General features: G+C 63.1%; 113 protein-coding genes (2 of these 113 only partly in view). 60 read left to right on the forward strand and 53 right to left on the reverse strand.

Going from position 1 to position 112,872, the window contains the following annotated elements; translation table 11 throughout:
* The 4 genes from A8G00_RS01955 to A8G00_RS01970 form a co-directional block, all read left to right on the forward strand.
* Positions 1-1,697: the 3' portion of a TonB-dependent receptor gene (locus A8G00_RS01955; RefSeq protein WP_066563126.1), read on the forward strand. The gene continues 736 nt to the left of window position 1, outside the view; only the last 1,697 of its 2,433 coding nucleotides appear in the window; the start codon falls outside the window, past its left edge; its stop codon occupies positions 1,695-1,697.
* A gap of 191 nt (positions 1,698-1,888) precedes the next feature.
* The gene (locus A8G00_RS01960) at positions 1,889-2,146 is read left to right on the forward strand and encodes a hypothetical protein (RefSeq protein ID WP_066563125.1); all 258 of its coding nucleotides are present in this window, start codon (positions 1,889-1,891) and stop codon (positions 2,144-2,146) included.
* Positions 2,147-2,437: 291 nt separating this feature from the next.
* The gene (locus A8G00_RS01965; protein WP_253257882.1) at positions 2,438-3,799 is read left to right on the forward strand and encodes an MFS transporter; all 1,362 of its coding nucleotides are present in this window, start codon (positions 2,438-2,440) and stop codon (positions 3,797-3,799) included.
* Between the two features lie 84 nt (positions 3,800-3,883).
* Complete coding sequence (locus A8G00_RS01970) at positions 3,884-4,771, forward strand: AraC family transcriptional regulator (protein ID WP_066563124.1); 888 nt, start codon at positions 3,884-3,886, stop codon at positions 4,769-4,771.
* Positions 4,772-4,785: 14 nt separating this feature from the next.
* Here the strand turns inward: A8G00_RS01970 and A8G00_RS24950 are convergent, their stop codons facing one another.
* A complete protein-coding gene (locus tag A8G00_RS24950) occupies positions 4,786-5,187 on the reverse strand; it encodes a nuclear transport factor 2 family protein (RefSeq protein WP_066563122.1) in 402 nt (133 codons plus the stop codon).
* A gap of 256 nt (positions 5,188-5,443) precedes the next feature.
* Here A8G00_RS24950 and A8G00_RS01980 point away from each other — a divergent pair, with 256 nt between their 5' ends.
* The 3 genes from A8G00_RS01980 to A8G00_RS01990 are packed head-to-tail and all read left to right on the forward strand — an operon-like array spanning position 5,444 to position 10,052.
* Entirely contained in the window at positions 5,444-6,859 is a 1,416-nt protein-coding gene (locus A8G00_RS01980; RefSeq protein WP_066563121.1) for a hypothetical protein, read from the forward strand.
* Positions 6,860-6,867: 8 nt separating this feature from the next.
* Positions 6,868-8,325, forward strand: a complete 1,458-nt coding sequence (locus tag A8G00_RS01985) for an acyl-CoA reductase (protein WP_066563120.1) — start codon at positions 6,868-6,870, stop codon at positions 8,323-8,325.
* A gap of 14 nt (positions 8,326-8,339) precedes the next feature.
* Entirely contained in the window at positions 8,340-10,052 is a 1,713-nt protein-coding gene (locus tag A8G00_RS01990; protein WP_102999820.1) for an amidohydrolase family protein, read from the forward strand.
* Here the strand turns inward: A8G00_RS01990 and A8G00_RS01995 are convergent, their stop codons facing one another.
* Genes A8G00_RS01995 through A8G00_RS02005 form a run of 3 tightly spaced genes read right to left on the reverse strand, consistent with a single transcriptional unit; the run spans position 10,053 to position 13,934 of the window.
* Positions 10,053-11,120: an aldo/keto reductase gene (locus A8G00_RS01995; protein WP_066563928.1), complete on the reverse strand. Its 1,068-nt coding sequence runs from the start codon at positions 11,118-11,120 to the stop codon at positions 10,053-10,055.
* A gap of 8 nt (positions 11,121-11,128) precedes the next feature.
* Positions 11,129-12,541, reverse strand: a complete 1,413-nt coding sequence (locus A8G00_RS02000; protein WP_066563115.1) for an acyl-CoA reductase — start codon at positions 12,539-12,541, stop codon at positions 11,129-11,131.
* A 16-nt stretch (positions 12,542-12,557) separates the two neighbouring features.
* Positions 12,558-13,934 carry a hypothetical protein gene (locus A8G00_RS02005; protein ID WP_066563113.1) on the reverse strand — a complete coding sequence of 459 codons (1,377 nt, stop codon included), beginning with the start codon at positions 13,932-13,934 and terminating at the stop codon, positions 12,558-12,560.
* Positions 13,935-14,152: 218 nt separating this feature from the next.
* On the opposite strand from A8G00_RS02005, the gene A8G00_RS02010 reads away from it, so the two are divergent.
* The 5 genes from A8G00_RS02010 (at position 14,153) to A8G00_RS02030 (ending at position 17,966) form a co-directional block, all read left to right on the forward strand.
* The gene (locus tag A8G00_RS02010) at positions 14,153-14,527 is read left to right on the forward strand and encodes a limonene-1,2-epoxide hydrolase family protein (protein WP_237230098.1); all 375 of its coding nucleotides are present in this window, start codon (positions 14,153-14,155) and stop codon (positions 14,525-14,527) included.
* A gap of 11 nt (positions 14,528-14,538) precedes the next feature.
* The gene (locus tag A8G00_RS02015) at positions 14,539-15,561 is read left to right on the forward strand and encodes an LLM class flavin-dependent oxidoreductase (RefSeq protein ID WP_066563111.1); all 1,023 of its coding nucleotides are present in this window, start codon (positions 14,539-14,541) and stop codon (positions 15,559-15,561) included.
* Positions 15,554-16,606, forward strand: a complete 1,053-nt coding sequence (locus A8G00_RS02020; RefSeq protein WP_066563109.1) for a hypothetical protein — start codon at positions 15,554-15,556, stop codon at positions 16,604-16,606. The genes A8G00_RS02015 and A8G00_RS02020 overlap by 8 nt, the downstream gene beginning before the upstream one ends.
* Positions 16,607-16,677: 71 nt before the next feature.
* Entirely contained in the window at positions 16,678-17,484 is an 807-nt protein-coding gene (locus A8G00_RS02025; RefSeq protein WP_066563107.1) for an SDR family NAD(P)-dependent oxidoreductase, read from the forward strand.
* Positions 17,485-17,528: 44 nt separating this feature from the next.
* On the forward strand, positions 17,529-17,966 hold the full coding sequence (locus A8G00_RS02030; protein WP_066563926.1) for a nuclear transport factor 2 family protein: 438 nt from the start codon (positions 17,529-17,531) through the stop codon (positions 17,964-17,966).
* A gap of 5 nt (positions 17,967-17,971) precedes the next feature.
* On the opposite strand, the gene A8G00_RS02035 is transcribed toward A8G00_RS02030, so the two are convergent.
* The 3 genes from A8G00_RS02035 to A8G00_RS02045 are packed head-to-tail and all read right to left on the reverse strand — an operon-like array spanning position 17,972 to position 19,524.
* Positions 17,972-18,229: a cytochrome C oxidase subunit IV family protein gene (locus tag A8G00_RS02035; protein ID WP_066563102.1), complete on the reverse strand. Its 258-nt coding sequence runs from the start codon at positions 18,227-18,229 to the stop codon at positions 17,972-17,974.
* A 12-nt stretch (positions 18,230-18,241) separates the two neighbouring features.
* A complete protein-coding gene (locus tag A8G00_RS02040) occupies positions 18,242-18,823 on the reverse strand; it encodes a cytochrome c oxidase subunit 3 (protein ID WP_066563099.1) in 582 nt (193 codons plus the stop codon).
* Positions 18,823-19,524: a hypothetical protein gene (locus A8G00_RS02045; RefSeq protein WP_066563097.1), complete on the reverse strand. Its 702-nt coding sequence runs from the start codon at positions 19,522-19,524 to the stop codon at positions 18,823-18,825. Before A8G00_RS02045 ends, A8G00_RS02040 begins: the two co-directional genes overlap by 1 nt.
* Positions 19,525-19,694: 170 nt before the next feature.
* Here A8G00_RS02045 and A8G00_RS02050 point away from each other — a divergent pair, with 170 nt between their 5' ends.
* The 4 genes from A8G00_RS02050 to A8G00_RS02065 all read left to right on the forward strand — a co-directional run bounded on the left by A8G00_RS02050 (position 19,695) and on the right by A8G00_RS02065 (position 23,198).
* On the forward strand, positions 19,695-20,087 hold the full coding sequence (locus A8G00_RS02050) for a nuclear transport factor 2 family protein (protein ID WP_066563095.1): 393 nt from the start codon (positions 19,695-19,697) through the stop codon (positions 20,085-20,087).
* On the forward strand, positions 20,084-21,457 hold the full coding sequence (locus A8G00_RS02055) for a phosphotransferase (protein WP_102999822.1): 1,374 nt from the start codon (positions 20,084-20,086) through the stop codon (positions 21,455-21,457). Before A8G00_RS02050 ends, A8G00_RS02055 begins: the two co-directional genes overlap by 4 nt.
* Before the next feature lie 81 nt (positions 21,458-21,538).
* Positions 21,539-22,381 carry an SDR family NAD(P)-dependent oxidoreductase gene (locus A8G00_RS02060; RefSeq protein ID WP_066563091.1) on the forward strand — a complete coding sequence of 281 codons (843 nt, stop codon included), beginning with the start codon at positions 21,539-21,541 and terminating at the stop codon, positions 22,379-22,381.
* 34 nt (positions 22,382-22,415) lie between these two features.
* Complete coding sequence (locus tag A8G00_RS02065; RefSeq protein WP_066563090.1) at positions 22,416-23,198, forward strand: hypothetical protein; 783 nt, start codon at positions 22,416-22,418, stop codon at positions 23,196-23,198.
* 4 nt (positions 23,199-23,202) lie between these two features.
* Here A8G00_RS02065 and A8G00_RS02070 read toward each other — a convergent pair whose 3' ends face one another.
* Positions 23,203-23,835, reverse strand: a complete 633-nt coding sequence (locus A8G00_RS02070; RefSeq protein WP_102999823.1) for a glutathione S-transferase family protein — start codon at positions 23,833-23,835, stop codon at positions 23,203-23,205.
* A 159-nt stretch (positions 23,836-23,994) separates the two neighbouring features.
* On the opposite strand from A8G00_RS02070, the gene A8G00_RS02075 reads away from it, so the two are divergent.
* Genes A8G00_RS02075 through A8G00_RS02085 form a run of 3 tightly spaced genes read left to right on the forward strand, consistent with a single transcriptional unit; the run spans position 23,995 to position 26,091 of the window.
* Entirely contained in the window at positions 23,995-24,807 is an 813-nt protein-coding gene (locus tag A8G00_RS02075) for an SDR family NAD(P)-dependent oxidoreductase (protein ID WP_226869983.1), read from the forward strand.
* A 16-nt stretch (positions 24,808-24,823) separates the two neighbouring features.
* Positions 24,824-25,204 carry a VOC family protein gene (locus tag A8G00_RS02080; RefSeq protein ID WP_066563076.1) on the forward strand — a complete coding sequence of 127 codons (381 nt, stop codon included), beginning with the start codon at positions 24,824-24,826 and terminating at the stop codon, positions 25,202-25,204.
* 59 nt (positions 25,205-25,263) lie between these two features.
* Entirely contained in the window at positions 25,264-26,091 is an 828-nt protein-coding gene (locus A8G00_RS02085; RefSeq protein WP_066563074.1) for an SDR family NAD(P)-dependent oxidoreductase, read from the forward strand.
* 15 nt (positions 26,092-26,106) lie between these two features.
* On the opposite strand, the gene A8G00_RS02090 is transcribed toward A8G00_RS02085, so the two are convergent.
* A complete protein-coding gene (locus tag A8G00_RS02090) occupies positions 26,107-27,201 on the reverse strand; it encodes a phosphotransferase (RefSeq protein ID WP_066563072.1) in 1,095 nt (364 codons plus the stop codon).
* 143 nt (positions 27,202-27,344) lie between these two features.
* Here A8G00_RS02090 and A8G00_RS02095 point away from each other — a divergent pair, with 143 nt between their 5' ends.
* Positions 27,345-28,559 carry an aromatic ring-hydroxylating dioxygenase subunit alpha gene (locus A8G00_RS02095; protein ID WP_066563070.1) on the forward strand — a complete coding sequence of 405 codons (1,215 nt, stop codon included), beginning with the start codon at positions 27,345-27,347 and terminating at the stop codon, positions 28,557-28,559.
* A gap of 81 nt (positions 28,560-28,640) precedes the next feature.
* Here A8G00_RS02095 and A8G00_RS02100 read toward each other — a convergent pair whose 3' ends face one another.
* The 5 genes from A8G00_RS02100 to A8G00_RS02120 all read right to left on the reverse strand — a co-directional run bounded on the left by A8G00_RS02100 (position 28,641) and on the right by A8G00_RS02120 (position 34,646).
* On the reverse strand, positions 28,641-29,789 hold the full coding sequence (locus tag A8G00_RS02100; protein ID WP_102999824.1) for a phosphotransferase: 1,149 nt from the start codon (positions 29,787-29,789) through the stop codon (positions 28,641-28,643).
* A 150-nt stretch (positions 29,790-29,939) separates the two neighbouring features.
* Entirely contained in the window at positions 29,940-31,082 is a 1,143-nt protein-coding gene (locus A8G00_RS02105; RefSeq protein WP_102999825.1) for an epoxide hydrolase family protein, read from the reverse strand.
* A gap of 16 nt (positions 31,083-31,098) precedes the next feature.
* On the reverse strand, positions 31,099-32,193 hold the full coding sequence (locus A8G00_RS02110) for a phosphotransferase (protein WP_066563067.1): 1,095 nt from the start codon (positions 32,191-32,193) through the stop codon (positions 31,099-31,101).
* A gap of 12 nt (positions 32,194-32,205) precedes the next feature.
* Positions 32,206-33,783: an NAD(P)/FAD-dependent oxidoreductase gene (locus tag A8G00_RS02115; RefSeq protein WP_066563924.1), complete on the reverse strand. Its 1,578-nt coding sequence runs from the start codon at positions 33,781-33,783 to the stop codon at positions 32,206-32,208.
* A gap of 26 nt (positions 33,784-33,809) precedes the next feature.
* Positions 33,810-34,646, reverse strand: a complete 837-nt coding sequence (locus A8G00_RS02120) for an SDR family oxidoreductase (RefSeq protein ID WP_066563066.1) — start codon at positions 34,644-34,646, stop codon at positions 33,810-33,812.
* 226 nt (positions 34,647-34,872) lie between these two features.
* Here A8G00_RS02120 and A8G00_RS02125 point away from each other — a divergent pair, with 226 nt between their 5' ends.
* Genes A8G00_RS02125 through A8G00_RS02135 form a run of 3 tightly spaced genes read left to right on the forward strand, consistent with a single transcriptional unit; the run spans position 34,873 to position 37,224 of the window.
* A complete protein-coding gene (locus A8G00_RS02125; RefSeq protein ID WP_253257883.1) occupies positions 34,873-36,123 on the forward strand; it encodes an acyl-CoA dehydrogenase family protein in 1,251 nt (416 codons plus the stop codon).
* A gap of 20 nt (positions 36,124-36,143) precedes the next feature.
* On the forward strand, positions 36,144-36,509 hold the full coding sequence (locus A8G00_RS02130) for a hypothetical protein (protein ID WP_102999827.1): 366 nt from the start codon (positions 36,144-36,146) through the stop codon (positions 36,507-36,509).
* Between the two features lie 7 nt (positions 36,510-36,516).
* Positions 36,517-37,224 (forward strand): TetR/AcrR family transcriptional regulator, encoded by a 708-nt coding sequence (locus tag A8G00_RS02135; RefSeq protein WP_102999828.1) that lies wholly within the window; start codon positions 36,517-36,519, stop codon positions 37,222-37,224.
* A 178-nt stretch (positions 37,225-37,402) separates the two neighbouring features.
* Here A8G00_RS02135 and A8G00_RS02140 read toward each other — a convergent pair whose 3' ends face one another.
* Complete coding sequence (locus A8G00_RS02140) at positions 37,403-37,759, reverse strand: hypothetical protein (protein WP_066563057.1); 357 nt, start codon at positions 37,757-37,759, stop codon at positions 37,403-37,405.
* Positions 37,760-37,934: 175 nt separating this feature from the next.
* Here A8G00_RS02140 and A8G00_RS02145 point away from each other — a divergent pair, with 175 nt between their 5' ends.
* From A8G00_RS02145 to A8G00_RS02155, 3 genes are all read left to right on the forward strand, one after another.
* A complete protein-coding gene (locus A8G00_RS02145) occupies positions 37,935-38,678 on the forward strand; it encodes a GntR family transcriptional regulator (protein WP_102999829.1) in 744 nt (247 codons plus the stop codon).
* 2 nt (positions 38,679-38,680) lie between these two features.
* Complete coding sequence (locus tag A8G00_RS02150) at positions 38,681-39,844, forward strand: acyl-CoA dehydrogenase family protein (protein WP_102999830.1); 1,164 nt, start codon at positions 38,681-38,683, stop codon at positions 39,842-39,844.
* A gap of 80 nt (positions 39,845-39,924) precedes the next feature.
* Positions 39,925-41,148: a cytochrome P450 gene (locus tag A8G00_RS02155; RefSeq protein ID WP_102999831.1), complete on the forward strand. Its 1,224-nt coding sequence runs from the start codon at positions 39,925-39,927 to the stop codon at positions 41,146-41,148.
* Positions 41,149-41,192: 44 nt separating this feature from the next.
* Here A8G00_RS02155 and A8G00_RS02160 read toward each other — a convergent pair whose 3' ends face one another.
* The 9 genes from A8G00_RS02160 to A8G00_RS02200 form a co-directional block, all read right to left on the reverse strand.
* Positions 41,193-41,792, reverse strand: a complete 600-nt coding sequence (locus A8G00_RS02160) for a malonic semialdehyde reductase (RefSeq protein ID WP_102999832.1) — start codon at positions 41,790-41,792, stop codon at positions 41,193-41,195.
* A 10-nt stretch (positions 41,793-41,802) separates the two neighbouring features.
* Complete coding sequence (locus tag A8G00_RS02165) at positions 41,803-42,387, reverse strand: gamma carbonic anhydrase family protein (RefSeq protein ID WP_066563047.1); 585 nt, start codon at positions 42,385-42,387, stop codon at positions 41,803-41,805.
* Between the two features lie 4 nt (positions 42,388-42,391).
* The gene (locus A8G00_RS02170) at positions 42,392-43,312 is read right to left on the reverse strand and encodes a zinc-binding alcohol dehydrogenase family protein (protein WP_102999833.1); all 921 of its coding nucleotides are present in this window, start codon (positions 43,310-43,312) and stop codon (positions 42,392-42,394) included.
* 101 nt (positions 43,313-43,413) lie between these two features.
* Positions 43,414-44,640 carry an acyl-CoA dehydrogenase family protein gene (locus tag A8G00_RS02175; RefSeq protein WP_226869705.1) on the reverse strand — a complete coding sequence of 409 codons (1,227 nt, stop codon included), beginning with the start codon at positions 44,638-44,640 and terminating at the stop codon, positions 43,414-43,416.
* 4 nt (positions 44,641-44,644) lie between these two features.
* Entirely contained in the window at positions 44,645-45,277 is a 633-nt protein-coding gene (locus A8G00_RS02180) for a TetR/AcrR family transcriptional regulator (RefSeq protein ID WP_102999835.1), read from the reverse strand.
* Positions 45,274-46,086 (reverse strand): SDR family NAD(P)-dependent oxidoreductase, encoded by an 813-nt coding sequence (locus A8G00_RS02185; RefSeq protein WP_102999836.1) that lies wholly within the window; start codon positions 46,084-46,086, stop codon positions 45,274-45,276. The genes A8G00_RS02180 and A8G00_RS02185 overlap by 4 nt, the downstream gene beginning before the upstream one ends.
* The gene (locus A8G00_RS02190) at positions 46,083-47,252 is read right to left on the reverse strand and encodes an NAD(P)/FAD-dependent oxidoreductase (RefSeq protein WP_102999837.1); all 1,170 of its coding nucleotides are present in this window, start codon (positions 47,250-47,252) and stop codon (positions 46,083-46,085) included. Before A8G00_RS02190 ends, A8G00_RS02185 begins: the two co-directional genes overlap by 4 nt.
* Before the next feature lie 14 nt (positions 47,253-47,266).
* Positions 47,267-47,842, reverse strand: coding sequence for a 3-phenylpropionate/cinnamic acid dioxygenase subunit beta (locus A8G00_RS02195; RefSeq protein ID WP_066563033.1), 576 nt, complete (start codon positions 47,840-47,842; stop codon positions 47,267-47,269).
* Positions 47,843-47,870: 28 nt separating this feature from the next.
* Positions 47,871-49,256, reverse strand: coding sequence for an aromatic ring-hydroxylating dioxygenase subunit alpha (locus A8G00_RS02200; RefSeq protein WP_102999838.1), 1,386 nt, complete (start codon positions 49,254-49,256; stop codon positions 47,871-47,873).
* Between the two features lie 99 nt (positions 49,257-49,355).
* Here A8G00_RS02200 and A8G00_RS02205 point away from each other — a divergent pair, with 99 nt between their 5' ends.
* Positions 49,356-49,562, forward strand: coding sequence for a ferredoxin (locus tag A8G00_RS02205; protein WP_066563029.1), 207 nt, complete (start codon positions 49,356-49,358; stop codon positions 49,560-49,562).
* A 115-nt stretch (positions 49,563-49,677) separates the two neighbouring features.
* Complete coding sequence (locus tag A8G00_RS02210; RefSeq protein ID WP_102999839.1) at positions 49,678-50,826, forward strand: NADH:flavin oxidoreductase; 1,149 nt, start codon at positions 49,678-49,680, stop codon at positions 50,824-50,826.
* 30 nt (positions 50,827-50,856) lie between these two features.
* Here A8G00_RS02210 and A8G00_RS02215 read toward each other — a convergent pair whose 3' ends face one another.
* From A8G00_RS02215 to A8G00_RS02235, 5 genes are all read right to left on the reverse strand, one after another.
* Positions 50,857-51,582, reverse strand: a complete 726-nt coding sequence (locus A8G00_RS02215) for an SDR family oxidoreductase (protein ID WP_066563026.1) — start codon at positions 51,580-51,582, stop codon at positions 50,857-50,859.
* Positions 51,583-51,604: 22 nt separating this feature from the next.
* Positions 51,605-52,606 (reverse strand): NADP-dependent oxidoreductase, encoded by a 1,002-nt coding sequence (locus A8G00_RS02220; RefSeq protein WP_102999840.1) that lies wholly within the window; start codon positions 52,604-52,606, stop codon positions 51,605-51,607.
* Entirely contained in the window at positions 52,599-53,048 is a 450-nt protein-coding gene (locus tag A8G00_RS02225; RefSeq protein ID WP_226869704.1) for a nuclear transport factor 2 family protein, read from the reverse strand. Before A8G00_RS02225 ends, A8G00_RS02220 begins: the two co-directional genes overlap by 8 nt.
* Positions 53,049-53,176: 128 nt before the next feature.
* Entirely contained in the window at positions 53,177-55,516 is a 2,340-nt protein-coding gene (locus tag A8G00_RS02230; RefSeq protein ID WP_102999841.1) for a membrane-bound PQQ-dependent dehydrogenase, glucose/quinate/shikimate family, read from the reverse strand.
* A gap of 43 nt (positions 55,517-55,559) precedes the next feature.
* Positions 55,560-56,015, reverse strand: coding sequence for a nuclear transport factor 2 family protein (locus A8G00_RS02235; RefSeq protein WP_066563020.1), 456 nt, complete (start codon positions 56,013-56,015; stop codon positions 55,560-55,562).
* Positions 56,016-56,170: 155 nt separating this feature from the next.
* Here A8G00_RS02235 and A8G00_RS02240 point away from each other — a divergent pair, with 155 nt between their 5' ends.
* Positions 56,171-56,695 (forward strand): ester cyclase, encoded by a 525-nt coding sequence (locus A8G00_RS02240; RefSeq protein WP_066563017.1) that lies wholly within the window; start codon positions 56,171-56,173, stop codon positions 56,693-56,695.
* A gap of 87 nt (positions 56,696-56,782) precedes the next feature.
* Positions 56,783-57,841, forward strand: coding sequence for a hypothetical protein (locus A8G00_RS02245; protein WP_066563014.1), 1,059 nt, complete (start codon positions 56,783-56,785; stop codon positions 57,839-57,841).
* 22 nt (positions 57,842-57,863) lie between these two features.
* Here the strand turns inward: A8G00_RS02245 and A8G00_RS02250 are convergent, their stop codons facing one another.
* The 11 genes from A8G00_RS02250 to A8G00_RS02300 all read right to left on the reverse strand — a co-directional run bounded on the left by A8G00_RS02250 (position 57,864) and on the right by A8G00_RS02300 (position 66,062).
* Positions 57,864-58,619, reverse strand: coding sequence for an SDR family NAD(P)-dependent oxidoreductase (locus A8G00_RS02250; protein ID WP_066563013.1), 756 nt, complete (start codon positions 58,617-58,619; stop codon positions 57,864-57,866).
* Positions 58,616-59,455, reverse strand: coding sequence for an alpha/beta fold hydrolase (locus A8G00_RS02255; protein WP_226869703.1), 840 nt, complete (start codon positions 59,453-59,455; stop codon positions 58,616-58,618). The genes A8G00_RS02250 and A8G00_RS02255 overlap by 4 nt, the downstream gene beginning before the upstream one ends.
* A gap of 15 nt (positions 59,456-59,470) precedes the next feature.
* Complete coding sequence (locus A8G00_RS02260) at positions 59,471-60,025, reverse strand: VOC family protein (RefSeq protein WP_226869702.1); 555 nt, start codon at positions 60,023-60,025, stop codon at positions 59,471-59,473.
* Between the two features lie 18 nt (positions 60,026-60,043).
* Positions 60,044-60,433: a MaoC/PaaZ C-terminal domain-containing protein gene (locus A8G00_RS02265; RefSeq protein WP_102999842.1), complete on the reverse strand. Its 390-nt coding sequence runs from the start codon at positions 60,431-60,433 to the stop codon at positions 60,044-60,046.
* Positions 60,430-60,888, reverse strand: a complete 459-nt coding sequence (locus A8G00_RS02270; protein ID WP_102999843.1) for a hypothetical protein — start codon at positions 60,886-60,888, stop codon at positions 60,430-60,432. Before A8G00_RS02270 ends, A8G00_RS02265 begins: the two co-directional genes overlap by 4 nt.
* A gap of 10 nt (positions 60,889-60,898) precedes the next feature.
* Positions 60,899-62,062: an acyl-CoA dehydrogenase family protein gene (locus A8G00_RS02275; protein ID WP_066563004.1), complete on the reverse strand. Its 1,164-nt coding sequence runs from the start codon at positions 62,060-62,062 to the stop codon at positions 60,899-60,901.
* Between the two features lie 62 nt (positions 62,063-62,124).
* Positions 62,125-62,679 (reverse strand): NADPH-dependent FMN reductase, encoded by a 555-nt coding sequence (locus tag A8G00_RS02280; protein ID WP_066563003.1) that lies wholly within the window; start codon positions 62,677-62,679, stop codon positions 62,125-62,127.
* A 1-nt stretch (position 62,680) separates the two neighbouring features.
* Entirely contained in the window at positions 62,681-63,457 is a 777-nt protein-coding gene (locus A8G00_RS02285; protein ID WP_066563001.1) for an SDR family oxidoreductase, read from the reverse strand.
* Positions 63,454-64,194: an alpha/beta fold hydrolase gene (locus A8G00_RS02290; protein ID WP_102999844.1), complete on the reverse strand. Its 741-nt coding sequence runs from the start codon at positions 64,192-64,194 to the stop codon at positions 63,454-63,456. Before A8G00_RS02290 ends, A8G00_RS02285 begins: the two co-directional genes overlap by 4 nt.
* A gap of 5 nt (positions 64,195-64,199) precedes the next feature.
* Positions 64,200-65,156: a VOC family protein gene (locus A8G00_RS02295; protein ID WP_066563000.1), complete on the reverse strand. Its 957-nt coding sequence runs from the start codon at positions 65,154-65,156 to the stop codon at positions 64,200-64,202.
* 54 nt (positions 65,157-65,210) lie between these two features.
* Entirely contained in the window at positions 65,211-66,062 is an 852-nt protein-coding gene (locus A8G00_RS02300; RefSeq protein WP_066562999.1) for a fumarylacetoacetate hydrolase family protein, read from the reverse strand.
* Positions 66,063-66,191: 129 nt separating this feature from the next.
* Here A8G00_RS02300 and A8G00_RS02305 point away from each other — a divergent pair, with 129 nt between their 5' ends.
* Positions 66,192-66,902 carry a GntR family transcriptional regulator gene (locus A8G00_RS02305; protein WP_102999845.1) on the forward strand — a complete coding sequence of 237 codons (711 nt, stop codon included), beginning with the start codon at positions 66,192-66,194 and terminating at the stop codon, positions 66,900-66,902.
* Positions 66,903-66,909: 7 nt separating this feature from the next.
* On the opposite strand, the gene A8G00_RS02310 is transcribed toward A8G00_RS02305, so the two are convergent.
* Positions 66,910-67,692, reverse strand: a complete 783-nt coding sequence (locus A8G00_RS02310) for an SDR family NAD(P)-dependent oxidoreductase (RefSeq protein ID WP_102999846.1) — start codon at positions 67,690-67,692, stop codon at positions 66,910-66,912.
* Between the two features lie 43 nt (positions 67,693-67,735).
* The gene (locus A8G00_RS02315; protein WP_066562994.1) at positions 67,736-69,406 is read right to left on the reverse strand and encodes a class I adenylate-forming enzyme family protein; all 1,671 of its coding nucleotides are present in this window, start codon (positions 69,404-69,406) and stop codon (positions 67,736-67,738) included.
* Positions 69,407-69,560: 154 nt separating this feature from the next.
* Here A8G00_RS02315 and A8G00_RS02320 point away from each other — a divergent pair, with 154 nt between their 5' ends.
* Genes A8G00_RS02320 through A8G00_RS02340 form a run of 5 tightly spaced genes read left to right on the forward strand, consistent with a single transcriptional unit; the run spans position 69,561 to position 75,845 of the window.
* Positions 69,561-70,763: an acetyl-CoA C-acetyltransferase gene (locus tag A8G00_RS02320; RefSeq protein WP_066562992.1), complete on the forward strand. Its 1,203-nt coding sequence runs from the start codon at positions 69,561-69,563 to the stop codon at positions 70,761-70,763.
* 33 nt (positions 70,764-70,796) lie between these two features.
* Positions 70,797-72,965: a 3-hydroxyacyl-CoA dehydrogenase NAD-binding domain-containing protein gene (locus A8G00_RS02325; protein WP_172451725.1), complete on the forward strand. Its 2,169-nt coding sequence runs from the start codon at positions 70,797-70,799 to the stop codon at positions 72,963-72,965.
* On the forward strand, positions 72,962-74,119 hold the full coding sequence (locus A8G00_RS02330; protein ID WP_102999848.1) for an acyl-CoA dehydrogenase family protein: 1,158 nt from the start codon (positions 72,962-72,964) through the stop codon (positions 74,117-74,119). The genes A8G00_RS02325 and A8G00_RS02330 overlap by 4 nt, the downstream gene beginning before the upstream one ends.
* Positions 74,120-74,142: 23 nt before the next feature.
* Positions 74,143-75,021, forward strand: coding sequence for a MaoC family dehydratase (locus A8G00_RS02335; RefSeq protein WP_102999849.1), 879 nt, complete (start codon positions 74,143-74,145; stop codon positions 75,019-75,021).
* A complete protein-coding gene (locus tag A8G00_RS02340) occupies positions 75,018-75,845 on the forward strand; it encodes an SDR family NAD(P)-dependent oxidoreductase (RefSeq protein WP_066562988.1) in 828 nt (275 codons plus the stop codon). Before A8G00_RS02335 ends, A8G00_RS02340 begins: the two co-directional genes overlap by 4 nt.
* Before the next feature lie 35 nt (positions 75,846-75,880).
* Here A8G00_RS02340 and A8G00_RS02345 read toward each other — a convergent pair whose 3' ends face one another.
* The 3 genes from A8G00_RS02345 to A8G00_RS02355 are packed head-to-tail and all read right to left on the reverse strand — an operon-like array spanning position 75,881 to position 78,215.
* Positions 75,881-76,387: a nuclear transport factor 2 family protein gene (locus A8G00_RS02345; protein WP_102999850.1), complete on the reverse strand. Its 507-nt coding sequence runs from the start codon at positions 76,385-76,387 to the stop codon at positions 75,881-75,883.
* Between the two features lie 53 nt (positions 76,388-76,440).
* Positions 76,441-77,217 carry an SDR family oxidoreductase gene (locus tag A8G00_RS02350; protein ID WP_102999851.1) on the reverse strand — a complete coding sequence of 259 codons (777 nt, stop codon included), beginning with the start codon at positions 77,215-77,217 and terminating at the stop codon, positions 76,441-76,443.
* Positions 77,214-78,215, reverse strand: a complete 1,002-nt coding sequence (locus A8G00_RS02355) for a zinc-binding dehydrogenase (protein WP_102999852.1) — start codon at positions 78,213-78,215, stop codon at positions 77,214-77,216. Before A8G00_RS02355 ends, A8G00_RS02350 begins: the two co-directional genes overlap by 4 nt.
* Before the next feature lie 222 nt (positions 78,216-78,437).
* Here A8G00_RS02355 and A8G00_RS02360 point away from each other — a divergent pair, with 222 nt between their 5' ends.
* The 10 genes from A8G00_RS02360 (at position 78,438) to A8G00_RS02405 (ending at position 93,584) form a co-directional block, all read left to right on the forward strand.
* The gene (locus A8G00_RS02360; protein WP_226869701.1) at positions 78,438-81,119 is read left to right on the forward strand and encodes a LuxR C-terminal-related transcriptional regulator; all 2,682 of its coding nucleotides are present in this window, start codon (positions 78,438-78,440) and stop codon (positions 81,117-81,119) included.
* Positions 81,120-81,202: 83 nt separating this feature from the next.
* Positions 81,203-82,132: a 3-keto-5-aminohexanoate cleavage protein gene (locus tag A8G00_RS02365; RefSeq protein WP_102999853.1), complete on the forward strand. Its 930-nt coding sequence runs from the start codon at positions 81,203-81,205 to the stop codon at positions 82,130-82,132.
* Positions 82,132-83,226 (forward strand): CaiB/BaiF CoA-transferase family protein, encoded by a 1,095-nt coding sequence (locus A8G00_RS02370; RefSeq protein ID WP_066562981.1) that lies wholly within the window; start codon positions 82,132-82,134, stop codon positions 83,224-83,226. Before A8G00_RS02365 ends, A8G00_RS02370 begins: the two co-directional genes overlap by 1 nt.
* 352 nt (positions 83,227-83,578) lie before the next feature.
* Positions 83,579-85,798, forward strand: a complete 2,220-nt coding sequence (locus A8G00_RS02375) for a TonB-dependent receptor (RefSeq protein WP_253257884.1) — start codon at positions 83,579-83,581, stop codon at positions 85,796-85,798.
* Between the two features lie 99 nt (positions 85,799-85,897).
* Positions 85,898-86,905, forward strand: coding sequence for an LLM class flavin-dependent oxidoreductase (locus A8G00_RS02380; protein ID WP_102999855.1), 1,008 nt, complete (start codon positions 85,898-85,900; stop codon positions 86,903-86,905).
* Positions 86,902-89,241, forward strand: coding sequence for a 5-amino-6-(D-ribitylamino)uracil--L-tyrosine 4-hydroxyphenyl transferase CofH (cofH, locus tag A8G00_RS02385; RefSeq protein ID WP_102999856.1), 2,340 nt, complete (start codon positions 86,902-86,904; stop codon positions 89,239-89,241). The genes A8G00_RS02380 and cofH overlap by 4 nt, the downstream gene beginning before the upstream one ends.
* Positions 89,238-90,068 (forward strand): SDR family NAD(P)-dependent oxidoreductase, encoded by an 831-nt coding sequence (locus A8G00_RS02390; RefSeq protein WP_102999857.1) that lies wholly within the window; start codon positions 89,238-89,240, stop codon positions 90,066-90,068. Before cofH ends, A8G00_RS02390 begins: the two co-directional genes overlap by 4 nt.
* The gene (gene npdG, locus A8G00_RS02395) at positions 90,065-90,721 is read left to right on the forward strand and encodes an NADPH-dependent F420 reductase (RefSeq protein WP_102999858.1); all 657 of its coding nucleotides are present in this window, start codon (positions 90,065-90,067) and stop codon (positions 90,719-90,721) included. The genes A8G00_RS02390 and npdG overlap by 4 nt, the downstream gene beginning before the upstream one ends.
* Before the next feature lie 213 nt (positions 90,722-90,934).
* A complete protein-coding gene (locus A8G00_RS02400) occupies positions 90,935-91,855 on the forward strand; it encodes a TIGR03619 family F420-dependent LLM class oxidoreductase (RefSeq protein ID WP_172451726.1) in 921 nt (306 codons plus the stop codon).
* Between the two features lie 73 nt (positions 91,856-91,928).
* Positions 91,929-93,584 carry an FAD-dependent oxidoreductase gene (locus A8G00_RS02405; protein ID WP_102999859.1) on the forward strand — a complete coding sequence of 552 codons (1,656 nt, stop codon included), beginning with the start codon at positions 91,929-91,931 and terminating at the stop codon, positions 93,582-93,584.
* Positions 93,585-93,771: 187 nt separating this feature from the next.
* Here A8G00_RS02405 and A8G00_RS02410 read toward each other — a convergent pair whose 3' ends face one another.
* From A8G00_RS02410 to A8G00_RS02420, 3 genes are all read right to left on the reverse strand, one after another.
* Positions 93,772-94,854 (reverse strand): LLM class flavin-dependent oxidoreductase, encoded by a 1,083-nt coding sequence (locus tag A8G00_RS02410; protein ID WP_102999907.1) that lies wholly within the window; start codon positions 94,852-94,854, stop codon positions 93,772-93,774.
* A 62-nt stretch (positions 94,855-94,916) separates the two neighbouring features.
* Positions 94,917-95,990 carry an aromatic ring-hydroxylating dioxygenase subunit alpha gene (locus A8G00_RS02415; protein ID WP_102999860.1) on the reverse strand — a complete coding sequence of 358 codons (1,074 nt, stop codon included), beginning with the start codon at positions 95,988-95,990 and terminating at the stop codon, positions 94,917-94,919.
* Between the two features lie 14 nt (positions 95,991-96,004).
* Positions 96,005-96,943, reverse strand: a complete 939-nt coding sequence (locus tag A8G00_RS02420) for a Rieske (2Fe-2S) protein (RefSeq protein WP_066562974.1) — start codon at positions 96,941-96,943, stop codon at positions 96,005-96,007.
* A gap of 78 nt (positions 96,944-97,021) precedes the next feature.
* On the opposite strand from A8G00_RS02420, the gene A8G00_RS02425 reads away from it, so the two are divergent.
* Positions 97,022-97,675, forward strand: a complete 654-nt coding sequence (locus A8G00_RS02425) for a TetR/AcrR family transcriptional regulator (protein ID WP_226869700.1) — start codon at positions 97,022-97,024, stop codon at positions 97,673-97,675.
* 32 nt (positions 97,676-97,707) lie between these two features.
* On the opposite strand, the gene A8G00_RS02430 is transcribed toward A8G00_RS02425, so the two are convergent.
* The 3 genes from A8G00_RS02430 to A8G00_RS02440 all read right to left on the reverse strand — a co-directional run bounded on the left by A8G00_RS02430 (position 97,708) and on the right by A8G00_RS02440 (position 99,949).
* Positions 97,708-98,211 (reverse strand): ester cyclase, encoded by a 504-nt coding sequence (locus A8G00_RS02430; protein WP_066562972.1) that lies wholly within the window; start codon positions 98,209-98,211, stop codon positions 97,708-97,710.
* A 40-nt stretch (positions 98,212-98,251) separates the two neighbouring features.
* Positions 98,252-98,569, reverse strand: coding sequence for a 2Fe-2S iron-sulfur cluster-binding protein (locus tag A8G00_RS02435; RefSeq protein WP_066562971.1), 318 nt, complete (start codon positions 98,567-98,569; stop codon positions 98,252-98,254).
* A 90-nt stretch (positions 98,570-98,659) separates the two neighbouring features.
* The gene (locus A8G00_RS02440; protein WP_102999862.1) at positions 98,660-99,949 is read right to left on the reverse strand and encodes a sulfotransferase; all 1,290 of its coding nucleotides are present in this window, start codon (positions 99,947-99,949) and stop codon (positions 98,660-98,662) included.
* Positions 99,950-100,100: 151 nt separating this feature from the next.
* On the opposite strand from A8G00_RS02440, the gene A8G00_RS02445 reads away from it, so the two are divergent.
* The 12 genes from A8G00_RS02445 (at position 100,101) to A8G00_RS02500 (ending at position 111,156) form a co-directional block, all read left to right on the forward strand.
* Positions 100,101-100,979: a helix-turn-helix domain-containing protein gene (locus tag A8G00_RS02445; protein WP_102999908.1), complete on the forward strand. Its 879-nt coding sequence runs from the start codon at positions 100,101-100,103 to the stop codon at positions 100,977-100,979.
* A gap of 121 nt (positions 100,980-101,100) precedes the next feature.
* Positions 101,101-101,892: an SDR family NAD(P)-dependent oxidoreductase gene (locus tag A8G00_RS02450; protein ID WP_102999863.1), complete on the forward strand. Its 792-nt coding sequence runs from the start codon at positions 101,101-101,103 to the stop codon at positions 101,890-101,892.
* 33 nt (positions 101,893-101,925) lie between these two features.
* On the forward strand, positions 101,926-102,438 hold the full coding sequence (locus A8G00_RS02455; protein WP_102999864.1) for a VOC family protein: 513 nt from the start codon (positions 101,926-101,928) through the stop codon (positions 102,436-102,438).
* A gap of 4 nt (positions 102,439-102,442) precedes the next feature.
* Entirely contained in the window at positions 102,443-103,207 is a 765-nt protein-coding gene (locus tag A8G00_RS02460) for a tyrosine-protein phosphatase (RefSeq protein WP_102999865.1), read from the forward strand.
* A 19-nt stretch (positions 103,208-103,226) separates the two neighbouring features.
* Positions 103,227-104,507 (forward strand): DUF1214 domain-containing protein, encoded by a 1,281-nt coding sequence (locus tag A8G00_RS02465; protein ID WP_253257885.1) that lies wholly within the window; start codon positions 103,227-103,229, stop codon positions 104,505-104,507.
* Between the two features lie 11 nt (positions 104,508-104,518).
* On the forward strand, positions 104,519-104,974 hold the full coding sequence (locus A8G00_RS02470) for a nuclear transport factor 2 family protein (RefSeq protein WP_102999866.1): 456 nt from the start codon (positions 104,519-104,521) through the stop codon (positions 104,972-104,974).
* Positions 104,975-105,034: 60 nt separating this feature from the next.
* The gene (locus A8G00_RS02475) at positions 105,035-106,117 is read left to right on the forward strand and encodes a TIGR03857 family LLM class F420-dependent oxidoreductase (protein ID WP_102999867.1); all 1,083 of its coding nucleotides are present in this window, start codon (positions 105,035-105,037) and stop codon (positions 106,115-106,117) included.
* Positions 106,118-106,119: 2 nt separating this feature from the next.
* The gene (locus tag A8G00_RS02480) at positions 106,120-107,250 is read left to right on the forward strand and encodes a phosphotransferase family protein (protein WP_102999868.1); all 1,131 of its coding nucleotides are present in this window, start codon (positions 106,120-106,122) and stop codon (positions 107,248-107,250) included.
* 124 nt (positions 107,251-107,374) lie between these two features.
* Complete coding sequence (locus A8G00_RS02485) at positions 107,375-108,568, forward strand: sulfotransferase (RefSeq protein ID WP_102999869.1); 1,194 nt, start codon at positions 107,375-107,377, stop codon at positions 108,566-108,568.
* Positions 108,569-108,584: 16 nt separating this feature from the next.
* Positions 108,585-109,361, forward strand: a complete 777-nt coding sequence (locus A8G00_RS02490; protein ID WP_066563898.1) for an SDR family NAD(P)-dependent oxidoreductase — start codon at positions 108,585-108,587, stop codon at positions 109,359-109,361.
* On the forward strand, positions 109,358-110,626 hold the full coding sequence (locus A8G00_RS02495; protein ID WP_066562952.1) for a hypothetical protein: 1,269 nt from the start codon (positions 109,358-109,360) through the stop codon (positions 110,624-110,626). Before A8G00_RS02490 ends, A8G00_RS02495 begins: the two co-directional genes overlap by 4 nt.
* Entirely contained in the window at positions 110,623-111,156 is a 534-nt protein-coding gene (locus A8G00_RS02500) for a VOC family protein (protein WP_102999870.1), read from the forward strand. Before A8G00_RS02495 ends, A8G00_RS02500 begins: the two co-directional genes overlap by 4 nt.
* Before the next feature lie 3 nt (positions 111,157-111,159).
* On the opposite strand, the gene A8G00_RS02505 is transcribed toward A8G00_RS02500, so the two are convergent.
* Both A8G00_RS02505 and A8G00_RS02510 read right to left on the reverse strand, forming a co-directional pair.
* A complete protein-coding gene (locus tag A8G00_RS02505) occupies positions 111,160-111,789 on the reverse strand; it encodes a TetR family transcriptional regulator (RefSeq protein WP_102999871.1) in 630 nt (209 codons plus the stop codon).
* Positions 111,790-111,859: 70 nt separating this feature from the next.
* A complete protein-coding gene (locus A8G00_RS02510) occupies positions 111,860-112,132 on the reverse strand; it encodes a PRC-barrel domain-containing protein (RefSeq protein WP_102999872.1) in 273 nt (90 codons plus the stop codon).
* On the opposite strand from A8G00_RS02510, the gene A8G00_RS02515 reads away from it, so the two are divergent.
* Positions 112,073-112,872, forward strand: the 5' portion of a protein-coding gene (locus tag A8G00_RS02515; RefSeq protein WP_253257886.1) for an MFS transporter. 733 nt of this gene lie beyond the right edge of the window; the window shows 800 of its 1,533 coding nt (coding positions 1-800); it begins with the start codon at positions 112,073-112,075; its stop codon lies off the right edge, out of view. The genes A8G00_RS02510 and A8G00_RS02515 overlap by 60 nt on opposite strands.

The following is a 112,872-nucleotide window of genomic DNA, read 5'->3' on the forward strand; positions in this document are numbered from 1 at the left end:
GGGAACCTTCGGCGGTCCCGCTGACGGTCTCCCTGTCGGCCGACTGGGCTGACATCAAGGATACTTACAATAATGTCGCTCTGCGTGGTATCAATCCGACAGGTCCGGGCCTCGCTCTTTATTCCCATCAATTTGACCTCGCCAGCTTCCTGCAAACCCAAAGTCGTTTCTACACAACCTATAATGACCCCAACACGGGTAATCCCAACATCGATACGCCCTTCAATTACAACAAGACATGGGGCCTTCGTGCGACGATAGAATATGATCTGGGGGATTTTAAGGTAAAATCGATAACGGCCTATCGAGAGGCGGAAACCGGGGACGGCACCGATCTGGACGGTACGCCCGCCAAGATCGCGTCCTATGCCAGCGACTATTCCCAGAAACAGCGCAGTGAGGAACTTCAATTCTCGGGTACGTTGGGGAAATTGGAATTCATTCTTGGTGCATTCTATTTCAAGGAAACGGGCGACGAACAATCGCAGTCCCTCGTCTTCCAGGACACCGATTTCGGTTTCAACCTTGCGCCCGCCAACACCAATCTTGCTACTTATAAATCAGAGTCCAAGGCATTGTTCGCTCAGGCCAATTACAATCTGACCGAACGGTTGCGGGTGACGGGCGGATTTCGCTATACGTGGGACAAACGCTCTATCAACCGCATGGGCTATATTGGCGGGATACCAGGCTTTTCCGGTTCGTTCGTGTCGAACGGCAGGTTGATCACGCTTCCGCCGACGGGTCTGTGCGCCGTGGGCACCAACGCCAATCTCGTCCCGCCCGGCCCCAATTGTACGGACCCCGTGACCGCCAAATTTGATTATCCCGCATGGCTGGTCAGCATCGACTATGAACTGGGGAATGGCAAATTCGTCTATGCGAAGACGGGCGGTGCCGCATTGGCTGGCGGGCTTAATTCACGGCCGACTCCGCCCGACGCCAGTTCCTTTGCGCCGGAAAAGGTCAAGGATGCCGAAATCGGGTTCAAGGGCGACTTTCTCGACAGGCATTTGCGGACCAACCTGGCAGGCTTCTATATCTGGCGGAACGGTGCGCAGAATATCGTCAATGCTCTGGTCGGCGGCAATCTGACGCAGTTTGTTCAGAATGCGGGCGATGTGAGAGCTTATGGCGTCGAGTTCGAAGGCACGCTCATTCCGTGGCAGGGTATGGAAGTCAGTGGCGCCATATCCTGGCTGAAGGCGAAATATGCTGCGGGATCATTCACCGCGGCGGGGCTGGGGGGCACGGTTGATCGAAGCGGTGAAATTGTTCCGCGCGCGCCCAGATGGACCTGGAACGTCGGCGCCACACAGCGCATTCCAGTCAGAGGCGGCGAAATCGCCTTGCATGCCGACTATGCCTATACCTCAGCCGTCTATCAGGATTATGCCACCGCTGATCTGACGGCTCCGGCGCTTAACGACGGTGTCAACGACGCCGCAGAGCGCGCGGCGGCTGTCAGCTTTATCAACACGCAGAACAGCTTCAGCCGGCTCAAGGCCTATGGCGTGCTGAACGGCAGTATCAGCTTCAAGCTCGACGGCGGCATGGAGTTCACCTTGTGGGGACGGAATTTGACTCAGGAGAAATATTACAACGCCATCTTCAACGGTTATGGCACGTTCGGCACCGCGATCGGGTTTACTGCGGCGCCGCGCACTTGGGGGGCAACGGTCTCTTACCGCTTTTGACATAAGTGCGTCGATCAGGTGCGGCGGCGATGTCCGCTTCACCTGATCGCTATGATCCGGTCATCCCGATTTACACGCGAGGGCGAACCCTATCTTTCGTCGGGGGCCTAACGGCTCCTCTTCTGCGTAACTGCTGAATCAATTCATGAAAGCATAATTGTTCCGTCATTTTAACAATCCAGGATCGTGGAATGGATGTCAATCAATCGGTCGATAATGGAGACAAGGCTTTGATTATATTGCAAAGTCTTATCTTCTATTTGCGGGAAAAAAACATTCTTTCGCGGTGTGATATTGAGGAATTGTGCGAGCGAGTGGAATCTCGTTCCTTTATCGAAAAGGAATTCCCCTGTGATCGAGGACAGGCGGTGGCGGCCGCGAAGGAAATGCGCGATCTGAATGAATATTGCGGAAAACGATATGGCGGGAAGCGGCGTCGCTGCCTATGAGGGCTAGCTCGACAAACTCTTGATCCGGCCGTGTCGCACAGAGCGTGGATGAAAGGTCGAAGTTGTTGGCAAGTGTTGGCGATACTCGGAGAATTTCGATATTTCGCCGATGGCTTTTCTGCAACCTTGCGGAAGATCCGGGCAGTAGGCATTTTCCGGACGAATATGTCCATTACGCGATATTTGTCTTGCCGGCGATAGCCGTGACGAGGGAATGCGACGCGGCATTGACATAGTCCTCAGGAAGGTCGTTATAACGGATTTGGACGAGTGATGCACAATCCTTCATCCATGGATGCTACGCAGCGGGCGACGCCCTATGAAATGTCGTTTCCGGCGAGCAGGCGATCGGTATTGTCGTGGACAATTGTCGCGCTGTTTCTCCTGAATTGTCTCAATTATATTGATCGCCTGCTGTTTTCGGTCGCGCAGGAAATGATCAAGGTCGACCTTCACCTCAGCGATTTTCAACTGGGCCTGATCGGCGGACCGGCTTTCGCCATACTCTATACGCTTTTCAGCTTCCCGATCGCGCGGGCGGCCGACCGTGGCCGACGGGTCGGAATCATTGCCTTTTCGCTGATGCTGTGGAGCGTCATGACGGCCTTTTGCGGGATAGCGGCCAATTTCCTCCAGATGCTTGTCGGGAGAGCAGCGGTCAGCATCGGGGAAGCGGGATGCACACCAGCGTCCCATTCTCTGATTTCCGATGCATTTCCCGCACGGCGCCGGACGACTGTCATTGCCATTTTCGGGGTGGCCGGCCCGGTCGGAGCCATTGTCGCCGCAGTGGCAGGGGGTGCCCTTATCGCTGCCTTTGGCTGGCGCACGGCCTTCCTCCTCTGCGGAATGGCCGGCATAGTCCTCGCTCTGCTGTTCCGTGCCACTGTGCCGGAACCCCAGCGGAGCCAGCCCGGGCCCTCTCACTCGGCGTCTTTCATCGATACGGTCCGCCAGTTGCTCGTCCGGCGCAGCTTTGCCCTCGTGGCGGTCGCGGGCGGCATTGCCGGGATCGGCAGCTATGCCAACCAGCAATATATGGTGTCCTTCCTCATGCGCGGACATGGCCTGTCCCTGGCAACCGCGTCGCTGCTGATGGGGCTGGTGATCGGGGGCGTGGGCATTGTCTTCACGCTTATCGGCGGACCGTTGATGGATTTCGGAGGGCGGCGCTATCCACGGATCAAGGCGTGGCTGCCGTCCGTCGGCTTGCTCTGGTGCGGGTCGCTCTATGCCGTCGCCTTTCAGCTGCCGACGGTCGGTCTTGCCGTCGCGCTGATGGTGTTCGCCTCGATGGGGCAGCATTTCTACATGCCCGCCATGTATGCGCACGGGCAGGACGTCGCGCCCCCGCATATGCGGGCCATGGCGTCGGCCATCATCATCGCCACAAGTTCGCTGTTGGGCTATGGTCTGGGGCCGCCGCTGATCGGCCTTGTCAGCGACATATTGGGGGAAGCCGCACGGGTGTCCGCGGGCCTCAGCCTCGCCGACTGCGTGAAGCGGCCGGTCGAGGCCTGTGAGGCCGCCAGCGCGCAGGGATTGCGCTTGTCGCTCAGCTTCGGATCCTGCTTCTTCATCCTTGCCGCCGGCCTGTTCGCGCTGGCGAGCCGATGGATGATCGCCGATGTGAACGATCATGATCAACCCTGACTTGCCATCCGCGGCCAATTGGCAAATAATAGCCCGGCCCTTCCAGGTCGGGAACAGACTCGACTGATGGCAAGGAGGTTGAGGATGCAGAACGCAATCGGCACTGATCTGCCCCTGTGCGCGCCGCGTACGGCATCGCATTTCCATGTCGAACGACAGGTTCACGCCAACGGAATTTTTGCGGATATCCGGCACTTCGGCTGGACCCAGAGCAGCCGCGCGGTTTACCAGCCCGATTCCTATTATCTGGACTTTTCCATCGGCCCGCGCTGTACCAATTCGCGCTTTTTCAGCGCCGACCGCCGGCTCGCCGACCCGCCGGGCGATATTGTTTTCCTGCCCAAGGGCGGCGCATTTTCGGCGTTGAGCGAACCGGGCGAACACAGCCTGCTGTGCCTGACATTTGAAAATGAACGGGCGATGCAGCTGTTCGAGGATGACAGTCTGGCTGATCTGACGCCCTGCCACGATGTGCAGATCGGTCGGGTGCGTCAGGGGCTTGCGCGCCTGCTGGAAGAGTTGCGCAACCCCAGTTTCGGACAGAATATAGTGCTGGAGAGCATGGCTTTGTTGCTGGTCGTCGAACTGTGCCGGCATTTCCGGCAGGCTCCGGAGGACGACCGTAGCGGCCATGGACAAATGCCGGGCTGGCGGTTGCGCCGGATCAAGGACAGGATCGAAGCCGAACTGTCAGGCGATCTGTCGGTCGCGGATCTGGCGGCGGAAATTCGCACCAGCCCCCGGCACCTGATCCGGACGTTCAAAGCGACCACCGGCACTACCCTGTCCGACTATATCGCTGGCCGCAGGATCGCCCATGCGCAGCAACAGCTTGCGCGGGACGGTGTGCTGATCAAGGTGATTGCCGGCAATTGCGGCTTCCAGAGCGCCGCAGCCTTTTCCGCCGCTTTCCGCAAGGCCACCGGCATGACGCCGCGCGAATTTCGGGAAGAACGCGGCGCCGGTCGATAGGCTGCTTTCGCCGTTCAGCCCGTCAACATGGTTGCGGTCAATCTGGCGATCCTCCAGCGTCCGTCGCCTCTGCCCAGTGCGCCCTGATAATTGGCGAACATGATGACCCGGCCGCCATCGTTCCAGTCCGTCACGAGGCCGGAGGCGCCGACATGGGCGGCGTCATCGGATGGGCCTGCGTCGATCATGATGTCGGTGATCTGGTGACGCCATTTGCCGCCGCTCCTTTCCGCGAGCATCGCCGGCATTCCGCCCAGTTGTCCCGCACCCCGGAGGGTCATCTGGCCGACAATCTCGAAGCAGCCATCCTCCGCGAAGAGGTTCACCCATTCGGCCGCCCTGCCGCTATCCACATATTGGCAATAGCGCGCGAACAGATCGTAAATGTTCAGCCGGTCCTTTACGCTCAGTCCCATCGGTTCATCCTCCTTGTCTGCATAGAGATGGCATTGGCCGCAGGCCCCGCCTTTCGCCGGAGCCGAGCGTCCACGTCCCCTGCACCATGCTGCGGCCGCGATGGCAGTGCAATGCCGCGGCGGCCGTGCCGGCCCGAACCCATGCGCTTCATGTCCGCCTGACGATGTTTGGGCGTTCCGGCTGTAGGCATCGGCATTGCGGGGATCGCGCTGTCGCCGCCACAATCCGTCTCCGACAGAAAGGCGGATTCTCTCCATGACCAGCTATCTCGATCGACTGATCGCCGATCCCACCAGTTTCCACGACGCGCCCTATGCGCAGGCCTTCACGCTCAGCCGCGACGAGATCGACAGGCTGCATCTGGAAGGCGCGCGCAAACGCTTTGCCGAACTTCGTCCTGGCCTGTCGGTGCTGGACAAGCTGGCGCGCGAGCAGGGCATCGAGACGATCGAGACGATCAACGATCTGGCGCCGCTGCTGTTTCCGCACACCGTCTACAAATCCTATCCGATCAGCTATCTGGAGCGCAGCCGCTTCGACAAGCTGACCAAATGGCTCGCGGGCCTGACGACCAGCGACATTTCCCATGTCGATGCCAGCGGGATCGAGACGATCGACGACTGGATCGACCTGCTCGACGCGGAAACCGATCTTACTATCCAGCATACGTCGGGCACGACCGGCAAGCTGAGCTTTGTCCCCCGCACCAAGAAACAGTGGCGCGAAACCATCGTCCATTCGGCGGTCATTATCCGCGACTGGTGGCCGGGTCGCGGCCCGGACATATTGAAGGACGGGATGCCGATCATCATTCCGGGCTATCGCTATGGCGCCGCCGCGATGCAGCGCGGTAACGGCATCCAGGTCGATCTTTATGCCAAGGGCGAGGAAAACACCCTGTTCCTCTACCCCGACGCCCGCTTCAGCGCGGACATCGCCTCGCTGGGCGGCCGCCTGCGTGCGGCGGAGGCACGGGGTGAGGCCGGCATGATCGACATTCCGCCGGTCCTGCTGGAACGGCGGGAGGCCCTGCTGGAACTGGAGCGCCGCCGGCCCGACGACCTCAAGCATTTCTTCAGCGAGGCGCAGCGGCGCTTCGGCGGGCGCGACGTCTATGTGACGGCGATGTGGGCGATCCTCTACGATTGGGCGGAGGAGGGGCTGAAGCGTGGCCTCAAGAACGTCTTCGGCAAGGGCAGCGTGCTGCTGACCGGCGGCGGCAAGAAGGGCAAGGAACTGCCCGACGACTGGCGCGAGCGCGTACTCGAGTTTCTGGGTTTCGATACCATCTATGAAATGTACGCCACGTCCGAACAGATGGGTCTGTCGATGATGTGCGAGCATGGCCATTATCACATCCCGCCGATCCAGATTCCGTTCCTGCTCGATCCGGCGACCGGCAAGCCCTTGCCGCGCAAGGACGGCCTGACCGGCCGCTTCGCCTCGTTCGACCTGATGCCCAACACCTATTGGGCCGGGCTGGTGACGGGGGATGAGATCACGCTGGCGGGCTGGGAAAAGCCCTGCGCCTGTGGCCGCACCGGGCCGCACGTCATTCCGCCGGTACGCCGCTACAGCGAGAAGGAAGGCGGCGATGACCGCATCGTCTGCGCCGGCGCCCCCGAAGCGCATGATCGCGCCCTCGAATTTCTTGCCGAACTGTCGATGTGAGTAGAGCCATGACTGATCAATTCCGCGTTCCCCTCATCATCCGAGGCCAGATCATCGATGATGCTGAAGTCGACTATGGCGGCCGCCGGGGCGGCGTCAGCTTCTCGGCGCCCGACATCGCCAAGCATGTCGCGCGCCTGCCCCTGCGGACGCCCTCGGCCATGGCCGACCTTTATTCGCTGAGCTTCGACGAGATACTGGATTTCCTCGTCGCCCTGGGGGAGCGGCTGGATTTCGGGCAGAACCGGCATTTGCAGGAAGCGTTTCGTCTGTCCTGTCTGACCTCCGGCCTGTCGGAGAGCATATTGCGCGTCCATTTCCAGCATATCGGCGCCGCCTTCGATCGCACCGAAATGCGGCGGATGATGGAGCGCTCCTGCGGCGTCGACTATCTGGAAGGCTGGGTGGATCAGGGGGCTGGCAGATTTCCGGGCCTGACCGCCCGCACGCGCGCTTTCGGCGCGCGGACCGTGCATGTCATTGCCGGCAATGCGCCGATCGTGTCGATCCTGACGGTGATCCGCAATGCGCTGACCCGGTCCGACGCGATCATCAAGCTGCCGTCCAACGATCCGCTGACGGCCGCCGCGCTGGTGCGAACCATGGTCGAGATGGACCCCGACCATCCGCTGTCGAAACATGTCTCCGTCGCCTATTGGAAGGGCGGCGACGATCAGGTGGAATCCGCGATTTACGATCCGCGCGGGGTCGAAAAGATCGTCGCCTGGGGCGGGTTCGATTCGGTCAAGCACATCACCCGCTATCTGCAACCGGGCATCGACCTCATCACCCAGGACCCCAAGCTGTCGGGAACGATCATCGGTCGCGAAGCCTTCGCCGATGAAGCGACGCTGGGTCAGGTGGCACGCCGTCTGGCGCTCGACATCGGCGCCCAGAATCAGGAAGGCTGCGTGTCCGCGCGCGTCATCTATGTCGAATGCGGCACGGACGAAGCCGGGCTGGAGCGCGCCAATCGGCTGGGGCAGATGACCTTCGATGCACTCCAGCGTCTGCCCGATCACCTGAGCACGCCGCACAAGGCGTTCGACGGCGCGCTCAAGGCCGAGATCGACGGCATCCGCCTCAATGACGAGGATTATCGCATCTTCGGCGGTCGGACCAACGAGGGCGCGGTGATCGTCAGCCAGGAGGATTATCCGGTCGACTTTTCCCGCACGCTCGCCTGCCGGGTGGGCAATATCGTGCCCATCGACAGCAGGGAAACGGCCGTCAGCGCGGTCAACGCCTATACCCAGACGATCGGCATCTTTCCCGAAAGCCTCAAGGATGAGCTGCGCGACCGTCTCGCCTTTCAGGGCGCGCAGCGGATCGTGTCGCTGGGCGGGGCCGCGACGATGCAGCATAATATGGAAAGGCAGGATGCGATCGAGCCAGTACGCCGCATGCTGAAATGGGTGACCGAAGAACAGGCATCCGGCGAGATGCTGGCCGCGCTGGCAGGCTGAGGGGAGCCAAGGACATGGTGGACGCTGATCTGGTGATCCGGGGCGGAACGGTGGTCGACGGGCAAGGCGGTGATCCGTTCGAGGCGGACATCGCCATTGCCGACGGCCGTATCGCGGCGATCGGTGCTGATGTCGGTCAAGGCCGCGAGGAGATCGATGCCCGTGGCCTCCTCGTCACGCCCGGCTTCGTCGATGTTCATACCCATTATGACGGGCAGGTCACCTGGTCGGACAGTCTGGTGCCTTCCGCCGAACATGGCGTCACCACCGTCGTCATCGGCAATTGCGGCGTCGGTTTCGCGCCGTGCCGGCCGGAGGACCGCGAGGCGCTGGTCAATGTCATGGAGGGCGTGGAGGACATTCCCGAAGCGGTGATGGCGAAGGGTCTGCCCTGGAACTGGGAGAGCTTCCCGGATTATCTGCGATCGCTCGAAGCGCGTGCCTGGGACGCGGATGTGGGAGCCTATATTCCGCATTCGCCCCTGCGGGTCTATGTGATGGGCCAGCGCGGGTTGGACCGCGAGCCGGCGACCGCGGCGGATGTCGCGCGAATGGCGCAGCTCGTGGCGGAGGGGATGGCGGCCGGCGCGCTTGGTTTCGCGACATCGCGTTCGCTGGTGCATCGGCGCGGCGATGGCGCTTTCATCCCGTCCTTTCAGGCGGAAAGCGATGAACTGGTGGCGATCGCCCGATCGGTGGGTGATGCGGGGCGCGGCGTGCTTCAGATGATCCCGAATCTCGATACCGCCGACTGGGCCAGCGATCTCGACCTGATGAAGCGCATGACCAGCGCCTCGGGGCGTCCGCTGACCTATTCGCTCGCCCAATGGTCGACCGATCCGCAGGGCTGGCGGCGCACCATGGATGCGCTGGCCGAGCATAATCGCACCAGCGCGGCGCCGGTGCTGGCGCAGGTTTTTCCCCGGCCGATGGGCGCGATGTGCGGCCTGTCGACGTCGGCCAACGCGTTCAGCCATTGTGCAAGCTATCGTGCGATTGCGGACCGACCGCTGGCTGAAAAGGTCGCCATCATGCGCGATCCCGCCTTCCGCGCGCGACTGATCGCGGAGGAGCCGGATGAGACGCCGACGCCGCTGCATCGCTTGCTACGCACATGGGACAATATCTATCCGCTCGGAGCCGAGCCGGACTATGAACCTTCACCGGACCGGAGCATCGCCGCGCTGGCCGCAAAGCGCGGCGTCGGTCCTGTCGAACTGGTCTATGATCTGATGCTGGAGCAGGAGGGCCATGCGCTGATCCTGATGCCCTTTTCCAACTATGCGGAAAAGTCGCTGGACCCTGCGCTTGCAATGATGCGCGATCCCTACAGCATCGTGGGACTGGGCGACGGCGGCGCGCATTATGGCATCATCTGCGATGCCAGCTATCCGACGACGATGCTGTCCTACTGGACCCGCGATCGGGTCGGCGAGCAACTGACGATCCCTGCGGCAGTCAAGGCGCTGAGCGCGGACAACGCCGATTTCCTGGGGCTGCGGGACAGGGGGCGGCTGAAACCGGGGATGAAGGCCGACATCAACCTGATCGATCATGGCGCGCTCAGGCTGCATGCCCCTCATGTCGTCCATGACCTGCCCGGCGGTGGGCGCCGTCTGGCGCAGCAGGCGACCGGTTATCGCGCCACGATGGTCAGCGGCGTGATCACCCGGCGGGACGGCGCCGACACTGGCGCGCGTCCCGGAAGGCTGATCCGCGCCGCCTGATCAGGCGCGCGGCTGGATGGTCGTGCCGCCCGTCAGTCCATGGCGGATAAAGGGCGAGGCGAGGAAATCATGCGGAAAGCCGAGCGGCGTGCGGCTCAACGCATCCAGACGTTCCAGTTGGCTTGCCTCCAGCGTGACGCCAAGCGCGGCGACATTATCCGCATATTGCCGCATCGTCCGCGCGCCCACTAGCGGCGAGACGACCGCCGGATTGGTAAGGGTCCAGGCGATCGCCACCTGCGCCGAGGTGACGCCCATCTCGTCGGCGATGCCCTTCACCGCATCGGCGATGGCGACCACGCGCGCGTCGACACGGCCTGCCGCTTCGAGCAGGGCACCGCGACCGCCAGATTCGCCGGCATGGGCGCTGCCGCCGGTCGCATATTTGCCCGACAGCATGCCGCTCGCCAGCGGCGACCAGGGCATGACGCCGATACCCAGCGCCTTGGCGGCGGGGATGAGTTCGCGTTCGGCCGTGCGCTCGACCAGATTATATTCGACCTGCAAGGCCGCCAACTGGGACCATCCCCGCAATTCCGCCACGGTTTGCAGCCGGGCCATCTGCCAGGCAGGTGTATCCGACAGGCCCAGATACAGGATCTTGCCCTGCGTCACGAGGTCGTCGAACGCGCGCATGATCTCATCCGCAGGCGTCGTATCGTCCCAGGCGTGCAGGAAGAGCAGATCGATCCGGTCCGTGCGCAGGCGCTTGAGGCTGGTTTCGACCGTCTGCATCATGTTCCGGCGGCTGTTGCCGGCAGCATTGGGATCGCCGACCGATCGGGTCAGCGAATATTTGGTCGACAGGACCAGCCGTTCGCGCTTGGCTTCCGCGAACTTGCCGGTCAGCGTTTCCGACACGCCGTCGGCATAATAGCCCGCCGTGTCGATGAAATTGCCGCCCTGGTCGACATAGCTGTCGAAAATCCGGCGGGATTCCTGCTCGTCCGCGCCCCATTCCTCGCCAAAGGTCATGGTCCCGAGCGCCAGCGGGGAAACCCGCAGGCCCGAGCGGCCGAGCAGGCGATAGCTGTCGAGCGACAGCGTCTGAATGTTTGTCTGTGTCATGGTCGTTTTCAATCTTTCGCTGCTTCGGTGACGACCCAGTGCATCATCTTGTGCACCGGCCATCCCCCATCGTGCGGCAGGCCGCCGAATTTTCCGGTGTTGATATTGCCGAGACCGACGATGCGCTGGGTGCCCGCCGAGGAAAGCCCATCGCGCACCTCGGCAATGCGGGAGGGGGGATAGACGCCGACCGACTGGGTCGCGACGGTGACATGCTGGATCGCATCGGCAAGCCGGTCGACCGCGACGACATTGACGAGCTTGCCGCCGGGATTGAACGACACAGGTTCGCTGGAGCGGATGACTATGCCCCGGCCGTCGGGACGTCCGAACAGGCGGTAGACCGGTTCCAGATTGCCCAGCATGTCCAGTTCGTCGATCAGCATGGCGGGCGGCAGCGGGCCGTCGGGGCCGGCGCCATAGCGGATATCCTTGCCCATCGCCTCCACCAGCGCTTCGCAATAGCGATCGACCTGTTCGTCCGATCCTTCGATGAACTGGAAGCGGGCGCAGCTGCACGCATCCTGATTGAAGGCGATGATGTCGGCCGCGCTCCGTTCGGCAATGGTCGCGAGGGGGACGTCGTCAAAGGCTTCGCGGCCGATCAGCGAAATCGAGACCTTGGGATCGAAGGACATGATCTCGAAGCCCGGCGCGGCATATTGCATGGCATGGCGTACCGCCGCCTCGCCACCCCAGACGGCGAGCTTGTCGAAATATTGCGAGCGCAGGATGTGGTTTTCGATGCTGGCATCGCCGCCGCGCCAGTAAGCGGCGGAGAAGGAGCGCGTCACCGGATGGTTGGGGCCGACATCCGCCATCGTCCGCAGCAGGGCGGTCGCCGTGAACATGTCGTTGGACGGCATTTTCAGCAGATGGACGCCCTTGCTGATCGCTCCTCGGACAATCGTGACCGGCGGCACGATCGGGGCGTTGCCGGCCAGAACATGCACCATGCGGGGCGGGAAGGCGCGGATGTCGAAGGCCGTGCCCTGAATGTCGCGCCGCGCCCACCCATCCAGCACGTCGAGCGATCCCAGCGACTGTTCGGCTTCCGCCTCGACCGCCTCGCGGGTGAAGAACCAGGCGATATCGCGGTAGCAATTCTCCAGGATGCGCGCGCCAAGAGTGTTGCAGCGCAGATTATAGGCCGCAGCCTCCTGGAGATAGATGTTCCGGTCGAAATCGAGCGCCTTGCCGACTTCGACGAGAAAATCCACGATCTCCGCAAGCGGCGTGTCGAAGGCGGGACCGGGCTGGCTTCGCGGCCAGATCAGCGAGTCCAGATCGATCGAAGGGGTCATGACCGTCGTGCCGCTGGCCCGCGACCGGTGCTCGACGGCGGCGTCGAGCTGGACCACGCCCTTGATCACATGGGGAACGAGCAGCCGGTCATTATCGGCGATGATTTCATGCAGCATGTCTGCCTCCTGTCGTTCAGGCCGCGACCGGCTGGGGTGCGGTAATCGATCCGCGCACATAGGAATCGATCGATCCGGCGCAGCTGAGCTTGTCCTCACCTTCTTCCAGATCGGCGTAACGGGCGATCGCGTGAACGACCGGCGTCTTCACGCCCTCCAGGCCGGAGCCGAACTCCACCTGCACCTTGTCGCCAGAGATGATGCCGCCCCAGCGGCCGTCCGCCAATATATCGAAAAACGCCATTCGGCCTTCGATCCGGCCAACATCCTTCGTCGTGCCCAGCAGCTTTTCGCCCGGCTTGTCGAGGATGAGGGGGATGATCCATGGCGGCACCGCATAGGATTCGGTCGGCTGGATCTTGGCGCAGAAGCCGCTCATTTCGACCATGGCATAGGAACTGGTGATGCGGTCCGGCGTGACGCCGAAAAAGCTCATAATCTGTTCCCTATAGTCGGCCGGGACAGCCGCCCCCTTGGTGCCGCCGCCAAAGCTCATCAGCGTGTCGGGATGGAAATCGCCATCCTTGATCCCGCGCGCGCGCAGGGCCTGCACGATCTGCCAGGCGACACCATACATGACGCCGATATAGAGCGGGCGATCCCGGCGGCTGACAAGCAGGTCCATCCATGCGTCGAACTCGCCTGCCCGCGTCTGCTGGCGGGCCTCGACCTCCGCCTCATAGACGGCGATCTCGCCGGGACCGACTTTGCCGGCAGCCAGCAGGCGGCGCAGCTGCGCGGGGCGCATGGCATCAAAGGCGCGCATCGGATAGTCGCTCAGGCGATGAAATTCGCCGGGCGCGGCCCAGCGCGGGAAATGGACATTGCAGAATTCAATCATCTTGTGGGTGCCGCGCGGCGGCATCATGGTGAAGACCGAGCGGCCGTGATCGGGCACATAGGCCGGTGTCGACAGGTCGGCCGCCGCCAGACAGGCGGCGAGCGACAGGTCGCGGTCCTGCGTCGACTGGTTGAGGAAGGAGGATTTGCCCGAGGTCCCGCTCGACGCGAAGACATGGTGGCCCGCCGCCTTGGCGCGGTCCAGCCATTCGTCAATGTCGCGCACATCCGCAACCTCGATATTGTCCGTCGGATAGCTGCTCAGCGTGCCGAGCCACATGTTCATATGCTTCCACTGGCCATTGTCGACGAACGCCTCCGGATAGCTTTTATAATTGGTGTGGGCGAACAGGAGCGGGACGAGGTCGGCCAGGCTGTCGATGCTGTCGATACCGGCTTCTTTCGCCCGCTTGTCGAGCACCCGGATCTGCTGGCGCCGCTCCGCAAAGCGTTCGCGCGCCGCTTCCAGTTGCAGTTCGGCCAGATTGTCCGGGGCGTTCCGGAACGGATCGGGCGACCGGGCAAGGGCGATCAATTCGTCAACGGCGCTCATCAGTGAAAACTCCTCTCAGCTTTGCCGGGAAGTATAGGCGATGCCCGATATTTAGCCGCTCGATTCACTGTTATGGGGAGGACATACTATTCTCAGCATGACCTTTCCGCCCGATGGCGTGCCGATCCCCTGCCAAAACAAGGCTGCTATCTTTCGGCAGGGCAGAAGGCGGGCACCCCGGGCCATGATGCCGGCGCAACACAGGAGCAGGGGGTGACATGCCCGGTCCACTGGACGAAGTATTGGCGTTTTTTCGGGAAAGCAGCGGCTCGCGCGAAGACATGCTGTCCGCCATGGAGCGCCGGTTTACGGCGGATACACGCTGGGAAAATGTCGGCGTGGCGACGATCGTCGGGGTCGATCAGGCGAGGCAGTTCATCGACGGCTTTCTTGGCCGGATTCCGTTCGAACGCTGCGCGGTCGTGGTCCATCATGCGGCGGCCGCGGGCCATGTCGTCCTGACGGAGCGCAGCGATATTTTCTATGGGCCAGACGGGCAGGAAATGCTGTCGCTGCGGCTGATGGGCGCCCTGGAAATGGACGGCCCCCATATCGTCGCCTGGCGCGACTATTTCGACACAAGCGGCTTTTGAAGGGGGATGCTATGACCGATCGCAAGGCTGTCTGGGCGCAGATCGTCCCGATGCCGGGGGCCAATCTGGCGGCGCTGGCACAGAGTTATGAAGCGGCGGGGGTGGAAGGGGTCTGGGCGCCGCAAATGTTCGGCGCGCCCTTCACGACGCTGGCCGCCGTCGCGCCCGCCACGCAGCGTATCAAGCTGGGGACCGGCATCGCGCTGGCGTTCGTGCGCAGTCCGCTGGAAACCGCGTGCAGCGCCATCGACCTGGACCTCATCAGCAACGGCCGGATGGTGCTGGGACTGGGGTCGAGCGCGCAGAGCCAGATCGAGGGATCATTCGGCAGCGCCTATGGCAAGCCGCTCGCCCATATGCGCGAGATCGTGGGCATGATCCGCGCTGTCGTGGCCCGCGGGCATACAGGCGAGCTGACCGAACTGGCGGGAGACTATCACCGTCTCGACCTTTCGCACTTCCGCTTGCTGCACAAGCCGGTGCGCGGCGACATTCCCATCGTGCTGCCGGCGGTGTTCCAGAAGGCCTGCGCGCAGGCGGCGGAAATTGCCGACGGGCTGCTTGGGCATCCCCTGTGGAACGATGGCTGGATTGAGCGGGAAGTGGCCGCTCATATGAAGGCGGGGCTGGATCGGGCCGGCCGGGCGCGCAAGGACTTCTCGCTCAACATTTCGATATTCACGGCGATTTCTGACGACAGGCGAGAGGCGATCGAGGATTGCCGGGGGACTGTGGCTTATTACAGCCAGTCGCCCCAATATCTGCGCTATTTCGAGGAAATCGGTTTCGGCCGGGAGGCATCGGCGATTCAGGCCGCCTTCGCGCAGGGGGACATGGCGGGCATGGCGGCTGCCTGCACCGACGCCATGGTGGAAAGCATCGCCGTGGTCGGAACGGCCGATGAAGTGCGGGCCCGGGTTGCGCGGCGCGCGGCGCTGGCCGACGCGATTACGCCGTTGATCCCGCATTATGGCCTGTCGCCCGAAAAAAGCGCGATCTACACGCAGCGTATAGCGGAGACATTTTATGGCTGATTCCACCGCTGTCGCGGCCATGGCGGGGGGTGGGCTTTACAACCGGCATTCGGGCCTGCAACAGGCCAATCTGCAATCCGCGCTCCCCCTGCTGGAGGATGCGGCGCGAGCCATTGGCGATGCCTCCGTCGGTCCTGTCACCATAGTCGACTATGGCGCATCGCAAGGGCGCAATTCGATGGCGCCGATGGCGACGGCCATCGATCTGGTTCGTGCGAATGATGCGCGGCGGCCGGTTCAGGTCGTGCATACGGACCTGCCCTCCAACGATTTCACGTCGCTGTTCGGCTTGCTGGATCAGGACCCGGCCAGCTATCTTAACGGCCGGCAGGGCGTCTTTCCTTCCGCCATAGGCCGATCCTATTTCGATGCGATTTTGCCACCCGGCAGCGTGGATCTGGGTTGGTCCTCCAATGCGCTGCACTGGATGAGCCGTAATCCGGTCGACGTCGCGGATCATGGCTGGGCGATCTTCAGCCGGTCCGCGCAGGCGCGTGCCGCCGTCGATGCGGTGCTGGCGGAGGACTGGCTTCGCTTCCTGAAAGCGCGCGTCATTGAGTTGCGGCCGGGGGGGCGCCTGATCTGCCAGTTCATGGGTCGAGGCCCCGACAGCCACGGATTTGAATGGATGGCCGGGAATTTCTGGCAATCGATCGTAGACATGGAAGGCGAAGGACTGCTCAGCGCCGACGAAACGCTGAAGATGACAGCGCCTTCGGCGGGGCGTTCGCCCGATCAGGTGAGGGCGCCTTTCGATGCCGGGCTGGTGCCCGATCTGGTGCTGGAGCATCTCGCCGCGATCCCGTCCCCCGATCCCTATTGGGAGGGCTATCAACAGACCGGCAATGCGGCCGAACTGGGGCGGCAGTGGGCGGCCATGATGGGTGCGGCCAACGGCCCCAACTTCCTTGCACGCGTCGCTGCGTCCCGCGATCGGGACGCGCTGCTGGCCAGTCTGGTGCAGCGTGTGGCCGCCCGCGTTGAGGCAGATCCGCAGCGCAGCCGTGCCTTCATCCTGATCCTGTCCATCAGGAAGCCGGCTTGAAGCGCGATCTCCGCTGAGCGGGGTGCCCGGTCCGCGGCATCGGCAATGAACCAAAAGGGAGAGGAAGCAGCATGGCCCGCCTTGCAGAAAAGATTTGCATCATCACCGGAAGCGGGAGCGGCATCGGACGAGCCAGCGCGTTGATGTTCGCGCGGGAAGGCGCGACGGTGATCGTCGCGGACATTCGCGCCGAAGCGTCCGAGGCGACCGCGCAGGCCATTGTCGACGCCGGAGGATCGGCGCGCGCGATGACCGTTGACGTCGGCGAACAGGCCGATCTGGAACATATGATCGGCCAGACCGTCGCCGATTTTGGCCGCATCGACGTGCTCTTCAACAATGCCCTTTATGTCAATCAGGACCACGCCATGCGTGACATGGATTTCCTGGCTTTCGACCCCGACATCTTCCTTGCCAATGTGCGGGTCAACGTATTGGGAGCGGTTCTGGCGAGCAAGCTCGTCATTCCGCACATGCTGGAGCGCGGGGTGGGGTCGATCATCTCCACCTCGTCCGGCAGTTCCATGGGTGGGGATATCACCGCCTACAGCTATGGATCGTCAAAAGCCGCGCTCAACTGGTTCGTGCAGGCGATCGCCGCCACCTATGGCAAACAGGGCATCCGCAGCAATGCGATCCTTCCCGGTCCGACGCAGACGCCCGCCAAGCTGCAATGGTCCACGCCGGAAATGGATCGGCTGTTTCTGGAGGTGCTCAACACCCCCTTTATCGGCGAGCCGGAAGACATTGCCGCCATGGCGCTTTTCCTTGCGTCCGACGAGTCCCGCTACGTCAACGGCATGCTGTATCCGGTCGATGGCGGTCAGAGCTGCACCGTGCCGTTCATCAGCGTGACGCGGGCGCTTTCCCGAGGGTGAATGCAGCAATCCCAGATTTGAGGAAAACAGAAGAGGAGAGGATGATGGGCGTCGAACTGGAACAGAAGGTACGGGAATTTTGCGATGCCTGGGGCGACGGCAGCGATGCCAGCAGGCCCAATGTAGAGAAAATTCTGTCGATGATGGCGGAGGATGCCGAATGGCAGCTCTGGGTTCCCGGCGGTCCCGTCGTGAAGGGCAAGACGGCGTTGCGCGCAGAGATTGAGCGGCAAATGGCCTTCGCCACCAACAATAAATGCAATGAGGTGAACATCCTCTCCAACGACCGGATGGTGATGCAGGAACGGTCCGACACTGCCATCATCATGGGACGGCCCTGTCCGCATCAGATGGTCGCCATCTATGAGTTTGACGGGGCCGGGCTGATTTCACGCTGGCGCGAATATCTCGATATGGCGGACCTTACGCGCAAGATGGGCATAGACGAAGCCGCGGCAGGCGGTACGGAAGTGCCTGCCTGATTGCGTCAGGCGCGGAACAGGGCGATCAGGACTGCACAGGTCAGGATCGCCCAGCTCTGAAATCCCCAGAGCAGCCAGCGCGGCGCGTGCCGCAACTCCATAAACTCGCGCCCGACTAGCAGAACCTTCGTGAAGGCGATGACGAGGATGACGGAGCGAAGCAGGAACGCATTGCCCAATGCCATCGTCTCGAACGACAGAAAGGTCGCGGCGATCAGCATCGCCCAGACCAGTGTGATGCGGCTACGCCAGATCATGGCCATGAAACGGATTCCCTAAAGCAGATAGAGCAGGGCGAAGAGGATGATCCAGAGCAGGTCCACCAGATGCCAGAAGGCGCCGCTCCCCTCGATCAGGGCGGCACCACCCTGCATCCGGCCGGTCCGGTCGAAGCGCGACAGGGTAAAGCACAGCACGCCCAAGCCGATCAGCACATGCACCAGATGGATGCCGGTAAACATATAATAATAGATCGAAAAACTGTTGCTGTTGAGCGTGAAGCCCTGGGCGATCTTCGCTGAATATTCGAACGCCTTGACGATGACGAAGCCGCTGCCGAGCAGGACCGCGCCCAGCAGCAGCGGTCGCGCCTTGTCGTCGTCACAGCGTACCGCCGCGACGGCCTGTGCGACAAGGAGACTGCTGGTCAGCAGCAAAAGCGTGTTGAGAAGGCCAAGGCTCCGGTCGAGCAGCGCCTGCGAACTTTCGAACAGCGCCAGTTCCTGCTGCCGAGCGAGCGCATAGGTGATGAAGAAGACGGCAAAGACGACAAGATCGCCGCCAATGAACACCCATACGCCTTCCTCTCCCGGCACATGGCCGCGCGGAGGCGAAGCGGCGGCTTGCGAAGCAGCCATTATTCGCCGCCCAGCGCGTCGCGCTTGATCGCGCCGAGCATGGCGAAGATCATCAGGTTGAACCAGATGCCGAACACGACGGCGGGCATCCAGAAAGCCAGGGCGCCGTTCCAGGCAAAGGGTCCGGTCTTGAACAGGCCGATCGCCAATCCGGGCAGCAGCAGCACGCCGGTCCACAGGTTCATATAACCAAGCCAACGCGGCAGGATGGGCTGCGCGCGGCGGTCGCCCAGAATGACGAAACCGGTCAGCAGATTCTGCACGAAGGCGGGCACGGCCGGCATGACGAACAGCAGGAAGGCGATATCACTCAACGCACCGATAACGGCGTCCGGCCGGTCGGTCCGATAGGCGGCCGCCGTGAAGATCAGCCCGGCGAAGAATAAAGTGACGAAGCCAAAGGCCACGACCATCACAAAGGCCCAGGTCAAAGGCGAAACCGGCCCTTCGATCTTCTTCATGAAGGTGGCGACCGCTGCCAGAAAGGGGAAGAACAGCACGGAGGAAGAGGCGATCAGGATAGCGCCTGCCAATATGCCGATCTGGTGGCTGCGATAATAAGCAGCCACTTCCGCAGCGGGCATGGATGGGGCCAGCGGCGGGAACATGTGCGCGACCGGCCATATGCCGACGAACATCATCGTACCGGCAATGGCGCCCATATAGGTGCATAGCTTCATCGTCATGCTCTTGGTCGTCATGCGGCCTCCCTCTGCCCTGTTTTGTTGTGCAGGCGGAAGATTGTGAAGCGAACGCGTCCAGGCCACCCGCCCATGGATAGGGTTCCTGTCGGCGATCCCGCCTGCACAAGGGTAATATTCTTGCCACGGCCACCGGCAAAGGCGGCGACAGAGGAGCAGCGGAGAGGGTGATGAGCGACATTGAGGCGAACAAGGCGGTGGCCCGCCGCTACATGCGGGCCGTGGAGGAGGGCGACGTCGAGACGATCGAGGCCCTTCAGCATCCCGATTGCCAGTGGTGGATATTGGGCCATGGCGACATGAGCCGGGCCGACTTCATCGCCAGCGTGAAAGGCGGACTGCTGAGTGCGCAGAAGCGAACGGCCGAGGTGGTCGGGATAACCGCCGAAGGGGACCGGGTGGCGGTGGAAGTCAGGGGCGAGATGGTCTTTCCGGACCGGGTCTATCGCAACGAATATCATAATCTGCTGATCATCCGGGACGGGCAGATCATTTCCGGCAAGGAATATATGGACACCCGCGCCGTGGCCGAGGCCTTTTCGGCGGGGGAGGGCGGGCAGTGACGCATGCCGCTCCGCTCAACAATTATGACGATGCGGCGGTCGGCCGGATCACCGCCTTTGTCGAGCAACTGACCGGCGGCAAGGTTGTCGGGCTTGAGCGCCTCGTCCGCTGGCGCCCCTCCTGGTTCGTCGACGTCGAAAGGGAGGGGACGGTCTGCCGCCTGCACCTGCGCGGCGACCGGGGCGGCGACGTGTCCATCTTTCCCGACCTCAAGCGCGAGGCCGACGTCATCGCCCTGCTTCACAGCCAAGGACTGCCGGTGCCGGAGATTTACGGGTATCTTGCCGATCCGCCATGTATCGTGATGGAGGCGATCGAAGGGACGCGAGATTTTTCGGCGCTCGATGCCGCCACGAAAAGCGCCATCGGCCGCGTCTATATGCGGGCGGTTGCCGCGATGCACCGGTTGCCGGTCGAACCCTTTATGGCCGCCGGCGTGCATCGGCCTGAGGGCGCCGAGGCGATCGCGCTGGTCGGACTGGACGCCTATATGCCGCATTACCGGCGAACCAAGAGCCGGCCCGAGCCGTTGCTGGAATTCGTCATCGGCTGGCTTCGCCGTAATGTGCCGCGGCACCGCCAGCGCGCCAGCTTCATCCAGTTCGATTCGGGCCAATATCTGGTCGATCAGGGCGCGATGACCAAGCTCTACGATTTCGAATTTTCGATGATCGGCGATCCGCTGGTCGACATCGCCACCATGGGGATGCGCAACAGCTATGAGCCGTTGGGCGCACCGCTGCCGGAACTGGTGCGCTATTATGAGGAAGCGACGGGTGAGCCGGTCGATCATGACGCGGTGGTTTTCCACGTCCTGCAATTCTCCCTGCTCGGCACGATGCAGTTCACCGGGACTGTCGGCAAGCCATGTCCCGGCGATCCGCATTCGGTCTATCTCATGTTTGATCTTGCGCTGCGCCGCTCCATCCTGCTGGCGCTGTCGCAGCTGACCGGCGATGCGCTGCCCGGACTGCCGCCGCTGGAACAGCGCACGGGTGACAATGCGCCGCTGCTGGCCAAGCTGGCCGATACGCTCGGGGCGCTTCCGGTGACGGGGGAGGCGGCCGAATCGCATAAGGCGCAGGTTGCCGAACTGATCGAATGGGTGCAGCGCGCCGACGATCACGGGGCGGACATGGTCGCGCGCAATATTGCGGATGTGTCCGCGCTTCTTGGTCGCCGCTTCGACCGCTGGGCTGACGCCGCCGAGGCGCTGGAGGCCCATATCATCGAAGCGGGACCGGAGGAGGACGCCGCGCTCATCGCCCTGCTCGCGACGATCGAGGGGCGGCGGCTGCAACTGTTTGGGCCGACTGTGCTGGGCGAAGCGGCGCGCCATGTCGTCCTGCCGATGACGCGTCTGGACTGAAGGGCGGTCGCGCCCTTGCCGTCGGACAGGTCACGCCCCTGTCCTTCATGGCGATGCCAATATTGAGGACAGGAGCAGGATATGAGCGAAAAGATAGTGCTGGTGACGGGCGCGACGCGCGGGCTGGGGCGCGGCATGGCGCGGGGCCTGGCCTCGCGGGGCCATGTGGTGGCGGTCACCGGGCGCGACCGGGCGCAGCTTGCCGAGGTCGTGAAGGAGATTGAAAGGGCGGGCGGCAAGGGCATCGCGCTGGCATGCGATCACCATGACGATCGCGCCGTGGAAAGGGCGTTCGCGCAACTGGCCGAGTGGACGGATGGCAGGCTGGACCTGCTCGTCAACAATGCCGCCGCGGTTTACGGACCCGAACTGGTCGCGCCGGGCGGTTTCTGGGAAAAGCCGCTCAGGCTGGCGGACATGATCACCATCGGCCTGCGCTCCAGCTATGTCGCGGCCTATCATGCCGCGCCGATGATGGTGGCGGCCGGCAAGGGCCTGATCGCCAGCATTTCCTTCTATGGCGCGGTGTCCTATTTTCACGGGCCGGCCTATGGCGCGGCAAAGGCGGGGACGGACAAGATGACGGCCGACATGGCGGTCGATCTTGCGCCGCATGGCGTTTCCGCCGTCTCCTTCTGGCCGGGCTTCATTCTCACCGATGCGGTGAAGGCCATGCCGCCCGAAATGATGCCCGAAGACCTGCGCGCCGCCATGCCCCATTGGGAAACGCCGGAATTTTCCGGCCTTGTCCTCGACCGGCTCGCGCAAGACCCGGACCTTGCCTCCCTGTCGGGCCAGGCGCTGATCGGCGCGGAACTGGGGGAGCGCTACGGCATCCGGGATACGGACGGGAAGCAGCCCCTATCCTATCGGGCGACGATGGGCGCGCCGACGCCTTTCATGCCGTCCGTCCGGCAAGGTTGAGAGGACAGAAATCAGGAGAGGAAAGGCAAAAGCGATGATCGATGCCGTGCTGGTCGTGCTGACCAAAGCCGTTCCGGGCCGGGAGGCCGATATGGAGGATTGGTACAGCAACATCCATATTCGCGACGCGCTGCGTTTCCGGGGGTCGGTGACGGCGCAGCGCTTCCGGCTCGCCGTGGAGCAGCCCTGTCCGCCCGAAGGCTTTGACTGGCAGTATCTCGCCTTCTACGACGTATTCGACCCGGTTCGCTTCAGTCGTGAGCATCTGGACAATGCGCTGACATCGCGGATGCAGGTGTCGGACGCCATTGATGACAGCCTGCTCTATGACTTTCATTATTATCCGTTGCTCTTTCAGGACAATGATCCGGAGGTCGCGCATTGCGGCGGCGTCATCCTGGAGGAATTCAACCCGCTTGCGGGCAGCGATGACCGTTTCAGACGTTTCTATGCGGAAAGCTATTTTCGCGAGGCGGCCGCCCGACCCGGCGTCAAATCGGCCGCTTTCCTGACCTTTCGCACCTTTGGCCAGATGATCCCGATGACGCCCGACTATCGCTATGTCGCGATCTACAGGATCAACGATCCGGACGCTGCCCATCAAGCATGGAGAGGCGCGGACGCCCTGCTGGCGAACAGCGGCCTGCTCCGGCCCGAGGGGATACGCATCACGCGGTGGGACCGTGCGACACCCCGTCTCACCAAGGACGATGTCCAGCATCCGACCGCCGTCGGCCTGGCGGAAGAAGAACGCGCCCGGGCGCAAATGGGCGACCGGGTACGCACCGGCGGCACGGAAAAGCTGGCGATGAGCTGATCCGTCAGGCGGTCGGGGGGCGATCGACGATGGTGCGCATCCGGCGATAGGCCGGGCGCGCCGCCATCCGCTCGACATAGGCGGCGATGTTCGGATGTCCCTCCACGTCGACGGACATGAACAGCCGCGTGGTAGTGAAAGGAAAAGTCATCATGATGTCGGCTGCCGTGAACCGGTCGCCCGCCATATATGGTTTATGCGAAAGCCGGTCGTCGACAAGTGTCAGCAGGCGCGCCGCATGGGTCCGTCCCGCGACACGGGAGGGGTGATCCTGCGCGATGCCTGCGCGTTCGGCCATGATCTCGGTCACCAGCGCCGGCATCAGGGATGATTCGGCGAAATGGAACCAGAAAAGATAATCAGCATAGTCCGGATCGCCGGGATTGGCGCGGAGCGTGCCCTTCCCTTGCGTCGTGGCGAGATATTCCATGACCGCCCCGCTCTCGGCGATCCGACGCCCATCGGCCTCGATCACGGGTGAAGAACCCAGCGGATGCAATGCCTTATAGGCGGGCTCCGCCGCGAGCGTTTCCAGCCGCGCATAGAAGCGGATGTCATAGGGCAACTCCACTTCCTCCATCAGCCAAACCGCGCGTTCGGAGCGGGACCTGTTAAGTTGAAAGATGGTGATGCTCATGAAGGGCTCTCCGCTTGAGGGGCGCCATAGATGCGCCGCTTATCAATTCCGCCAAACCTATCTTTATCTAGGTATCGCGGAGCGTCCGCCGTGGCAGCGTCCCGCTGCGGCGGAAGCCCAGCGGTCCCGCATCCATGAGAGACAGGAGAGAAGATGCCCATGACGGATTTATCGGGACGCGTCGCTATCGTCACCGGATCGGGCGCCAATATCGGGGAAGCCTGCGCACGAGCCCTGGCAAAGGCCGGCGCGGCAGTTATCCTGGCGGATATCGCGGTCGAGCGGGCAGAGGTCGTCGCCCGATCTATCCAGGCTTCGGGCGGACAGGCGACGGGGATGTTCCTCGATCTTGCGCAAGAGGACAGTATCACGGCGCTGGTCGAAGATGTGATGCGGCAGCACCAGCGCATCGACATCCTTCACAACAATGCCGCCGATACGCGGCTGGAGCAGATGGCGGCAGATGGCTCGCTTCTCGATCTCGATGCCGCGACCTGGGATCGCGCCTTCCACATCAATGCCAGGGGCACGATGCTGATGATCAAGGCGGTCGCTCCGCACATGATTTCAGGCGGCGGCGGTTCCATCATCAACACTTCGACGGGTGTGGCATTGACCGGCGACATCAACAATCCTTCCTATTCCGCGTCCAAGGCGGCTGTGAACGCCCTGACCCGCAATGCCGCCGTGCAGTTCGGCCGGTTCAATATCCGGGTCAATGCGGTCGCGCCGGGCCTCGTGCTCTCCCCCCTTGCCCGGGAGATGATGACCGCCGATCAGATCGCCATGGTCCAGCGGCATGTCCTTCTGCCGCGCGAGAGCGTGCCGGAGGATATTGCCGGCGCGGTGCTGTTCCTGGCATCGGATGGCGCGGCCTTCATCACCGGGCAGGTGATCGGGGTAGACGGCGGTATCGTTAACCACACGCCCTATGTCGCAGATATGCTGGAAAGCATGAACCGGGCGCACTGACCGGAAAGAGGGCGGGATGGGCATATTCACGCATGTCTGCCTTGGCAGCAACGATCTGGGACGGTCCGCCCGTTTCTACGATGCGGTGCTTGCGCCGTTGGGGATCGTCAATCTTGGCCCGTTTCTGGATCAGGGCATCGGCTATGGGAGACGGGTGCCCGAATTGCTTATCCTGCGCCCGCTCCACGGTCGGGCGACATGCGCCAACGGTGCGACTTTGGGATTGAAGGCGCCGGATCGCCGCGCGGTCGATCATTTTCATCGCGCGGGTCTGGCCGCGGGCGGCAAGGATGCCGGGCCGCCCGGTCCGCGCGGAGCGGTGCCCCATGCCTATGGCGCCTATCTGCTGGACCCCGATGACAACAAGATCTGCGCCTACTGCTTCGACCCGCCATAGGCGCACAGCTATCGATAGTCGGGCGCCCGGCGCTCATCAGGGAAACAGGAGGATATGGAATGGTGGGATCATTGGAGGGGCGCGTGGCGATCGTGACGGGCGCGGCGCAGGGCATCGGACGGGAGGTGGCGACAGTGCTGTCGGAGCGCGGCGCGACCGTGATTCTGGCGGACATATTGGCAGATCGGGTGGAGGCGGCGGCGGATTCGCTGCGCGGCAAGGGTCTTCGTGCCGAGGCGGAGACGTTCGACCTGACCGATGAGGACAGCGTCTGCGCTGCGGTCGCGCGGATCGCTGGCCGGCACGGGCGGATCGACATCATCCACAATAACGCCGCCTATCAGACGATCGAGCAGCGCGCCCTCGACCGCGATGTCGTCCATCTCGACACCGGCGCCTGGGACAAGGCCTTTGCCGTCAATGCGCGGGGGCCTATGCTGCTGTGCAAACATGCGCTGCCGGCCATGATCGCGGGGGGCGGTGGTTCGCTCATCCATTCCGCATCCGGTTTCGGCCTGCTGGGTGAAATGACGCTGACGGCCTATGGCGCGTCCAAGGCGGCGCTTATTAATCTCAGCCGCTTTCTCGCGACCCAATATGGCAAGCAGGGAATCCGGTCCAATGTGATCGCCATCGGCTTCGTCCTCAGTGATACGGCCGTCGAAACCACACCGCAGGCGGTCAAGGACGTACTGCGCGACCATCATCTCAATCCCGACCTCGGCAGCCCTCGCGATATCGCCCATGTCGTTGCCTTTCTGGCCTCGGACGAGTCCCGCTTCATCAACGGCGCGATGATCCCGGTGGACGGCGGCTTTACCGCGCATCAGCCCACAATGGTCGATTTCCAACGCCTGTTCGAGGCATCGGGGAGCAATCAGTTGTAGCCGACCAGCGCGCCGTCATAGCAGCGCGTCGACAAGCTTCGCGGTTTCGAGATCTTCATAGGCGGTGGTCAGCCGCAGATGATTCATGACGTTGATCTCCCAGCCATAATTGACGACGGGCGTCGTCAGCCAGCCGATATAGACGCCCCATATCAGGGTCCGCCGATATTCTTCCCAGGCACTGTCGAAGGCGGGAGGGCGCGCCACGCCTTCCTGTCCCAGGCGGTCCAGATAATAGCCCAGAAGATCGCGCTCATGCGCCCGCCGGTCCGCGATGGAAAGGCCGGTGGTCACGATATAGTTGACGTCGTGCATCGCGTAACCGCGCACCATGAGCTGCCAGTCGAGCAGGCCCGCTGTTCCGTCGGGCAGGCGGTAGCTGTTGCCGAGATGAGTGTCGCCATGCAGCAGCGTCTGGGGCAGGGTCGATTGATGCCGCTGGACCGCCTGCACGCCGGCAAGCAGCCGGTCCGGCGTCGTGCGCAGCCGCTGCACCATCTCCCGTTTGAAATTTTCGGTCTCGACCTCATGCGCGATATAGGCGGGCGCCAGTTCATTCATCATCGTTGCGACCGCGCCTTCGACATGCGTTTCGACCCAGGCCAGATCCGCGCTGAAGCGGGGCGACTCCCAGAAGCGGGCGTGCAGCCGGGCCAGTTGATCCAGCAGGGAGCGCACATCATCCGGCCCGGTCCGCACGGTCGTATTCGGGAAGGTCGCGCCCCGCACGCTCAGCTCTTCGAGCAACAGGCCGAAATGCGTGGTGGACGGATTGAAGTCGCCACCGAAACAGCGCGGCGCTTCCATCGCGAGTTCCGGCCGGATTCCCCGGTAGAAGGCCACTTCATTGGCGTAGAAGGGCGCCATGATCTCATCGACCGCCCGGGTCAGCTTGAGCACCAGGCGGTTGGGCAGGTCAGGGGGTGTGTCATCGGTATAATCGACCTCGATCGACACGCGCCCGGCGGTCGACACCATCTGCTCGCCATAGGTCTTGGCATCGATGATGCGCAGGCCGACGGCGGTTGCGCCCGCTACGGTCGTGGCCAGCAGCTGGTTGATATAATCGACGGTGATCCCGTCCGTGGATGTGGGATGTTTCAAGGCCATAAGGATACTCATCGGAACAGAGGGCGGTTCAGCTTGCCGAGGGCGTGACAACAGCGACCCTATCCAATTGCAGGTTCCTTGATCGACGACGTGGCCAGTCTGACCGAAACGGAGCCTGCGGGCTTTTGGTACAGGAGAGAGCTATGCGTGAAGCTGCGTTGGAACTGCTCAACCGGACGATGGACGAGCAGTTGAAGCGATCCGAGCATCCCAGCGATTTTCCGGCCCTTCCCCCGATTCCCGCCGGCCGGTACACCGACCCGCGTTTCGAGGCGCTGGAAAAAGACGGGCTTTGGAATCGGACCTGGCTGCTGGCCGGCATTGCGTCCGACCTGCCGGAGCCGGGTTCCTATCGTCTGTTCCAGCATCTGGACCGCTCGGTCATTCTCTCGCACGGCAAGGATGGCCGGATACGGGCGTTCCATAATGCCTGCCGTCACCGGGGGTCGCCGCTTCTGCTCGAACCGCAGGGGCGGGCCATGCGCTTTATCTGCCCCTATCATGCCTGGGGTTACGATCTGGAAGGAACACTCAAATCGGTGCCAAGCCAGCATGATTTCGCCTGTCTCAACAAGGCGGAGAACGGCCTGATCGAAGTGCGATGCGACACCTATCGCGGTTTCATCTTCATCAATTTCGATGATGACGCGGAACCGTTACAGGAGTTTCTGGGTGAATTCGTCGCGCTGACCGAAGGATATCCGCTGGATCGAATGGTGGTGAAGGATCATTTCTTCATCGAAATGGCGTGCAACTGGAAAATCGCCTATCATAATTTCCTTGAGATCTATCACGTCAATACGGTTCATCCTAAAACACTGGCACCGCATCTGGATTCCCGCAGTTTCGTGATTGCCCTCTATGAAGGCGGTCATATGCGGTTCGGCACGCGCAAAAAGGGCGGGGAGTCGCTGTTCAAGACCCCGCCGATCAAACCGGACGACATCGCGCCGGTTTTTCTGGAAAATACGGTTGCGCTGCCGACCTTCCCCAACACGTTTTTCTCGCTCGATCCGGTGGGGTTCAACCTGCAATGCTTCTGGCCGGTGGGTTCCGATCGGTCGATCATGGAAGTGCGTCAGATGGGGTGGGCAACCGAGAGTGAGGATGACAGGCTTTATTGGCAGGGCATGCGCGAGGCGACCGAACATATCCTGTCCGAAGATCTGTGCCTGTTCGAAAATATCCAGCAATCGCTGAGGAACGGGACGATCCCGTCAATCTGGGCGGGCTATCAGGAGCGCGCGCTTTACTGGTTCGAGGAAGAAATCGATCGGCGCATCGGGCCGGACCGGGTGCCCGCCGACTTGCGTGTCCAGCCGCGCATCGCGTCCTTCATGGCGCCGCGCAGCGCATGATCGCGCCGGTCGAGGCGGGGCGGCGGCGTTAGAATCGATGGCCCCCAGCCGCGGCCCGTGCGCGGCAGGGGGCCATGACCGTCATTCGCCCAGCAGTTTCCAGCTGCCCAGATCCTCGCCCGCGGCGAAGAACCGCTCGTTCATCGGCAGGCCGTTCTGGCCCCAATGGTCCATGTTCGCCACCCAGGCCTGAATACCGTACATCACCCAGCGCGGTACCTGTTCATTCCAGATGGTGTCGAGATCGATGACGTTGGTCGCGCCTTCCCTGATCAGGCAGTCGCGATAATGGGCGATCAGGTCGCGATGATTTTGGCGGCGCTCCTCGATCGTCAGCGATCCGACGGTGAAATAGGTGAGGTCGCGCCATGGCCGCCCGCGCCGGCCCAATTGCCAGTCGACCCACATGCGCTCGCCATTGGGCAGGATATAGGTGTTGCCCTGATGGCAGTCGCCCAGGATGATGCAATAGGGGGCATCGAAGGCGCGTTCGAATTCCACCAGCCGGTCATAGGCGCGCTCGACCCGGCGTGCGTCGTCCAGATAATGTCTGGGCGCGATGGCGCGGAAATTGGGGTCTTTCAGATTCTCGCCGATCCAGTGCCACATGATGCGAACCTGATTATAATCGACCGGAACCGCCATGGATGTCGGCAGCCAGGGCGCCGCTTGAGGGGTGATCAATGGGCTGTCCCACAGACCCGCATGCAGTTTTGCTAGATCCGCCAGCGCGGTCGCGACCCCTTCGACACCGGCATGCTGGGTCGAATGGCCGAACTTCCCGCCCCGATCGGTGAGATCCTCCAGCACGATGACGCCCTGCGCCGACCCGTCGTCATCCCAGTCGGCATAATAGCAGCTGGCCGTGTTGGCGGTGAGTTTGTCCGTCAGGAAATGATAGAAGCGCGCTTCAAGCGCATGGATGTCGACATCATCGAACATGCCCGACCAGTTCGACTTGATGCACAGATTGCGCGGCAATCCGGCGGCCTGCCCGGCCTCGTTCCAGTCCACGGCAACGCGCAATTTCGTGGTGTGGCTGTCGAACAGTTGCACGACCTCCATCGATTGCGCGACGACTCCCGGATATTTGTTGGCCAGCAACGATCCCAGCCACGCGGCGTCCGGCGTGAACCGGCCGCGGGGCAGGGCGGCGGCGCGGGCGGGATAGGGACGGGGGACAAGATGCCGGTCGATGACGGCAACGGGGGCGACGGCAGGCTCGCTCATGCAATGTCCTCTCTCTTGGGGACCGTGCCGCAGCTCTGCATCGATGCAGTCATCCGGCATGATCCTGGTGCAGAGGCGATTTTGGTCGCCCGAACGGAAATCGAGCCTGCCGGGCGGTAGGTCGATTGGAGCCGCCGTTGCGTGGGGGCGTCAGCCTTGCATCGCGCCGAAACAGGTCCGCAATTCTTCGACGAAAAGCGCCGGCTGCTCGAAGGCCGCGAAATGGCCGCCGGCATCCAGTTCGTTCCAGTGAATCAGACGCGGGTAGCTGCGTTCCGCCCAGCGACGCGATGGACGGAAGATTTCCTGCGCAAAGATGCTCACGCCCACCGGAAGGTCCAGTTTTCGGGCCTGAAACGCACTGGCGCTTTCCCAATAAAGCCGCGCCGATGAGGCGCCGCTGTTGGTGAACCAGTAGAGGCTGATCACGTCCAGCATTTCGTCCTGCGTCAGGGCATCCTCCGGCACACCCTGATTGTCGGTCCACGCCTGGAACTTCTCGTAGATCCAGGCGGCCTGCGCGACGGGTGAATCGGCAAGGCCATAGCCGATCGTCTGCGGGCGGGTGCCCTGCAATTTGGCGTAGCCGGAATCATGATCCTGATAATATTGCATCCGCTCGACCGTTTTGGCCTCGGCGGGGGTCAGATCGGCAAAGTCGCTTTCCACCGGAAAGACGAGCGGCATGTTGAGATGGACGCCGATGCATCCCGGCGGCGCCGCCATGGCGATGGCGGTCGTGACCGCCGCGCCCCAGTCGCCGCCCTGCGCGACGAAGCGGTCATAGCCCAGCCGGCGCATGAGCTGAATCCAGTCATCCGCGATTGTCTCGACGCCCCAGCCGGTGGCCATTGGTTTATCCGAAAAGCCGTAGCCGGGCAGGGAGGGTATGACGACATGGAAGGCCGGGGCATCCGGCGCGCCATGGGCGGCGGGATCGGTCAGTGGTCCGATCACCTTCAGAAACTCCAGCACCGATCCCGGCCAGCCATGGGTCAGGATCAGCGGCAGCGCATCCGGCCGGGGGCTGCGCACATGGATGAAATGGATCGAAAGACCGTCTATCGGGGTGGTGAACTGGGGCAGGGCATTGAGCGTCCTTTCGCACCGCCGCCAGTCATAGCCCTCCGCCCAATAGGCGCACAGATCGCGCAGCGCCGCGAGTGGCACCCCCTGGCTCCAGTCGCTGACCGTCTGCGTCTCGGGCCAGCGGGTGCGGCGTAATCTTTGGCGCAGATCGTCCAGAGCCTCCTGTGGAACATTGGCGCGGAAGGCGGTGATGGCGGCGGTCATCCGATCACCCCCCTCGTCAAAACTGGATGCCGAGCGCCGCGACGGTGCCCAGATCCTCGCCCGCCACGAAGATGCGCTCGACGATATGCGTGCCCTTCTGGCCCCATTCGTCCATGTTCGCGATCCACGCCTGCATCGCATAGGGCGGCCAGCGGCGATAATATTCCCACAGCGTGTCGTCGTCCGGCACGCCGAGCGCCCCCGTTTCGACCAGGCAGCGGCGATAGTGGCGCAGCAATTCCCGGTCATGGGCGCGCCGTTCCTCGATCGTGAGGGCGCCCAGCACGAAATAGGTGAAGTCGCGGATCGGCCGTCCCTTGCGGACGAGCTGCCAGTCGAGCCAAACGCGCTCGCCATCGGGGCGGACATAGCTGTTGCCCTGATGGCTGTCGCCATGGACGAGGCACCATGGCCCCTGTTCCTTGGTCCGCGCGAAATCGATCAGGGCGTTGTAGACGTGATGCAGGCGGGAGAGATCGCCCTTGATCCAGCCCGGCAGGAAGGCCTGATAGTCAGGCTTGGCATGGTTCTGCTCGGCAAAGCCGTACATCATGGTCAGTTGCTGCGTGTCCACCGGCGTCGCCATGGAGACGGGCAGCCAGTCAGCCGCGTGAAGGACGGGGCTGTCCCAGAAGGCGCCATGAATGCGGGCGAGGCTGGCGACCGCGTGCGCCGCTTCCTCCACGCCCATATGGTCGGTGCTGATGCCGAAATGGCCGCCCTCAATGGACAGATCCTCCATCACGACCAGTCCCTGACCGCTGTCGGGGCGCGGGTCCCATGCCTCGAAATAGGATCGCGGGGCGGGGAAGGCGACGTGGCGGCGAAAATCCTCATAGAAACGGGCTTCGAGGCGGCAGATGCCCTGACTGTCGAACTGCGCCCAATTGGCCTTGAGGCAGACATTTTCGGGAATGCCCGCCGCCTTGCCGACATCGTTGAGGGTCAGTCTCACCTGATATTTGGTGGTGTGGCTGTTGCGGAGGAACACCTCCTCCATCCCCTCGACCACGATGCCGGGATAGCGCGGCTGCATGATCTGCGTCAGCCATTGCGCTGTCACATCGTCCAGATGGGCGGGAATGCCGACCGGATTGGGCATGCTCGACATGCGGGAAGTTCCTTATCTGATTTTCTTGAGTTCGCGCAGCGCCCGGTTGGCTGCGATCCGCCCGGCAATGCCCGATACGCCGCCGCCCGGATGCGCGCCCGCGCCACCGATCAGGAAGCCGGGGAAAGGCGGCTTGGGGCCGCCAAAGCCGGTGGCAGGGCGATGGACGCCCGAGCGCAGCGCGCCGAAGTCGATATGGGTCACGCAGCCATTGGTGACGTTGAGGCGCGTTTCGCGTTCCCGCGCGGTCTCGACGAAGCGGCCGACCTCCGTGTCCAGACCGTCGTAAAATTCACCCAGATGGCTGATGACAGAGGCCATGGTCCTGTCCTTGAGCGTGGGCGACCAGCCTTCCCGCGCATCCACGGCCACGCCCGGCAGGTAGACATAGGCGAGCGAGCCGCCGGGAGGCGCCTGCGTCGGATCGGAATTGGACAGCGGGCTGAGCGACATGGCATGCCGGTCGGGAATGTCGCCGCGCCGCGCCATGGCGAAGGATTGGCGCACTTCCTCCGGTGTGCCGATCAGGCCGACCGCCTTGTTGAGATCGGCGTCATCATGGCGCAGGTCCTGATGCTTCTTGAGGCTGAGCGGACCCGACATGGCGATGTTGGCGAGGAAGGGCGCGGCGTTCGACCGGTTCGCCGGGGCATGTTCGATCCGCTGTGTCAGCGCACGCGGCACGCCGCCGGGCGTCGTGAGGCGCATGGCCGTGCGGGGATCGCAGGTCGCGATCACCATTTTGGCGCGGATGACCCGACCGTCCTCCAGCCGCACGCCCTTTGCCGCGCCGTCATCGACGATGATCTCGGCGACGGGCGCATTGAGTTCGATCGTCGCGCCCGAAGCCTCGATGCTGCGCGCGAGCGCGTCGGAGAAGGATTGCAGGCTCCCGATCGGCTTGCCGGTGCCATATTTATGGGTGACGGCGAAGATCATATAGGCGGCGGCATTGCCGTCATCGTCGACGGGGCCAGCCCCTGCCGCGATGCCGAGCAGCAGGGCGATCGTTGCCGGATGCTCGAACCGCTCGCACGCGATCTGGTCGGCCGTCGCCTTCGACATGGCGATCAGCTCGTCCTTCAACCGGACATTGCGGACCGCGCTGCCGATCATCTTGGAGAGATTTCTGACGTCCGGCCGCCCCGGCTCGGCCATCATGAGCGGAAAGCCAATGTCCATCATGACGTTCAGTGTCTTCATGAACTCCAGATAGGCCTTGCCGTCATTGCGGTTGATGCGCGTAATATCCTCGGCCGTGCGATGATAGTCGTAGAAAAGCGCGATGGAGCTGCCGTCGGGATGGAGATAGGCGTAGGTCGGATCGGGATCGACAGTGCGCAGGCCGTATTTGTGCAGGTCGAAGTCCTCAATGATGCCGGATTTGCGCGCGAACAGCAGTTCGACGGCGCAGGGCGTCACCATATGCTCCGGAGCTTCGGGAATCATATAGCCCGAACTGGTCATGCCGCCGACCTTGGCCAGGCGCTCGACCACGACGACCTTCTTGCCTGCCTTCGCCAGATATCCGGCGGCGGCCATGCCATTATGCCCTGCGCCGATGACGACGACGTCGACCTGATCCGTCATTTCCTGTTCCCCTTCTTCGTGCCCGGTCAGCCCTTCGCGGCGGCGGTATAGGCCTTGCCCCATTCGGCCAGCGCAACGAGGCGGGTCTTGCGATCGGCCTGGATCTGCGGGATTTTCCCCTCATCCGGACCATCGGGCACGATCACCAGCGGTTCCTTGCCGAGGCTGGCGAGGGCAAGAGCGCAGACCTCGGCGGGATCATAGGCAATGGAATAATCCATCCCCAGCCCCTCGGTGGCGCGGCGCAGGGTCGGCGTGTCCATGATCGGCGCGGCCATGCCGACGATGTCGACATTCTGCCCGTCCAGTTCCGCCCAGAGCGATTCGACGAAATTGAGTTCGAAAGCCTTGGTTGCGGAATACATGACAAGCCAGGGCTGCCCGCCAAGGCCCGCGCCGGATGACATGACGACGAGGCCGCCCTTGCCGCGCTTCAGGAAGCGATTGCCAAAACCATGGACCGCCTCCAGCACATTGGCGGCGTTCATCGTCAGCAGCCGCAACGAGCGATCGACCGGTGCGCCCAGGAAGCTGTTGCCCGCGCCGTCGGCGCCGGCATTGGAAATATAGAGGCCGATGTCGAGATCGGCGGTCGCCTCGACCAGTCGGCTGCCCATGCCCTGTTCGGTGAGGTCGGCGGTGATGGCCCGATATTCGATGCCATGTTCGGCCGCCAGCCGTTGGCCCAGCGCATCGAGCGCCTCCTGCCGGCGTGAGACGAGTACCAGATGGATGCCCATGGCGGCGAGCTGTTCCGCATAGCAGGCGCCGGTCCCTTCGGAAGCGCCGGCGATGACGGCCCAGGGACCGTATTTTTCGGCGAAAGCGGCGCGGTCGAAGGGCGGAAGGTCGATTTTACGCATCGCGTGCAAGTCCTCTCTTGGTGCCGGCCTTATCGGCGCTGTCGGCGATTGCGCGGACCCTAGAAGAGGAGCGCCCCGCGACAGCCTATCGGGAGGCAGGGCCGCATCAAATCGGAATGAAACGGCCCATGGGGAGGCACATGGCAAAAGAATGTCGGAGGGGTGCTTGTCGTATAATGACAAAAACGTCATTAAATGAAAATGCTAATGAGAGGAGGTGATTCGGATGCGATCTGAAGCAGTGGAAAAGCGCATGGCGGACAAGCGGCCTGTGGCCTTCGTCGCTGATCCCGTGGGCATCGCCGCATCGCTGCGGTCCTTGCTGGAGGACCATGCCGCCGCCTGCGAACGCGAGCGGCGGATCGTTCCGCCGGTGATGGCGGCGTTGCGCGCGTCCGGCCTGTTCCATATCACGGCGCCCCAGCGCGCGGGCGGCCCCGGACACAGGCTGACCACCCATATCGAGACCGTGGCCGAACTGGCCAAAGGCTGCGTCGGCACCGCCTGGGCCTATGGTCTTTTGTCGGGGATCACCGGGACCGCGCTCGCACTGCCGCCGACCATGACGGGGCGGCTGTTCCGAACCGGCGAGGAACTGTTTTGCAGCGCCTCCGCGCCTTCGGGCAAAGCGGTCGCGGTGCCGGGCGGCTATCGCGTCTCGGGGCGTTGGGGCTATGGATCGGGATGCCTTCACGCCGACTGGGCGCTGAACGGCGTCATGATCGATACGGATCGGGGCGCCGAACAGGCTCTGGCGTTTCTGGACCTGCGCGATGCGGCCTGTTCGATCGAGGACAACTGGCATGTCGCGGGCATGGCCGGCTCCGGCAGCAACATGATTGTCGCGCAGGATTTGTTCGTGCCGGAGGAACTGATCCTCTGGTCGTCGCGCAGGCCGCCCGCGGAGGCGATCCTGGCGATGGAGGGGCTGGAGCCGCGCGACCGCTGGCCAATGGAGCCGCTATTTCCCCTCGGCGTGCTCGCGCCGATGCTGGGCGCGGCGACGGCGCTGCTCGAAGGTGTGGTGCAGGCGATGCCCAAGCGGCAGGTGGTGGGCTGGACCTATGCCGGGCAGAGCGGTTCGGAGGCCTTGGTCGGCATGACCGGCCGCGCGGCGATGGAGATCGATTCGGCCTGGCTGCATGTGCGCCGGGCCGCCGGGATGCTGGACGAAACCGCGCAACGCCGCGTGCTCACGGGCTTTGACAAGGCGCAGCTCCAGGCCGATTGCGGCTATGCGATGGAATTGCTGCGCGCGGCGGGCAACCGGCTGATGGATGTCGCCGGGCCGGGCGCCTTTGCCCTTTCCAGCCCCTTGCAGCGGATGTGGCGCGACCTGAGCGTCGGCACCCGCCACAATGCGCTGAACGGGCAGCTTTCGCTGGAGCTTTATGGCCGGGCGATCGCGGGCCTTCCGTCCAATATCGCCCTGCTGCCCGACATCACGCCGGCCCCGGTCTGGGCGGAACCGAAATGACAGGAGAAGGACATAATATCATGGCACAACCGACCGCGCAGGAAATCGCAACATTCCTGAAGACCCAGGCCGACCTGTTCAGCGAGGGCCGTATTGACGATTTCATTGCGGCGTTCCGCGCGATCGCGCCGGGCGGCTTCAAGGTGCAGGACCCGGCCACCGGCCCGGTGCAGGAAGGCTGGGACAAGCTGGAGGCGCTGTGCGGGCAATATGTCGGATGGAAGCTGATCGTCGAGGATGTGAAGGTGAGCGGCAACGAAGCGGTCATCTATGTCCGCAATGAAGGCGACTATAACGGGCATCCTGTCAGCGTGCACAGCATCGAACATTATATATTCGGCGAGGATGGCAGCCTGCTTGCGCGCTATTTCCACCCGATGCAATAGGGAGGCGATGACCGACGCCGTGCCTGTTTCCCCCGCTGTCGATCCGCGCACGGCGGCGGCGGCAATCAGGCGTGCACGGATGCGTGAGCGGTTGCTGGACGCCGTGCTCGACCTGTATCAGCCGGGGCAGGGCAGCGGCAGTCTGGTGATCGACGACGTGATCCGCGCCGCGGACGTGTCGCGCGGCAGTTTCTACAAATATTTCGACTCCCTTGACGCTGCGGTGAATGAACTGGGCGAGCGGATGACGGCGGACCTGATCGCTGATTTCCGCAGGCTGTTCGACGATGTGACGGACCCGCTGGTCCGGGCGGTCGGCGGCGCGGCCATGGCGATGGCGCGGGCCTGGCATGATCCGCGCTGGGGCGGTTTTACCTGCCGCGTCGACTATGTCGATTATTTCGCGCGGGCGAGCATGTTCGACCTGCTGGTGCGCGACGCGCTGGATGCCGCGCGGAATGGCGGGCAGATGACGTTCCGGTCGCTCGACGTGGCGGTGGACCTGATCGTCGGCATGACGATCGAGGCGCGGCGGCGCCTGATGCTGCGGTCGGTCGAGCCACGCGCCTATATTGACGAGATGATTGAACGCACCTTCGCCGGGCTTCGTGCAGACCCCGCCGCCATCGAAGCGGCAAGCGTGCGGGCATGGGATGTGATGATACAGGCCGCGCCTCGCCTTGGCTGGTGGCGGAGTGGGGAGGGGCTGGGCTGACCGACGGACCCCGAATGCAATCGGAGAGGAATTGGCTCCAGGAGTGGCCGATGCCCTAGGGCCAATCGACATTCAGCCCTGACGGCCTGCAAATGGTTGAAGCGAGGCACGTGACTCGTTCCAAGGGTCACGAAAAACCACCATTTTCGGCACGTCATCATCTGAATGTCGATTGGCCCTAGAGCCGGGTCCAGCAAGGCGTCCCGGCCTTGTCCAGCGGACCGCAACTGGCCACGCGCGTCGCGCCGTTGGAAGCGATCAGGATCAGCCAGTCGCCGCTATCCTCGCACCGCAGCGCCCAGGCGGCATTGGGACCGATATCGCCCCTGAACAGAGCCTTGGACGTGCGCGTGCATGTCTGTCCCGCATCATGCATGAGCTTGGCGAAGGCCGCGCTCCGGCCGGTCGCACTCTGGGTTTCGATGGCGTTGCTGTAGATGTTGCGGCTGCTGCCCTGCCGCGTCATTTCGGCATAGCCGATCCGGACGAGCAATATGACCGCGATCATTGCTGTGGGCAGCAGCGTCCACAGCATCGCGCGACGAATGTTACCGCCGGCATGGCCGCATGCGCGGCACCACCCTCCATAACCTTCCTGCGGCGTTTTGCATCTGGGGCATTTCATCATGCCGCTCTACAGGCGCCCGGCCCAACGACACCCTATCCTTGGAGAGGAACGGACCGCTCCGCGCTGCTCCATTCTATAGAATATGGAATCGCAGGACATATATTCCGAACCCTATTGGGGTTTGACCCCGGATCGGCACGATTCGGCCGAGACTTTACAGTCCCCGGCGACGCGGCGTCAGGCCGTGGCGGCGGTGCTGCGATCGAGGATCGTGTCCGGCGTCATTCCGCCCGGCGCTCTGCTGCGGGAAATGGCACTGGCGCAGGACCTGAATGTGAGCGCGACACCCATTCGGGAGGCGCTGGGCACGCTGGCCTCGGAGGGGCTGGTCGAGGTCGAAACGCACCGGCTGAAGCGGGCGACACCGATCGACCCTGACGTGACCCGGGACCTGATCCGCGTGCAGGCCGAACTGTGGCGGCTGGGTTATGGCTGGGGCATGCCCCGTATCGGCGCGGCGGAGATCGTAGCACTGGAGCGGGCGATCGCGCGCTATCGGGCGGCAGTGGAGAGCGGCGAATATATGGCCGCGGTCATGGCCGGCCTCGATTTCCATACCATTTTCATCAAGGCCTCGGAGAGCCGCGAACTGTTGCGCTCGACGCTGGACCGGCGCGGGTTGATCGCCCGCTTCATTTTCCTGCACGGCATTGCAACTCTCCGCGAAAGCGGTCTGCGCCAGCATGAGGCAATATTGCAGGCGTTCATGGCGGGCGGTCGGGACGGCGTGCTGGCCTGCCTCGACCGGATGGCGGCGCGTCTGATCGCCCTGTGCGATAGCGATGCCGTGCCGGGCGGCGATCAAGATCAACACCAAAAGGACTGACAATGGATTTCGAACTGCCCGAAGAATATCGTTCCTTCCGGGACATGGTGCGCCGGTGGGTGGACAAGGAAGTGCCCAAGGAATGGGCGCGCGCGCTGGAAAAGGACGAGCACCACTATCCTTTTGCACTGTGGGACAAGTTTACCGAAGCGGGGTTCCACGGCGTCGGCATATCGGAAGACTATGACGGGCAGGGCGGCGACATCGTCATGCAGATGCTGCTGGCGCGGGAACTGGCCCGATCGCTGGGTGGTCTGGCGTGGATATGGGGCATCACCAGCTTTGCCGGGTCCAAATCCATCGGGCTTTACGGGTCGGCCGAACAGAAAGCGAAATATCTGCCGCTGATCGCGACGGGCCAGTTGAAGGCCGCGATCGCCTTTACCGAGCCGGGCGGCGGCACGGACCTGCTGGGTGCGATGGCCACCACCGCCGACCGGGTCGATGGCGGGTGGAAGCTCAATGGCGAGAAGATCTGGTCTTCCTCCGCGCATGTCGCCGACTATCTGTTGGTGATCGCGCGCAGCGACAGGACCGTCGAGAAGAAGCATCAGGGCCTGACTCTCTTCTGGGTGCCGACGAAGACGCAAGGCGTGAAGATCACGCCGCTGGCCAAGCTTGGCATGCGATCGATGGGCAGCTGCTCCGTTCATTTCGAGGATGCGTTCGTCGCGGACGAGCATGTTCTGGGCGAGCCGGACAAGGCCTGGTACATGCTGCTGCCGACTCTCAATAATGAGCGCATCATGGTAGGCGCCTTCTGCCTGGGCGTCATCGACGGCGTGCTGGAAGACGCGCTCGACTATATGAAGCAGCGCAAGGCCTTTGGCGGGATCATCGGCCGGTTCCAGAGCTTGCAACATTATATCGCCGACATCGCGACCATGCAGCAGACGACCGAACTGATGCTGCATTACTGCGCCGACAAGCAGAGCCGGGGCGAGAATGTCGGCGTCGAGGCCAATATGCTCAAGCTCATGGCGTCCGAAAACGCCAATGCCGCAGCCGATATGGGCATCCAGATATTGGGCGGCATGGGCTATTCGGCGGAAACCGACATGCAGCGCTACTGGCGCGACAGCCGCCTGTGGCGCATTGGCCCCATCACCAACGAAATGGTGCGCAATGGCATTGCGGAGAGCCTCGGCCTGCCGCGATCCTTCTGAAAGACAGGTGCCTGGCGGGTGGACGGTGTCCCAATGTCCACCCGAAATTCCCGGCAAAAAATATAAGGAGAGTAAGTGCGATGATGTTTCCGGAGCAGCCGATTCCCGATCATGTGCCGCCCGAGCTGGTGAGCAAGGATTTTCCCTTCATCTTCGGCATGACGACGGCAAAGGACCCGTTCGACGATCTGGCGATGCAGGTGCATGAGGGGCCTGACATCATCTATGCCGCCCACGCCTATCCCGGCGGAACCGGCGCCTGGGTGCCGCGGCGCATGGCGCATCTGCGCGAAATTTATCTCGACACCGATCATTTTTCCTCGACCGACTTTTCGCCTTTCTCCAAGCTGGTGGGGGGCAACTGGATCAATTCCCCAGCGGAGCTCGATCCGCCCGCCCATGGCCCCTTTCGCCAGATGGTCAATCCTGCCTTCACGCCCAAGGCGATGGCGGCGCTGGAAGACAAGATCCGGCACTATGCGGTGGAATATATCGACGCCTTCGCCCTACGCGGCCAGTGCGAATTCATGAGCGAATTCGCCTTTGAATTTCCGATCAAGGTGTTCATGGAACTGATGGGCCTGCCGCACGACCGGGTGAGCGAGTTCATGGAGTGGGAAATGAACCTGCTCCACAATCACGACCTGTCCAAGATTGCCGAGGCGACGCGCAGCGTGCTTGCCTATCTGGGTGGGGAGATCGAGGACAGGCGAGCCAACCCACGCAATGACCTCATCAGCTTCGGTGTGCAGGGGCGGATCGATGGCCGGGCGCTGACCGACGATGAACTGCTGGGCTTCATGTTCAATCTGTTCATTGGCGGGCTGGATACGGTTTCGACCAATATGGGCCTGCACTTCCGGCATCTGGGTAGCCATGCGGAGGATCAGGCCTATCTGCGCGCCAATCCGTCGGAAATTCCGCACGCCATAGACGAGCTGATGCGGGCCTATGGCGCGGTGACCACTTTTAGAACCTGCAAGAAGGAGACGGAAGTGGCGGGCATCCGCTTCATGCCCGGCGACAAGGTGGCGATGTCCACCACGCTCGCCGGCCGCGATCCGGCCGAGTTCGACGCGCCTGCCGAGGTCCGGCTCGACCGGCGGCCGCGTCATGTCGGTTTCGGTTTCGGCATCCATACCTGTGTGGGCATGCATCTGGCGCGGCGCGAGCTGCGGATCGCGATGGAGGAATTTCTCTCGCGCATTCCCGACTTCCGCATCGCACCCGGCCATCAGGTGGAATGCCATTTGGGGATGATCCAGCCGGTCGCACTGCCGCTGGTGTGGACGCCCGCAAGCTGAAAAATGGGAGGGCGTTCGCCTTGTGGCGGACGCCTCACCCCGCATCATAGGTCGAGGCAGGCCTCTTCGAAATCAAGCCGGGGGTTGCGGGAATAGAGTCCTGCCGGATCGCCATAGCCGATATTGCACAGGAAATTGCTTTTCCACCGGCCGTCCGGGAAAAATTCCGCGTCGGTGCCCGCCTGATCGAAGCCCGACATCGGGCCGCAATCGAGCCCGAGCGCCCGTGCTGCCATGATGAGATAAGCGCCCTGAAGCGTCGAGGAACGCGCCACCGTGTCCGCGATCAGCGCGTCCTTGCCCTCGAACGTGCTGCGCATGTCACGCGACGGGAAAAGCTTGCCGTAAAATTCGTAAAATCGGGTGTCGCCCGCGATAATCACGGTGCAGGGCGCCTGCATCACCTTGTCGACATTGCCCGCGCTCAGATGGGGTTTCAGGCGAGCCTTGGCGGCGGTGGAGCGCAGGAAGACGAAGCGGCCGGGATTGCTGTTCGCGGTCGTCGGTCCCCATTTGGCGAGGTTGTAGAGGGTTCGGACAGTCTCAGCGGTGACGGGCCGGTCGCTCCATTGATTATGGGTGCGGGCGTCACGGAACAGCAGGTCCAGCATGGCATCTTCGGTCAAGACGGGCGTGTCGGGCATGATCGCTCTCTTATTTTGCGTTGGATTGGGCGATGCCCCGGTCATTCCAGCCCGCAGCGTCCTGCGCAAGGATTGCGTCGGCCTCTTCACCCAGCTTCGCCATGTCGGCATTTTCCCAGATGCGATGGCCGCCTGTGGCATAGGCGCGCCCATTGTCCCGATAGAGCAGCGCGTCGACGATGTTCGCGCGCAGCTTGTCGATGCGGCGCACCACGCGGCCGGGCGTACCCATGACGAGCGAATGCGGCGGGATCACGCTGTCGGGCGGCAGGAAGCTGTGTCCGGCAATGATCGAGCCGCGCCCTATGACGCACCGTTCCATGATGGTCGCGCCTATGCCGATCAGGCAGGCGGGTTCGATGATGCAGCCATGGACCACTGCGCCATGACCGATAGTGCAATAGTCGCCGATGATCGTGGGATCATCCCATCCGATATGGACCATCGCATGGTCCTGCACGCTGGCGCAGCGCCCGATCGATACATGCGCTCGTTCGGAACGGACGACGGCATAGGGCCAGAGGCTGCAATCGTCGCCCAGCCGCACATCGCCGAAGATGCGGACGGTGGGGTCGATATAAGCGGGGCTTCCCATGCGATCAGCGGGTGATGACGATCTTGCCATGGGGACTGCCGGCCTGCGCCGCCCACGCGTCGGCCGCATCCGCAAAGGCATAGCGGCATGTGTCGACGGTCAGGCCCTGGGTCATTGCCATGTCGATCAGCCGGTCATAGGCGGCGCGGCGCTCGCTGGCCGGCCGTTGCCCGGTGCCGACGCCGATATGGCTGCGGAAGACGAGATCGCGCAGGGACAGCGTGACCGTTGGCCCGGCCTGCACGCCGATGCTCATCATGCGCGCGCCGGGCCGGGTGGCGCGCATCGCCGCTTCGGCGGGCGGACCGTAGATGATGTCGAGCACGACATCATAGCCGCCTTGCGAAACCGCCTTCAGCGCGGCGTCATCATCGCCTTCGCCCAATAGGGCGATCGCATCGGCATGACCGGCGGCCTGCATGGCCTCCAGCCGTTCGCGGCTGCGCGCCGCCGCCACGACGCGGCCCGCGCCCAGCAGCCGCGCGACCTGCGCGCCGATCTGCCCGACCGGGCCGGTCGCGCCGAGAATGAGGACGGACTCGCCTCTGGCTATCCGCGCCTCTTCCAGCGGGATCAGTGCGCCGGTGCCGGAGATGGCAAGGGCGATCAACTGGTCGTCCGAAAGGCCGTCGGGGGCAGGCCAGATTTCCTCTTCGGCCACGAGCGTGCGTTCCGCGATGGCACCGAAGGGCGCTCTGCTATGGCCGAAATAGACGCGCCTGCCGTCATCCAGGCGCCCGACACCTTCGCCGCCGGGCACATAGGGCGCGCTGATGGGACCGAAAAAGCCCTTCGCGCGCATGAGGTCGGTGGGGCCGATTCCGGCCGCCGCAACCTCTATGACGCGACAGCCGGGCTGGGCGGCTGGCTCGGGATGATCGGCCAGCGCGAAGCAGCCATCGCTGTCGATCAGGGCGGCCCGCACGGCGTTCCCCTATGGTCGTGATGGATGCGGCCGGGCCGCGGAGGAAGGAGGGGCGCCCATTCTTTCGACCGGGCAACCCTTCTTTCGGTGGCTTATCGACCTCAATAGGCGCCCGGCGGCGAGATCGGATCGGCGCCGGTCAGGTTGCGGCCATAGATTTCATAGCCGATAGTCGGGATATTCTGGATATGCCGCAGCGCCATCGAAATGTCGCGCCAGTAGCGGTTGATCGGCTTGTCCAGCGCGAAGCCCGAGGACCCGGCCTGGAACATCAGCGATTCGCTGGCGCCATGAACCAGCTCGATCATCTGCGCGCCGCCCGCACGCTGCCTCGCCTTCTCCGCAAGGGTGAATTCCTCGCCCAGACCGACGCGGTCCAGCTTGGCGGTCAGGTCGAACAGGATCAGCTTGGCGGTATCGATCATCGCTGCCGCTTCGCCCAGATCGCGCATATAGGCGCCCGAACTGGTGCGCGGGCCGATGATGGTCGTCAGCACCGGCTTCTTGGGGGCCTCGGCGGTGACGATTTCCAGCATGGCCTCAACCGCGCCGATCAGCTGGGCGATGCCGGTGGTGCGGACGACGGGCACGGCGGGCAGCAGATCGGAAGGGGCGCCGAAATGGCGCTTCGTCCGGTCGATCTGTCCGGCGCGTTCATCCATCAGCACCATCTGGGCGTCGGGAATGAAAACATCCGTGGCGACCGCCGTGTCGGACCCGGTGCCCTGCATGCCGGAAACGAACCATGTGTCTTCGATGGTCATGCTGTCCATCGGCAGATAGCACATGCTGATGCCGGGAACGACGGGACCGTCATATCCTTCCAGCACCACGCCCTGCTGCGCCCAGTTCGATTGCCGCGAACCGGACATATAGGGCCATTTGCCGTTGATGATCCAGCCGCCGTCGACCTTGCGCGCCTTGCCGGGAGGGTTGTAGGCGCCGCAGACGGACTGCGGACTGCCGCCGAACACCGCGTCCTGCACGCCATCGGGCGCGAGGCTGGTGATCCAGCTCGTTCCGTTGACGATCTGGATTACCCAGCTGATGGCGGGATCGCCCTTGGCGATTTCCATCTGCACCCGGCAGAAATCCGTGGGGGAGAGGCCCATGCCGCCCAGCCGCTGCGGCAGGAGCATGCGCAGGAATCCTTCTTCCTTCAACATCTTGTCCACGGCGGGGGTAGGATTGCGCCGCTTCTCGCCCTCGGGCGCCTCGCTTTGCAGGAAGGCGCGAAAGCCGCGCGCTTTTTCCACCATCGCGTCAGCGACAGCCTTTTCGGCAAAGCCGCACTGGATTTCATTATCCACCTTGGGGGCAGTAGCCATCAGTTCATCCTTTCTTATGTTCGCTATGGTGCCCGGCGATCTGCAATGCCCATTCGCACAACTGATCGGGCGCGCTGTTCCAGATCGCCAGCCACTCCGGAGTGGCTGGAATGATGAGAGTGCTCAGTTGTAGGCGGACCATCGTGTCGCAGAACGCGTCCCGGTTGATCTGGCTGTCGATGAGCCTGTCGAAATAGTCGAGCACCGGATCCAGCGCACGCTGGACCGCGGCCTTATGGCGACCGAAATGGCTGCGCAGGAAATTGAGATGGAAGGCCGGTTCGACCTCGAAAATGCCTTCGGGCGAGCGTTCGATCGTGAAGCGGCCGTAAAAACGCATCACCGCGCGGAAGCGCTCGATCGGCTCAACAATGCTTTCGCCCGATTCCACAATGCCCTTTTCGAAGCTGCTGCAGATATATTCGCTGAAGGCCGCCAGCACTTCCTCCTTGGAGGCGAAATAGCGGTAGAGCGTGCCGCGCGAGACGCCGCTGCTCTCGCTGATGTCGCTCATCGACAGGCGGCGCGCGCCAATAGAGTTGATCGCGCGCAACGTGCCGTCCATGATCTTCTGGACGCTGCCCGATTGATCGGTGGCGACGATTTCGTTCCAGTCGGCGTGCGGCATCAGTTTCATGTCTGGGCTTCCATCTCTGCCAGATTGTGCGGAACGCTCACATAGCCTGGCAGATGCTGACCGCCATCCACATTGATCAGCTCTCCATTCACAAAGCGCGACATTTCCGACGCCAGGAACAGGACGACCGGGCCGATATCCTTTTCCGGGTCGCCCGCGCGCTTGAGCGGGTTGCTGGCGGTCGCCATCTCAAGAAAGCCGGGGACGTTTTCGGCTAGGTCTGCAAATACCTGCCCCATGCCGGTCGGCGCGATGGCGTTGGTGCGGATGTTGAAGCGGCCCCATTCGACCGCCGCGGTCCTGGTAAGCCCCAGAATCGCGCCCTTGTTCATATTATAGTCGGCGTGAAGCCATGCGCCGGTCTGGGCGTCGATCGAATAGAAATTGATGATCGAGCCGCCGCCGCGCGCCTTCATATGCGGGAAGGCGGCGCGCATGGCCCACCAGCTCCCCCAGGTGCCGATCTCCAGTGTCCGCTGAAGCATCTCGTCCGTTTTCTGCTCCAGCAGCACATTGGGCGAAAGCTGCGACGCGTTGTTGACCAATATGTCCAGCCCGCCAAATTCGCTGACGGCGCGTTCGATCATCGCCTCCACTTCGGTCTTGACGCCCATGTCGGCCGACATGCCGACGGCGCGGACGCCGAAGCTTTGCGTGATTTCCGCCGCGACGGTTTCAGCGGCGGCCCCGTCCCGGCCGGTGATCAGCAGATGCGCGCCTGCCTCTGCAAGGCAGCGGGAAATGCCGTAGCCCAGCCCCTTGGCGCCGCCGGTGACGATTGCGACCTTGTCCTTCACCAATCCCGTCACGCTACCGCTCCTGTCATCTGCTCGCTCAGGGCACGGTCCATGTCCATGCGTTCCTGGCAATAGTCTTTTGTGAAAACATAGCCGCGGATCGCCCCGTCCGCGTCGTGATAATGATATTTGATGCCGCGCTCGTCATTGGTGATTTCCTGCCACTGTCCTTCCACGCCCGTGGGCGCTGGCAGCAGGACGACGGGATAGGCGGTGGTCTTGACCTGTACGGACAGCGGCGGGAAGCGGATATCCGTCGGCGTGCCGAGGGCGCTGGGCGCGATGGCGCGGGCGGCGGCCATGATCGGCGTCACATAGGCCGCCAGTCCCTGCGGATATTCGGCGCAATCGCCGATCGCATAGATGGCGGGATCGCTGGTGCAGCCCGTCTGATCGACCTTGATGCCGCGCGCGACCTCCAGCCCCGCCTCCTGTGCGAGCTGGATATGCGGACGCAGCCCGACGGCGGAAAGAACCGCCGCCGCCTCGATCACCAAGCCGTCGTCCAGTTCGGCCCTGATTCCGCTTTCGCCCTTATGGATGGCCAGAACCTTGCGGCCTAGATGCCATTCCACGCCCTTTTCGGACAGCGCGTCGCGGATCATCTGACCGACGCCCGGCGGCACGAGCTGGGCCAGGGGATGGCCGAGCATGTCGACGACCACCGGCTGATAGCCGCTTGCGGAAAGGTCGTTGGCAAATTCGGTGCCGACAAGGCCCCCGCCCATGACGAGCACGCGTGCGCCATCTGGCAAGGCCTCCCGAAAGTCGCGATAATTGTCGAGATTGTTGACCGCGAGCGCGCGGTGCGCGGCGTCCCCGTCGATCGGCGGCCGGACCGGATCGGCGCCCATCGCCAGCACCAGCCGGTCGTAGAAGATCGGCCCGCCGGTGGTCAGAACGGCCTTGTCCTGCCGGTCGATCGCTTCGACGATACGGCCGGCCCGCAGATCGAGCTTCAGCTGCGCGACCATCTTTTCCGCCGGCGTGGTGATCAGCGTATCGGCAACCTTGCCCTTGGCGAGCGCGGTCGACAAAGCGGGCTTGGAATAGAAATGCCCGTCATCCTGCGTGACCAGCGTCAGCCGGGCGTCCGGCGCAAGCTTGCGAAGCTCACGCAGGACGCCATAGCCGGCAAGGCCGCTGCCGACGACCACGATATGCGGGGTTTCCGTCACCGAAGCCGCTCCGGTCAGAGGAAGATGGCGAAGTTGGACATGCCGAGCGTCGACTGGTCGACGATGATTTCCCGGCTCGCCAGCTTGTACGCGCCGTCGACCAGCCGCCAGATGTCGCGGCGTTCGGCGCTGATCGTCTCATTCTCCGGATTGTCCATGCGGCTGCGCTCGACATAGAGGTAGCTCACAACCTCATATTCGCCGGCCGTTTCGCTTTCGGCGATGCGGACATTGGTGACGAAGCGGCGCGTGCGCGACGGCGGATCTTCGGCCCAGGCGCTCTTCGCCAGACGGCCGGTCCGCATCAGGATCGAGCCGTAATTCTCGTCGAAATGCTTCATCGTGCGCACCACGTCCCGGTCCTTGTTCGGACCGTTGCGGGTGAGGCGGAGGGGAGCGGTGTAGCTCAAATCCTGTTCCAGATAAGCCACCCAGTCGTCGAACCGGCGTTCGTCGAGCGCGGCGGCTTCGTCATAGAGGGTTTCGAGCAGGCGGTTATAGACTTCCGACCCGAGCGGCACTCGCTTGGTGGAGACAAGACCGCGCAGGACGCTGGTCTTGTCGATGGCGGCGGTCGCGTAGTTCACCATGATATCTGTCCTCTCTCGTCGCCGCGGCTCAGGCTTCGGCCATCAGATTATAATAGGCCATCCACCAGGCCCATTGCGTGTCGTCCTTGGTGAAGCCGGGATAGAGATCGCCGCCGCCGACCCAGCCTTCTGGACGCTCATGGCCGTGCAGCGCCTGATATTTGAGCGTGATGGTCTTGCTCATATGGCCGCGTGAATTGCGCATGATCTGCGGCCATGTGTCGGCGTCGTCCTGCTCGATCGTGCCCGACGTGCCGGTCGACCAGATGGCGTTCTGAAGCATGTCGCGCTTCACATCTTCCGGCGCATCCTTTTCCGCGAAGATGAAGTTCACGAACTCCACCTTGTCCGGCCCCTTGGGCACATAGGTGTGCAGCGACAGGGCGCCTGAAGCGCCGCCATCCGTGCGGGGCGCGAAGATGAAGGCGATCAGGATGTTGGGGAACATGCCGCCGACCTGGGGCGGGATGTTCGCCAGCTGCTTGACCTGATCTTCCGACAGATTCTCGAACAGCTGAGGGATCAGGTCCTTGGTGATGCCGGGCGGCGGCAGCAGATGCAGCCGTTCTTCCGTGGTTTTTCCCTCGAAGCTGACGTCTGCGAACATCTTGAAGGTCTGCGCCGCTTCCAGGCAACGCAGCGTGTGGCCCTGCGGCACAGAAAGGTCGACGCCATACATGCCCGGCGCGGTGTCGTAGATCGACTCCGCGGTGCCGCCCATGATCCCGCCTTCCATAAGCGAACGGTGCAGCGTCAGGGTGTGGAAGCCGTCCGAGCCAGACTGCTCGCCGGGGATCTTCCAGTTGCACGGCAGCACGAAGCGCTGGGGGGGGCCAAGCATCTCAAGGCCATTGTCGGTACGGCAGAAAAGCTGATCGAGGTAGAATTTGGCGTCGCCCAGATAATCCTCGAACGACAGATCCTTGTTCCAGGTGGCGAAGATCAGGCCGCCATAGAGATGGACGCGGGCCTTTTTGAGGCCCAGCTCGTCCTTGGAACGCTTGTTGCCGTGCATCTGCTCCTTTTCGATCGGCGCGCCGATGAAGCTGCCGTCCGCGCGGAAGGCCCAGCCATGGTAGATGCAGCGATGGGCGTGGGCGTTGCCTGCTTCCGCCGTGCAGACCTTCATGCCGCGATGGGGGCAGACGTTCAGCATGACGTGGATTTCGCCGCTGCGGTCGCGCGAGACGATCACATTATCTTCCGCCATGTCGCGCATGACATAGTCGCCCGCCTTGGGAATTTCCGACTCATGGCCAAGGAGCAGCCAGGTGCGCGCGAAGATGCGCTCCATCTCCAGCTCATAGAGTTCCTTGTCGTTCATCACCCGCAACGACACCTCGTTCATGTCGCGGTCGATGAGGTCGTCAAGCGTCGTTCCGTCGCTCAGCGTCAGCCCGGCATTGTGCAGCATCTTGCTCTCCTGGAGGATTTCCTTGATTGAGTCGTGTTATACATATTGAACTAAATCTGTTCAAGGTGTAATGTCGCTTAAAGAGGAAGGAGAGGCTGGATGAGCCAGAAACTGAAAGTTGTGATCGATAAGGCGGCCTGTTGTGGCTATGGCGTTTGCGCCGAGATATGCCCCCAAATTTACAAGCTCGATGCCAATGGTATCGTGTATGTGGACGACGAGATCGTCCCCGAAGGACTGGAGGAACTGGCCCGGGAAGGGGCCGAAGCCTGTCCGCAGTCCGCCCTTGCCATCGAAGAAGTCTGAAGTCGGCGTGACCATGCGCGGGTCCGGGGGGGCGGATATCCTGTCGCTCGATAGGTTTTTGGCGCTCGTTCCCTGCGGCACGGTCGTTTGACAGGCAGATGAGAGGATCGCGTTGATGGGGCAGGCCGAGATTTTATATACACCGTTCACGATCGGCTCGCTCCACCTGCGCAATCGGTTCGTGATGGCGCCGATGACGCGGAATTTCTCGCCGGGCGGCATCCCCTCGGAAGGGGTGGCCGGCTATTATCGGCGGCGGGCCGAAGCCGATGTGGGGCTGATCATCACCGAAGGGGTGGGGGTCGACCATCCCGCCGCAGTGGGACGCGAAACCATGGGCGGCGGCGCTTCGCCCGTCCTGCATGGCGAGGAAGCGCTGGCGCGCTGGCGCGACATCGTGGCCGGCGTGCATGACGCTGGCGGCCTCATCATCCCCCAGCTATGGCATCAGGGCGTCATTCGCGTGCCGGGCACGGGCTATCATCCCGATGCGCCATCAGCCCGTCCGTCCGGCATCTGGGGCCCGACCGACAAAGCGATCGTGCCGCCCGATTATCTGGAACAGGTGCGGGCACCCACCGCGCCGCTGACCGACAGCGAAATCGGCGACCTGATCGCCGCCTTCGCCCGCAGCGCGGCCAATGCGAAGGCGGTGGGTTTCGACGGCGTGGCCCTGCATGGGGCGCATGGCTATCTGATCGACAGTTTCCTGTGGCGTCATACCAATATGCGGGAAGATCGCTGGGGCGGCGGGATTGCCGAGCGCGCGCGCTTCGCGGTCGAGCTGGTGCGGGCGATCCGGGCCGCGACCGCGCCCGATTTTCCGGTCATTTTCCGCTTCTCCCAGTGGAAGCTTCAGGATTATGAGGCACGCAATGCAGAAACGCCCGGCGAGCTGGAAGCGATGCTGGCTCCCCTGGTCGAGGCGGGGGTCGACATATTCGACGCGAGCACGCGCATCTTCACGGCACCGGCCTTCGAAGGCTCCGACATGGGGCTGGCGGGTTGGGTCAGGAAACTGACCGGTAAACCGACCATCGCGGTCGGCGGGGTGGGCCTTAGCAAGGATTTGCAATCCTCCTTCGCGCAGCCGACCGTCATGACCGACAATCTGGCGCTGGTGGCCGACAGGATGGCGCGCGGCGAATTCGACCTGATCGCGGTCGGCCGCGCGCTGCTGATGGATGCCCAATGGGTGGCCAAGATGCGCAATGGCGGCGACGTCAATCCGTTCCGGCTGGACGCCTACGCCACGCTGGACTGATCGCCGGACACTCCGGCTCCGGCCGGGGCGTCAATGGCTGTCCGCTGCGGCATAGACCTGGATGCGGGCGATGTTGGTGCGTTCGGACTGCTGCGCGATGACCGCGACGGCGTCGGCGATGTCGCTGGGCAGCATCGGCGGGATGAAGCTGTCCCAGGACGGTTGCCCCCTGGCCTTCATATCCTCGAAAATCTCGGTGCTGGTCGTGCCGGGCGCGACAATGCCGACCTTGACGCCCGACCCGGCGAGTTCGACCCGCAGGCAGTCGGTAAACGCCTCCAGCGCGCGCTTGAGGCCGCCATAGACACCCACACCGGGGGCGGTGATGTTCGCGCCGATGCTGGATATGTTGATGATCTGGCCCCTGCCGGCCGCCTTCATCGTCCGCGCGAAAAGGGTGCTGGCGCGCACCACCGCTTCATAGTTGATCGCGATCATCGGGCGCAACTGATCGAGGTCGAACGCGTCGATCGGCGCGGCGTGCAACATGGCGGCATTGTTGACCAATATGTCGGCCCGATCGAAGCGGTCGAGGACGAAATCGTGCAGCCTTTGCGGCGCGTCCGGGTCCGCCATGTCGGCGGCAAAGGCCGTGCTGCCGCGGCCCAGTTCCTCTGCCAGTTCGGTGAGGCGGTCGGCGCGGCGGGCGACCAGCACCAGGGTCGCGCCCGCTGCCGCAAGCGTGCGGGCGCTGGCCGCGCCGATGCCCGACGATGCGCCGGTGACGATGGCAATCTGCCCTTCCAGATGATCCATGACGTGACTTCCTCTTTTCAGATCAGATAAGACGGATCAGCCTCTTGCCGTCATTTTCGCCGCGATAGAGACCAGCGAGCGCGTCGGGGCAGGATTCTATGCCGTCCAATATATCCTCGCGCCATGTGAGCCGGCCCTGCGCGATCCATGTCCGCAATTGCGCTGTCGCTTCGGCATAGCGATCGGCATGGTCGAAGATGACGAAGCCTTCCATACGGGCGCGTTTGACCAGAAGATGGCGTTCGACGCGCGGCCCGGTGGGCCATGGCTCCCAGCGGTCGATCGATGCCGTTCCGCACACAATGACGCGCCCGCGCTGTGCCAGATGCGGCAGAACCGAGTCGCTGATCGCCCCGGCGACATTGTCGAAATACATGTCGATACCCTTGGGCGCATGCTCGGCGATCGCCGCGCTTATGTTCCCGGCGCGATAATCGATGGCGCAGTCATAGCCATACTCATCCACGCAGCGTCGCGCCTTGACCGGCCCGCCCGCGATGCCGATCGTGCGGCAGCCAAGGATGCGGGCGATCTGGCCGACGGTCGAACCGACCGCGCCGGCCGCCGTGGATACCGCGATGGTCTCACCCGCGCGCGGCTGGCCGATCAGGGTAAGGGCCAGATAGGCCGTCATGCCGTTGATGCCCAGAATGCCGAGCGATGCCCGCATCTCCGGCGCGGTGGTGCGCTGGACGACCTGATCGGCTGCGAGGCAGGCATAGTCCTGCCAGCCGAACCAGCCGGACACATGCTCTCCCACCGCATAGTCGGGATGCGCGGAGGCCACGACCTCGCCCACGGCAAGGCTGCGCATGACCGAACCGATGGCGACGGGCGCGGCATAGTTGCCCGCATCGGCGATCCAGCCGCGCATCGCCGGTTCGATCGAAAGATAGTGATTGCGCACCAGAATCTGACCCGGCGCAGGCGGTTCGACCGGCGCCTGCCGGATCGCGAAATTTTCCGCCTGCGCGATTCCCGACGGGCGGGAGGTCAACAGGACCTGGCGGTTGAGATCAGCCATCCAGCCCCGCTTTGACCATGGTGAATTTCCGGCGGGAAATCTTCCATCCGTCCGAGGTGCGGACCAGGCAATCCTCATAATAGCCCGCCGCGCGATGGGTCACGCCGCCTTGGGTCGCCTCCGGCAGGAGCGCATCGACATAGCTGCGCGCGTGCACCTCATCGTTGCGCTTCTCTATCACGATATTGGTGATCCGGTGCAGCGTCGGCCCCATATGGCGGTGGGCGTCGGCCATATATTCGGCGATTTCGCGCGGGCCGCGCCAATGCCCGAAACTGCCGTAATCGGCCTCGCAATCCTGCGCGAAGCAGGTCCGGAACAGCGGCCAGTCACGCGTGTCGATGCCGGTGGCGTAGCGCAGCAACACATGTTCGATCGCACGTTCATCATCGGCGCCGACGGGCAAGCGTCTCACCAGACTGCCATGTGCGGGCATGTTCATCCTCCCCTAGTTTCGGCTGAAAACATAAAGAGGCGCCGGCTAAACTTGCCCGCCAAAGGATAGGATCGACTGTCATCTTCCGGCGATTTATAGCCTCGGCAGGCCCAGCCACCAACGGGCGGCCGCCTCTATTTCCGGTTGGGCAGTGCGTAGGCGATCAACGCGTCGCCCGCACCTGACAGCATTGCGCCATGTCCGCCCGCCGCGATCACCACGAACTGGCGTCCGCTCGCGTTCGACCAGTAGGTGGTGGGAGAGGCATTGCCGCCGGCGGGCAGTCGCGCCTTCCAGAGCAGCCGGCCGGTCGTCGTCTCATAGGCGCGGAACATATGCTCCTGCGTCGCGCCGATGAAGGTGACGCCGCTCGCGGTAGCCACCGACCCGCCGATATTGGGCACGCCCATGGGAATCGGCACGAACGTTGGCAGGGCCAGCGGGCCGCTGTCGCGCGAGGTGCCGAATATCCTGCTCCAGACCAGTTTTCCGGTCTTGAGGTCCACCGCGTTGATGCGGCCATAGGGGGGCTGCTGGCACGGAATGGCGAGCGGGGAGAGGAAGGGCGCGATATGGGCGGCATAGGCCACGCCCATCTGGGCGACCGGCCCACCGACATCGCTCATATGGGCGGCGTTCATCGGCCTGATGCCCTGTCGGTCCGCGACGGCTCTGGGGATCAGGCGATTGTAATTGCCGACCTGGTTGTTGTTCACGATCATCAACCCGCGCCGGGGATCGACCGATACCCCACCCCAGTCGATCCCGCCGAGATAGCCGGGCCAGGTGAGGGTGGGATGCTCAGTCGACAGCGGGGTCATGTCCCCGTCGAAGCGGGCCTGGCGGAAGCGGATGCGGCACATCGCCTGATCGATCGGCGTCAGACCCCACATGCTCTTTTCCGCCGGACGCGGCCCGCCGAAACTGGGCATGCCGACCGAATAGGGCTGGGTCTTCGACAGGCGTTCGCCGGGAACGGCGCCCTGCGGGACTGGGCGTTCCTCGACCGGCAACAGCGGCTTGCCGGTCGCCCGGTCGAGGAAGAATATCTCCCCGCGCTTGGTCGGCTGGAGCAGGCCGCGCACGCCGCCGGGAAGATCGACCAGCGTGGGCTGGGCGGGCACATCATAGTCCCACAGGTCATGATGGGTCGTCTGGAAGGACCAGCGCACCGCCCCGCTCTCCGCGTCCAGCGCCAGCACGGCACTGGAATAGAGGTCATCATTGACGGTGCGATGCCCGCCGAAATAATCGGGCGTTGCATTCCCTGTCGGCACATAGACGAGGCCCAGCGCTTCGTCCGAGCTCATGGGCGCCCAGCTATTGGGCGTGCCCGGCGTAAAGACGCCGCCGCGCGGCGGCAGCCCGTGATCGTCGGGGCGACCGATGTCGAAGGCCCAGGAAAAAGCGCCCGTGACGGCATCGAACGCCCGGATGACGCCGGAAGGCTCCCTGATTTTCTGACCATCCATCACCCAGCCGCCCAGAACGAGGCGGCCGCGCACGAGGGCGGGGGGCGAGGTGACGAAATAATAGCCCTTGTCGACCGTTCCCAGTCCCGCCTTCAGATCCACCTGACCGCCCTGTCCGAATCCGGGGCAAAGTCCGCCGGTCACCGCATCGAGCGCGATCAGCCGGGCGTCGAGCGTCGCGGTGTAGATGCGCTCGGCGCAATAGCCATGGGCCTGCGGGATGCGATAATAGGTGACGCCGCGGCAGACGAGGCCATAGACACCCGCGAGATCGGTCTTGGGCCGGTGCCGCCATAATTGTCGCCCCGTTTCCGGATCGAGCGCGATCACATCATTATTGCCCGCACACAGGAACAGGCGATTGCCCACCTTGAGCGGATTGACCTGAAAGGCCGTGCCTTGCTTGCCATCGGTGAGTTTGCCGGTGTGGTACGTCCATGCCCTTTCCAGATGGCCGACATTGGCGGGCGTGATCTGCGCCAGCGGCGAATAGCGCGATCCGCCCCGGTCGTTGCCATAGGCCACCCAGTCGCCATCGGAGGCGCGGGCCGGTCCCGCGCCCCACAGAGCGCTGCCCGCCGGCGGCGAACGATCCGCCCAGAAGGCGGCGCCGATCGCGCCGACGAGGAGCAGCAGAAGACCGGGCCACAGCATGCGTGCGCCGGGCAGGGGGCGGTCAAGGCCGACATGCCGCCGGTAATAGGGGGTGAACATGTAGAGGCCCATGGCGACCGGCATGGCCAGCCGGGGCGCAAGAGCCCAGCCGTCCAGTCCGACCTCCCAAAGCGACCAGCAGAGATTGGCCGCGAGAAAGGCCCAATAGAGGGTGACCGAGAGGGGCGAACGGCGCCAGCCGAGACAGGCCGCACTCACCATCATGAGGCCGGACACACAATACCAGCTTGACCCGCCGAGCAGGGCGAGCCGTCCCCCCAGCCACAGCAGCGACAGGCCGGCAAGAAGCATCGACAGGATGAAAATCATGTTCAGAAAGCGGCGCATCAGGCTCCCCCCTTGGAATCCGGCAAAAGCTGTGAGGGGAGAATCAGGCAGGCAATTGTGCCGCAAGCCAGTCCGGTACATTGATCCGGTAGCACTTCTGCTCATAGAGTCGGCTGATCTTCCAGCCTTGCCCGGTGCGGACGAAATCATGATGGTACCAGAGGCCGAAGACCAGCGTATCGGCCGTTTCGCCGTTGCTGACCGTCATCGGATTATAGCAGGCGGTTTTGGTCTTCGCCCGGTCGCCCGCGATCTGATATTGGGTGGTGGACACGGCATGCTGAAAGGCGAGGATCAGCGTCAGACTTTCCGCCAGGAAGGACTTTATCTCCGCAAGGCCCCCGACGACGCCCACCATTTCCGAATAGTCGATCACGGCGTCTTCGGTGAAATAGCGGTCCAGTGCGTCCCAGTCGCGTGTATCCACCGCGTAGCAATAGCCCACGATCAGATCCTGAATCTCGAACCTGTCCGACATTTCCTGCAGGGTCAGTGTCATGGCCTCTCCTCCTTCATTCTATAGAATGGCTGCTGACACAGTGCGGAAGGCGCGCCGCCTTCCATTGGGTAGGTGCCGAGCGCGGCGGCTAAGGGGAATGAAACGTCACTCCCGGGATCGATCCCGTGGACCGTTTTTTAATCAAGGAGACTATTATGGGCCTCGCCCCGTTCACGGAAGCCGATTTCGTCCTGTCGAAGGAGAAGCGGGCAGAAATCACCGCCGGGCTGACCGAGCGGCAGGCGTACATGGTCAATCACTGGATGGACCTGCACGAGGTCATCAACCGCGGCGACTGGGACGGCATGGACCAGTTTTTCAACACCGACAGCATGACCTATGACAATCCCAACCGGCCTGACCTGGGAACCTATCATGTCTGGAAGACCTCGCCGCAGGGCCTCTACACGACTTTTCCGCCCAGCATCTATCGCACGCTGAAGGCCTGGGGCCGCGGCGAGGACGAGATCTGCGTCCTGTGTCACCATCATGGCAAGCATACCGGCGGTCCCTATATGGGTGTCCAGCCGACCGGGAACGAGTTGAACGTGCTGTGGTTCTCGTGGCTGCGATTCCGCGGCGACAAGATCGATCACATCTATTCGATCTCCGACGTGCTGACGATGCTGAAGGATCTGGAAGTCATCGACGTTCCCCAGCCCGTCGATCCCTATAAGTGACCAACAGGCCGATCCGGCGCGGCGAGGGCGCGCCGGATCGATGAAGGGGGCTGGTCTGGAATTCGGCCGGAAAGGGAAGATAAGGGCATGAAGCGGTCTGTCGACCTCAGGATCGATGTCAGCGATGCAGTGGACCTCGGCATGGCGGCGCACATGGCGGTCACGGTCCATCTGCCGGACCTTGCGACACTGACCAACCGCATGACCGTTTGCTTCGCCTTCCCCGGCGGGGGCTATTGCCGACGCTATTTCAGTTTCGACATGCCGGATGGGTCCGGCGGCGGACAGGCGGGTTTCCATTGCGACCGCGGATGGATTTTCGTCACCTGCGACCATCTGGGATTTGGCGAGTCGACCATCGCCGAAGGCAATGCCCTCAATCTCGATAATGTCTCGGCGGCCAACGACGCCATGGTGCGGCAGGTCATGAGACGGCTGGAAGCGGGCACCCTCGTCGATGGGCTGCCCCCGGTCGTCGATGCCACATGCCTTGGCATAGGCCAATCGATGGGCGGATGCTTCACCATCGTGGCGCAGGGCAATCACGACACATTTCACGGCATCGGCGTGCTGGGCTATAGCGGCATCCATACCGTCGTGCCGACCCGGCCGGGACAGCCTCCGGCCGCATGGCCCTGGATTTCGCGCCGCTCATCGCTCGACGCGCCGCATGTCCTGAACGCGGCCGCGCTGGCGCAAGCGCCGGGCGTGACGCTGGGCGACGCCGAGGCGCTTCAGGCGGCGGCACGGGCAGGTGAGCATCCCTTTCAATGGTCTTTTCACCATGATGATGAACCTGCGGACATCGTCACGCTCGACATGATGGCGTCCGCAGGGCTGGTCGATCCGCTGCCCGAATGGCGTTCGGCGACCACGCCCCCATGCGGTGTATATATGGTCGCGCCGGGCGCGGTGGCGCTGGAAGCGGCCGCCATACGCGTGCCTGTGCTGATCGCCATGGGCGAACGCGATGTCGTGCCAGACCCTTTAGCCGAACCCAGAGCCTATAAGAGCGCGGAAGACATTCAACTCTTCGTGTGTCCCCGCATGGCGCATATGCACAATTTCGCGCCCACCCGCGTCCGCTTCTGGGAGCGCATCCATAATTGGGGCGATGGCGTGGCGGCGCAGCGCCTGCTGGGCTGAGCGGAACCCTTACCGCCGACTTTTAGAGGCTGAAGCCCCCATCGACGATCAAGGTCTGGCCGGTCATATATTGCGCCCTTTCCGAGGCCAGAAAGGCCACGGCTTCGGCGATATCCTCGCCGCTGCCGAAGCGTTGCAGGGCAATGCGTTTGCGCTGTGCTTCCCAGATTTCAGGCGAATAAAGCGATCTCAGGAAGTCGGCGCCCAAGCCGGCATCGATGATTCCCGGAGCGACCATATTCGCCCTGATGCCGTAGCGGCCTTCCTCCTTGGCGATCGCGCGGCCCAGGGCTTCCATCCCCGCCTTGGGTACGGAGGAGAGGGCGTCGCCGGGTGGGAAGCAGTAGTTCGCGACCGAAACGACGGTAACGAAATTGCCGAAGCCTTGAGCGCGGAAATGAGGAAGCGTGGCGGATACGATGCGGGTGAAGCCGACCAGTTCGATCTCGATGACTTCGCGCCATTGGTCTTCGCTGATCTGGCTGACGAAGGGCTGGGCTATTTCGACCCCGCTGGCGAAGACCATCGTGCCGATGGCGCCGAATTGCTCGACCGTCTCGCGAATGCCGGTCTCTATCGAGGCGCGATCGGAAAGATCGCAGGTAACGGACAGCGTCTCACAAGAACTATTGGGCAGAGACGCCGCGACCGCCAGCGCCTTTTCACGGCTGGACCGGTAGCCGATGGTTAGATGATCCCATTCGGTCGACAGCCGTCGGCAGATCGCGCTGCCAAGGCCGCCGGTGCCACCGACGACGAAGGCCGCGCCCTTCATCATAACGGCAAATGATGAGCCAGATGGTGGAGCAGGCGATCGGCAAAGGCATCATTGCGGTCGCCGGTGAACATGTGGCCGACACCATGGGCGATCTCGATCTCCAGTTGCGGGGCCAGTGCCCGAAACTGCCTGACGCTCTCGTCCGAAACGATCTCGCTCAGTTCCGCCTTCACAAGGACAAGCGGTGATTTTACGCGCCGGGCCGCGGCAATGAGCGCTTCCCCTTCCGAGGGGGGATGAAGAAATTCCGGCGCCGTCGTGCGCGGGTCCCAGTGCCAGAACAGGCGTCCATCTTCCTCGCGCATCGATTTGGCGAGGCCGGAAACGTCTGGCAGGCGGGGCTGGCCAAGATGGGCGTGCAGCGCATCGGCCGCTTCCTCCAGCGACGCGAAACCGGAATCGCTGGCGCGGAAGAAGCCGCGAATGTCCTCCACCCCCGTATCGACCATATAGGGCGCGACGTCGGCCAGCATGATGAGGCGCACCAGATCGGCGTGGCGCGACCCGCCCACCAGCGCCGATTGCCCGCCGCGCGAAGCCCCCACCAGGGCGATCGGCCTGCCGAGGGCATGGATGATGGCTTCGACATCGCGGCCATAAGCTTCCAGCAGATAGTCGCCGTCGCTGGCCCAGCCACTGTCGCCATGGCCCCGCAGATCGAAGGTCAGGCCATAATAGCCGGCTTGCGCCACTCGCCGGGCCGAACCCGCCCAGGAACGACGGCTTTGGCCGCCGCCATGGAAGAAGCAGACAGGCGGAGCGGCCGGGTCGCCATAGGCGTCCGCGACCATCTCCAGCCCGTCACCCGGCAGGCTTATCTGTGTGGGGGGCGTCATGCCGGAGCCATGCATTTACCCGGCGGCCACCGGCGGCACCATTTCCGCGAAAGACGGGTGTTCGCCGGGGCCCTTATAGGCGAATTTGCCCGGCGCGTGGTGCCACTTGCCGTCGTTGCGGCTCTCATAGGGCGAGGCGACCTCGATCAGGCAGCCATGGGTACTCTTATGGCCGACCCAGCTCCACTTCTGCCATGTCATGTCCGGATCGTTGAAGGTCTGACCGCCGCCGGGCAGGTGCAGCCCTTCGGCGCGCAATTTCTCCATCGCGCCCGGCACGTCGTCGGTGGCATAGCAAAGATGATGGACATGCTCGCCGACCTTTTCGAGGCGATCGCCCATGGGCGTGCCGGGGGCCGGCTGAATGAACTGGATTTCCGTGCCGCCATTGTTGACGAACGTCGCCCACTTCATGCCCGCATCGGCACCGCTGGAAAATTCATCATATTTGACAAGACGTTCTTCCAGCGATGCCGGATCGAGCACGCGCAGGATTTTGGTCCAGTCTTCGATCGCCTTTTCCAGATTGCTGACGACCATGCATACATGGGCAAAAGGTCCGCTAGGCATTTACTTTCTCCTCATCTCTTATAATTCCACCGTGGCCGTGCCGGAATTGACCGTGCCCCGGCCATCCACATCCAGCGAGAATTCGCAGGTGACGACATTGCCTTCGATCGCCGCGACCCTGCCCGTCACCACCGCCCGGTCGCTGCCATAGACATTGTCCAGAAAGCGCGAATCCATCGCCTTGATCCGTCCGCCGGGGAAGGCGCGCATCAGCATGTTCATCATATAGGCGACGTTGATCGGACCCTGGTTGATGACCCGGTCACCCAGCCCCTTCGCCTTCACCACCTCGACATCGAGATGGATGGGGTTGGGATCGGCGAGAAACACGGCCCACTGCTTCATGGCTTGCGGGCTGACGCTCTCGATCGTGAAGGGCGGCAGCGCATCTCCGATGGCGTAGCTCATGCGGCGAACTCCTTGCGGGGCAGAACCCACACATTATCGGTTTCCAGCACCTGCGTTCCATCGAGCAGGTGCAGGCGCAGGCGATAGGTCATCACATCCATGACGCCGAGCTTGCGGCTGCGCTTACGGACGAGGCTGAGAATCTCTCCCGTCACTCTGTAGCTTTCGCCGACCTTCAGCGGCGCATAGAACCGCACGCCGCTGCTGCCCATCATCGGGCCATCCTCGACATCGAATTCGCACGCTTCGCACACGCCGGCCACCGTCTTGCCCATCGCGACCTGGGTGGCGATATAATAATAGATCGGATGCGCGCTTCCGTCCCCGGCCGGCTCGATCCCGGTCGAGCGGCACAGGGCGGCATTTTCCTCAGCCGTGATGGTAAAGACCCTGGTGCCGTCCAGCGATGTGCCGGCGGCGTCGGGTGCGGGTGGAAGATCGTCAAGATCGCTCATGGCGGGTCCCTTAGAAAGAACGCGGCAGGCCGAGGCTTTCGGCAATCGTGTTGCGCACCATTTCGTTGCTGATCGGGGTCATCCGCAGGATGCGGTGATCGCGCCAGTAACGCTGCATGTCGGTTTCCGCCGAATAACCCATGCCGCCCAATATCTGGATGCCGAGGTCCGCAGCCTTCACGGCATTTTCCGTGGCGACCATCTTGAGCATGTTCGCCTCGGTTCCGCATGGCATGCCGTTGCTCTGCATCCAGGCGACATTGTAGAGCAGCAATTCGGTGAGCTTCTGCCAGGTCGCGATGTCCGCGACATAATGCTGCAAAATCTGGAAGCGGCCGATAATGCCGCCGAACGCCTTGCGTTGCAGCATATATTCCAGCGCGTCTTCCAGTACCCCGTCGATCGCGCCCAGACACTGCGCGCCGACCATGATCCGCTCATTGTTGAGCGTGGGCAGCATCGCGTACCAGGCCTGCCCGGGTTCACCCAGCACGTCCTCGTCGGGGACGAAGACATCCTCATAATGGACCTCGCACGAGCCCATGGCGCGCATGCCGAGCTTGGGCAGGAGCGAGGCGGTGATGCCGGGCGATTTGGCGTCGACGAAGAACATGGTAAGGCCATGATGCTTCTTCTCGACATTTTTGTCGGTGCGGGCGAGGACGAGCAGCCTGTCGGCGGCCTTGGCGCCGGTCGTCCACATCTTGGCGCCGTTCAGCTTCCAGCCGCCCTCGACCTTTTCGGCATGGGTTTTCATCGCGCCCAGAACATCGGTGCCGCCATCGGGCTCGGTCATCGACAGCGAGACGCGCAGCTTGCCCTGTGCCATGGGACGCAGCCAGCGATTTTTCTGCTCCTCCGTGCCGACCGCGCCGATCGTCTTCGCGCCGCCGAAGGAGGTGAGGCCCCAGACCCACAGCAGGCCACCGGCCGTTCGCGCAAATTCGCGGGCGAAGATCATCTGCATCATGACGTCGCCGCCCAGCCCGTCATATTCCTCCGGAATGCCTATCCCGAAAAATCCCTGCTCGGCGATCTTGTCCCACAGCGCGTAGGGATAATTTTCTTCGTCGGCTTCCAGCGCGCGCATCCAGTCCTTGGGCGCTTCCGCATCGACCCAGCGGCGGACAATGTCCCTGAACGCCTGCTGTTCCTCGGTGAGTGAAAAATCCATCGTCGTTCCCGTTAGTGGCCCTACGACTAAGCGCCTGTCGGACGCGTTGCGAACCTATCCAACTATAGGGCGGGCCGTCGGCAGAAACTGAACAGCTGGCCCACCATCATCCCCAACTGATCGGGGATAGGCGCGTTTTCGATCGGGTCGCCTTCACCGCCGATGGTATTGATGGCGATGCCCAGCGGCGTCGGCCAGCCCCTAAGCGCGTGGGTGATCACCCGCAGTTGCTGGAGCGTGGCGACCGCTGCCTGCCAGCCGGCCGCCGTTGCCACGCAGCCTACGGGAAGGCCGTCGAAATAGCAGCGCTCGTCGCGGCTCATATCCTCGACATAATCGAGCGCATTCTTCACGAAGCCGGAGATCGCGCCATGATAACCCGGTGAGCCGATGATGACGGCATCCGCCGACCGCAGGACGTCGACATAGCGTCGCGCCGCATCCGAACGGTCCGGATTTTCAGGCGCGTAAGACGGGAAGTCGATATCCTCCCCGGCCAGCAGCGTCGTGCGCGCGCCGCGTTCCTCTGCGATGGCAAGCGCCTTGCGAAGCGCCCGCTCGGTGGAGGAATAGGCGCGCATGGTGCCGCCAATGGCGACGACATGAAGCTGGGTCATATCAGATCGACAATCCTCCCTCGACCGGAATGACCGATCCGGTGACATAGGCGCCCGCGCGCGAGGCGAGATAGATGGCTGCCCCCGCCAGATCCTCCGGCGTGCCGACGCGGCCGCGGGGGACCATCGATTCCACCATCCTGCGCATCTCGTCGGAGGTGATGACCGTCATCTCGGATTCGAAGAATCCGGGCGCGATCACATTGGCGGTGATATTGTCGCGGCCAAGCCGCTTGGCGAGGCTCTTGGCCATCCAGTGGATGGCACTTTTCGAGGCCTGATAGGCGTAATTTTCCTTGGGCCCCACCTTGAGCGCGCCGACCGACCCGATGTTGATGATCGATGCGGGGCGGTCCGCCGTGCCGCCCGCGCGGAGCAGGGGCAGGAATTTCTGGAGGGTGAAGAAGGGTGCCTTCAGGTTCAGGTCGATGACCGGGTCCCATTCGCCCTCGCCATATTCGTCGATGGGCGCGTCCGCCATGGTCCCTGCATTGTTCACGAGGGCGTGTACGGCCTGCTCCCGCGCGGACACCGCCGCGACCAGAGCCTCTATCCCGACGAGCGTCGACAGGTCGGCGACGAGGCCGGTGCAGTGGCCGCCCGTCGTGGCCGCAATCTCCGCCGCGGCCGCCATCACCTTGGCCTCCGTCCGGGCGCAGATATAGACCTTGGCGCCCGCAGCGGCAAAGCCGGTTGCGATATGGCGGCCGATGCCGGTCGACCCGCCCGTGACGATGGCGACGCGGTCCTTTACCGAGAACAGTTCGGCCGCATTCATGCTTTTGCTCCCGCGGCGGCAATCTTCAGAATGAGGTCGGTCGTACCCTCCGGATCGCCCACCAGCAGGGCGTGATCGCCTGGATGGTCATGGATGGTCCAGCCCAGTTCGCGCGCCCGGTCGTGCATGGCGGTCATCACCGTGACGGCCGCCGCGATATAGTCGACGGGCTGGGTGATCGTCTCGGCACCCACGGGGATGACACAGGCGGTTGCCTTCATCGGCTGGTCCGACAGATTGTCGAGCAGCCATTTCTCCCGCGCCGGGTCCATGAGATGCGGATGGTCCTTGGCGGCCGCGCGCTGCATGTCATGCACGCCCGAACCGATCGGGCCTTCGCCCGCTTCGAGCATCGCATCCAGCGCGGCGAGCTGATCTTCGGGAACATAGCCCATGAGGGACGCGATCCGTTCCCCCGACCGGGGCACGATGGCGTCGAGATAGATGATCCTGGCGATGCGGTCGCCCACCTCGGCAATGACGCCGGGCGCGACGGTTCCGGCATAGCTGTGCGCCACCAGCACAACGTCGCGCAGATCCTCATATTTGAAGACATTGACGATGTCGCGCACATGGGTCGCATTGCCGACATCGCGGCCGATCAGATGTTCGCGCTCGCCAAAGCCGGTGAATGTCGGGGTGTAGACCTTGTGTCCCCTGGCCTCCAGCAGTTCGCGGACATATTTCCATGTCCAGCCGCCCATGCCGCCGCCATGGAGAAGTAGGAATGTGGTCATGACGATCAGGCCTCCGCCGGTTCTGTGTTCTGGATGAATTCGGGGAATGGGTCCGGCCCCCACAGGAACATGCTATCCTCCGGCGCATGATTGGCGGCCGGCCAGTCGACATCATGCGGGATGAAATCGATATCGGCCGAATATTCGCTGAAACTGCCCCACGGATCGCGCACATAATAGAAATAATTGGCGCCCAGCACATGCTGGCCGACGCCCCAATTGGGACCATAGCCCGCCCGCGCCATGGTCGCGCCGCCCAACCCCACTTCCATCACAGACCCGACGTCCCAGCTATTGTGATGCATGCCCCGCCGATCGGAAAGGACGAGGGCAAGCAGGTGATGGTCGCTGCCATGGACGCCATGCAGGAAGGCGACGGCCGGTTCGCTCTTGTCCGACAGGCGCAGGCCCAGCGTTTTTTCATAGAAATCGATCGCGGCATTCACGTCGGTCGTGAAGATCGCGAAATGCGAAAGGCGGCGGGGGTGGACCTTCGGCGCCTTGCTGTTGGGAATGGCGCCGGATTGGCCGGGCGCCGCGCTGGTGAAGGTGAAATGGCTTTTTTCCGATGGCGTCGCCTTGTCGGCGGCGCGGACATTGGTGGGCAGGCCATCAAAGCCCGCGAACCAGATGCCGCCGGTTTCGGCGCCTTTGGGCGCGTCGATGCGGGTGACGCCGCAACTGTCGAGATGGGCGGCGAACGCTTCCATCTCATCGGGATAGATGCCGAAGCTCAGATAGCGCAGGCGCTTGGTGTCGCCGCTCTGGCTCAGCACGCCCCAACGATGCGGATTGCCGGCTGCATATAATTCCAGCGTGCCATTTCTGTCCCGGACTTCAAGCCCGAAGAGCGTGTAGAATGTCCGCGCTGCCTCCAGATCGGGCACTTCGACCGCGAAATGATCGATGGAATGGACGCCCAAAACATTGGCGCGGCGTCCCGACGGGCTTTTCTGGTTCATCCTTCCCTCCTTGGCTGGCCGGGCGCCGACATGGGACGGCACCCGGCCTTTCGTTCAGGCTGCTTTGATGGGGTTCACAAGCAGGCCGATCTTCTCGATTTCCACTTCGCACACATCGCCATCCTTCATGAACAGCGGAGGATTGCGGGCAAGACCGATGCCCGACGGCGTTCCCATCACCAGAACGTCGCCCGCCTCCAGCGTGAAGCAGGTGGAGAGCAGGGCGACCGTGTCGACCACGTCGAACACCATGTCGGAGGTGTTCGCGCTCTGCACCACCTGACCGTTCAGGCGGGTTTCGATCTTGAGACCGGCGCCGCCCGCCGGCAGTTCATCGGCCGTGACCAGCCAGGGGCCGAAGGCGCCGGTATCGTCGAAATTCTTGCCGACCGTCCACTGCGGCGTCTTGAGCTGATAGTCGCGGACAGAACCGTCGTTGAACACCGAATAGGCGACGATATGCGACAGCGCGTCGTCCTTGCTGATATTCTTCCCGCCCTTGCCGACGACCGCGACCATTTCCGCTTCATAATCGAGCTGATCGGAGCAGGCCGGCTTGATGATCGGCGCGCCATGTCCGATGAGGCTCGAATTGAATCGGCCAAACACGGTCGGAAATTCCGGCACGTCAAAGCCGCCTTCGGCCGCGTGATCCTTGTAATTGAGACCCAGGCAGAGAATTTTCGGCGCCTTGACCAGCGGCGGTAGGAAGATGAGGTCTTCCACCTTCACATCTTCGCCCTCGCCGCTGACTTTGGCGCCAGCGTCCGTCAGGGCACTGCCGCCGCTGGCGATCAGCGCGTCCAGATCATAGAGCGCAGCGTCACCGAACAGCGCCTTGACGCCCGCGCCCGTGTCCACTGCCAGACCCACCGCGCCATTCCTTGTCACCTTGGCCAACCGCATATTCAAACCTCCTGAGAATCTTTTTCAAACCGCTGAGCCGATGGCATGGGTCATGGTGAAATATATTTCAAGTTACAAAATACATTCAATCGAATTGCCACAGGTAGCGAAGCTGATATAGTTCATTCGATGACGAAGAAGCTGAGCCTGACCGAACGCGCCTACCGGCAGTTGCGCGACGATCTTCTGACCTGCCGGCTGGTGCCCGGCGCGAAGATCAACATCAAGGATATCACCGAAACCCAGGGCTTCAGCCTTGGGGCTGTTCGTGAAGCCCTGTCCCGGCTGACGTCCGAAGGCTTTGTGACGCAGGACGATGCCCGGGGATTCCGGGTGACGCCGATATCGATCAGCGATCTGACCGATCTGGTCAGGGTCCGCAGCGACATTGAGGGACAATGCCTCAGGCGCGCCATCGAGAAAGGTGGCCTGGACTGGGAAACTTCCATCGTCAGCGCGGCCCATAGGCTGAGCAAGACCCCGACGCGCGACCCGCAGGAGGCGGCCCGTCTGAACGAAGATTATGCCGACGCGCATGCGGCCTTTCACCACGCCCTGGTCGCTGCGTGCGACAGTCCATGGCTGCTCAAAATGCGCGACTGGCTCTATGCCCAGTCGGAACGTTACCGCTATCTCACCGTGCCTCTGGCCCATCGTGACCGGGACCTGGTTCACGAACATGCGCAGATCGTCGACGCGGCGCTTGCGCGGGACGCCGACCGCGCCGTGGCGCTGCTGACGGACCATCTGATGGCTACCGCGCGGATGCTTATCGACCCGCAAAATGGCCAGAGCGGAACCCATGCCGAACTGGCTGTCGTCGCGGATCAGGCCCTTTGATCCCATTTCAGCTCTGCCTGTTCTGACCGGTCCCACCGCCGCTGGCAGGCATCAGCATATTGCTCATGCCGCCATCGACCAGCAGGTCGACGCCGCTGATATGGCCAGCATGAGGGCCGATCAGAAACAGGATCGCCTGAGCGACATCCTCGGCCACGCCTAATTTGCGCAGGGGGATATTGGCTTCCCGCTGGTCGCGCCGCGACTGGTCCTTATATCCCGCAGCGGTCATCGGCGTGTAAGTGGGGCCGGGCGACACCGTATTGCACCGGATGCCGTCCGGACCCCATTCGATGCTGAGCTGACGGATCATCATCAGCAGCGCGGCTTTGCTGGAGGAATAGAAGCCGAGCGCGGGCGTGGGCTGGGTGGCCGACATGGATGCAGTCGCGACGAAGGCGCCCCTGCTTTCTTTGAGATGCGGATGGGCAGCCTTTCCCAGCAGCCAGGACGAGCGGGTGTTGATGGCGAAGATGCGGTCGAAATCGCTGATCGGCAGTTCGGCCAGTGCGCCGCCCATGATGACGCCAGCATTGCTGATGACGGCGTCGATCCCGTCCATATGGGTGAGCGCGGCAGCCACGATCCTGTCGCCGCAATCCGGTTCGGCGAGATCGACCACGCAGGTCGCAGCGGCGGGGCCGACCGCATCGGCCACGACCTGCAGATTGGCCGCATCGCGATCCGCGAGCAGCATCTGATGTTCGCCCGGTATCACGGACCCGGCCGCCAGCAGTTCGGCGCAGGCCCTGCCGATGCCGCTTGCAGCACCCGTAATGATCACCCGCATGTCACTCTCCCTACATAGATCCATGGCGTCGATGCGCAGTGTTTCAGTCCTTCAGGCCCAGTTCGTCCATCAACGCACCGCGCAGTTTGAACTTTTGGATCTTCGATGCCGACATCGGCCATTCGTCGATGAAACGTATATGGCGCGGGACCTTGAAGGAAGCGAGGCGCTGGCGGGTATAGGTGATGAGTTCCTCCGCCTCGACTTCGACATCGCCTTCGCGTTCGACATAGGCGGCGGGGATTTCCGCCAGCCGCTCGTCCGGCAGCCCGACCACCTGCGCCAGACGGACCGCCGGATGGGTCGCCAGCACCGCCTCGACTTCGGCCGCGGCAACATTTTCCCCGCCCACTTTCAACATATCCTTGAACCGGCCGTGGAACATGACATGGCCATGTTCGTCGATCGAGCCGATGTCGGCGCTGTGATACCAGCCGTCGGCGTCCAGCGCCTGCGCCGTCTTTTCAGGATCCTTGTAATAGCCGTCGAACAGATTGTAGCCGCGAATGAGAATTTCGCCGCGCTCGTCCACGCCCTTTTCCTCGCCGGTCTCGGGATCGACGATCTTCATCTCTATACCGGCCAGGGGGAAGCCGAGCTTCCTGAAGCCCATTTCCGGGTCCATCGTATAGCCGCCGGTGGTGACGATGCCGGCCGCCTCGGTCATGCCCATGGTCCCGACCTGAAGCATGTTGGGCGCCTTCTCCCGATAGGCCTGACCCACGCGATCCGGCATGAAGGCGAAGCAGCTGTTTTGCAGGCGCACCGACGACATGTCGGTCCTGGTCCAATCGGGATGGGTGATCATGGCCTGATGGAAGGTGACGAAGGGCAGGAACATCATCGTCACGCCTTCTTCCTCGATCTGCCTGAGACTCTCTCCGGCATCGAAATGCGGCTGGCCGATGAACGTGCCCCCCACGTCGATCGCGCCGAGCATGCACAGCATCGCGGCGATATGGAACAGCGGCAGCGGCGACCAGGCGCGCTCGTCGGGCTGGAAGGACCAGCGATAGCGGGCGAGATTCGATGCCTCCCGGGTGACGGCCTCGTGGCTGAGCAGGCACCCCTTGGGATTGGCCGAGGTGCCCGACGTATAAAGGATCATCGCGGTATCGCGGACTCTGACGGTCAGGCGGGAGGCGTGGATATCGGCCTCGTCCACCTGTTGCACCGCCGCGTCGAAGGTTGCCTGATCGATGAAGCCGGGGACCGAACGCCCGCCCAGCATGACGATCCGCCTGAGCAGAGGCGCGCCGGCGAGCGTCAGGGCGGCAGGGTCGGTGGCATCGGGCAGGTCGGGGAAGGCCTCCACCAGCCGGTGGCCGAAATCGATATGCTCGCTGACCATGTCATTGGTGATGATCGCGGCCAGATCGGCATTTTCCGCGACATAGGCCATTTCGGGCGCCTTGTAGCGCGCGTTCATCAGCACGGAGACGGCGCCGCACATCGCATTGGCGAACAGCGTTTCGACAAATTCGATGCTCGACGGCAGCAGGATGCCGACATGGTCGCCGCGCTGGATGCCGAGCGCCTTCAGCCCGCGCGCGCGTCTTAGGACGCTTTGTACGACATCGTCATATGTCTTGCGTTCCCCCGGAAAAACCAATGCTTCCTTGTCGGGCGCCTTGTCCCATCCTTTGAGAAGCAGATCGCCCAGGGTGGTTGCAGAGATACGGAATGGGGCGCAATCTTCGCCTTGTGTGACCACGGATGTCCGCTCCTAAAAATGCCGGTCAGCTGTCGATGACGATCAGATTGCAGCCATCGCTCCTGTCTGCGCCTTTCGTTGGATAGGTGCAGCTTTGTCTTCCGGCTCCAAGAGCAGGTGCAGAGATTTTTGCATCACTGGTCGGGAATTCACGATGGAAGCCTATGTCTACGATCATGTACGGACGCCCCGCGGCAAGGGCCGCCCTGATGGCGCGCTGCATGAGATCACCTCGGTCGAAATGGCGACGCAGCTGTTGAAGGCGCTTCAGAGCCGCAACGATCTCGACACCGGGCTGCTCGACGATGTGATCATCGGCATGGCCCAGCCGGTCGGCGAGCAGGGCGGGGTGCTGGCCCGCGCGGCGGTGTTGCAGGCAGGCTATGCCCAGACCGTCGCGGGGCAGCAGATCCATCGCTTCTGTGCAACCGGTCTCGATGCGGTCAGCCTGATCGCGGCGCAGGTGCATTCCGGCATGATCCAGGCGGGTATCGGCGGCGGCGTCGAGTCGATGAGCCGCACTGTCATGGGCTATGACTCGGGAGCGTGGACGTCCGATCCGTCGGTTGCCTTCAGCAATTATTATGCGCCCCAGGGCATCGGCGCGGACCTGATCGCGACGCTCGATGGCTACACGCGCGAGGATGTCGACAATTTCGCCGTCGAGAGCCAGCGCAAGGCCGCCCATGCGTGGGAAAACGGCTTTTTCAAAAACTCGATCGTGCCGGTCAAGGATGTGCTGGGCGAAGTCGTGCTCGACCATGACGAGCATATGCGCCCCGGCACCACGGTGGAAAGCCTTGCCAAGCTCAAGCCCGCCTTCGAAGGGTTCGGCAAGGCCGGGTTCGAGGCGGTGGCGAAGGCCAAATATCCCGAAATCGAAGATCTGAACTATGTCCACCATGGCGGCAACAGCTCGGGCATCGTCGACGGCGCGGGCCTGGTTCTCGTCGGGTCGAAGGAATTTGGGGAAAAGGCTGGGCTCAAGCCGCGTGGTCGCATCCGTTCCTACGCCAATATCGGGTCGGAGCCGACGATCATGCTGACGGCGCCGGGGGCGGTGTCGCGCAAGGCGCTCAAGGCGGCCGGCATGACCGAGAAGGACATCGACCTGTGGGAGCTGAATGAAGCCTTCGCCAGTGTCGTCATGCGCTTCCAGCGGGAACTGAACGTCCCCGACGACAAGATCAACGTCAATGGCGGTGCAATCGCGATGGGCCATCCGCTGGGCGCGACCGGCGCCATGATTCTGGGCACCGTGCTGGACGAGCTGGAGCGGCGGAACGCGGAAACCGGCCTCATCACCCTGTGCGCGGCCAACGGCCTCGGCACGGCTGCCATCATCGAGCGCGTCTGAGCGCGCACACCAAACTATAGAGCGGGACATCCCATGAAGACTATGCGACTGGAAAAGGCCGAGGACGGCTTTGCGATCCTGACCCTCGACGCCGAAGGCTCGATGAACGTCGTCAACGATGCTTTCATCGCCGACATGGAAGCGGCGACCAAGCAGATTGCCGAGGACGACAGCATCAAGGGCGTCATCCTGACGTCCGGCAAGAAGACGTTCATGGCCGGTGCGGACCTCAAGCAACTGGTGAACGGGTTCGGCACGCTGACGCCGCAGGAAGCCTATGCCTTTTCAAAGCGCGCGACCGACATGCACCGCGCCATCGAGCAATCAGGCAAGCCCTGGGTGGCGGCGATCAACGGCCTGGCGCTGGGCGGTGGGTTCGAGCTGGCGTTGGCTTGCCACCGCCGCATCCTGGTGGATGATGCCAAGGCGCAGGTCGGCCTGCCCGAAGTCAATGTCGGCCTGCTGCCCGGATCGGGCGGTACGGTGCGGCTCGGCATCATCGCGGGCATGAAGACCGCGCTCGACCTGCTGCTGTCGGGGCGCTCGGTCGGTCCGCAGGAAGCGCTCAAGCTCAAGATCGTGGATGAGATTGTCCCCGCCGACAGGCTGATCGACACGGCCAAGAGCTGGCTCGCCACCAGCCCGGATCCGGTCAAGCCCTGGGACGTAAAGGGTTGGACGCCGCCGCAGAAAAAGGGCCTAACTGTGCCCGAGGATTCGGCCGCCTACATGATGTACACGGGAGGTCTCGCTAAGGTCGGCTACAACCAGCCTGCGCCCGCCGCGATCCTGAACTCGGTGTTCCACGGCATGCAACTGCCCTTCGACAAGGCGCTCGCGGTCGAAGGCAAATATTTCGCCAAGCTGCTGACCGATCCGGTCGCACGCAACATCATCCGCACCACTTTCATTTCGAAGCAGGCGGCCGAAAAGGGCGCGCGTCGCCCTGAAGGCTTCCCCAAGTTCGAAGCCAGGAAGATTGGCGTGCTGGGCGCGGGCATGATGGGGGCGGGCATCGCGTTCGTGTCTGCCAATGCGGGCATCGAGGTTGTGCTGATCGACCGCGACGTCCCGACGGCGCAGAAGGGCAAGGATTATTCGGCCAAGGTGCTGGGCAAGCTGGTCGAAAAGGGCAAGCTGACGCAGGACAAGGCGGACGCCGTTCTCGCCCGCATCACCCCGACCGACGACTTCGCGCTGCTCGATGGCTGTGACATGGTGGTCGAAGCCGTGTTCGAGGATACGGCGATCAAGGCCGAAACCACGAAGAAGGCTGAAGCGGTGCTGCCGACGCAGGCTATTTTCGCCTCGAACACCTCGACCCTGCCGATCTCGCAGCTCGCCCAGGCGTCGCGCAGCCCGGACCAGTTCATCGGTCTGCACTTCTTCTCGCCGGTCGACCGCATGGGTCTGGTCGAGGTCATCATGGGCAAGCAGACCAGCAAGGAAACGCTGGCCAAGGGCCTCGACTTCATCGCGCAGCTGCGCAAGACGCCGATCGTCGTTAATGACAGCCGCGGCTTCTACACGAGCCGCGTCTTCCAGATGCTGATCCACGAAGGCGCTGCCATGCTGGCGGAGGGCGTGCCGCCGGCGGTGATCGAGAATGCCGCCAAGGCGGTCGGAATGCCGGTCGGCCCGCTGGCGCTGCTGGACGAACTCACGCTCGATCTGCCGCTCAAGATCGTGGATCAGGCCATTGCCGAGGAAGGCGACAAATATACGCCGCCGGCGGGCGTCCCCGTGATGCGCCGTATGAAGGACGAAATCGGTCGGTCGGGGCGCAAGACCGGCGGTGCCTTCTACGACTATCCCGAGGGCGGCAAGAAGCATCTCTGGAAGGGGCTGGCCGAACATTTCCCGGCCAAGGACGGCTGGGATATCGAGGAACTCAAGACACGCTATCTCTATGCCCAGGCAATGGAAACGGCGCGCTGTCTTGAGGAAAATGTACTGGAGACGCCGCAGGACGCTGATCTGGGCGCCATTTATGGTTGGGGTTTCCCGAGCTGGACCGGCGGCACGATCAGCTACATCGACACGGTGGGGATCGAAGCCTTCGTCAAGGAAGCCGACCGTCTCGCCCAGCTTTATGGCCCCCGCTTCCTGCCGTCGGCATGGCTGCGCGACAAGGCGGCGAAAGCCGAACCCTTTTATGCGTCCGCCAAGGGCGCGACGGCCAAGGAGCCGATCCCGGCATGAGACGCCTCATTTTCGAGCCGGAACATGAGCAGTTCCGTGACAGCGTCATCAAGTTCATGAGCGCCGAAGTCGGCGCCCATGCCGAACGCTTCCGTGAACAGGGCATGGTCGACCGGGAACTGTTCCTGAAGGCCGGCGAGCAGGGCCTGCTCTGCACCTGGGCGGATGAAAAATATGGCGGGGCGGGGATCGACGATTTCCGCTTCGAACAGATCATCATCGAGGAGAATATGCGCCATGGCGACATAGGCTTCTACATCAATCTCCATAATGATCTGGTCGCGCCCTATATCGCCAAGCTCGGTACCGAGGAGCAGAAGGACCGCTGGATGCCCGGCATCGTCAGCGGCGAGAAGATCCTCGCCGTCGCGATGACCGAGCCTTCGACCGGCAGCGATCTTGCCGGCATGCGTTCGAGCGCGATCGACAAGGGCCATCATTGGCTGCTCAATGGCGCGAAGACCTATATCTCCAACGGCATCCTCAGCGATCTGGTGATTGTGGCCGCGCGGACCGACCCGAACAGCCGTCACGGCCTCGGCCTCTTCGTCGTCGAGCGCGGCATGGAAGGGTTCGAGCGCGGCCGCAAGCTCGCCAAAATGGGCATGAAGGCGCAGGACACCGCGGAGCTTTTCTTCAACGACGTCAAGGTGCCCAAGGAGAATGTGCTGGGCGATCCGACGCAGGGCTTCAAATATCTGGCGCGCTTCCTTGCGCAGGAACGGCTGGTCGCCGCGATCGGATTCATGGCGACAGCGCAGACCGCCTTCGACATCACGCTCGACTATATAAAGGAGCGCAAGGCGTTCGGAAAGCCGATCGGCGCCTTCCAGAACAACCGGTTCAAGATGGCGACGATGCGGGCCGAACTGGACGCAATCCAGACCTATGTCGACCAGTGTGTGCTGCTGCTCAATGCCGGGGAGCTGACGGCGGAGGACGCATCTTCGGCCAAGCTGCTGGCGAGCGAACTGGAAGGCCGGGTGATGGACGAGTGTGTTCAGCTGCACGGCGGCGCGGGCTATATGGAGGAATATCGCATTTCCCGCATGTATACCGACGCACGCATCAGTCGCATTTTTGCCGGCACTTCGGAAATCATGCGCGAAATCATCGGTCGTGGGCTGGGGCTTGACGAGCGCAAGCTGTCCTGACGGCTGAACCGGGGATAAGTCGGATGCTGAACGTCGAACAATTGCGCCGTTTCCGGGTGCCCGAAGCACAGGATGTCTGCGATCCGCGCGGGGCGATCCTCTATGCGCTGGGGGTCGGCGCGGGGCTCGGAGCCATAGCCGAGCAGCATCTGATCTTCGAGCGTGATCTGGCCGTGTTGCCGACCATGGCGCTGGTTCTGGGGACACCCGGATTCTGGCCCATGGCGCCGGAACTTGGCTGGGACTGGCCGCGCATTCTGCATGGCGAGCAGACGCTGAAACTGTTTCGTCCACTCGAACTGGGGCAACTGGTCAATGGCCGGATCGAGATTATCGGTCTCGCAGACAAGGGGGTGGGCAAGCCCGCGCTTGTGCGGGCGAAACGCGTGCTCACCACGCCCACCGACCGGCTGATCGCCGAAATGGAGGAAGTGTGGGTCTTGCGGGATGCAGGTGGTTTTGGCGGCGCGCGCGATCTTGACGGGTCGGAGCCGGTCATCATGCCGGAGCGGCCAGCGGACGCGTTCCTCGACCTGCCGACGGCGTCCAATCAGGCAATGCTGTATCGCCTGACCGGCGATCGCAATCCTCTGCATATTGATCAGGGCACGGCGCAGGCGGCCGGTTTCGATCGGCCGATATTGCATGGGCTTGCCACCATGGGGCTGGTCGGCCGCGCATTGACCCATCTGTGCTGTGACGGCGATCCGGCTTCATTGACCGAAATGCGGGTCCGGTTTACCGCGCCGGTCTGGCCGGGGGAAACGGTCCGGACGGAGGTCTGGCGCCACGGCGACGAAATATCGTTCCGGGCGAGCGTGCCCGACAGGAACAGGATTGTGATCGATGGCGGACATGCGCGCATCGGTGGTTTCAAGGAAGAACGGGACGCATTGAAGTGAAGATATTGGACGGTAAGATTGCACTGGTTTCCGGCTCTGGGCGTGGCATTGGCAAGGCCATTGCGCTGAAACTTGCAAGCGCCGGGGCTCATGTCGTGGTGAACGACCTGGACGAGGATGTGGCGAAGGCAACGGCAAGCGAAATCGAAAGCCTGGGGGTCCGCACCGTGGTGTGCGTGGGCGATGTGACGGAAGCCGATTTCGGCGACAAATTTGTTGGAACGGCGATCGCGCATTTCGGAACGATCGACATCATCGTGAACAATGCGGGATATGCGTGGGATTCCGTGCTTCAGAAGACGAGCGACGAGCAGTGGATGGCCATGCTCGACGTGCATCTCAATGCCCCATTCCGCATTTTGCGCGCCGCGCAGCCGGTGATCGCCGCCGCGGCGAAGAACGAGATTGCGGAGCACGGCCGGGCCAAGCGCCGGACGGTCATCAATATATCCTCTGTCGCCGGGCTTGGCGGCAATGCCGGGCAGTCGGGCTATGCGGCGGGCAAGGCGGGGATTGTCGGCCTCACCAAGACGGTGATGAAGGAATGGGGGCGGTACAATGTCACCGTCAATGCCGTGGCTTTCGGCGCCATCATGACCCGCATGACCGCCGGCGAGGCGGGCAGCTCGACCATCAACGTCAAGGGCCGGGACATCAAGGCCGGCGTCAGCGACGAAATATTGGAAGCCATGGAAAAGGGCATCCCGCTGGGCCGTGCCGGAACACCGGAAGAAGCGGCCGGGGCCGTTTACCTGCTGTGCCTGCCCGAAGCGGATTATATCACGGGCGAGGTGATTGTCGCGGGCGGGGGCTGGAAACTCTGAGTGGAAGCGGGGCGGGCCCTTGCGCCCGCCCTTGTTCAGGCGGGCCAACTCGGCGTTCGGCCCTGCATGCCTTCGAAGATGGGACGCATCGGATCGGGCACTGATCCCGCCCCGATGCCGGTGCCAAAATTGATGCCCCGTCGCTCATATATCCGCCATCCCTCGGCCGTGCGCCGCAGCCTGTCCTCATAGCCGCCCACCGCCAGAAGGTCTGTCGGGCGCAGGGGATCGGCGCCGGGGATCGCGAACCACTGCCAGGCCATGACGCGGCTGGCCGCGCGCGCTTGGTCGCCCTGCAGTTCGATCACCAGATTGGTGATATTATGCGAACAGCCCATCAGTGCGCCCTGATAGCCCATGCACTGGGCATGGATGGCTTCTCGCCCCACGGATCGCGCGCTGCCGAAGTCGATCGAGCCGTCCTGCGTGAATATTTCTTCCGCGATGCGATGATATTGCATCGAATCGACCAGATGGGCGTAGCGGTAGATGCATTCCTCGATCGCGAGGCGATCCGCCAGCACGGGGAGGTCGATCGTCATGGCAAATACCCTTCTTTACCGACCGCGAGGGTGGTCGTGATCTTTGGTTCCTTTCAACCGCAGCCGACCACCCCGCCGTCGACCGGAATCTGGGCGCCGGTGACATAGGCGCCCGCGCGCGAACACAGGAAAATGACGATGCCGGCAATATCGTCCGGCGAACCCAGACGTTTGAGCGGAATATGCGCCAGCAGGGCAGGGTCGACATGGTCCTCATCCCGCAGATGCGCCGTCATCTTGGTCGGGAAGAAGCCGGGAATGACCGCATTGACGGTGATGTTGCGTTCCGCCAGATCGCCGGCCAGATCGCGTGTCATCATATGGACCGCGGCCTTGCTCGCGGCATAGCTGTACGCGCTGAGCCGCTCGGGCTTCATGCCTGCGACCGAACCGATGTTGATCACCCGCGCCGGATCGCCCGGCGCCCCGGCAGCGCCGAGTTCCGGCAGCAGTTCCCGGATCATGGTGAAGGGCGTCTGGACATTCACGGCCATCACGCCGGGCCAGGCCTTGTCGGGGAAGCTGTCGATCGGCCCGCCCCAGGTCTTGCCCGCATTATTGACTAATATGTGGCACGCGCCGACCGCATCGCGATAACGGGCGACGAGATCGACCGCCGCCTCGGGTGTCGACAGGTCGGCGGGGAGGGGGATGCACGGTCCCAGCGCCGCCATTTCCCGGGCGGCCTCTTCGCAAATGTCGGCCTTGCGCGATGTGATCGCGACCGTCGCCCCGGCCCGCAGCAGACCTTCGGCGATCATGCGGCCCAGCCCCTGCGCGCCGCCGGTGACCAGCGCTTTCTTGCCGCTCAGGCTGAACAGATCGCTCACATCGTCACCACGACTTTGCCGAACTTATGCTGGTCGCGCAGGTGCAAAAGCGCTTCCTTCGCCTGCGCGAGCGGATAGGTCGCCTCGATCACCGGCTTGATTTCATGGCTCCCGGCAAAGGCCAGCATGTCCTTGAAGTCCTGCGGGTCGCCGACCTGACTGCCGACGATGCTGGCGCTTTTCAGGAAGATGTCGGTGGCGTTGAACTTGATCTCATTGCCGGCGGTCGAACCATAGATGACGATGCGCGCGCCCGGATTGATGGCGCGGACATAATTGGCGAAGCTGGGCGAGGGCGCGCCGTCCAGCACCACATCAATGCCGCCGGTCAGCTTGCCGACCTGCTTGCGCCAGTCGGGATCGGTGTAGAGCAGGCCGCCCTTGGCCCCCATCGCAACGGCCCGATCGATCACGTCCTGATTTTCGCCGGTGACATAGACATTGGCGCCCTTGGCGACGGCGAAGGCAAGGCCGAATGTCGCAACGCCGCCGCCCACGCCGCTGATGAGCAGGGTTTCCCCTGCCTCCAGCCGGCCCTTGAACATCAGCGCGCGCCAGGAGGTCAGCGCCGTCAAGGGCACGGCCCCGGCTTCCTCGAAGCTCATGAAGGCGGGCTTGGGCGCCAGATTGTCGACCGGCACGCAGATATATTCCGCGATCGTGCCGGCAAAGGGCATGCCGAGCAGGCCGAAATCGGCGGCCGGGGCATGGCGGTTCGGCCCCCAGTTGCGCGCGGGATACAGAACGACCTCATCGCCTTCGCTGACGCCGGTCACGCCCTCACCGATCATGTCGACGACGCCCGCGCCATCGCAGCCCAGCGTGATCGGCACGGTCATGCCGGGATATTGGCCGTGCGTGATGAACAGTTCGCGATGGTTGATCGACGCCGCCCGCAGTGCGACGCGCACCTCTCCCGGACCGGGCACCGGCGTTTCGACTTCCGCCACCGCAACGGATTCAGGGCCGTCGGTCCGTTCGAGATAAAGGGCCTTCATGGTCAACCTTTCCTAATATCCTGCCTGGCGCCGCAAGCTGCGTGGTAACAACCCTTGCGTGACGGCCCCGGCTTTTCCGTTCCGAAGCTGGACATTTTTCCGGCTGATTGGGAACCTATCTGTGGATAGGAAAAAGGGATTGCGTTTATAGATTCATCGCTCAGAATATATTTCACACAATAAAACGAATCGTGCGAAGGCGCGTGCTCAGGAGAGAACAGCATGACCGTTGTGCCGACAACCATCTTGCCGCCCCGGTCGACGCATAGCCCAATCCGGCGCGCCGCGCTGGTGGCGTTGACCGACAAAGTGGCTCAGTCGCGCATGACGGCGGTGTCCGCCCCCGCCGGAAGCGGGAAGACAACGGCCATGCTGTTCTGGGCGGATGAACTCAAGGCCCGGGGGCGTCCCGTTCTCTGGCTGGCGGCGCGGGCGGGATTAGGAAGCAAGCAGTCGTTTCTCCAGGCATTGAAGGCCGCCGGGATCGTCGCGGGCCTGCCGTGGGAAGACCTGAAAAGTAACGCATCCGATGAAAGCTGGCTGTCCATCATCGCGATGATGGGGGATGTGCGACCCGTCATCATCATTGATGACGCGCAGTTGCTGGCCAAACCGATCCTTGAATTTGTGGCGCAATTGTCGTCCAGCGCGCGGGATGCGCTCACCATCATCATTGCCGCGCGTGGGACGGTCGGACTGTCGCTGGCGCGCATGCGCGCGCTCGGATTTCTGGTCGAAGTGGGGGTCGCCGACCTGTCCTTCACTTTGACCGAGGCGACCGAGCTGGTCACCCGGTCGATCGGAACGCCGGTGGATTCGCGCGATCTACAGGACATAGTGGGGGATACGCAGGGCTGGGTTTCCGGCATCGTCATCGCATGCGACCTCTATCGCCGTGCCGGCGAAGGCGCTGGAAATCTTCGATTGACTGGCCTTCGGCCGGAATTCGCCGAATATTTTCATGATGAGGTGTTGAGCTTGCAGCCGGACGATGTCCGCCGCTTTCTGGTCGACACTTCGATACTCGACGAACTGACCCCGTCGGCCTGCGCGGCGGTAACGGAGGATGAAAATGCCCGCGCGATGCTGGATCATGTCTTCCGCGAAGGTCTGTTTCTGCATGCCATCGATCAGGAACATAGCCGCTATTCCTATCACCGGCTGTTTCGTGAAATGGTCCTCGGCAGGCTGATGGAACGCGCGCCTGGCCGTGCCGCCGTCATGCATCGACGGGCGAGCGACCATTTCGCGGAAAATGGACAGCTTATCACGGCGATCGAACATGCGCGGCTGAGCGGCGATAAGGCGTTTCTCGCCGACCAGCTGGATCGTCTGGCCGAAGGACTGACTTATTCGGGATATCTGTATCGCATCGACGAACTGGGCGCGGAACTGCCCTGGCCGATCCTGGCCGAACGTCCCAACCTGCTGCTGGCGCTGGCGTGGAGACGTATCCGACAACTGGCATTTTCTTCGGCGGACAGACTGATTTCCGCCGCGAGGCAGGCCTGTGAAGCCCGGCGCGAGGCGCAGTCCCTGCCCGCACATGAAATCGAGCAGCTTGACCTGCTGATCCGCCATCGCTTCGTGATGCTGGCGGCGGCGCGCGACGACATGGTCAGGGTCGAGGCGGACTCCGAGCCGCTGCTCGCCGAACTGGCCGACAGTCACGCCTACCTCAGCTGCACCTTGCTGGCGCAGCTCATGTCGGCGCGGCGGGAACTTTATCATTTTCAGGACATGCTCAAGCTGGAGGCGGAAACCAGCCGCGCCCTCTCGCGCCCCGGATCGGCTTTTGCGTCCATCGCGCTGAAGGCCTCGGTCGCGCCCACCATGATGGCGCAGGGCAAGACCCCCTTTGCCCAACGGTTTCTGGAAGAAGCCTTTGCGCTAGCCGTTGAGATCCACGGTCCGGGTTCCGGCCTGGCTGCGCTTCCTGCCTTGCCGTTGGCCGAGTTGCTTTACGATGCAGGCGATCTTGAACTGGCGGCGGATCTGGCGGAGCAGTATCTGCCGGTCGTACGGCAATGGGGATTTTCCGATCAGATGGCGTCCGGCTATCTGGTCAGCGCGCGTTTGTGGGCGGCACGGGGCGATTTGCCCGGAGCGCTTTCGACGCTCAACGACGCCCATCTCGTGGCGATCGAATGTGGACTTGATCGCCTGCGCTCCTTCATCGTGGCAGAGGAAGTGCGGCTGCTGATCAAGGCTGGGCAGATTGAGGAGGCCGAGCAGCATTTTCTGGCGGGCGATCCGCAGCTGGACGGCGAACCCATTCCGACCTTGCACCCGACGCGGCGCAACGAAAGCATCGCGATCGCCTGGCTCCGGATCGAGATGCAACGTCACCGGCTTGGACGGGCGCGCAAGGTCGCCCATCGCTGGCTGGAATTCGTCAAGCGCGCGGGGGCGGTGCGCTCGGCCGTGATCTTCGAATTGCTGTTGGCGGAAATCGCCGTGCTTCAGGGCAATCGGTCCGAAGCGCGAAGGGCTGTTCGCGCCGCCGTCGAAATGGCCGAACCTGCCGGATGGGTGCGGGTCTTCATCGATGAGGGCGAGGTGATCGCGTCTCTCATCATCGAAGCCTATTCGCAGGGTCCGGAACTGGAAACGCCCGCCGATCGCTTCGCCGTTCGCCTCGTGTCGCTATTGCGCAGAGGACCGCAGATCGAAGCGGATGAGGACGAGGATGATGATTTCGGTCTGACCGGGCGCCTCGCCAACCGCGAGGTTGACATTTTGACGATGGTGAGCGGAGGTTTGCGGAACCGGGAAATCGGCGACCGCCTGGGTCTGACCGAAGGCACGGTCAAATGGTATATGCAGCAAATATATGACAAGCTGGGCGTGCGGCGCCGGCCGCAGGCGGTTCTGAGGGCGCGGCAACTGGGTATTTTGCCCTGAAGCGCGCGCGGCTTCCTATCGAAGGATAGATTGCGCCGTTCGCGCAGCCTGCGAACCGCGCAATCTGCGCGAAAGGAAATATCATGGCAAAACGCAAGGTCATCATCAGCTGCGCGATTACAGGCGCAATCCACACGCCCTCCATGTCGCCCTATTTGCCCGTGACTGCGGAGGAGATTGCGGAATCGGCGGTCGGCGCGGCGGAGGCGGGCGCGGCCATCATCCATTTGCATGCGCGCAATCCTGTCGATGGGCGGCCGGACCAGAATCCCGATCTGTTCGAACCTTTCCTCAAGGTCATCAAGCAGCGCACGGACGCGGTGCTGAACCTGACCACGGGGGGGCACCCCTCCATGACGGTGCAGGAACGTATTCGTCCCGCCCAGACTTTCGCTCCTGAAGTTGCCAGCCTCAATATGGGCACGATGGGCTTTGGTCTGTTCCCGATGCTGGATCGCTACAAATCGTTCAAGCATGACTGGGAACCGGCAGCGCTCGAAGCGTCGCGCGATCTGGTGTTCAAGAACACCTATGCAGACATCGAACATTTGCTGGAAACTTTGTCGCCGCTAGGTACGCGTTTCGAATTCGAATGCTATGACACCAGTCATCTTTACAATCTGAAATATTTTCTCGACCGCGGTCTCGTAAAGGCGCCGCTGTTCATCCAGACCTGCTTCGGCATATTGGGCGGCATCGGCAGCCATCCCGACGATATCATGCACATGAAGCGGACGGCCGACCGGCTGTTCGGCGACCAATATGAATGGTCCGTGCTGGGGGCTGGCGCGCGCCAGATGAGCATTATCGCCATGGCGGCATCCATGGGCGGCAATGTTCGCATCGGTCTGGAGGATTCGCTGTGGGGCGGTCCGGGCCGGCTCGCTGAAACCAACGCGGAGCAGGTGAAGACCGCACGGCAGATCGTCGAAGGCATGGGTCTTGAAATCGCCACGCCTGATGAGGCGCGCGCCATGCTCGACCTCAAGGGCGCGGACCGGACGAATATCTGATGGCGGAAAAAAGCGGGCCGCTGGCCGGTATTCGCCTGCTGGAGATCGACGCGATCGGCCCAGTGCCGCTCGCGGCGATGCTGTTGGCCGATATGGGCGCCGAGATCGTCCGCATAGCCCGGCCGCCATCGGCGGGGGTGGGGGATTGGGACGATGTGGGGGGCGATATCCTGCATCGCAGCCGGGCGGTGGCCTATCTCGATCTCAAGCGGGACGCGGATCGCGAACAGCTGCTGGCATTGATCGAGCGGGCGGACGGGTTGATCGAGGGATACAGGCCCGGCGTCATGGAACGCCTTGGGGTCGGTCCCGATGTCTGCCTGGCGCGCAATCCGCGGTTCGTGTTCGGACGGATGACGGGTTGGGGGCAATCCGGGCCGCTCGCGCTGCGGGCGGGCCATGACATCAATTATCTGTCGATCACCGGCGCTCTCCACGCCATGGGTGAGCGGCAGGGGACGCCGCCGGTGCCGCTCAATCTGGTGGGCGATTATGGCGGCGGTGCGATGTTCCTGATCTTCGGCCTGTTGAGCGCGCTGCTTGCGGCGCAACGGACGGGGCAGGGGCAGGTCGTCGATGCCTGCATCACCGACGGCGTCGCGTCGTTGATGAGCCTTTTCTATGCGTGGCAGCCCAAGGGTTTGTGGGAAGATGCGCCCGGCTCCAATCTGCTGGACGGCGCGGCACCCTTTTATCGCTGTTATGAATGTGCCGATGGGCGGCATGTCGCGGTGGGATGTCTGGAACCGAAATTCTTTGCCCAGATGGTGGAAGGACTGGGTCTTTCCGATCGGCACTATGACCAGAATGATCGGGAAGGCTGGCCCGCGATGCAGGCGGACTTTGCCACGGTGTTCCTGACGAAAAGCCGCGACGAATGGGCTGCCCTGTTTGCGGCCGGCGATGCCTGCGTCACGCCCGTCCTGTCGATGGAGGAAGCGCCCCGGCATGCGCATAATGCGGCGCGTGGGACTTTTGTCCGGCGCAACGGCATGGCCCAGCCAGCGCCCGCGCCGAGATTGTCCCTCAATGCGGGCGGCATCTGCGAGCCTTCGGCCGTGCCGGTCGCCGACCTGATCGCAGCCTGGTCCTGATCTGCCATCGCAGCCATGCATAGCGCATCGGTGCGGCGCAAATACAACATCTGAGCCGTTTGTTCTGGATTGGCGCAAATCCTATCCGGCGATAGGTGGTTAATGAGGCTGAACGCTGAATCTGCCGCAGGTCATCACGCTTGCGCCGCGCGCAGGTGGCAGCGATAACTGGTTCAAGGAGAGGATTTTTATGCGATTGGCTGCTCTGAAATTGGCATTGGTTGCGAGCGCCGCGGCTGTTGTTTTCCCCTCATGGGCTCAGCCCGTAACCTCGGCCGAACCGCAGGCGGAAAGCGCGAATGCGGGTGACATAGTTGTCACAGCCCGTCGCCGGGAAGAGCGGCTGCAAGATGTGTCCGTCTCCATTTCCGCCTTCTCTTCGGAGGCGCTGGAACGCAGCACCGTTCAGACGGTCAGCGACGTGAAGACGATCGCGCCGGGTTTCACCTTCTCATCCGAAGGGGGCAAAGATAACGTCGCCCTGACCCTGCGGGGCATTGGCCAGTTGCCGCTGGGCGAAGTGACGCCGGGCGTCGTCATCTATCTCAACGACACCCCCTTGCCGTCCGTCGGGTCGAACGTGCCGACCTATGATATCGGCAGCATTCAGGTGCTCAAGGGGCCGCAGGGGACGCTGTTCGGCCGTAACACGTTGGGCGGGGCGGTCGTGATCGGCAGTCAGAAGCCGAGTTACGCGTTCGAAGGCTATGTGGAGGGCACTTACGGCCGCTTCGATTATCGCGAGCTGGAAGGCGCGGTGAATATCCCGATCATCGAGGATAAGATCGCCTTCCGCGCGGCGGGCCAGATCCGCCGGCAGGACCCGCGCACGATCGCCTTCGACGGTGGCCCGGGCTTCGACAATATCCATCAGGACGCCTTCCGCCTGTCGCTGCTGGTCGAGCCGGTCGAGGGCCTCAAGAGCACGACCATCTATGAATATTTCAAGGGCGATGAACTGGCCGGCGGCCTTTATCTGCTGCGTGAGAATTACCCCTTCGCCGCGCTGGGGCTGGGGGTAGTCGAGCCGCAGGTGCAGGCGGCGCTGCAGGCGCAGAAGGCCAATCGTCGCGGATCGTTCGATGGCGGCATCAACGGCGGTGCGGCCTATCGCAAGACCACGTCTATCACCAATGATACGTCTTTCAGCTTTGGCGATCTGACGCTGCGCAACATTTTCGGCTATCGCAAGAATTACAGTTATCAGCTGATCAACACCGGCGGCCTGCCGCTGCTGCAGATACCCACGGGTCTACCGTCTCCCGCGCCTTCGGCCGTGCCGTTCACCCTGTTCACAGCGTCATCCGTGCTGGATCGGCAGTATCTGACGAATGAAACCCAGTTGCTGGGCGACTTTGGTTCGTTCAATTTCATCGTTGGCGCATTTTACAATAATGACAAGCCGGACGGTCTCAGCGGGTCGCAGTTCACGGCATTTTCCGTTGGTGGCGTCCCTGCTCCGGCGGTGACGGCGCATGTTCGCAACAAGAACTGGGCGGTCTATGGCCAGATCGGTTATGAATTTACCGACAAGCTGAAGCTCAATCTGGGCGCGCGTTACAGCTGGGACAAGGTATCGGCCTGCGGTGGCACCATCGGCACGAATTATGTCGATGAAGCCACTTGCCTCAACACCGCCGCCCTAGGTCTGGCCGACGGCGTCGGCACGGTATCCAACAAGGGGCAGGAGCCGAGCTGGACCATCGGGCTCGATTACAAGGCGACGCCGGACTGGCTGCTCTATATCGTGTCGCGGCGCGGCTATCGGGGCGCCAATGTGAACACGCCGCTGTTCGAAACGCCCTTTACCACGGGCGGCACAAACCCGGCCTGCGTCGCGACCGGAGGCGTGTGCGCGGATCTTCGTCCTTTCCAGAAAACGGGAGAGGAAAAGATCACCGACGTCGAGATCGGTTCCAAATATGATTATCATGTCGGATCGGCACGCGGGCGGCTCAATATCGCCGCCTATTACAGCAAATATAAAAATGCCCTTCAGTTCCTGAACACGCAGACGACCGTTCCGAATGGCACCCCGGATTCGCCGACCAACGGGTCATTGGCCGCCAATGTCGCGGATCTGCGGATTTGGGGCGTGGAACTGGAAGCATCGATCAGCCCCGTGCGGAGCCTCACCGTCGGTTTCAACGCCGCCTATACCAATGTGAAGGTGGAAAGCCTGACCGTTCCAGCGGGGCTGCCTTCGACGATCGTGCTGGGCGAGGGCCAGATCAACAAATATTCGCCCAGCTTTTCCGGCACGGCCAGCGTCAGTTGGACCCTGCCGATCCGTCCGGCTGACGGCGATGTCGTGCTCAACGCCGACCTGTTCATGACCGACGATTTCGGCGGTCAGAACGGCGAAAAGCTGCCGGGTTACCAGTTGGCCAATGCACGGCTGGACTGGCGCGGGATCGGGGGCACGGGCCTTGATCTGGGCGTCTATGTGAAGAACCTCTTCAACGAGAAATATTTCTCGGCCTCCAGCGTTCTTCTGCCGTCCTTTCCCACCAGTTCGGTCTATGCGGGCGATCCGCGGACCTGGGGCGTCACGGCCAAATATACGTTCTGAAACGCCTATGAGGGGGGAGGGTGAGCGATCCGTCCGCCTCCCCCCTCTACAAGGACAGGTTTGCGCCGAGGCGGCAGGGCGTAGGAAGTTCCCGAGAGGATGGCCATGAAGCTCGGCATATGCAGCATGTGGGGGGACAGGCTGGACAGATTTCGCGAAGAAGTCCGTCTTGCCGCCGATCTGGGTTTCGATCTGATCACCGTGGGCGATTCGCCCGCGGGTTGGCACGAACTCTATGTGTCGCTTACCCTCGCTGCACTGGACGCCCCGAAAGCGACTTTGGCGCCGCTTGTCACATCGCCCTTCATGCGGCATCCGCTGGTAACGGCTTCCGCGCTCAGCACGATCGACGATCTTTCCGGCGGGCGCGTGGCACTGGGCCTGGCGACGGGCGGCAGCACGGTTCTGGCCATCGGGCGGCCGCCCGCCACGCAAAAGGAAATCCGGGCGGAACTGGCGGCGCTTCGGGACCTGTTTGCCGGACGGCCGGCGGAGCTGAACGGGGCGGAGATCAAGCCGCTCCGTTTTGCCCGGCCGATTCCGATCTATTATTCCGCCTTCGGTCCCAAAGCGCTGGCTCTGGCGGGCGAGCAAGCCAATGGCGTCATCTTGTTCGCGGGGGAACGCCATCTCGACGCGCTGAAGGACCGGATCGATACGGTCCGGGCAGCGGCGCAGGCGGCGGGCCGCGATCCCCTGTCGATCGATATCTGGGTCGTTTCCTTCGCCTCGATCCGTCCCAGCCGCGACCAAGCCATTGACGATCTCAAGGCGTTCATCGTCGTCAACGGCATGGCCTTCCGCACGCCCGAAACCCTGGCGCGGGTCCCGACGCAGTTTCGCGGCAAGATCGATCAATTGCACGCGCGCTATGACCCGACCGAACATGTGGTCGTTGGCGGCAGGAATGTGGCCTTGATGGAAGAATTGGGACTGACCGGGTTTCTGGCGGATTTCGATACGTTGGCAGGACCCGTCGACGCGGCCACGGACATGCTGCGGCAACTTGAGGCGATGGGCGTCTCGACCTTCATCGCGGCCTTGCCCGGACATGCGGCGCCGCTGGAAACCATTCGCGGGCTTGCCCAGGCGAGGAGTGCGATGTGACACTGGATCTACTGCATCTGAGCGAAGACGAAGCGGCCGGGATTGCGGCGGTGCTGCGATCCCCGTCCCTTGCGGACATGATGGAGGCAGCGGAGGCGATGACGGTCGCGGCGCATGGCCGTCGCGTGACCTATTCGCGCAAGGTCTTCATCCCCCTCACCAAATTGTGCCGCGACGTCTGCCATTATTGCACCTTCGCCACCACGCCGACCCGCGCCGGTGATGCCTATCTCAGCAGAGATGAGGTTCTGGCCATTGCCCGCGCGGGCGCGGCGGCCGGATGCCGGGAAGCCCTTTTCACGCTCGGCGATCGGCCGGAAGCCCGCTATGCCGCCGCACGCGAGGCTCTCGCGCGATTGGGGCATGACTCGACATTGTCCTATCTTACCGAAATGGCGGAACTGGTGTTCCGCGAGACGGGCTTGCTGCCTCATCTCAATCCCGGTCTGATGGACAGCGCCGATTATGCGCTGTTGAGGCCGCATTCCGCTTCCATGGGCATCATGCTGGAAAGCAGTTCCGATCGGCTGTGCGCGCGCGGCGGCCCGCATTTCGGTTCGCCCGACAAGGAACCGGTCCAGCGATTGGCAGCCATCGAGGAAGCTGGCCGCGCGCGCGTGCCGTTCACGACCGGCCTGCTGATCGGCATAGGCGAAACCCGCGATGAGCAGGTGGAAGCGCTGGTCGCCATTCGCGATCTGCATCGCCGCTACGGCCATGTTCAGGAAGTCATCATCCAGAATTTCCGCGCAAAGCCGGGAACGCGGATGGCGGATCATGCCGAACCGTCGCTTGACGATCATCTTTGGGGCATCGCCGCCGCGCGGATCATCCTGGGGCCTGAGATGACGATCCAGGCACCGCCCAATCTCCACGATCGCGTCGATCTGGCGCCGCTGATCCGGGCCGGCGTCAATGATTGGGGCGGGGTGTCGCCCGTGACGCCGGACCATGTAAACCCGGAGGCGCCCTGGCCGCATCTGGAGATATTGGAGGACGCCACCAAAGCCGCGGGCCGCATATTGATGCAGCGGCTCGCCATCGGTCCGCGTCATGCGCTCGCCGCGCGGGATTGGGTAGCGCCAGCCATCGCCACCCAGATCCTGCGTGCCATCGACGGGCGGGGATTGCCCAAGGTCGACGACTGGTCCGCAGGGCATGGCGATCCCGCGCCCGACATCATGGCCGTGGAGCCCGTTCTCGCCTCCCGATCGATCCTCTCCATCCTTGCTGCGGCGGGAGAGGGGGAGCGGCTGAGCGAAGCGGACATCGTCACCCTGTTCGATGCCGGGCAGGATGATTTCACCGCCATCGTCAACCAGGCCGACAGATTGAGGCGGCAGGCCGTGGGCGACATGCTGACCTATGCGGTCAACCGCAACATCAACTATACCAATATCTGCCTCTATAAATGCGGCTTCTGCGCCTTTTCCAAGGGCAGCACCAAAGCCATGCGCGGTCCGGCCTACAGGCTCGACATGGAGGAGATCGGACGCCGTGCGGCCGAAGCCTGGGATCGCGGCGCGACCGAAGTCTGCCTTCAGGGCGGGATTCATCCCGATTATGACGGTCACACCTATCTTGATGTCCTGAAGGCAGTGCGTGAGGCCGCGCCCGATATTCATATCCATGCCTTTTCGCCGCTGGAGGTGACGCATGGCGCGCGCACGCTCGGCCTGCCGCTGGAGGATTATCTGGCACGGCTGAAGGAAGCGGGGCTGTCCACGCTACCCGGCACGGCGGCGGAGATACTGGATCCCGAAGTTCGCGCCATCATCTGCCCTGACAAGGTGACGGCGGATGAGTGGATCGAGGTGATGCGCGTGGCGCATGGGGTCGGTCTGCGTAGCACGGCGACGATCATGTTCGGTCATGTCGAGGAATATCGCCATTGGGCGCGCCATCTGCTCCGCATCCGCGGGTTGCAGGAGGAGACGGGCGGCTTCACCGAATTCGTGCCGCTGCCGTTCGTGCATATGGAATCACCGATCTGGCGCAAGGGGCTGGCACGGTCCGGGCCAAGCTATCGGGAGGCCGTGTTGATGCACGCGGTGGCGCGCATCGTGCTGCATCCGGTGATCCCCAATATCCAGGTGTCCTGGGTGAAGATGGGGCCGGAAGGGGCCGCGGCGATCCTGAATGCAGGCGCCAATGACATGGGTGGCACGCTGATGGATGAATCGATTACCCGGGCTGCCGGTGGCGTCAATGGGCAGGAATTCGGGCCTAAGGAAATGCAGGCTCTGGCGGCCTCGGTGGGACGGCCTGTCCGCCAGCGCACGACACTTTATCAACCGGTGCCGCCACGGCCCCTTGCCTTATCGGAGATGCTATGACCGACCTGCAATATCCGGTGAAGGACAAGGTTGCGATTGTCACCGGCGGAGGAACTGGCATCGGTCTGGCCACCGCGCTCATGCTGGCGGGCCGTGGGGCGAAGATCGCCGTGGCAGGCCCGGAGGCTGCGCCGCTCGATGAAGCCGTCGCGCGGGTCGAGGCAACTGGCGGAGAGGCGATCGCCCTCATCATGGATGTCACCAACGAGGAGACGGTGGCGAACGGCATCGCCCAGGTCGTGGATCGTTTCGGCAGGCTTGACATCCTGCACGCCAATGCGGCGCAGACCGGTATGTTGGCCGGTGATGGGCTGATCGCGGATATGGATGCCGACTTCTGGGACCGTGCCTTTGCGGTCAACCTTCGCGGGGCGATGCTCACCGCAAAACATGCCATCCCGCGCATGATCGCTGCGGGCGGCGGTTCGGTCGTCTTTACCGGATCGGGCAAGGGCCTCGCCGGGGATCTCGACTTTCCCGCTTATGGCACGACCAAGGCCGGCCTGCTCAGCCTGTCCCGCTATATCGCCACGCAATATGGCAAGCAGGGCATCCGGTCCAATGTCGTCGTTGTCGGGCTGGTGATGACGGAGGCTCTGGACCGCAACATGCCGCCGGAGGCACAGGCGCTGATGCGGGAGCATAATATGGTCGACTATCTCGGTCGGCCGGAGGATATTGCAGAGGTAGTCGCGTTTCTGGCGTCCGATCAATCCCGCTACATTACCGGCGCTTCGATTGTCGCCGACGGCGGGTTCACGTCTCATTCCGCGGTATTTGCAGACATGATGCGCTTTACCGCCAACCAATCGAAGGACATTTTATGACATTTCCTGCCATTGCCGTCGTCGGCGGCACCGGCAATCTGGGCGCTGCGATTGCCTGGCGGCTGGCGCGTGCCGGTTATCCCGTGACGATCGGATCGCGAAAAGCCGAAAGTGCGGAAAAGGCAGCCTCGGAACTGGGGCACGGTCTGCGCGGGGGCGCCAATGCGGATGTCGCGGCGGAAGCGGACATTGTCATCGTGACGGTGCCCTTTGCCGCACAGGAGGCGACGCTTCGCGACATTGCCCCCCATGTCGCGGGCAAGCTGGTCGTGGACACGACTGTCCCGCTCGTTCCGCCCAAGGTGATGCGCGTCCAGTTGCCGGATGAAGGCTCCGCCGCCCAGAAGGCGCAGGACGTGCTGGGACAGGATGTCACGCTGGTCTCCGCTTTCCACAATGTCGCCGCGCACAAGCTGGCGAAGGATGTCGATGTCGGGTGCGACGTGCTGGTATTTGGCGATGACAAGTATGCCCGGGCGCGCGTTGTGGCACTGGCTGATGCCATGGGGTTGCGGGGGCTGCATGGTGGTGCGCTCGTCAATTCCGCCGCTGCCGAAGCGCTGACGTCGATCCTGATCTTCATGAACAAGACTTATAAGGTCGACGGGGCGGGCATTCGCATCACGGGCGAACTCGTGCCGCTGAAGGCGTGACGCTGCCTTGACGGGTTCGAAGGAATCCGCCCATCGAAAGCCCTGACCCTCTCTTCGGACAGGGCACGACTGATGGTGAGGATGGGGGAAGGGCATTTTGCCGTGCCGAAAATCGTCGGGCACAGATTTCAGGGCGGCTTCCCCTTCCGGCGGGAAGGTGCCGCTCACCCCGCCCCGTCTATCCTTTCGCCCGGAGAATATGGGAGGATCATCATGAAGCTCAACATCGGCGTTCCCAACAGCATGCACGTCGCCGCGATGACGCAGCCCTGGGAATATGCTTTGACCGGAGATGACATCGGACAGGCGGTGGCGACGGCCGATCGACTTGGTTTCCACAAATGCATGCTGGGCGAACATTTCATCATCCCACAGGAACATATAGCGCTGTCGGGCGACCATTATGTTCATGGGACGGTTGCACTCGCCTTCCTCGCCGGTCGTACCAGGAATATGAAGCTCAGTTCCTCGGTGTCGATCCTGCCTCTGCAAAGCCCGATCGTTCATGCCAAGGCCTGGTCTACGCTCGACTGGCTGAGCGGCGGCCGGGCCACGGCCTTGTTCGGGGTCGGTTGGCTGAAGGAAGAGTTCGACATGCTGGGTGTGGACTTCCACCAGCGCGGGCGCATGGCCGATGAATATGTCGCCGCGATCATTGAACTGTGGACATCGGAAAAGCCCGAATTCGAGGGAGAGTTCGTCCGGTTCAGGAATGTCGGGTTCGCGCCCAAGCCGGTGCAGCAACCGCGTCTGCCGATCTGGTTCGGGGGCGATGCCGAACCGGTGCTCAGGCGCGTGGCGAAATTCGGCGACGGCTGGTCGCCCTTCCGCACCCCGCCGGAAAAATTCCCCGAATGCCTCGACTTCATCCGTTCGCAGCCTGAATATGACGGACGGCCGATCGACATGTTCTTTGCGCTCGAAATGCTCAATGTCGGCGCGCATCATGAGATCATGGATGACCCGCGCGCGCCCGGAACGCGGGACGCGCAAAAGGTCATCGATCAGGTGGGCTGGCTGAAGGAACTGGGGGTCAATCAAACCATCGTTCCGCTGCCGCCGGGCATATCCGGGCTGACCGAATATCTTGAGCGGCTCCAGTGGGTGGCCGAGGAAATCATGCCCAAAATCTGAAACCTGCCGGGGGAAAGGCGCGGGCTGGCGCGCTTTTCCTCATGGACATCGAAAGACTGATCGGGAGGACTTGATGGCCCAATATGATGTTGTGGTGGTAGGATCGGGTGCTGCGGGCATGACCGCGGCGATCAGGGCCGCGTCCGCCGGGCTGTCGGTCCTTGTGCTTGAAAAGGCCGAACATTTCGGCGGCACGACATCGGTTTCGGGCGGCGGCATCTGGATTCCCGGCAGCCCGCAGGCCAAGGCCGCCGGTGTCGAGGACAGCCGCGCCGTGGCGCGCCAATATGTGCTGGACGTGATCGGACCGACGGCCAATCCCGCGTTGATCGACGCCTATCTCGACGCAGGTCCGGAAATGGTGGAATGGCTGGACAAGAACAGCGAGGTTCATTTCCTTCTCTCGCCGCCCAGCAGCGACTGGTACCCTGAAGTCGGCGGCGCCGCCGATCATGGCCGACTGCTTTCGCCACAGGAATATGACGGCAAGAAACTGGGCGATCACTTCGCCGAGCTTCGTCCGGCACGCGAGGAGTTCAACGCGCCGGGCGGCTTCATGATCGATCTGTTCGACCTTCCTTATCTGGCCGAGATGCCGTCGCCCAGGTCGCTGTTCCATTTCGGCAAGCTGGCCGCGAAATTTGGCCTGGACAAGGTGCGCCGCTATCCGCGCGGCACGCGGCTGACCATGGGCAATGCGCTGGCGGCGCGGCTGATCCGGTCGGCGATCGATGCCGGTGTCACGCTCCGCAAGGACGCCGCTGTCGATCGGCTGCTGGTGAAGGCCGGCCGCGTGACCGGCGTGCGCGTCGGCGCCGAGGACATCGAAGCAAGGGTTGGTGTCCTGCTGGCGTCCGGCGGTTTTTCGGCCAGTGAGCAGTTGCGCAAGGCCTATATCCCCTATGCCGAGGAGCATGTCTCGATCCTGCCTTATGAAAATACCGGCGACGGGATGAATATGGGGCTGGATGCCGGGGCGTCGCTGGATGGCGACAATCTGGTCAATGCCGTCTGGGCCGTGGTTTCCAAGATGACGCGGCCGGACGGCTATGTCGCGCGCTACGCGCATCTGATTGACATGTCGAAGCCCGGCTGCATCGCGGTCGATGCCAAGGGCGAGCGTTTCGGGAATGAGGCGTCCGTCCACTTTGTCGAGGCCATGCACCGGAGCGGCACCGTGCCCGCCCACATCATCGGGGATGCCGCGTTCATCAAGAAATATGGCATGGGCATGGTGTATCCCGGCGGCGGCGGTCTCAAGAAACTGATCGCGGCGGGCTATGTCACAGAGGCGCCCAGCCTGCGCGAACTGGCGGACAAGATCGGTGTGGACGCCGACGGGCTGGTGGCGACGGTCGCGAAGATGAACCGCTATGCCGAGATCGGCAAGGATCTGGATTTCGGCAAGGGCGACACGCAGATCGATATCGAGATCGGCGATCCCAGGCATCAGCCCAATCCGTGTCTTGGTCGGGTGGAAAAGGCACCCTTCTATGCCATCCAAATCTATCCGGGTGACGGGTCCACGACGGTGGGCCTCAAGATCGACGCGCAATGCCGCGTGATCGGAACAGATGGCGCGCCGGTCGAAGGACTGTTCGCGGCTGGGCTTGATGCCAATTCCATCTGGCGCGGCAAATCGCCGGCGCATGGCTGCAATGTCGGCCCGGCCATGGTGACAGGGTTCATCGCCGGCAAAGCCATGGCCGAGTCACTGGTGCCGGCCTGATTCTTTGGGGGGGGGACGGCAGGAGCCGGGATCAAGGGTTATCCTTGGCCCCGGCTCCTGCCGTAGCAACTACTGAGATCAACCTTAAAAGCATCGTGCGGAAAAGTGGAAACCGGTTTTCCGCATAAACGATGCGACAACAGAAACTTAGAGCGCGCGACCTGCGTCGAATTTAACGCAGCGCGCTCTAGCTGTACGCCGGTTCGGCAACCATGCCGGCCCGCGCCCGAGCCGTCGCCACCAGCTTGAAAAGACCCGCATTATAGTCGGTCAGCTGGTCCATGGTCAGATCCCGATAGGGCGTCATCGGGCAGAGCGAGTCCACCACATCCCAGAACGGCTCGATCTTTTCGAGAACTTCGTCCACCGGCCCGCAGGTCACGAAGGCTTCGACCATCGCATCGGACACATTGCCGATGACCTTGGCGATGTCGCCATGCTCACCCAGGCTCAACTGGCAGGCGCGCGCCTGATCGCCAAAGCCGATCGCCTCGAAGAAGGGCTCATATTCCTTGTATCCGGAATAGGCCGCGACGGTGGCGCGGCTGTCGTCGATCGCCTTCTGCTTGTCATCATTGACCGCGATCCAAGGCCAGGCGTTGATTTCGATATCTTCGCGCCTGCGGCCATATTGGGCCAGCTTCTCGTTGATGAAAGGCAGTCGGCTCCTGGTATAGGCCGCGGACCAGAGGGCATGGACCATCAGACCGTCGCCGATTTCCAGCGCAAGCGCAGTCATTTTGTCCTGTAGCGCCGCGATCCAGATCGGAATCTCTTCCCGCACCGGGGGCGCGGTCAGCATCATTTCCTCAAAATCGGCGGAGAAATATTCCCCCTTGATCGGATCGAGCCCCTTATGCGCGTTGGCGATGACATAGCGGATCACCTTGACGCTTTCGCGCAGGTGGGACAGCAGCTTGCGTTCGGGTTCGCCATACATGCCCGTGACGCAGCTCTTGATGCTGGAGCCCAGCCCCAGCACGAAGCGGCCATTGGAAATGCGATCGATGTCCATCGCTGCATAGGCGGTTTCCACCGGACTGCGCGTTCCTGCAATAGCGACGCCGGTGCCGACCTTCAGGCTGTTCGTCAGCGCGGCGGTCGCAGCCATCGGAACGAAGGGCGGCCCGTAAATCTGCAGCGAAAAGCAGCCCTCGAAACCCGCCTGTTCCATCTGCTGGCCGATACCTGCCATGGCGGGGGCAGGCAGGGTGGGCATGACGGCCCACCAGCGGCGTTCACCGCCGACGGCATTGACGAGCTTGGACATGGCGACTCCGGAAAAGAAAAAAAGGAGCGGACGCTGCCGTCCGCCCATGGGGAGAGATCAGATCAGAACTGGAACAGTTCCTTGCGTAGGCCGATGATGTCGCTGCAATCGGCGCTGACATTGTCGCGATAGGCGAAGTCGCCCTTCGCCTGCCGGTCGGCAAGGTCCATCATCGCCATGCGATAGCGCTGCCCGGCCTGGTCGAACTTGCTGTGCAGGTCCTTGCGGTCGGTATGGCGCATATAGCGCGGGCTTTGCGGCGAGGTCATGTAGCTGTCCTGCCGCGACACCTTGTAACCCGCCTTGGGCATGACATGGCGGAACATCAGGCCCGCGTTGGAGGTGTTCATGACCATTTCCATCCGCGTGCGGTCCCGCGTTTCGGGCGTGCAGGGGTGGAACAGCGGCACATCGTCACCGGGGCTGAACCGGCCATAGGCGATGGCGCAGTGAGAGCGCAGATAGATGCGGATCACCTGCCGCACATTCTGGGTCGGCTGCTTGATGCCGCTGAAGAATTTCATCACCGGGGCGACCGACTTGTTGACGCAGGTGCGGACCATGGTGACGGTCTCGCTGTCGTAGAAGGTTTCCACGGTTTCGCTGTCCGACCGTTCGTCGCCGACGACGTCGGCATGCAGGAAGTCGGCATGGGTAAGGTCGATCAGATTTTCCAGGCTGATCGGCGCGGCGCTCTCAAAGCGGACGGTCGCGGTCATGTGCCGCGGCAGGCCACCCTTGGGAGGGAGGAAGGGCAGGCTGGGGAGATGGGCCGGGTCTGCCGCCAGCGGGTTGCCGAACCACACCCAGACCACGCCATAATGTTCCATCACCGGATACCGGCCGCGTGCGTCGGTAAATTCGCTCTTGTCGCGTGCGATCCGCTCATTGGGATGGAATTCGCTGGCGACGGCGACGCCATTGTCGCGCCACAGGAAGATGGGGTGCGAATAGATGGCGCGGCGGACGGGCTTCCCCGTCACGGAATAATCATGCGCCACCGGAAACCAGCTGTCGCGCATCACGAGATTATGCGGCACCCAGCGGTTGATGGCGTTCAGGGCGATCGGGTTGCCACCTGATGGCGCGGCGGAATTGTCGTCGTGCGAAACGGGACGATCGGCGGTTTCGAGCATCTTCAAATCCTCCTTCAGGCCGCTACGGTCTGATCATGGGTCGCGGGGGCGCTTTCCAGCATTGCCTTGCGCAGATCCTCGCCATGCAGCGAGACGGTGGGCTTGGTGGCACGCAGTTTCGATCCGTCGACCGATGCGAGCACCGACAGCGGGTTGATCCCGCGCAGCACCGCGCCGCGCACGCCCGGATGGCGAACGCCCAGTTCGGCCCGCCAGCGGACGGCTGTCACCCCCCGCGCCGAGGGGACGGGCGAAAGAACGGCGTGGAGCAGATCGTTGAATTGGTCGTCGCGCAGCGTCAACTGTGTCTCGCCGGTCAGCGGATGGGTGCGCGTCAGCAGGGTGAGCGGAAATTCGGCCACGAAATGCGACGGCCAGTGCAGCGGATGCCACTGGCAATTGCGCTCCATCACCAGCATCCCGCCTTCCTCATGCAGTTCCGACATCAGATAGGGGCTGAAGCGGACACCGCGGATCGCGATGACGAGGCTCGGATCGTCATAGAGCGCATTTAGATATTCCTGATGGCTGCAACTGACGTTGACCGTGCCGATATAGCTGTATTTGGGGTCTGCGCTGAGCGGCGCTTCCGCCTTGGGATTGAGGCAGACCCGCACGAAACCCGCCTGCTCGCTGACGCCAAAGGCATTGGCCTTGTAGATTGGCGGGAATTTCTGCTGATCCTTCATGTTCGGGATTTCCTTCAGGCGTCCCGACTCGCCGTCATAGCTCCAGCCATGATAGCCGCACTGAATCCAGCCATTGTCGCGGATGCAGCCCAGCGACAGCGGTGCGCGACGATGCGGGCAGCGATCCTCCAGCGCGCGGGCGATACCGTGATTGTCGCGCCACAGCACGACCGGCTGATCGCCGATATCGACGGACAGCGGCTTTTCGGAGGTCACTTCCTCGGACCGTGCGACAGCCCACCAAAGATCAGAATCGAGACTCATAGCGCTATCCACTCTCCTTTCGATTAAATTGACGGATGACAATTTATATGTCAACGTCTTTTCACTATGGATCTGCTGATGCTCGATCGTCCCCAGCGCACCCGCGGCCGTCCTGCCCTCAATGCCGCCCAGGCCGTGGATGAGGACAAACTGCTGGGCCTGGCCTTTGCGACCTTCGCGGAGCGCGGCTATGAGGGCACGACGCTGCGCGATCTGTCGAAGCGGCTTGGGGTCAGCCACAATCTGCTGAATGTCCGGTTCGGCCGGAAGGAGGATCTGTGGATACGTGCGGTCGACTGGCGCATGGCGCAGGCATCGCCCTTCGTCGAAGCGGCTTTTGACGAACCGGCCGATCCGGAAGTGCGGCTGCGCCATCTGATCCAGCGTTTCTGCCTGTGGGCGACGAGCAATGGCGACATCGTGTCGCTGACCAATGTGGAAGGCTGCCGTTCGACCTGGCGGCTTGACCATATCGTCGAACATTTTGTGCTGCCGTTCCAGCGGCGGCTCGATGGCCTGCTCGACGCGGTGCGGTTGCAGCGGCCGGTTCACGACCTGTCGACGGCGGCGTTGATGGCGCTGCTGGTGCAGGGGGTCGGCTATTATTTCTGTGCCGTGCCGATGCAGCAGCGGCTGGGGGCCGGGCAGGAAGTGGATGATGTGCATGCGGCCGAACATGCAGATAGGCTGGCCGCTTTTCTGCTCGCTGCCCTCCTTCCGTCGGTCGCCTGACCAAAGCGGAAGAAGGGCAGCGGCATATCTGCTTACTTGTAGGGATCGACAGGCTGGGGGACTTCCACCACGCCGATGTCCTTCAGCATGGTCAGCACGTCGGAAATGCTGAAGATGCTGATAATCTTGTCGTCCTTGAACTTGACGATCGAGAACCAGTTGACCTGAAACTCGTTGCCGGTCGGCTGCACGCCCATATAGGGGCCGCCGACATGCTTGCAATAATGGGTCGCGTAGATCCAGATTTCATCGTCGCCCTTGCCGACCGCGTCGATGGTTTTGTAGGCGGCGGGGAAGAAGGTCTTGTAGAGCGCGACCGGCGAGGTCTTCCACTGCTCATAGGTGCCCAGATCCGGCCGGTTGGGGTTGCCGTAGCGAAACTCGGGATGGAAAAATCGATCCATTCCGTCAAAGTCGCCGGCATTCAGGGTTTCCTGCAGGTCGGTCCAATGCTTGACCATCTGCTTCTGCTTGTCGGTCAGTACGGTCGAATCCGACACGTCGAGCTGTTCACGAATATCTTCTTTCCAGGCCACGATAATCCTCTCTCATTCATTCAGGGGTGGTGCGTTATGCTCAGTCTTCAGGCGCGATGGTGATCGTAAGGCCCGAAAGCGCTTCCGACATCATGACCTGACAGGACAGGCGCGAATAGTCGTTGCGATGCGGCGAGCCATCCAGCAGATCGCTTTCATCGTCCGATACGGGGGGCAGGGACTGAGCGAAGGCCGGGTCGACATAGACATGGCATGTCGCGCAGGAACAGCAGCCGCCACACAGCGCCAGCAACTCATCGAAACCGGAATCACGTATGGCTTCCATCACTGACGTATCGGCGGATGCCTTGATCGTCTGCTGGGCGCCGTCACGGGTAATGACATTCAATTCGGGCATGGCATTCCTCTGCTGGAATCGGAATCGATGCCCCCTCCTAATCAGGGCGTATTGATTTCCCTCCTGTCGAAAGGCAGGTTGTGAGATTGGCTATTTCACCTCGACCTCGACCGGGAAACGATCGAAATAGAAAGCGAAGGGGCGGCGCAATTCCTCGCCGGTCACATGAAAATCGCGTTCCAGATCATAGACGATCTTGCCCTTGGCCTGCTCGCCATGCTCGGCCAGATAGCTGTGCAGATCGGCCAGCGCCTGATCGGTCAGGGGGATGTCGGCAATGCGATAGATTTCCTTCAGGATCGGGTCGGGATTTCTGATCCAGTCGTGGAAATAGACGTCGATCGTCTGGTCGGGGGGCAGGATGTCGCGATCCCGCACGCAGGCGCGGAGCAGCTTCTCATAGCGGTCGGGCCAGTAGGCGAGCGGTTCCTGAATATCGACCGTCTTGCGGAACATGCGCGCCGCATAGCTATACATGGTGAGCTGCGACCGGATCGATCCGACCGGATCGCGATGGGTCAGGACGAAGGTGGCGTCGGGAAAGGCCTTATAGAGGGCGGGGAGTTGCTCCATATGCTGCGGGCATTTGATGACCCAGCGGTTGGGTCCGTTCAGATATGTCAGGACCTGAAGGCCCTTTTTCAGATAGGCATAGGTGCCCGACTGGTCGTGGCTCAGATAATAATCGCGCCAGCGCGGCACATGCGCGAGCCACTCGATCAGATAGGAGGAGAAGTCGACTGCCTGAAGCTCGATATCCTCGCTGATATGATCGGGCGAAAATTCGTGCATGATCGCCATATGGGGCAGGATGGATTCCATCATCCGCCAGCCCTGTTCCGCCTTGGTCCAGCGGGGATTGCTATCCTCAGGTGTCGGGGTTTCGTCAGGGGCGGGAACCGGCGCGATCGCTTCCCACCAGGGCAGGGAGCGGAACCGGCGGTCGGCCGACAGCAGACCGAGCAGATGCGTCGTGCCCGATCGGGGAAGGCCCGCGACGATGATCGGCCGGTCGATCTGGATGTCCAATATCTCCGGGTGGCGCTTCACTATGTCCTCGATCCGCAGGCGGGTCGCGGCAAAGCGGATCATCATCTGGAACAGATTGGCGCGCGTGACCGCCGAGGCGTTGGCATCCTCGTCCACGGCCTGGCACCAGACGGCCAGCCGTTCGCGAAAATCCTCCGCGCCGAAATCCGACAGCCCGGTCTGCGCCTGCGCCGCAGTCAAAATGACCTCCGGCTGGAGGACGATCTGATCCGCCGCCGCTTCGGCTCCGGCCATCACCTGCTTCTGAACATCGGTCAGCACGGGGTGATGCAGGTCGGTAATGTCAATGATGTTACGGCGCGCGGCCTCTTCCTGCGCGGGACTGCCCATGTCGCTCTCCTTTTATCGATGCGCCATCTAAAAGCACGGACCCTTTCTTCCGCAAGGTGCGCAGCCATCGCCACTGCGCCAAATGCTCCGCAAAAGCGCCATGCTGCGCAGGGATGGCATCGCGGCACGCGAAACTGTTCGGAGAGGTTGGATGAACGCTGTTTCCCAGGTCTATGATCTGCCCGTCACACCGGCCATGGAGTGCACGGTTCGGGGGCGGATAGCGCTGCCCGGTGTGGTGATGGAATTGCACCATTATCGCTTCCGCGGCCAACAGGGCGGGATATTTTCGTCACCCCGCAGCTTTCTGGATCTCGCGCTGTCCCCGCGCCCCGGTCGTCCCTGTGGCGGCTATGGCGGGATCGGAGAGGGCAGGGCCAGCGCTCTGGGCGACGTGCTGTTCGTCCCGGCCCGAAGCGAACTTCATACCGAGTGGGGCGAGGGTGAGCAGACATCGATATGCTGCGGCTTCGACGGGATGGGATTCGATCATGATGAGCCGGATCTGTCGAACGACGCCTTGCAGGCATCGCTCGACGTTCGCAGCCCCGCTGTGCGTGAGGCGCTGCGGCGCATTGCGGGTGAGATTGCGCAGCCTGGCTTTTGCAGCGAGATGCTGACACAGGCGATATGGCTTCAGGCCGCGATCGAGTTACAGCGCTATCTGCGCGTTTCGGGCGGCGATACCGAAATACGGGGGAGTGGCATGTCCCGGGCCCAGCTTCAACGCATCGGCGATCGCATCGAGCAGCCGGGCAAGCCCCCATCCGTAGCCGAGCTGGCGGCGGAATGCGGCCTTTCCACCCGTCATTTCTTCCGCCAGTTCAAGGCTGCCACGGGGCAGACGCTCACCCGCTATGTCGCCGACCGCAAGATCGACAGGGCAAAGCAATTGTTGCGCCAGGCCGGCCCGGCGATCAAGGTCATCGCCTGGGATTGCGGTTTTGACAGTGCGGCCGCCTTTTCAGCCGCCTTCCGCAAGGCGACTGGACTGACGCCCCGGCAGTTTCGCGAAGGCATGATGCATTGAAAGCAGGGCCGTTTCGCGATGGCATTGGCACGATCGCGAAACTGGCCCCCCTTGTTCATCGGCGCGGTCGCCAGCAATGTTGCGCCAAAGCGCCGCCGTTGTTCGAGCGGCCATGGGGAGAATGGACGTGCCGGAAAACCTGTTCGATCTGAGCGGCAAGGTGGCGCTGATCACGGGCGCCAATTCGGGGCTGGGGTTCGGCTTTGCCCGCGGCCTTGCCCGCGCGGGCAGTGACGTCATCCTCTGGGGGCGGCGCGCCGACAGGAATGAGGAGGCGGCAGCGGCGTTGCGCGCGCATGGGGTGCGGGTGTTCGCTGACGTGGTCGATGTCGCCAGCGAACCTGCGATCGTCGCCGGCTTCGCCCGCGCGCTCGATGCCATGGGCCGGGTCGACACGATGGTCGCCAATGCCGGTATCGCCAGCCGGGTGCCGTTCACGGAGATGGACGTTGCGACCTATCGCAAGCTGATCGACGTCAATCTCGATGGCGCGGTCTTCACCCTGCGGGAGGGTGCGCGGCATATGAAGGCGCGCGCCGAGGCGGGTGATCCGGGGGGCTCGCTGATCATCTGCGGCAGCGGTTCGATCTTCCAGGGCGTGCCGACCATGGCCCATTATGGCATTGCCAAGGGCGCGCTCAATGCCCTCGCCAAGGCGCTGGCGGCCGAACTCGGTCCGATCGGCGTGCGCTGCAATGTCATCGCGCCGGGTTTCATCGAAACCGAGATGACATTTGCAGACCCGGAAGTCGGCAAGATGATCGCGGACTTGGTGGCCGCGAAGGCGCCGCTCGGGCGGGCGGGCAAGCCGGCCGATCTGGAAGGTGCGGTCGTCTATCTGGCGAGCGACATGTCAGCCTATCACACTGGCGACACGCTGGTCGTGGACGGGGGGAAGATGTCCGCCAACTGACCGACGGACTGTCGATAATAGCAGGAGATACGCATGTTCGCCCGGCCCAACAGCCAGCATTGCCAGGTCGCCTATGTCACCAACGATCTCGACGCGGCGATGGCCGCGCTCAAGGACGCTTATGGCACGCCCGGCTTCTTCGAGTTGTCGAACATCCAGCCCGGCGAAGACCCGACCGGCAAGCCGGTGCTGAAGATCGCGCTGGCGGTGGTCGGCGGCGTGGAGGTCGAACTGATCGAACCGGTGGGCGATACGGCCCCCTTGTTCAGCGATTTTCTGCCCGAGGGCGATGACCTAGCCATTCGCTTTCATCATGTCGCGACCCGGATCGATGGACCGCTTGCCCACTGGGAGGCGCATGTCGCCTCGCTCGACCTGGCGCGGCACCCGGTTGTGTTCGAGGGCGCGCTGGGCGATGTGCTGCGATATATCTACACCGACGAGCGCGCGACGCTGGGCCATTATGTCGAGCATGTCTGGATGGCGCCCGACCTTCTGGCGCAGATGCGCGCCGTCGTCCCCACCTATCCGCCAGTAAAGGACTGACTGCATGACCATCGCTCTGTCCCGCCTCAATTTCCGCGACATTGGCGGCCTGCCGACCGCGGGGGGAGGTCAGGTCCGGCCCGGCATCCTTTTCAGGTCAGAAGGCCCAGCCAGTTTTATCGAGGATCATCATACGGAATTGTCGGATCTGGGCTTTCGCTCGGTGGCGGATCTCCGATCGACGATCGAGAGGGATGCGGCGCCTCATGACTGGTGCGGGCCGGATTGCCGGATGCTCGACCTTGACATGAATACGGACCTGCGCGCGCAGGGGGAAGATATGTGGATGTCGCTCGGTCGCGAGCCGACCGCCGCGCGCGCCGTCGAGGTGATGGCGCATAATTACGGCCTGATGCCGCAGGCATTTCTGCCGCATCTGTCGCGGATGGTCGATGCGCTGCTGGCGCAGGACACGCCGATGCTGGTTCATTGCACCGCCGGCAAGGACCGGACCGGCGTCGTCGTCGCCCTGTTCCTCGACCTGCTCGCCGTGCCGCGTCCCGCGATCATGGAGGATTATCGCAAGTCCGACATATTCGGCCAGAATCTGCGCGTGTCGGGTCATCTCAAGCGCGATCTGCAAAAGACCTTCGGCTTCGTGCCGCCCGACGACATGGTGGCCATCCTGATCGGCGTGCAGGATGATTTCCTCCTGAGCGCGCTCAATATGGTCGCGACGCGCTGGGGCGGGATTGAAGGGTATTTCGAGGCGGCAGGCGTCGACGCGGAACGGCGTGCTGCGCTGAAGCAATTGCTTGCCACAGACTAGGCGGGAAATCTGCGCGGGCGTGTCCGCCACCCTGGCCGGGCTTCTGCTGCCGGGCGGGATAGCCGGGGCCTCCGCCGTCAACCGGAAGAATATGGTGGAGAATGAGATGAGCGATAACGGCATTTTCGAATGGGAAGATCTGCTCGACCAGCTTCGCCCCCTGGGCCAGTTGATGCGCGATCGTATCCCGGAAAGGCTGCGCAGCGATCCCCGCGTCATGCAGGAATCGATGCGGCTGCTGCTGTCGGGCGTGCTGCGGGCGACCAACGACGCGATCATGCATGATCGCAGTCACCCGATCTTCGTGCCCGAACTCAACATTTGCCAGAATATCTTCCAGCCCAATGCGGACACCATTTACAAGGCGGCGCTGATCGAAAAGGGCGGCACCTATCGCATCCGGGGCGATCGCGGCACGACGCGAATGATGATCCTGGCCCAGCTCGGCCCGGACACGCTGCGCACGGGGCAGCATCATCCCGCGCAGGACGCGAATGATTTTAACGATCTGCATGTCGGTGCTGATGGAGCCTTCGATGTCATCCTCTCGCCGACCCGTCCGACCGGTTATGAAGGCGACTGGTGGGAACTGAAACCCGCGACCGAGAAGCTGATGGTGCGGATCGTCGCCTGCGACTGGGGTGTCGAGCGCGAGCCGCGCTTCGGCATCGTGCGTCTGGATGCCGATCACGCCGCTAAGGGACGCCCTACGCTGGCCCAACTGGCGCACCGCTTTGCCGAGATTCCCGCCACGGCGACGGTCTGTGCGCTGGCCTTCCCCGACAAGGTGCAGAAGCTGCGTGACGAGGGGCTGATCAACACGCTGAAAGTCGTCGACTTCTCCCAGATGACCGGTCTTGCCCGGCAATCCTATTATGAGGGTGCCTATGATCTGGCCGATGACGAGGCGCTGATAACCGAGGTCCGGATTCCCAGGGAAGTCGATTATTGGTCGCTGATCCTGACCAACGAACTCTATGAGACGACCGACTGGTATCATAATCAGTCCAGCCTCAATGCGGCTCAGGCCGTGGTCGATGGCGACGGCTATTTCCGCGCGGTCATTTCCGCGCGCGATCCGGGCGTTCACAACTGGCTCGACACGTCGGGCTATGCCAGCGGCGCTGTGCAGGGGCGCTGGTTCAACACCGACGAGCGGCCCACGCCGACGATGAAGAAAGTCAAACTGGCCGACGTGCGCAGCCATCTGCCAGTCGACACCGTTCTGGTGACACCGGACGCGCGCGCCGAAGCTATCCGCGAACGCACGCTCCGCGCGCACACGCGCATCATCTGGTGAGGGGGGAACCAATGAGCGACGAACTGGCCAGACTTCTCGACTATGAGGCGCTCCGCAATGTGAAGGCGCGCTATTGCCGCTTTCTCGACACCAAGGACTGGGATGGCTTCCTCTCTCTGTTCACGCCCGATGCGGTGTTGGATGTGGAGGAGGACACCGGCAATCCCCCAATGAGCGGGCACGCCGCCATATTGGAGCAGGTACGTTCCGCGGTCATCGACGCATGCTCGGCGCATCAGATCCACTCGTCGGAAATCGACCTGCGCGGCGATGAGGCGGACATGATCACGGCGATGCAGGACCGGGTGGTCTGGGCGCCGGGCAAATGTCCGATCCCCGGCGGTCAGTCGATCACCGGTTTCGGCCATTATACCGAACGCTATGTGCGTCAGGACGGACAGTGGAAAATCGCTGCGCTCAAGCTCACGCGCCTCTATGTCGAGGTGCATCCCGAACCTGCCGTTTGACAGGTTGCCTATGCTCCTCCCAACGGCAATGCAGTGGCATATATTTGAGAGGACATGGGAATGACGGAAGCGGTGGAACCGGGCGTACAGGCACTTTTCGACAAGTTCGGCACCTATATCCTCCCCGGGCGGGTCAATGATCCGCGTCGCGGGATTGACGAAGCGAAAGAGGCGGAACGTATCGGTCTTGGCTGCGTGTGGATTTCCGAACGCTATGCGCTGAAGGAACCGGCGGTGCTGGCGGGCGCGGTGGCCGAGGCCACCTCGAAGATCCGCATCACCGGCACCATGTATGCGACGATGCGCCATCCGCTCGTCACCGCCAGCGTCGCCGACATGATGCAGGCGATGAGCGGGGAGCGGTTCCGCCTGATGTTCGCGCGGGCGGTTCCGGCCTATATGAAGATGTTGGGTTCGCCGCCGATCACCATGGAGCGGCTGGCCGATCTGATCTCGATCTGCCGGCGCCTCTGGGCGGGTGAGAAGATCGATTATGAGGGTGTGCTGGGCAAATTCCCCGCCATCAATCTGACCGATCGCCATGGCGGCACGCCCCCGCCGATCATCTTCACTGCGATCGGGCCCAAAAGCCTGGAATTCGCTGGCGAACATTGCGACGGCGTGCTGCTGCATCCCTTTGTGTCGGCGCAGGGGGTGAAGAACAGCGCCAAGATCGTCCGCGACGCGGCGGAGAAGGCCGGCCGCGATCCCATGTCCGTGCGCATCTATCACAATATCATCGTCGCCCCGGACCTGCCCAAGGACGAGGAGGAGGCCGTCGTCGGCGGCCGCGCCATCACCTATTTCGAACTGCCCGGCTTTGGCGACCTGATCGTCGACATCAACGGCTGGGACAAAAAGGTGCTGGAGGATATCCGCGCCCATCCCAAGATTGCAGGCCTCAACGGCAAGCCGGCGGATCAGGCCTATACGCGGCAGGAGCTGGTCGATGTCAGTCGGCTCATTCCGCAGCAATGGCTGGACGAGGGCGCTGCGGTGGGGACCGCGGCCCAATGCGCCGATCAGCTCATGGGGTTCCTGGATGCTGGCGCCGATGAAATTCTGCTCCACGGCTCGTCGCCCAAGGATATGGGGCCGCTCACCACCGAACTGAAGCGCGCGCTGGCGGCGAAGGGGCTGTAATCATGGAATTGCTGACTCCCGATCGTATCACCGTCCAGTTGCAGGACTGGCTGGCGAGCGAAAAGCCCGAGTGGCGCGACATCCGCGTTCGTCCGCTCAATGTGACGCTGGGCGCGGGCTTTTCGGCGGACATTTTCTTTGTCGACGTCGACTATGTCGATCCGGCTGGTTCCCAGAGCCAGACGCTTGTGGTCCGCCGTCAGCCGATGGATCTGGAAGTGGTGTTCGGCAGCAGCCTCGCGCTTCAGGGCAAGATGATGGCGGCGCTCGATGCGCGCGGCGATCTGCCCGTGCCGCCGTGGATCGGCATGCATCTCGACCCCGATATTCTCGGCCTGCCTTTTCTCGTGATGGGCAAGGTGGAAGGGGAATGCGCCAAGCAAAAGCCCAATTACAATCTGGAAGGCTGGCTGGTCGAAATGACCCCGGAGCAGCGGCGGCAAACATTCGCCAATGCCATCAACGCCTTTGCCAGCCTGGCGACGATCGACTGGCGCGACGGCTTTGAATTTCTCGCCCAGCCGGAAAATGGGCGGCCGGGTCTCGATCAATATGTCGGTGCGCTGGAGGCGTGGCACAAGGCTGCGGGGCGCGGCCGGACGATGCCCATCGTCGATGCCGCCATGGCCTATGTGCGCGCCAACATGCCTGCCGATGCGGGGGTGAATGTGCTGTGGGGCGATCCCACGCCGTCGAACGTCATGTTCGCGGCCGACGGCAGCGTCAACGCGCTGATCGACTGGGAACTCGCGGCACTGGGGCCGGCGGAGCTTGACCTCGCCTGGTGGCTCTATTTCGACGATCTGTTCGGCCGCCGCTTCGGTATCACCCGGCTGGAAGGCCTGCCGAGCAAGGAGGAGACGATCGCCATCTGGGAAGCGGCAAGCGAACAGAAGGCCGGGCATCTCGATTATTATGACATCGTCGCGGCGCTCCGCATGGCGCTGGTCGCCGTGGGCGCCTTCGACCGGCAGGTCGGCATCGGCAACATCCCTGCGACGAACAAATCGCTCAACGACAATTTCATGACCCTTTATCTGGCCGAAAAGCTGGGGCTGCCCATCCCCGAACTGGGACCGGATTTCGTGGCCTTCATGAAGAATCTGACGCCGGTGGAAGACAAGGCAGCCTGACGCGGCTCGCTGCGGGCAAAAGTGAATTGTCTGCTTGACCACGGCCTCTTCTATTAAATACACATCGTGGAATAATAAAGTGGAGAGGGTGAGTCATGAGGCAGCGGTCGGTCGAGGGGTATCCATGAACAGCTCTGTCCTGGAGCGTTCGCCTCTCGACGCCGATGCGCTGATCGCGGAGGCGCGCGCCGCGACCGGACTGTCGGATTTCGGACCGGACCTGTCCTTCATGACGGGCTTTCGTCGGCTGGTCGAAGCGGTCGAGGCGATGGACCCGCCAGCCCAGCTGCGCGAGACCGCGCATCACAAGATTGTCGGTTTGCTCGCGACCCGGTTGCGCTTCGCCGAAGACGAAAGGCAGCATCCGGACATTGTCGCGCAGGACGTGGGGGACCCGCTGATCGTCTGCGGCCTGCCGCGCACCGGGACGACGATCACCTATGACCTGCTCTGCCTTGATCCGGCCGCTCGCGCGCCCCGCGAATGGGAATGGTATATCCCCTGGCCTGCCCCGGAAGAAGCAAGTTTCGACAGCGATCCGCGCATCGCGCAGGTGCAGGCCATCTATGAAAACTGGCTGAAACACGCGCCGCAACTGGCCGATATCCAGCGGATGGACTGCACTCAGCCGGGCGAGTGCAATCATGGCATGATGCTGCATTTCGCCAGCACCAATTTTCCGGCCGAACTGGGCGTACCCGATTTCGCCCGCTGGTTGCAGGATACCGTGCCGGAAGGGCAATATCGCACCCATAAGCGGATGCTCCAGCAATATCAGTGGAAAGGACCCAAGGGCCGCTGGACGCTGAAATCACCGCAGCATCTGATGGACCTGCCCGGTCTGGTGGAGGCCTATCCCGGCGCGATGTTGGTGTGGACCCATCGCGATCCGGTGCTGACCTTCTCTTCGTTGTCGAGCATGATCGCGGGGTTCCTCGCTGCCGTGGGCGGCGCAGACGACCTGAAGGCGATCGGCCGGTCGGTGGTCGACACCTGGTGCGCGGCGATGGCCCGCGCGACCGAAGCGCGGGCGAATGATCCGGCGATCGAGGGCCGCATTCTCGACCTCGCCCATCGCGATATCGTTGCCGATCCGATGGCGGCGATGCAGCGCATCTACGACCGTTTCGCTCTGCCCTTCACCGACAAGCATCGCGCGCGCATCACCGCTTTTCTGGCAGACAATCCTGCCGCCAGCCGCCTTGGCAAGCACAAACACAGTCCGGAACAGTTCGGCATTGATCCGGGCGAGGTGCATGAACGGCTTGCCGGCTATTATGCGCGCTACGGCCATCTGTTCGACCGGGCGCGACCCTGATGTCTGGAGTATGAGCATGAGCGTTCTCGACCGTTTCCGCCTCGACGGGCGCACCGCCATCCTGACCGGCGTAGGGCCGGGCGTGGGAGAACATGTCGCCAAGGCCTATGCCGAATTGGGCGCCAATGTGGTCCTCTCCGCCCGCTCGCAGGGCCGGCTCGACCGGATTGCCGCAGAGATCAACGCGGCCGACGGCGGCAGGGCGATCGCCATCGCCGCCGATGCGGGCGAGAAGGCCGATCTTGAACGGCTGGTGGCGGGCGCCCGTGAGGCTTTTGGCCCGATCCATATCGTTTTCAACAATGCCGCGGCCGGCGTGGTCTATGCCGCTGATGGCGGGCTTTGGGCGAACACGGACGACGTCTGGAAAACGGCGATGGACGTCAATGTCATGGCGACCTGGCGTCTGACCGAACTGACCGAGGCCGATATGAAGGCGCATGGCAAGGGCAGCATCATTTCAGTCCAGAGCTGCGGCGGCTTCACGCCAATCCCGCCCGCCGTCGCCTATGGCGTGTCTAAGGCGGCGCTGCTCTTTCTGGTGCGCGAGCTGGCCAAGACGCAGGCGCCGCACACGCGGATCAACTGCCTGTGCGTCGGATCGATGAGTCCGGACGGACAAGAGGCCGATATTCACAAGGGGCTGGGCCTGGCCGAGCGCAACGCGATCAAGCGCTTCGGCGCGGCGGACGAGGCGGTAGGCGCAGCCATATTGCTGGCGGGGGACGGCTCCAGCTACACGACCGGCAGCACCATCTTCACCGAAGGCGGCCGGGTGGGGACCATTTCATGACCGCCAACCCCCTCTGGACCGAAGATCAGGCGGCGGCGGAACGGCTGGCGCTACGCCTGATCGAACGGGCCGACATCCGCGCCGCGCGCGAGGAGGCGCGCCTCCTCTTATTGGCCGATCCGCTGGCGGCTACGCTCGACGGACGGCTGGGGCTGGATCGTGCGCTCGATCAGTGGGTGCTGGGGCTCGCCATGCGCGAAGCCAATGGTGATCCCGCCGATCCCAAGGTCGTCTGGAATATCAGCAACGCCCCGCGGCGCTGGTTCGGCCACATCTATCCGGGTGCGGCGGTGGCGATCGACAATCCCGACAATTTCAATCGCGAAATTCCGGTCGATGGCGATGGGCACTATGCCGTCGACATCCGCTTTTCCGCCGATCCGCCGCAGTTCAGCATCGTTGCCGAGGTCGAGCCGGAGCATCATGCGGGACTTGGCCGTAATCTGGGCGCGCTGACGCTTCAGCAACTTCTGCCCTTCTGCGATGCCGATGGGCAGGTGACGGTGACCGTCGGCCCGCAGGAAGGCGGTGCGACCCATTTGCGGACCGAGCCGGGCGCGCGGATTCAGGTCTATACCCGTGACAGTCAGCGCGACTGGCGGCAGGTGCCGGCACAGGTCAGCGTCCGTCGCCTCGACCCGCCATCGGACCGGCGCCCGCGCAGCGAGAGCGAGATTGCCCGGACCATCATCGCCGACCTGCCTGCCTGGGTCGCCTTCTGGTCGGGTTTCAAAAATGATTTTCTCGGCCATCCCGAACCCAATCGGCTGATCGGACCCAATGGCCGTGACGGGGGTTGGGGCTATCTGGCCGGTGGGCGCTTTGCACTGGGGGAAGGGCAGGGGTTGCTAGTGACCATCGATCCGGCGGGCAGCTATTATACCGGCATCCAGATCGCCGACCCGTGGACGATCTCGCCAGATCCGATGCTTCGCATGGTCAGCCTCAACAGTGGGCAGGTCACGCCCGCCGTAGACTGCACGGTCAGCTATGTGGTGGCGGGCGTCGATCCGGGCATCGCCAACTGGATCGATACAACGGGCCTCGAAGAAGGCTGGGTGCTGCTGCGCTGGCAGGGCGTGTCCGAAGGCGCCGACCCCGCCCGCTTCATTCGCGACGTGCGTGTCGTCGATCTGGCGGCCATCGACCGCGAAGTGGACGCAGGTGTTCCCCGGGTCGATCTCGCCCTGCGAGAACAGCAGTTGCGCGATCGCGCGCGCCAGCATGGCCTGCGAACCCATGCCGCGATCTGGGGAGACGCATGATGCAGCCCAAGGGCTCGATACTGGAACTGTGTCAGGTGGTGCGCGACATGGAGCGCGCATTGGCTCACTGGACGCGGGTCATGGGGGCGGGACCGTTTTTCGTTTTCGACGTGCCCGTGCTGCCGGGCCAGATCTATCGTGGCGCGCCGACGCAGGTGGCGATGAAGGTCGCGTTCGGCTTTTCCGGCGGACTGCTGATCGAACTGCTCCAGCAGACGAATGAGGGGCCTTCGGTCTTCACCGAAATGCTCGACCGTCATGGTGACGGCTATCATCATGTCATGCTGCGCATTCCCTATGACGAGGGGGTGGAGCGGCTGTCCGGCGAAGGCTATGCTATGGCGTTCAGCGGCATGATGCCGTCGGGCGAAAGGTTCGCGCTGTTCGATACCCGCGCAGGCAATGGCGGCTATGTCGAACTGATGGAGCTTTCGCCTGCGATGGAAGCGTCGCTCGACCGGATGCACGCCGCCCATCGCGCGTGGGACGGGATCAGCCGCCCCGTCCGATCCATCGCCGACCTCGACTGAGGCTCAGGCCGTGCCCGCGACGGCACGGATCGCGGTCAGCAGCATGTCGGTCGCGCGGGTGAAGGCGGCTTCCACCACATCGCGCTGCATCGCCAGCCGTTCGTCATTGTCGGTCAGGCTTTCCGCCACGACGACATTGCCCAGCACGATGACGGAGAAAATCACCAGCATCTCTTCGCTTTGCGGCCGTGTCAGCCCTGCCTCGGCCAGCCCCTCGAAGATGGCGCGGCGGATCGCCAGCGCATTGGGTTGCTCCAGCCGGTTGGCGCTGCGTGACAGGATGAAGGCGGCGGACCCCGGAAAATCGCGATAGGCCAGATGGACCGCGCGGGCGATGCTGCGGAGGCGGCTTTCCCAGTCCGGCGCCGACAGGTCGGGCATCCGGCCGCGCAGAATCTCGTCGGTCAGCAGGCCGAGCATCTCCTCCTTGTCGCGGACATGGTGGTAGAGCAGACGTGGCGACACGCCCAGACGCTGCGCCACCGGACGGATATTGAGCGATTCGATTCCGCCCGACCGGGCCATGTCCAGCAAGGTCGCGACCAGCCGGCTGCGGTCGAGCGCAGGCCCTTCGGATTGTGGCGGTCGGCCGCGCCGGGGGATCCGTGCGAGCGGTTTTTGGTCTGCCCTCATGCCTTCGCTTTAAGCCGAGGCGCGGCACGGGTCCATGCCCCACGGTCCTGTAAGACCGTGGGGCAAAGAATCACAGTTTCTTCAGCTCGGCATTCGACAGGCTGGTCGTCACGCCCTTCTCACCCGCGCTCAGCGTGGTTGCGGGGATGGTGATGAACTTTCCGCGATAGATGACCCGCACCGCGCTCACGGCGCCGTCGCCGGCGGTCAGCACCCGATCGACCTTGCCGATCTTGGTTCCATCGGCGGAGTAGACCGCCTCGTTGCGATCCACCGCAGGCGCTTGGGCAAAGGCGGGCGCGGCCAGGCCCAGAGCCGTGAGCGCGATGATGATGGTCTTCATATGCTGAAATCCTTTGTCGAAGATGGCGACCTGTTGGCGCAGTCCAAGGATGGTTTCAAGAGAAAACCAATACACATCGAAAAGAATCTGTTCTATCTGTCTTACATGCATGAAAAAAGCAGCCGGATGGCAATCGGAGAGGCGATGAAGGGCAGGGGCGGGTCAGGCGCACGCGACCAATGGTTTCTGCTGCTTCTGGGTGCGATCTACATGTTCAACTTCATCGATCGCACGATCATCGCCGTGGTCGGCGAGGCGATTCGCCACGATCTGCGGCTGAGCGATCTTCAACTCGGCATGCTCGGCGGGCTGGCTTTCTCGCTTTTCTATGCCGTGCTGGGGATTCCGCTCGCGCGGCTGGCCGAACGCTACAGCCGGGTGCGGATCATTGCCGTGGTAACCATGCTCTGGTCGCTGATGACAGCGCTCTCCGGCGCAGCGGGGAGTTATGTCCAGCTCTTGCTGTGCCGCATGGGCGTAGGCATCGGAGAAGCGGGCTTCACACCGGCGCTCGTCTCGATGATTTCCGACCGGTTCGATGCCGGTCGCCGCGCGGTCGTCTTTTCGCTGATAGCGATAGGGGTACCGCTGGGCGGCGCCATAGCGGCGATCGCTGGTGGCGCGATCGCGCAGACATTCGGTTGGCGGCTCGCGCTCGTGGCGGTCGGCGCACCCGGTCTGCTGCTGGCGCTTCTGCTGATCGCGACGATTCCCGAGCCCGAGCGGAAAGATGCGGGGCA

The sequence above is a fragment of the Sphingobium sp. SA916 genome (assembly GCF_002894065.1).
GTDB classification, from domain to species: domain Bacteria; phylum Pseudomonadota; class Alphaproteobacteria; order Sphingomonadales; family Sphingomonadaceae; genus Sphingobium; species Sphingobium fuliginis.

Bases quoted from the DNA above. Each gene is read 5' to 3' on its own strand.
- A8G00_RS01960 (WP_066563125.1), top strand. From the start codon at position 1,889: ATGGATGTCAATCAATCGGTCGATAATGGAGACAAGGCTTTGATTATA.
- A8G00_RS01965 (WP_253257882.1), top strand. From the start codon at position 2,438: ATGGATGCTACGCAGCGGGCGACGCCCTATGAAATGTCGTTTCCGGCG.
- A8G00_RS01970 (WP_066563124.1), top strand. From the start codon at position 3,884: ATGCAGAACGCAATCGGCACTGATCTGCCCCTGTGCGCGCCGCGTACG.
- A8G00_RS24950 (WP_066563122.1), bottom strand. From the start codon at position 5,187: ATGGGACTGAGCGTAAAGGACCGGCTGAACATTTACGATCTGTTCGCG.
- A8G00_RS01980 (WP_066563121.1), top strand. From the start codon at position 5,444: ATGACCAGCTATCTCGATCGACTGATCGCCGATCCCACCAGTTTCCAC.
- A8G00_RS01985 (WP_066563120.1), top strand. From the start codon at position 6,868: ATGACTGATCAATTCCGCGTTCCCCTCATCATCCGAGGCCAGATCATC.
- A8G00_RS01990 (WP_102999820.1), top strand. From the start codon at position 8,340: ATGGTGGACGCTGATCTGGTGATCCGGGGCGGAACGGTGGTCGACGGG.
- A8G00_RS01995 (WP_066563928.1), bottom strand. From the start codon at position 11,120: ATGACACAGACAAACATTCAGACGCTGTCGCTCGACAGCTATCGCCTG.
- A8G00_RS02000 (WP_066563115.1), bottom strand. From the start codon at position 12,541: ATGCTGCATGAAATCATCGCCGATAATGACCGGCTGCTCGTTCCCCAT.
- A8G00_RS02005 (WP_066563113.1), bottom strand. From the start codon at position 13,934: ATGAGCGCCGTTGACGAATTGATCGCCCTTGCCCGGTCGCCCGATCCG.
- A8G00_RS02010 (WP_237230098.1), top strand. From the start codon at position 14,153: ATGCCCGGTCCACTGGACGAAGTATTGGCGTTTTTTCGGGAAAGCAGC.
- A8G00_RS02015 (WP_066563111.1), top strand. From the start codon at position 14,539: ATGACCGATCGCAAGGCTGTCTGGGCGCAGATCGTCCCGATGCCGGGG.
- A8G00_RS02020 (WP_066563109.1), top strand. From the start codon at position 15,554: ATGGCTGATTCCACCGCTGTCGCGGCCATGGCGGGGGGTGGGCTTTAC.
- A8G00_RS02025 (WP_066563107.1), top strand. From the start codon at position 16,678: ATGGCCCGCCTTGCAGAAAAGATTTGCATCATCACCGGAAGCGGGAGC.
- A8G00_RS02030 (WP_066563926.1), top strand. From the start codon at position 17,529: ATGGGCGTCGAACTGGAACAGAAGGTACGGGAATTTTGCGATGCCTGG.
- A8G00_RS02035 (WP_066563102.1), bottom strand. From the start codon at position 18,229: ATGGCCATGATCTGGCGTAGCCGCATCACACTGGTCTGGGCGATGCTG.
- A8G00_RS02040 (WP_066563099.1), bottom strand. From the start codon at position 18,823: ATGGCTGCTTCGCAAGCCGCCGCTTCGCCTCCGCGCGGCCATGTGCCG.
- A8G00_RS02045 (WP_066563097.1), bottom strand. From the start codon at position 19,524: ATGACGACCAAGAGCATGACGATGAAGCTATGCACCTATATGGGCGCC.
- A8G00_RS02050 (WP_066563095.1), top strand. From the start codon at position 19,695: ATGAGCGACATTGAGGCGAACAAGGCGGTGGCCCGCCGCTACATGCGG.
- A8G00_RS02060 (WP_066563091.1), top strand. From the start codon at position 21,539: ATGAGCGAAAAGATAGTGCTGGTGACGGGCGCGACGCGCGGGCTGGGG.
- A8G00_RS02065 (WP_066563090.1), top strand. From the start codon at position 22,416: ATGATCGATGCCGTGCTGGTCGTGCTGACCAAAGCCGTTCCGGGCCGG.
- A8G00_RS02070 (WP_102999823.1), bottom strand. From the start codon at position 23,835: ATGAGCATCACCATCTTTCAACTTAACAGGTCCCGCTCCGAACGCGCG.
- A8G00_RS02075 (WP_226869983.1), top strand. From the start codon at position 23,995: ATGACGGATTTATCGGGACGCGTCGCTATCGTCACCGGATCGGGCGCC.
- A8G00_RS02080 (WP_066563076.1), top strand. From the start codon at position 24,824: ATGGGCATATTCACGCATGTCTGCCTTGGCAGCAACGATCTGGGACGG.
- A8G00_RS02085 (WP_066563074.1), top strand. From the start codon at position 25,264: ATGGTGGGATCATTGGAGGGGCGCGTGGCGATCGTGACGGGCGCGGCG.
- A8G00_RS02090 (WP_066563072.1), bottom strand. From the start codon at position 27,201: ATGGCCTTGAAACATCCCACATCCACGGACGGGATCACCGTCGATTAT.
- A8G00_RS02095 (WP_066563070.1), top strand. From the start codon at position 27,345: ATGCGTGAAGCTGCGTTGGAACTGCTCAACCGGACGATGGACGAGCAG.
- A8G00_RS02100 (WP_102999824.1), bottom strand. From the start codon at position 29,789: ATGAGCGAGCCTGCCGTCGCCCCCGTTGCCGTCATCGACCGGCATCTT.
- A8G00_RS02105 (WP_102999825.1), bottom strand. From the start codon at position 31,082: ATGACCGCCGCCATCACCGCCTTCCGCGCCAATGTTCCACAGGAGGCT.
- A8G00_RS02110 (WP_066563067.1), bottom strand. From the start codon at position 32,193: ATGTCGAGCATGCCCAATCCGGTCGGCATTCCCGCCCATCTGGACGAT.
- A8G00_RS02115 (WP_066563924.1), bottom strand. From the start codon at position 33,783: ATGACGGATCAGGTCGACGTCGTCGTCATCGGCGCAGGGCATAATGGC.
- A8G00_RS02120 (WP_066563066.1), bottom strand. From the start codon at position 34,646: ATGCGTAAAATCGACCTTCCGCCCTTCGACCGCGCCGCTTTCGCCGAA.
- A8G00_RS02125 (WP_253257883.1), top strand. From the start codon at position 34,873: ATGCGATCTGAAGCAGTGGAAAAGCGCATGGCGGACAAGCGGCCTGTG.
- A8G00_RS02130 (WP_102999827.1), top strand. From the start codon at position 36,144: ATGGCACAACCGACCGCGCAGGAAATCGCAACATTCCTGAAGACCCAG.
- A8G00_RS02135 (WP_102999828.1), top strand. From the start codon at position 36,517: ATGACCGACGCCGTGCCTGTTTCCCCCGCTGTCGATCCGCGCACGGCG.
- A8G00_RS02140 (WP_066563057.1), bottom strand. From the start codon at position 37,759: ATGCTGTGGACGCTGCTGCCCACAGCAATGATCGCGGTCATATTGCTC.
- A8G00_RS02145 (WP_102999829.1), top strand. From the start codon at position 37,935: ATGGAATCGCAGGACATATATTCCGAACCCTATTGGGGTTTGACCCCG.
- A8G00_RS02150 (WP_102999830.1), top strand. From the start codon at position 38,681: ATGGATTTCGAACTGCCCGAAGAATATCGTTCCTTCCGGGACATGGTG.
- A8G00_RS02155 (WP_102999831.1), top strand. From the start codon at position 39,925: ATGATGTTTCCGGAGCAGCCGATTCCCGATCATGTGCCGCCCGAGCTG.
- A8G00_RS02160 (WP_102999832.1), bottom strand. From the start codon at position 41,792: ATGCCCGACACGCCCGTCTTGACCGAAGATGCCATGCTGGACCTGCTG.
- A8G00_RS02165 (WP_066563047.1), bottom strand. From the start codon at position 42,387: ATGGGAAGCCCCGCTTATATCGACCCCACCGTCCGCATCTTCGGCGAT.
- A8G00_RS02175 (WP_226869705.1), bottom strand. From the start codon at position 44,640: ATGGCTACTGCCCCCAAGGTGGATAATGAAATCCAGTGCGGCTTTGCC.
- A8G00_RS02180 (WP_102999835.1), bottom strand. From the start codon at position 45,277: ATGAAACTGATGCCGCACGCCGACTGGAACGAAATCGTCGCCACCGAT.
- A8G00_RS02195 (WP_066563033.1), bottom strand. From the start codon at position 47,842: ATGGTGAACTACGCGACCGCCGCCATCGACAAGACCAGCGTCCTGCGC.
- A8G00_RS02200 (WP_102999838.1), bottom strand. From the start codon at position 49,256: ATGCTGCACAATGCCGGGCTGACGCTGAGCGACGGAACGACGCTTGAC.
- A8G00_RS02205 (WP_066563029.1), top strand. From the start codon at position 49,356: ATGAGCCAGAAACTGAAAGTTGTGATCGATAAGGCGGCCTGTTGTGGC.
- A8G00_RS02210 (WP_102999839.1), top strand. From the start codon at position 49,678: ATGGGGCAGGCCGAGATTTTATATACACCGTTCACGATCGGCTCGCTC.
- A8G00_RS02215 (WP_066563026.1), bottom strand. From the start codon at position 51,582: ATGGATCATCTGGAAGGGCAGATTGCCATCGTCACCGGCGCATCGTCG.
- A8G00_RS02220 (WP_102999840.1), bottom strand. From the start codon at position 52,606: ATGGCTGATCTCAACCGCCAGGTCCTGTTGACCTCCCGCCCGTCGGGA.
- A8G00_RS02225 (WP_226869704.1), bottom strand. From the start codon at position 53,048: ATGAACATGCCCGCACATGGCAGTCTGGTGAGACGCTTGCCCGTCGGC.
- A8G00_RS02230 (WP_102999841.1), bottom strand. From the start codon at position 55,516: ATGCGCCGCTTTCTGAACATGATTTTCATCCTGTCGATGCTTCTTGCC.
- A8G00_RS02235 (WP_066563020.1), bottom strand. From the start codon at position 56,015: ATGACACTGACCCTGCAGGAAATGTCGGACAGGTTCGAGATTCAGGAT.
- A8G00_RS02240 (WP_066563017.1), top strand. From the start codon at position 56,171: ATGGGCCTCGCCCCGTTCACGGAAGCCGATTTCGTCCTGTCGAAGGAG.
- A8G00_RS02245 (WP_066563014.1), top strand. From the start codon at position 56,783: ATGAAGCGGTCTGTCGACCTCAGGATCGATGTCAGCGATGCAGTGGAC.
- A8G00_RS02250 (WP_066563013.1), bottom strand. From the start codon at position 58,619: ATGATGAAGGGCGCGGCCTTCGTCGTCGGTGGCACCGGCGGCCTTGGC.
- A8G00_RS02255 (WP_226869703.1), bottom strand. From the start codon at position 59,455: ATGACGCCCCCCACACAGATAAGCCTGCCGGGTGACGGGCTGGAGATG.
- A8G00_RS02260 (WP_226869702.1), bottom strand. From the start codon at position 60,025: ATGCCTAGCGGACCTTTTGCCCATGTATGCATGGTCGTCAGCAATCTG.
- A8G00_RS02265 (WP_102999842.1), bottom strand. From the start codon at position 60,433: ATGAGCTACGCCATCGGAGATGCGCTGCCGCCCTTCACGATCGAGAGC.
- A8G00_RS02270 (WP_102999843.1), bottom strand. From the start codon at position 60,888: ATGAGCGATCTTGACGATCTTCCACCCGCACCCGACGCCGCCGGCACA.
- A8G00_RS02275 (WP_066563004.1), bottom strand. From the start codon at position 62,062: ATGGATTTTTCACTCACCGAGGAACAGCAGGCGTTCAGGGACATTGTC.
- A8G00_RS02280 (WP_066563003.1), bottom strand. From the start codon at position 62,679: ATGACCCAGCTTCATGTCGTCGCCATTGGCGGCACCATGCGCGCCTAT.
- A8G00_RS02285 (WP_066563001.1), bottom strand. From the start codon at position 63,457: ATGAATGCGGCCGAACTGTTCTCGGTAAAGGACCGCGTCGCCATCGTC.
- A8G00_RS02290 (WP_102999844.1), bottom strand. From the start codon at position 64,194: ATGACCACATTCCTACTTCTCCATGGCGGCGGCATGGGCGGCTGGACA.
- A8G00_RS02295 (WP_066563000.1), bottom strand. From the start codon at position 65,156: ATGAACCAGAAAAGCCCGTCGGGACGCCGCGCCAATGTTTTGGGCGTC.
- A8G00_RS02300 (WP_066562999.1), bottom strand. From the start codon at position 66,062: ATGCGGTTGGCCAAGGTGACAAGGAATGGCGCGGTGGGTCTGGCAGTG.
- A8G00_RS02305 (WP_102999845.1), top strand. From the start codon at position 66,192: ATGACGAAGAAGCTGAGCCTGACCGAACGCGCCTACCGGCAGTTGCGC.
- A8G00_RS02310 (WP_102999846.1), bottom strand. From the start codon at position 67,692: ATGCGGGTGATCATTACGGGTGCTGCAAGCGGCATCGGCAGGGCCTGC.
- A8G00_RS02320 (WP_066562992.1), top strand. From the start codon at position 69,561: ATGGAAGCCTATGTCTACGATCATGTACGGACGCCCCGCGGCAAGGGC.
- A8G00_RS02325 (WP_172451725.1), top strand. From the start codon at position 70,797: ATGAAGACTATGCGACTGGAAAAGGCCGAGGACGGCTTTGCGATCCTG.
- A8G00_RS02330 (WP_102999848.1), top strand. From the start codon at position 72,962: ATGAGACGCCTCATTTTCGAGCCGGAACATGAGCAGTTCCGTGACAGC.
- A8G00_RS02335 (WP_102999849.1), top strand. From the start codon at position 74,143: ATGCTGAACGTCGAACAATTGCGCCGTTTCCGGGTGCCCGAAGCACAG.
- A8G00_RS02345 (WP_102999850.1), bottom strand. From the start codon at position 76,387: ATGACGATCGACCTCCCCGTGCTGGCGGATCGCCTCGCGATCGAGGAA.
- A8G00_RS02355 (WP_102999852.1), bottom strand. From the start codon at position 78,215: ATGAAGGCCCTTTATCTCGAACGGACCGACGGCCCTGAATCCGTTGCG.
- A8G00_RS02360 (WP_226869701.1), top strand. From the start codon at position 78,438: ATGACCGTTGTGCCGACAACCATCTTGCCGCCCCGGTCGACGCATAGC.
- A8G00_RS02365 (WP_102999853.1), top strand. From the start codon at position 81,203: ATGGCAAAACGCAAGGTCATCATCAGCTGCGCGATTACAGGCGCAATC.
- A8G00_RS02370 (WP_066562981.1), top strand. From the start codon at position 82,132: ATGGCGGAAAAAAGCGGGCCGCTGGCCGGTATTCGCCTGCTGGAGATC.
- A8G00_RS02380 (WP_102999855.1), top strand. From the start codon at position 85,898: ATGGCCATGAAGCTCGGCATATGCAGCATGTGGGGGGACAGGCTGGAC.
- A8G00_RS02390 (WP_102999857.1), top strand. From the start codon at position 89,238: ATGACCGACCTGCAATATCCGGTGAAGGACAAGGTTGCGATTGTCACC.
- npdG (WP_102999858.1), top strand. From the start codon at position 90,065: ATGACATTTCCTGCCATTGCCGTCGTCGGCGGCACCGGCAATCTGGGC.
- A8G00_RS02400 (WP_172451726.1), top strand. From the start codon at position 90,935: ATGAAGCTCAACATCGGCGTTCCCAACAGCATGCACGTCGCCGCGATG.
- A8G00_RS02405 (WP_102999859.1), top strand. From the start codon at position 91,929: ATGGCCCAATATGATGTTGTGGTGGTAGGATCGGGTGCTGCGGGCATG.
- A8G00_RS02410 (WP_102999907.1), bottom strand. From the start codon at position 94,854: ATGTCCAAGCTCGTCAATGCCGTCGGCGGTGAACGCCGCTGGTGGGCC.
- A8G00_RS02415 (WP_102999860.1), bottom strand. From the start codon at position 95,990: ATGCTCGAAACCGCCGATCGTCCCGTTTCGCACGACGACAATTCCGCC.
- A8G00_RS02420 (WP_066562974.1), bottom strand. From the start codon at position 96,943: ATGAGTCTCGATTCTGATCTTTGGTGGGCTGTCGCACGGTCCGAGGAA.
- A8G00_RS02425 (WP_226869700.1), top strand. From the start codon at position 97,022: ATGCTCGATCGTCCCCAGCGCACCCGCGGCCGTCCTGCCCTCAATGCC.
- A8G00_RS02435 (WP_066562971.1), bottom strand. From the start codon at position 98,569: ATGCCCGAATTGAATGTCATTACCCGTGACGGCGCCCAGCAGACGATC.
- A8G00_RS02440 (WP_102999862.1), bottom strand. From the start codon at position 99,949: ATGGGCAGTCCCGCGCAGGAAGAGGCCGCGCGCCGTAACATCATTGAC.
- A8G00_RS02445 (WP_102999908.1), top strand. From the start codon at position 100,101: ATGAACGCTGTTTCCCAGGTCTATGATCTGCCCGTCACACCGGCCATG.
- A8G00_RS02450 (WP_102999863.1), top strand. From the start codon at position 101,101: ATGGACGTGCCGGAAAACCTGTTCGATCTGAGCGGCAAGGTGGCGCTG.
- A8G00_RS02455 (WP_102999864.1), top strand. From the start codon at position 101,926: ATGTTCGCCCGGCCCAACAGCCAGCATTGCCAGGTCGCCTATGTCACC.
- A8G00_RS02460 (WP_102999865.1), top strand. From the start codon at position 102,443: ATGACCATCGCTCTGTCCCGCCTCAATTTCCGCGACATTGGCGGCCTG.
- A8G00_RS02470 (WP_102999866.1), top strand. From the start codon at position 104,519: ATGAGCGACGAACTGGCCAGACTTCTCGACTATGAGGCGCTCCGCAAT.
- A8G00_RS02475 (WP_102999867.1), top strand. From the start codon at position 105,035: ATGACGGAAGCGGTGGAACCGGGCGTACAGGCACTTTTCGACAAGTTC.
- A8G00_RS02480 (WP_102999868.1), top strand. From the start codon at position 106,120: ATGGAATTGCTGACTCCCGATCGTATCACCGTCCAGTTGCAGGACTGG.
- A8G00_RS02485 (WP_102999869.1), top strand. From the start codon at position 107,375: ATGAACAGCTCTGTCCTGGAGCGTTCGCCTCTCGACGCCGATGCGCTG.
- A8G00_RS02490 (WP_066563898.1), top strand. From the start codon at position 108,585: ATGAGCGTTCTCGACCGTTTCCGCCTCGACGGGCGCACCGCCATCCTG.
- A8G00_RS02495 (WP_066562952.1), top strand. From the start codon at position 109,358: ATGACCGCCAACCCCCTCTGGACCGAAGATCAGGCGGCGGCGGAACGG.
- A8G00_RS02500 (WP_102999870.1), top strand. From the start codon at position 110,623: ATGATGCAGCCCAAGGGCTCGATACTGGAACTGTGTCAGGTGGTGCGC.
- A8G00_RS02505 (WP_102999871.1), bottom strand. From the start codon at position 111,789: ATGAGGGCAGACCAAAAACCGCTCGCACGGATCCCCCGGCGCGGCCGA.
- A8G00_RS02510 (WP_102999872.1), bottom strand. From the start codon at position 112,132: ATGAAGACCATCATCATCGCGCTCACGGCTCTGGGCCTGGCCGCGCCC.